General features: G+C 33.5%; 116 protein-coding genes (1 of these 116 running past the window's edge). 15 read left to right on the top strand and 101 right to left on the bottom strand.

Annotated elements, in window-relative coordinates; all coding sequences use genetic code 11:
- The 4 genes from DWV06_RS01845 to sstT form a co-directional block, all read right to left on the bottom strand.
- A protein-coding gene (locus tag DWV06_RS01845; protein WP_115480478.1) for a LysM peptidoglycan-binding domain-containing protein crosses the window boundary here: on the bottom strand, nt 1-908 show its 5' portion. Its footprint begins 370 nt before the window's first position; 908 of the gene's 1,278 nt are visible here — the first part of the coding sequence; its start codon is at nt 906-908; its stop codon lies beyond the left edge, outside the window.
- Between the two features lie 133 nt (nt 909-1,041).
- A complete protein-coding gene (gene sdaAA / locus DWV06_RS01840; protein WP_115480477.1) occupies nt 1,042-1,914 on the bottom strand; it encodes an L-serine ammonia-lyase, iron-sulfur-dependent, subunit alpha in 873 nt (290 codons plus the stop codon).
- 10 nt (nt 1,915-1,924) lie between these two features.
- A complete protein-coding gene (gene sdaAB / locus DWV06_RS01835; protein WP_115480476.1) occupies nt 1,925-2,584 on the bottom strand; it encodes an L-serine ammonia-lyase, iron-sulfur-dependent subunit beta in 660 nt (219 codons plus the stop codon).
- Between the two features lie 11 nt (nt 2,585-2,595).
- Nucleotides 2,596-3,831 (bottom strand): serine/threonine transporter SstT, encoded by a 1,236-nt coding sequence (gene sstT, locus DWV06_RS01830; protein ID WP_115480475.1) that lies wholly within the window; start codon nt 3,829-3,831, stop codon nt 2,596-2,598.
- 237 nt (nt 3,832-4,068) lie between these two features.
- Between sstT and DWV06_RS01825 the strand changes: the two genes are divergently transcribed.
- A complete protein-coding gene (locus DWV06_RS01825; RefSeq protein ID WP_162300544.1) occupies nt 4,069-4,707 on the top strand; it encodes a helix-turn-helix transcriptional regulator in 639 nt (212 codons plus the stop codon).
- 264 nt (nt 4,708-4,971) lie between these two features.
- Here DWV06_RS01825 and DWV06_RS01820 read toward each other — a convergent pair whose 3' ends face one another.
- Both DWV06_RS01820 and DWV06_RS01815 read right to left on the bottom strand, forming a co-directional pair.
- Nucleotides 4,972-6,015: an aldose epimerase family protein gene (locus tag DWV06_RS01820; protein WP_115480473.1), complete on the bottom strand. Its 1,044-nt coding sequence runs from the start codon at nt 6,013-6,015 to the stop codon at nt 4,972-4,974.
- A gap of 17 nt (nt 6,016-6,032) precedes the next feature.
- Complete coding sequence (locus tag DWV06_RS01815; RefSeq protein WP_115480520.1) at nt 6,033-7,409, bottom strand: 6-phospho-beta-glucosidase; 1,377 nt, start codon at nt 7,407-7,409, stop codon at nt 6,033-6,035.
- Between the two features lie 226 nt (nt 7,410-7,635).
- On the opposite strand from DWV06_RS01815, the gene DWV06_RS01810 reads away from it, so the two are divergent.
- On the top strand, nt 7,636-8,502 hold the full coding sequence (locus DWV06_RS01810) for a MurR/RpiR family transcriptional regulator (RefSeq protein ID WP_115480472.1): 867 nt from the start codon (nt 7,636-7,638) through the stop codon (nt 8,500-8,502).
- A 113-nt stretch (nt 8,503-8,615) separates the two neighbouring features.
- Here the strand turns inward: DWV06_RS01810 and DWV06_RS01805 are convergent, their stop codons facing one another.
- The 19 genes from DWV06_RS01805 to gvpA (DWV06_RS01715) all read right to left on the bottom strand — a co-directional run bounded on the left by DWV06_RS01805 (nt 8,616) and on the right by gvpA (DWV06_RS01715) (nt 22,733).
- The gene (locus tag DWV06_RS01805) at nt 8,616-10,667 is read right to left on the bottom strand and encodes a beta/gamma crystallin-related protein (protein WP_115480471.1); all 2,052 of its coding nucleotides are present in this window, start codon (nt 10,665-10,667) and stop codon (nt 8,616-8,618) included.
- Nucleotides 10,668-11,022: 355 nt separating this feature from the next.
- Entirely contained in the window at nt 11,023-11,505 is a 483-nt protein-coding gene (locus DWV06_RS01800) for a stress protein (RefSeq protein ID WP_115480470.1), read from the bottom strand.
- 176 nt (nt 11,506-11,681) lie between these two features.
- On the bottom strand, nt 11,682-11,897 hold the full coding sequence (locus DWV06_RS01795) for a DUF378 domain-containing protein (RefSeq protein WP_334293994.1): 216 nt from the start codon (nt 11,895-11,897) through the stop codon (nt 11,682-11,684).
- A gap of 109 nt (nt 11,898-12,006) precedes the next feature.
- Nucleotides 12,007-12,771 (bottom strand): hypothetical protein, encoded by a 765-nt coding sequence (locus tag DWV06_RS01790; RefSeq protein ID WP_115480468.1) that lies wholly within the window; start codon nt 12,769-12,771, stop codon nt 12,007-12,009.
- Between the two features lie 10 nt (nt 12,772-12,781).
- Nucleotides 12,782-13,870: a gas vesicle protein GvpJ gene (gvpJ, locus tag DWV06_RS18500; protein ID WP_162300543.1), complete on the bottom strand. Its 1,089-nt coding sequence runs from the start codon at nt 13,868-13,870 to the stop codon at nt 12,782-12,784.
- Nucleotides 13,836-14,204 carry a hypothetical protein gene (locus DWV06_RS01780; RefSeq protein ID WP_115480467.1) on the bottom strand — a complete coding sequence of 123 codons (369 nt, stop codon included), beginning with the start codon at nt 14,202-14,204 and terminating at the stop codon, nt 13,836-13,838. Before DWV06_RS01780 ends, gvpJ (DWV06_RS18500) begins: the two co-directional genes overlap by 35 nt.
- On the bottom strand, nt 14,191-15,294 hold the full coding sequence (locus tag DWV06_RS01775) for a GvpL/GvpF family gas vesicle protein (protein ID WP_162300542.1): 1,104 nt from the start codon (nt 15,292-15,294) through the stop codon (nt 14,191-14,193). The genes DWV06_RS01780 and DWV06_RS01775 overlap by 14 nt, the downstream gene beginning before the upstream one ends.
- A gap of 17 nt (nt 15,295-15,311) precedes the next feature.
- Nucleotides 15,312-15,632, bottom strand: a complete 321-nt coding sequence (gene gvpK, locus DWV06_RS01770) for a gas vesicle protein GvpK (RefSeq protein WP_115480465.1) — start codon at nt 15,630-15,632, stop codon at nt 15,312-15,314.
- 25 nt (nt 15,633-15,657) lie between these two features.
- Nucleotides 15,658-16,128, bottom strand: coding sequence for a hypothetical protein (locus DWV06_RS01765; protein WP_115480464.1), 471 nt, complete (start codon nt 16,126-16,128; stop codon nt 15,658-15,660).
- A gap of 18 nt (nt 16,129-16,146) precedes the next feature.
- A complete protein-coding gene (gene gvpJ / locus DWV06_RS01760; RefSeq protein ID WP_115480463.1) occupies nt 16,147-16,545 on the bottom strand; it encodes a gas vesicle protein in 399 nt (132 codons plus the stop codon).
- A gap of 23 nt (nt 16,546-16,568) precedes the next feature.
- The gene (locus tag DWV06_RS01755) at nt 16,569-16,790 is read right to left on the bottom strand and encodes a gas vesicle protein GvpG (protein WP_115480462.1); all 222 of its coding nucleotides are present in this window, start codon (nt 16,788-16,790) and stop codon (nt 16,569-16,571) included.
- 18 nt (nt 16,791-16,808) lie between these two features.
- Nucleotides 16,809-17,543 carry a GvpL/GvpF family gas vesicle protein gene (locus tag DWV06_RS01750; protein ID WP_115480461.1) on the bottom strand — a complete coding sequence of 245 codons (735 nt, stop codon included), beginning with the start codon at nt 17,541-17,543 and terminating at the stop codon, nt 16,809-16,811.
- Nucleotides 17,530-19,668 carry a CDC48 family AAA ATPase gene (locus DWV06_RS01745; protein WP_205027744.1) on the bottom strand — a complete coding sequence of 713 codons (2,139 nt, stop codon included), beginning with the start codon at nt 19,666-19,668 and terminating at the stop codon, nt 17,530-17,532. The genes DWV06_RS01750 and DWV06_RS01745 overlap by 14 nt, the downstream gene beginning before the upstream one ends.
- A gap of 58 nt (nt 19,669-19,726) precedes the next feature.
- Nucleotides 19,727-20,209, bottom strand: a complete 483-nt coding sequence (locus DWV06_RS01740; RefSeq protein ID WP_115480460.1) for an Hsp20/alpha crystallin family protein — start codon at nt 20,207-20,209, stop codon at nt 19,727-19,729.
- A 52-nt stretch (nt 20,210-20,261) separates the two neighbouring features.
- Nucleotides 20,262-20,525, bottom strand: coding sequence for a gas vesicle protein GvpO (gvpO, locus tag DWV06_RS01735; protein WP_162300541.1), 264 nt, complete (start codon nt 20,523-20,525; stop codon nt 20,262-20,264).
- 169 nt (nt 20,526-20,694) lie between these two features.
- Nucleotides 20,695-20,904, bottom strand: coding sequence for a hypothetical protein (locus DWV06_RS01730; protein WP_115480458.1), 210 nt, complete (start codon nt 20,902-20,904; stop codon nt 20,695-20,697).
- A gap of 19 nt (nt 20,905-20,923) precedes the next feature.
- Nucleotides 20,924-21,859 (bottom strand): gas vesicle protein GvpN, encoded by a 936-nt coding sequence (gene gvpN / locus DWV06_RS01725; protein WP_115480457.1) that lies wholly within the window; start codon nt 21,857-21,859, stop codon nt 20,924-20,926.
- A 100-nt stretch (nt 21,860-21,959) separates the two neighbouring features.
- Nucleotides 21,960-22,331, bottom strand: coding sequence for a hypothetical protein (locus tag DWV06_RS01720; RefSeq protein ID WP_115480456.1), 372 nt, complete (start codon nt 22,329-22,331; stop codon nt 21,960-21,962).
- A gap of 177 nt (nt 22,332-22,508) precedes the next feature.
- Complete coding sequence (gene gvpA / locus DWV06_RS01715) at nt 22,509-22,733, bottom strand: gas vesicle structural protein GvpA (protein WP_193725987.1); 225 nt, start codon at nt 22,731-22,733, stop codon at nt 22,509-22,511.
- A 198-nt stretch (nt 22,734-22,931) separates the two neighbouring features.
- On the opposite strand from gvpA (DWV06_RS01715), the gene gvpA (DWV06_RS01710) reads away from it, so the two are divergent.
- Nucleotides 22,932-23,156, top strand: coding sequence for a gas vesicle structural protein GvpA (gvpA, locus tag DWV06_RS01710; protein WP_115480454.1), 225 nt, complete (start codon nt 22,932-22,934; stop codon nt 23,154-23,156).
- A gap of 66 nt (nt 23,157-23,222) precedes the next feature.
- Nucleotides 23,223-23,438, top strand: coding sequence for a gas vesicle structural protein GvpA (gvpA, locus tag DWV06_RS01705; RefSeq protein WP_115480453.1), 216 nt, complete (start codon nt 23,223-23,225; stop codon nt 23,436-23,438).
- A gap of 33 nt (nt 23,439-23,471) precedes the next feature.
- On the opposite strand, the gene DWV06_RS01700 is transcribed toward gvpA (DWV06_RS01705), so the two are convergent.
- From DWV06_RS01700 to DWV06_RS01660, 9 genes are all read right to left on the bottom strand, one after another.
- The gene (locus DWV06_RS01700) at nt 23,472-24,038 is read right to left on the bottom strand and encodes an accessory gene regulator ArgB-like protein (RefSeq protein WP_115480452.1); all 567 of its coding nucleotides are present in this window, start codon (nt 24,036-24,038) and stop codon (nt 23,472-23,474) included.
- A gap of 15 nt (nt 24,039-24,053) precedes the next feature.
- Nucleotides 24,054-24,710 (bottom strand): 3-oxoacid CoA-transferase subunit B, encoded by a 657-nt coding sequence (locus DWV06_RS01695; protein WP_115480451.1) that lies wholly within the window; start codon nt 24,708-24,710, stop codon nt 24,054-24,056.
- Between the two features lie 2 nt (nt 24,711-24,712).
- The gene (locus DWV06_RS01690) at nt 24,713-25,369 is read right to left on the bottom strand and encodes a CoA transferase subunit A (RefSeq protein WP_115480450.1); all 657 of its coding nucleotides are present in this window, start codon (nt 25,367-25,369) and stop codon (nt 24,713-24,715) included.
- 4 nt (nt 25,370-25,373) lie between these two features.
- The gene (locus DWV06_RS01685; protein ID WP_115480518.1) at nt 25,374-26,129 is read right to left on the bottom strand and encodes an acetoacetate decarboxylase; all 756 of its coding nucleotides are present in this window, start codon (nt 26,127-26,129) and stop codon (nt 25,374-25,376) included.
- Between the two features lie 49 nt (nt 26,130-26,178).
- Nucleotides 26,179-26,325 (bottom strand): cyclic lactone autoinducer peptide, encoded by a 147-nt coding sequence (locus DWV06_RS01680; RefSeq protein ID WP_115480449.1) that lies wholly within the window; start codon nt 26,323-26,325, stop codon nt 26,179-26,181.
- A 157-nt stretch (nt 26,326-26,482) separates the two neighbouring features.
- Nucleotides 26,483-27,793: a sensor histidine kinase gene (locus DWV06_RS01675; RefSeq protein ID WP_115480448.1), complete on the bottom strand. Its 1,311-nt coding sequence runs from the start codon at nt 27,791-27,793 to the stop codon at nt 26,483-26,485.
- A gap of 8 nt (nt 27,794-27,801) precedes the next feature.
- Nucleotides 27,802-28,545, bottom strand: coding sequence for a LytR/AlgR family response regulator transcription factor (locus DWV06_RS01670; RefSeq protein WP_115480447.1), 744 nt, complete (start codon nt 28,543-28,545; stop codon nt 27,802-27,804).
- Between the two features lie 32 nt (nt 28,546-28,577).
- Nucleotides 28,578-29,276 carry an HD domain-containing protein gene (locus tag DWV06_RS01665; protein ID WP_115480446.1) on the bottom strand — a complete coding sequence of 233 codons (699 nt, stop codon included), beginning with the start codon at nt 29,274-29,276 and terminating at the stop codon, nt 28,578-28,580.
- 27 nt (nt 29,277-29,303) lie between these two features.
- Complete coding sequence (locus DWV06_RS01660) at nt 29,304-30,719, bottom strand: NAD(P)/FAD-dependent oxidoreductase (protein WP_115480445.1); 1,416 nt, start codon at nt 30,717-30,719, stop codon at nt 29,304-29,306.
- 382 nt (nt 30,720-31,101) lie between these two features.
- On the opposite strand from DWV06_RS01660, the gene DWV06_RS01655 reads away from it, so the two are divergent.
- From DWV06_RS01655 to DWV06_RS01635, 5 genes are all read left to right on the top strand, one after another.
- A complete protein-coding gene (locus DWV06_RS01655) occupies nt 31,102-32,013 on the top strand; it encodes an AraC family transcriptional regulator (RefSeq protein WP_115480444.1) in 912 nt (303 codons plus the stop codon).
- Nucleotides 32,014-32,035: 22 nt separating this feature from the next.
- Nucleotides 32,036-32,461: a DUF3788 domain-containing protein gene (locus DWV06_RS01650; protein WP_115480443.1), complete on the top strand. Its 426-nt coding sequence runs from the start codon at nt 32,036-32,038 to the stop codon at nt 32,459-32,461.
- A 207-nt stretch (nt 32,462-32,668) separates the two neighbouring features.
- Nucleotides 32,669-33,313 carry a hypothetical protein gene (locus DWV06_RS01645; RefSeq protein ID WP_115480442.1) on the top strand — a complete coding sequence of 215 codons (645 nt, stop codon included), beginning with the start codon at nt 32,669-32,671 and terminating at the stop codon, nt 33,311-33,313.
- Entirely contained in the window at nt 33,310-33,948 is a 639-nt protein-coding gene (locus tag DWV06_RS01640; RefSeq protein WP_115480441.1) for a hypothetical protein, read from the top strand. Before DWV06_RS01645 ends, DWV06_RS01640 begins: the two co-directional genes overlap by 4 nt.
- A 22-nt stretch (nt 33,949-33,970) precedes the next feature.
- Nucleotides 33,971-34,639, top strand: coding sequence for a hypothetical protein (locus tag DWV06_RS01635; protein WP_162300540.1), 669 nt, complete (start codon nt 33,971-33,973; stop codon nt 34,637-34,639).
- Nucleotides 34,640-34,686: 47 nt separating this feature from the next.
- Here the strand turns inward: DWV06_RS01635 and DWV06_RS01630 are convergent, their stop codons facing one another.
- The 37 genes from DWV06_RS01630 to DWV06_RS01445 form a co-directional block, all read right to left on the bottom strand.
- On the bottom strand, nt 34,687-38,919 hold the full coding sequence (locus DWV06_RS01630; protein ID WP_115480439.1) for a 2-hydroxyacyl-CoA dehydratase: 4,233 nt from the start codon (nt 38,917-38,919) through the stop codon (nt 34,687-34,689).
- A 118-nt stretch (nt 38,920-39,037) separates the two neighbouring features.
- Entirely contained in the window at nt 39,038-40,312 is a 1,275-nt protein-coding gene (gene larA / locus DWV06_RS01625; RefSeq protein ID WP_115480438.1) for a nickel-dependent lactate racemase, read from the bottom strand.
- Nucleotides 40,313-40,336: 24 nt separating this feature from the next.
- The gene (locus DWV06_RS01620; RefSeq protein ID WP_115480437.1) at nt 40,337-41,734 is read right to left on the bottom strand and encodes an FAD-binding oxidoreductase; all 1,398 of its coding nucleotides are present in this window, start codon (nt 41,732-41,734) and stop codon (nt 40,337-40,339) included.
- Nucleotides 41,724-42,935, bottom strand: a complete 1,212-nt coding sequence (locus DWV06_RS01615) for an electron transfer flavoprotein subunit alpha (protein ID WP_115480436.1) — start codon at nt 42,933-42,935, stop codon at nt 41,724-41,726. The genes DWV06_RS01620 and DWV06_RS01615 overlap by 11 nt, the downstream gene beginning before the upstream one ends.
- A gap of 16 nt (nt 42,936-42,951) precedes the next feature.
- Nucleotides 42,952-43,740, bottom strand: coding sequence for an electron transfer flavoprotein subunit beta/FixA family protein (locus DWV06_RS01610; RefSeq protein ID WP_115480435.1), 789 nt, complete (start codon nt 43,738-43,740; stop codon nt 42,952-42,954).
- A 146-nt stretch (nt 43,741-43,886) separates the two neighbouring features.
- The gene (locus DWV06_RS01605) at nt 43,887-44,576 is read right to left on the bottom strand and encodes a FadR/GntR family transcriptional regulator (RefSeq protein WP_115480434.1); all 690 of its coding nucleotides are present in this window, start codon (nt 44,574-44,576) and stop codon (nt 43,887-43,889) included.
- Nucleotides 44,577-44,679: 103 nt separating this feature from the next.
- Nucleotides 44,680-45,147, bottom strand: coding sequence for a VOC family protein (locus DWV06_RS01600; RefSeq protein WP_115480433.1), 468 nt, complete (start codon nt 45,145-45,147; stop codon nt 44,680-44,682).
- A 17-nt stretch (nt 45,148-45,164) separates the two neighbouring features.
- A complete protein-coding gene (locus tag DWV06_RS01595) occupies nt 45,165-45,431 on the bottom strand; it encodes a DUF3795 domain-containing protein (RefSeq protein ID WP_115480432.1) in 267 nt (88 codons plus the stop codon).
- 130 nt (nt 45,432-45,561) lie between these two features.
- The gene (locus DWV06_RS01590; RefSeq protein WP_115480431.1) at nt 45,562-46,389 is read right to left on the bottom strand and encodes a MurR/RpiR family transcriptional regulator; all 828 of its coding nucleotides are present in this window, start codon (nt 46,387-46,389) and stop codon (nt 45,562-45,564) included.
- A 71-nt stretch (nt 46,390-46,460) separates the two neighbouring features.
- Nucleotides 46,461-47,258: a PHP-associated domain-containing protein gene (locus DWV06_RS01585; RefSeq protein WP_115480430.1), complete on the bottom strand. Its 798-nt coding sequence runs from the start codon at nt 47,256-47,258 to the stop codon at nt 46,461-46,463.
- Between the two features lie 23 nt (nt 47,259-47,281).
- Entirely contained in the window at nt 47,282-48,109 is an 828-nt protein-coding gene (locus DWV06_RS01580) for an energy-coupling factor transporter transmembrane component T family protein (RefSeq protein ID WP_115480429.1), read from the bottom strand.
- On the bottom strand, nt 48,102-49,820 hold the full coding sequence (locus DWV06_RS01575) for an ABC transporter ATP-binding protein (protein WP_115480428.1): 1,719 nt from the start codon (nt 49,818-49,820) through the stop codon (nt 48,102-48,104). The genes DWV06_RS01580 and DWV06_RS01575 overlap by 8 nt, the downstream gene beginning before the upstream one ends.
- Nucleotides 49,821-49,823: 3 nt before the next feature.
- Nucleotides 49,824-50,663, bottom strand: a complete 840-nt coding sequence (locus DWV06_RS01570; protein ID WP_205027743.1) for a cell division protein FtsQ — start codon at nt 50,661-50,663, stop codon at nt 49,824-49,826.
- A gap of 250 nt (nt 50,664-50,913) precedes the next feature.
- Nucleotides 50,914-51,645, bottom strand: a complete 732-nt coding sequence (locus DWV06_RS01565) for a class I SAM-dependent methyltransferase (RefSeq protein ID WP_115480427.1) — start codon at nt 51,643-51,645, stop codon at nt 50,914-50,916.
- Nucleotides 51,646-51,742: 97 nt separating this feature from the next.
- Entirely contained in the window at nt 51,743-52,762 is a 1,020-nt protein-coding gene (locus tag DWV06_RS01560; RefSeq protein ID WP_115480426.1) for a PDDEXK nuclease domain-containing protein, read from the bottom strand.
- Nucleotides 52,763-53,010: 248 nt separating this feature from the next.
- Nucleotides 53,011-53,556: an SMI1/KNR4 family protein gene (locus DWV06_RS01555; protein ID WP_162300539.1), complete on the bottom strand. Its 546-nt coding sequence runs from the start codon at nt 53,554-53,556 to the stop codon at nt 53,011-53,013.
- Nucleotides 53,557-53,569: 13 nt separating this feature from the next.
- Nucleotides 53,570-55,105 (bottom strand): T7SS effector LXG polymorphic toxin, encoded by a 1,536-nt coding sequence (locus DWV06_RS01550; protein ID WP_115480424.1) that lies wholly within the window; start codon nt 55,103-55,105, stop codon nt 53,570-53,572.
- Between the two features lie 37 nt (nt 55,106-55,142).
- Nucleotides 55,143-55,511 carry a hypothetical protein gene (locus tag DWV06_RS01545; protein ID WP_115480423.1) on the bottom strand — a complete coding sequence of 123 codons (369 nt, stop codon included), beginning with the start codon at nt 55,509-55,511 and terminating at the stop codon, nt 55,143-55,145.
- The gene (locus tag DWV06_RS01540) at nt 55,511-55,798 is read right to left on the bottom strand and encodes a hypothetical protein (protein ID WP_115480422.1); all 288 of its coding nucleotides are present in this window, start codon (nt 55,796-55,798) and stop codon (nt 55,511-55,513) included. Before DWV06_RS01540 ends, DWV06_RS01545 begins: the two co-directional genes overlap by 1 nt.
- Before the next feature lie 55 nt (nt 55,799-55,853).
- On the bottom strand, nt 55,854-57,419 hold the full coding sequence (locus tag DWV06_RS01535; RefSeq protein WP_115480421.1) for an ABC transporter ATP-binding protein: 1,566 nt from the start codon (nt 57,417-57,419) through the stop codon (nt 55,854-55,856).
- Nucleotides 57,409-58,230 carry an ABC transporter permease gene (locus DWV06_RS01530; RefSeq protein ID WP_115480420.1) on the bottom strand — a complete coding sequence of 274 codons (822 nt, stop codon included), beginning with the start codon at nt 58,228-58,230 and terminating at the stop codon, nt 57,409-57,411. Before DWV06_RS01530 ends, DWV06_RS01535 begins: the two co-directional genes overlap by 11 nt.
- Nucleotides 58,231-58,233: 3 nt before the next feature.
- The gene (gene nikB / locus DWV06_RS01525; protein ID WP_115480419.1) at nt 58,234-59,160 is read right to left on the bottom strand and encodes a nickel ABC transporter permease; all 927 of its coding nucleotides are present in this window, start codon (nt 59,158-59,160) and stop codon (nt 58,234-58,236) included.
- 118 nt (nt 59,161-59,278) lie between these two features.
- Complete coding sequence (locus DWV06_RS01520; protein ID WP_115480418.1) at nt 59,279-60,808, bottom strand: ABC transporter substrate-binding protein; 1,530 nt, start codon at nt 60,806-60,808, stop codon at nt 59,279-59,281.
- Between the two features lie 11 nt (nt 60,809-60,819).
- A complete protein-coding gene (locus DWV06_RS01515; protein ID WP_115480417.1) occupies nt 60,820-61,368 on the bottom strand; it encodes a hypothetical protein in 549 nt (182 codons plus the stop codon).
- A gap of 119 nt (nt 61,369-61,487) precedes the next feature.
- On the bottom strand, nt 61,488-63,713 hold the full coding sequence (locus DWV06_RS01510) for an FtsX-like permease family protein (protein WP_115480416.1): 2,226 nt from the start codon (nt 63,711-63,713) through the stop codon (nt 61,488-61,490).
- A 1-nt stretch (nt 63,714) separates the two neighbouring features.
- Nucleotides 63,715-64,416, bottom strand: a complete 702-nt coding sequence (locus DWV06_RS01505) for an ABC transporter ATP-binding protein (RefSeq protein ID WP_115480415.1) — start codon at nt 64,414-64,416, stop codon at nt 63,715-63,717.
- Nucleotides 64,417-64,492: 76 nt separating this feature from the next.
- On the bottom strand, nt 64,493-65,110 hold the full coding sequence (locus DWV06_RS01500; RefSeq protein ID WP_162300538.1) for a TetR/AcrR family transcriptional regulator: 618 nt from the start codon (nt 65,108-65,110) through the stop codon (nt 64,493-64,495).
- A gap of 77 nt (nt 65,111-65,187) precedes the next feature.
- Nucleotides 65,188-66,093: a DMT family transporter gene (locus DWV06_RS01495; RefSeq protein WP_115480413.1), complete on the bottom strand. Its 906-nt coding sequence runs from the start codon at nt 66,091-66,093 to the stop codon at nt 65,188-65,190.
- A 20-nt stretch (nt 66,094-66,113) separates the two neighbouring features.
- Nucleotides 66,114-69,482: a non-ribosomal peptide synthetase gene (locus DWV06_RS01490; protein ID WP_115480412.1), complete on the bottom strand. Its 3,369-nt coding sequence runs from the start codon at nt 69,480-69,482 to the stop codon at nt 66,114-66,116.
- Nucleotides 69,483-70,023: 541 nt separating this feature from the next.
- On the bottom strand, nt 70,024-70,770 hold the full coding sequence (locus tag DWV06_RS01480) for a 4Fe-4S binding protein (protein ID WP_115480410.1): 747 nt from the start codon (nt 70,768-70,770) through the stop codon (nt 70,024-70,026).
- 299 nt (nt 70,771-71,069) lie between these two features.
- On the bottom strand, nt 71,070-71,981 hold the full coding sequence (locus DWV06_RS01475) for a PLP-dependent cysteine synthase family protein (RefSeq protein ID WP_115480409.1): 912 nt from the start codon (nt 71,979-71,981) through the stop codon (nt 71,070-71,072).
- Complete coding sequence (locus tag DWV06_RS01470) at nt 71,978-73,147, bottom strand: trans-sulfuration enzyme family protein (RefSeq protein ID WP_115480408.1); 1,170 nt, start codon at nt 73,145-73,147, stop codon at nt 71,978-71,980. Before DWV06_RS01470 ends, DWV06_RS01475 begins: the two co-directional genes overlap by 4 nt.
- Before the next feature lie 130 nt (nt 73,148-73,277).
- Complete coding sequence (locus DWV06_RS01465) at nt 73,278-74,114, bottom strand: CPBP family glutamic-type intramembrane protease (RefSeq protein ID WP_115480407.1); 837 nt, start codon at nt 74,112-74,114, stop codon at nt 73,278-73,280.
- 27 nt (nt 74,115-74,141) lie between these two features.
- Nucleotides 74,142-74,930 (bottom strand): EFR1 family ferrodoxin, encoded by a 789-nt coding sequence (locus tag DWV06_RS01460; protein ID WP_115480406.1) that lies wholly within the window; start codon nt 74,928-74,930, stop codon nt 74,142-74,144.
- Between the two features lie 76 nt (nt 74,931-75,006).
- Complete coding sequence (locus tag DWV06_RS01455) at nt 75,007-75,459, bottom strand: FMN-binding protein (protein ID WP_235828879.1); 453 nt, start codon at nt 75,457-75,459, stop codon at nt 75,007-75,009.
- 15 nt (nt 75,460-75,474) lie between these two features.
- Nucleotides 75,475-76,389 carry an FAD:protein FMN transferase gene (locus DWV06_RS01450; RefSeq protein ID WP_331463273.1) on the bottom strand — a complete coding sequence of 305 codons (915 nt, stop codon included), beginning with the start codon at nt 76,387-76,389 and terminating at the stop codon, nt 75,475-75,477.
- 28 nt (nt 76,390-76,417) lie between these two features.
- Nucleotides 76,418-77,005 (bottom strand): TetR/AcrR family transcriptional regulator, encoded by a 588-nt coding sequence (locus DWV06_RS01445; RefSeq protein WP_115480404.1) that lies wholly within the window; start codon nt 77,003-77,005, stop codon nt 76,418-76,420.
- Between the two features lie 256 nt (nt 77,006-77,261).
- Between DWV06_RS01445 and DWV06_RS01440 the strand changes: the two genes are divergently transcribed.
- Nucleotides 77,262-77,474 carry a cold-shock protein gene (locus tag DWV06_RS01440; protein WP_115480403.1) on the top strand — a complete coding sequence of 71 codons (213 nt, stop codon included), beginning with the start codon at nt 77,262-77,264 and terminating at the stop codon, nt 77,472-77,474.
- A gap of 105 nt (nt 77,475-77,579) precedes the next feature.
- On the opposite strand, the gene DWV06_RS01435 is transcribed toward DWV06_RS01440, so the two are convergent.
- The 4 genes from DWV06_RS01435 to DWV06_RS18305 all read right to left on the bottom strand — a co-directional run bounded on the left by DWV06_RS01435 (nt 77,580) and on the right by DWV06_RS18305 (nt 80,365).
- A complete protein-coding gene (locus tag DWV06_RS01435) occupies nt 77,580-78,554 on the bottom strand; it encodes an alpha/beta hydrolase (protein WP_115480402.1) in 975 nt (324 codons plus the stop codon).
- Between the two features lie 145 nt (nt 78,555-78,699).
- Nucleotides 78,700-79,254 (bottom strand): hemerythrin domain-containing protein, encoded by a 555-nt coding sequence (locus DWV06_RS01430; protein WP_115480401.1) that lies wholly within the window; start codon nt 79,252-79,254, stop codon nt 78,700-78,702.
- A gap of 27 nt (nt 79,255-79,281) precedes the next feature.
- A complete protein-coding gene (locus DWV06_RS01425) occupies nt 79,282-79,887 on the bottom strand; it encodes a DUF421 domain-containing protein (protein WP_115480400.1) in 606 nt (201 codons plus the stop codon).
- Between the two features lie 337 nt (nt 79,888-80,224).
- Nucleotides 80,225-80,365: a hypothetical protein gene (locus DWV06_RS18305; RefSeq protein ID WP_155522614.1), complete on the bottom strand. Its 141-nt coding sequence runs from the start codon at nt 80,363-80,365 to the stop codon at nt 80,225-80,227.
- Nucleotides 80,366-80,524: 159 nt separating this feature from the next.
- On the opposite strand from DWV06_RS18305, the gene DWV06_RS01415 reads away from it, so the two are divergent.
- A complete protein-coding gene (locus DWV06_RS01415; RefSeq protein ID WP_115480399.1) occupies nt 80,525-80,809 on the top strand; it encodes a hypothetical protein in 285 nt (94 codons plus the stop codon).
- A 26-nt stretch (nt 80,810-80,835) separates the two neighbouring features.
- On the opposite strand, the gene DWV06_RS18765 is transcribed toward DWV06_RS01415, so the two are convergent.
- The 13 genes from DWV06_RS18765 to DWV06_RS01350 all read right to left on the bottom strand — a co-directional run bounded on the left by DWV06_RS18765 (nt 80,836) and on the right by DWV06_RS01350 (nt 95,150).
- Nucleotides 80,836-81,738, bottom strand: a complete 903-nt coding sequence (locus tag DWV06_RS18765; RefSeq protein WP_235828878.1) for a C39 family peptidase — start codon at nt 81,736-81,738, stop codon at nt 80,836-80,838.
- Nucleotides 81,739-81,791: 53 nt separating this feature from the next.
- A complete protein-coding gene (gene vanT / locus DWV06_RS01405; RefSeq protein ID WP_115480398.1) occupies nt 81,792-83,924 on the bottom strand; it encodes a serine racemase VanT catalytic subunit in 2,133 nt (710 codons plus the stop codon).
- A gap of 4 nt (nt 83,925-83,928) precedes the next feature.
- The gene (locus tag DWV06_RS01400) at nt 83,929-84,678 is read right to left on the bottom strand and encodes a M15 family metallopeptidase (RefSeq protein WP_115480397.1); all 750 of its coding nucleotides are present in this window, start codon (nt 84,676-84,678) and stop codon (nt 83,929-83,931) included.
- Nucleotides 84,675-85,724 carry a D-alanine--D-serine ligase VanG gene (vanG, locus tag DWV06_RS01395; RefSeq protein ID WP_115480514.1) on the bottom strand — a complete coding sequence of 350 codons (1,050 nt, stop codon included), beginning with the start codon at nt 85,722-85,724 and terminating at the stop codon, nt 84,675-84,677. The genes DWV06_RS01400 and vanG overlap by 4 nt, the downstream gene beginning before the upstream one ends.
- A gap of 143 nt (nt 85,725-85,867) precedes the next feature.
- Nucleotides 85,868-86,977, bottom strand: coding sequence for a vancomycin resistance histidine kinase VanS (vanS, locus tag DWV06_RS19065; RefSeq protein ID WP_408608117.1), 1,110 nt, complete (start codon nt 86,975-86,977; stop codon nt 85,868-85,870).
- Complete coding sequence (gene vanR, locus DWV06_RS01385) at nt 86,970-87,671, bottom strand: VanR-ABDEGLN family response regulator transcription factor (RefSeq protein ID WP_115480396.1); 702 nt, start codon at nt 87,669-87,671, stop codon at nt 86,970-86,972. The genes vanS and vanR overlap by 8 nt, the downstream gene beginning before the upstream one ends.
- A 73-nt stretch (nt 87,672-87,744) precedes the next feature.
- The gene (locus DWV06_RS01380) at nt 87,745-88,194 is read right to left on the bottom strand and encodes an aminoacyl-tRNA deacylase (RefSeq protein ID WP_115480395.1); all 450 of its coding nucleotides are present in this window, start codon (nt 88,192-88,194) and stop codon (nt 87,745-87,747) included.
- Nucleotides 88,195-88,352: 158 nt separating this feature from the next.
- Nucleotides 88,353-89,279 carry a metallophosphoesterase gene (locus tag DWV06_RS01375; RefSeq protein ID WP_115480394.1) on the bottom strand — a complete coding sequence of 309 codons (927 nt, stop codon included), beginning with the start codon at nt 89,277-89,279 and terminating at the stop codon, nt 88,353-88,355.
- Between the two features lie 114 nt (nt 89,280-89,393).
- Nucleotides 89,394-90,278: a HipA domain-containing protein gene (locus DWV06_RS01370; protein WP_115480393.1), complete on the bottom strand. Its 885-nt coding sequence runs from the start codon at nt 90,276-90,278 to the stop codon at nt 89,394-89,396.
- Nucleotides 90,271-90,726, bottom strand: a complete 456-nt coding sequence (locus tag DWV06_RS01365) for a helix-turn-helix domain-containing protein (protein WP_115480392.1) — start codon at nt 90,724-90,726, stop codon at nt 90,271-90,273. The genes DWV06_RS01370 and DWV06_RS01365 overlap by 8 nt, the downstream gene beginning before the upstream one ends.
- Before the next feature lie 59 nt (nt 90,727-90,785).
- Nucleotides 90,786-91,769: a serine hydrolase domain-containing protein gene (locus DWV06_RS01360; RefSeq protein WP_115480391.1), complete on the bottom strand. Its 984-nt coding sequence runs from the start codon at nt 91,767-91,769 to the stop codon at nt 90,786-90,788.
- The gene (locus tag DWV06_RS01355; protein ID WP_115480390.1) at nt 91,769-94,054 is read right to left on the bottom strand and encodes an excinuclease ABC subunit UvrA; all 2,286 of its coding nucleotides are present in this window, start codon (nt 94,052-94,054) and stop codon (nt 91,769-91,771) included. The genes DWV06_RS01360 and DWV06_RS01355 overlap by 1 nt, the downstream gene beginning before the upstream one ends.
- Before the next feature lie 193 nt (nt 94,055-94,247).
- Complete coding sequence (locus DWV06_RS01350) at nt 94,248-95,150, bottom strand: LysR family transcriptional regulator (RefSeq protein WP_115480389.1); 903 nt, start codon at nt 95,148-95,150, stop codon at nt 94,248-94,250.
- A gap of 101 nt (nt 95,151-95,251) precedes the next feature.
- On the opposite strand from DWV06_RS01350, the gene DWV06_RS01345 reads away from it, so the two are divergent.
- Both DWV06_RS01345 and DWV06_RS01340 read left to right on the top strand, forming a co-directional pair.
- Nucleotides 95,252-95,836, top strand: a complete 585-nt coding sequence (locus DWV06_RS01345; protein WP_115480388.1) for a chromate transporter — start codon at nt 95,252-95,254, stop codon at nt 95,834-95,836.
- Nucleotides 95,833-96,390, top strand: coding sequence for a chromate transporter (locus DWV06_RS01340; RefSeq protein ID WP_115480387.1), 558 nt, complete (start codon nt 95,833-95,835; stop codon nt 96,388-96,390). The genes DWV06_RS01345 and DWV06_RS01340 overlap by 4 nt, the downstream gene beginning before the upstream one ends.
- A 45-nt stretch (nt 96,391-96,435) precedes the next feature.
- Here the strand turns inward: DWV06_RS01340 and DWV06_RS01335 are convergent, their stop codons facing one another.
- The 9 genes from DWV06_RS01335 to DWV06_RS01295 form a co-directional block, all read right to left on the bottom strand.
- Nucleotides 96,436-97,371 carry an AraC family transcriptional regulator gene (locus DWV06_RS01335; protein ID WP_115480386.1) on the bottom strand — a complete coding sequence of 312 codons (936 nt, stop codon included), beginning with the start codon at nt 97,369-97,371 and terminating at the stop codon, nt 96,436-96,438.
- Between the two features lie 61 nt (nt 97,372-97,432).
- A complete protein-coding gene (locus tag DWV06_RS01330) occupies nt 97,433-97,876 on the bottom strand; it encodes a hypothetical protein (RefSeq protein WP_115480385.1) in 444 nt (147 codons plus the stop codon).
- A gap of 130 nt (nt 97,877-98,006) precedes the next feature.
- Nucleotides 98,007-100,073: a hypothetical protein gene (locus DWV06_RS01325; protein ID WP_115480384.1), complete on the bottom strand. Its 2,067-nt coding sequence runs from the start codon at nt 100,071-100,073 to the stop codon at nt 98,007-98,009.
- A complete protein-coding gene (locus tag DWV06_RS01320) occupies nt 100,073-101,266 on the bottom strand; it encodes a hypothetical protein (RefSeq protein WP_115480383.1) in 1,194 nt (397 codons plus the stop codon). The genes DWV06_RS01325 and DWV06_RS01320 overlap by 1 nt, the downstream gene beginning before the upstream one ends.
- Nucleotides 101,263-102,132: an ABC transporter ATP-binding protein gene (locus DWV06_RS01315; protein ID WP_115480382.1), complete on the bottom strand. Its 870-nt coding sequence runs from the start codon at nt 102,130-102,132 to the stop codon at nt 101,263-101,265. Before DWV06_RS01315 ends, DWV06_RS01320 begins: the two co-directional genes overlap by 4 nt.
- A complete protein-coding gene (locus DWV06_RS01310; RefSeq protein WP_115480381.1) occupies nt 102,133-103,380 on the bottom strand; it encodes a hypothetical protein in 1,248 nt (415 codons plus the stop codon).
- An 18-nt stretch (nt 103,381-103,398) separates the two neighbouring features.
- Nucleotides 103,399-104,415 carry a hypothetical protein gene (locus tag DWV06_RS01305; RefSeq protein ID WP_115480380.1) on the bottom strand — a complete coding sequence of 339 codons (1,017 nt, stop codon included), beginning with the start codon at nt 104,413-104,415 and terminating at the stop codon, nt 103,399-103,401.
- A gap of 88 nt (nt 104,416-104,503) precedes the next feature.
- Complete coding sequence (locus tag DWV06_RS01300) at nt 104,504-104,896, bottom strand: hypothetical protein (protein ID WP_115480379.1); 393 nt, start codon at nt 104,894-104,896, stop codon at nt 104,504-104,506.
- 191 nt (nt 104,897-105,087) lie between these two features.
- Nucleotides 105,088-105,240: a cyclic lactone autoinducer peptide gene (locus DWV06_RS01295; protein WP_115480378.1), complete on the bottom strand. Its 153-nt coding sequence runs from the start codon at nt 105,238-105,240 to the stop codon at nt 105,088-105,090.
- Nucleotides 105,241-105,593: 353 nt separating this feature from the next.
- On the opposite strand from DWV06_RS01295, the gene DWV06_RS01285 reads away from it, so the two are divergent.
- Together DWV06_RS01285 and DWV06_RS01280 are read left to right on the top strand one after the other, a co-directional pair.
- Complete coding sequence (locus DWV06_RS01285; RefSeq protein ID WP_115480376.1) at nt 105,594-106,301, top strand: LytR/AlgR family response regulator transcription factor; 708 nt, start codon at nt 105,594-105,596, stop codon at nt 106,299-106,301.
- Between the two features lie 6 nt (nt 106,302-106,307).
- Complete coding sequence (locus tag DWV06_RS01280; protein ID WP_115480375.1) at nt 106,308-107,609, top strand: sensor histidine kinase; 1,302 nt, start codon at nt 106,308-106,310, stop codon at nt 107,607-107,609.
- A gap of 211 nt (nt 107,610-107,820) precedes the next feature.
- On the opposite strand, the gene DWV06_RS01275 is transcribed toward DWV06_RS01280, so the two are convergent.
- The 4 genes from DWV06_RS01275 to DWV06_RS01255 form a co-directional block, all read right to left on the bottom strand.
- Nucleotides 107,821-108,642, bottom strand: a complete 822-nt coding sequence (locus tag DWV06_RS01275) for an aldo/keto reductase (protein ID WP_115480374.1) — start codon at nt 108,640-108,642, stop codon at nt 107,821-107,823.
- A 113-nt stretch (nt 108,643-108,755) separates the two neighbouring features.
- On the bottom strand, nt 108,756-109,655 hold the full coding sequence (locus tag DWV06_RS01270) for a helix-turn-helix domain-containing protein (RefSeq protein WP_115480373.1): 900 nt from the start codon (nt 109,653-109,655) through the stop codon (nt 108,756-108,758).
- A 552-nt stretch (nt 109,656-110,207) separates the two neighbouring features.
- Nucleotides 110,208-112,577 (bottom strand): leucine-rich repeat protein, encoded by a 2,370-nt coding sequence (locus DWV06_RS01260; RefSeq protein ID WP_115480372.1) that lies wholly within the window; start codon nt 112,575-112,577, stop codon nt 110,208-110,210.
- Between the two features lie 75 nt (nt 112,578-112,652).
- Nucleotides 112,653-115,055, bottom strand: coding sequence for a LuxR C-terminal-related transcriptional regulator (locus DWV06_RS01255; protein ID WP_115480371.1), 2,403 nt, complete (start codon nt 115,053-115,055; stop codon nt 112,653-112,655).
- Nucleotides 115,056-115,343: the final 288 nt, after the last annotated feature.

The raw sequence follows: 115,343 nt of genomic DNA, 5'->3' as shown, positions 1-115,343 counted from the left end.
TCAATAAATCGTTTATTTGAACTCATAGAAACCGTTCCCGGTGGAATTCCTTCCGTATATCCAAATGTATAACTGATTAACGTAATAGCGTCTACTTCTTGAGCGATTTCAGAATACTCAAGTCCTGGAAAGAATGTTCCGGACAGCAATTGAAATATACGTATGCTTAAAGCATTAAATACTTTATATCCTTCCACTTTTAAACGTTCTACTAGTTTTATCATTAACTCTCCATATATAGTACGATCCATCGGCATAATATATGGAGTATGGACACTTATACCAACATATCCTTTTGTTTCTAAAATAGCAAGCAGGTTATTTATGAACCGGTCTTGTTTCTCTTTACTCCATAGAATGGAATGTACTACATTCACTTCTTCTTCGATACTTTGCGAAAAAGCTGTCAGCATCATCATGGGTGCTACACCGTATGCCTTGCTTGTTTGTATAATTTCTGTATCATCAATATTATTAATTTCTCCCTCTGCTGTCACCGTATAGCTATAAATAGTTAGATATGTTAAAAAAGGTAATGTTTTCTTAAGAATGTCCATATCAATAAATGGATATGCATAACTATTAATGGTTATCCTCCTGTCTTTGTTCCCTTCATAACGAATCACAATCTCCTCACCAGGATAAATATATACTTGATCTGACAAATATGGATTGTTCCTTAAGAGTTCAAAAACCGTTACATTATGTTTTTCCGCTATCATACCTATCGTATCTCCCGGTTGGACTGTATACGTTATTTCTGGATACAATATAACAATAGCTTCTCCTACTACTAGATTATTGGGATTATTTATTTCATTCTCAATGATAAGTCTATCAGCTGATACACCATATTTATCAGCGATAGAATAAATAGTTTCTCCACTTTTGACTACATGAATTGTCATAATACTCACTTTAATTTTAGTTTTACTTCAATATATGTGAATTACTGTATATAATGCAAGGTTTCTAAATGATAACTCCTTATATCATAAAAGCCCCATTCCATAGATTTACTATGAAACAAGGCTTATATAGTTAATCACCAAATATTTCTTTTTTTAACCGAATTCCGGTCGCGGATACAGCTAATCCCCCTTGTCCGGTTTCCCGTAATGCGCAAGGCATCGTCTCTCCAATCTGACGCATTGCCTCAATGACTTCATCTGCGGGTATTACACTTTTAATTCCTGCAAGTGCCATTTCTGCTGCAGTAAATGCAATACTAACACCGGCAGCGTTCCTCTTTATACAAGGAACTTCTACTAACCCTGCTACCGGATCGCAAACAAGACCAAGTTGATTTTTCAACGCTATCGCACAGGCATTTGCAGACATTTCAGGTGTTCCGCCTGCCATTTCTACCAAAGCCGCTGCTCCCATTGCAGAAGCACTTCCGCACTCAGCCTGACAACCACCTTCGGCTCCTGCTAGGCTTGCATTTTTGGCAATTACCATTCCAAATGCCCCTGCTGTGAACAATGCCATAACAGCACTCTTCTCTGGAAGTTTTCTCTCTTCCATCATTGATATGATAGTTCCCGGAAGAATACCACAGCTCCCAGCTGTTGGACTCGCTACTATTTTTCCCATAGCTGCATTATATTCTGAAACTGCAATGGCATATGTAATAGACCGGTTAAAAAATTCGCCCAAGATACCTTTCTTTTTTGCATATTGACTCATACGCCAGCCATCCCCGCCAGTAAGACCGCTAGTGGATTTGATATCTTTCACGCTTCCGTTTTTTATCGCCTCTAACATAACATGGAGGTTTTCTGCCATTTGATCATATATCTCTTCTTCGGAACATTCACACTGCTGTGCCTGCGTCTGCAAGGTCAGCTCTGATATTGTAAGCTTTTCTTTCTCTGCCATAGTAAGCAGTTGCTGAATTGAATCAAATTCCATTTATATCCTCCTATAAAGCCCTTACCAACACTACATTGATAACATTTGGCAAACTTTTTAGCTTTATAACATCTTCTTCTTTTACATCTCCATCCACTTCAATTGTCATGAGTCCTTCGTGCCCTTTTTTCGGCCTGCACAACTGGAAATTTCCAATATTCATACCAGAAGCTGCTACGCTGTTTGATACTGCTGCAATCGTACCTTTTACATCACGATGTAAAACCAATAATGTATTTTGCTGTGCTTTAAACTCAACTTCCATTCCATTTACAGAGCGGATTTCAATATTGCCGCCGCCAACAGATGCTCCCTGCATCCGACATTCATTACCAGATTTTCCAACCAAATAAATCTCCACTGTATTCGGATGTGCCCCTTTGATTTGTGTTGTATATAAATGATATTGAATCCCCATAGACTTCGCAACTTCTTGTGCATTTCGAATTCTTATATCATCCGTATGCATATTCATGATTCCTGCTAATAATGCCTTGTCAGTTCCATGACCTTTATATGTCTGGGCAAAACTTCCACACAATCCAATTTCTGCCCGTATCGGCAGTTCATTTAATAATTTGTAGGCAATCCGTCCTATCCGGACAGCTCCCGCTGTATGAGAACTCGACGGTCCGATCATAACCGGACCGATAATATCAAATATATCCATTAGAATCCCCTCTATGCCTTTTTATTAATAACAATCTCTTTTCCAGCTTTTTTCCATAAACGGAACTCCGCAGTTGCTGTAAACAACACATCCGTTGAAGAATTTAAAGCAGTTTCACAGGAATCCTGAATAAAACTAATGATAAACCCAACAGCAACTACTTGCATAGCAATATCATTGGAAATGCCAAACAAACTACAGGCAAGTGGAATCAACATTAGACTTCCGCCTGCAACACCGGATGTACCAGCTGCTGCTACCGCAGAAAGAATACAAAGAACAACGGCTGCCGGAAAGTCAACAGCAATTCCAAGCACATGAGTTGCGGAAAGTGTCATCGTTGTAATAACAATTGCCGCTCCTGCCATATTAATCGTTGCTCCTAAAGGGATAGAGACTGAATAATTATCTTCATCCAATCCCAATTCTTTACATAATTCCATATTGACAGGAATATTTGCTGCAGAACTTCTAGTAAAAAATGCTGTTATAGCACTTTCTTTTAAGCATTTTAATACCAGTGGATATGGATTCTGTTTGATACATAAGAATACAACCAACGGATTGTAGACTAATACAACAACCAGCATACAGCCTACTAAAAGCCCAATCAGCTTTCCGTATGTGGTAAATACATCTAAACCATTTGCGGAAACAGTTGTAAATACCAATCCAAGAATACCGAACGGTGCACATGAAATGACCCATCTAACAACCATTGAAGTGGCATCCGACAAATTGTTTATGACTATTTTTGTTTCTTTATTGGCATGCTTTAAAGCGATACCAAAAATACAAGCCCAAACCAGAACTCCAATATAATTTGCCGATATCAATGCATGAATTGGATTATCAACTGCATTAAGCAACAATGTCTTCAATACTTCTACTATCCCACTCGGTGCAGAACTCGTATCTACTACCTCTGTAGTTAACATGATACTGACTGGAAATAAGAAGTTTGCGACTACAGCAATCAGAGCAGAACCAAGCGTACCAATCGCATACAGGCTAAGTACATTCGCCATATTTCCATTATGACCTGCTTTTGCCTGTGCCAATGAATTCATAACTAAAATAAATACAAGTATCGGAGCAATTGCCTTTAATGCTCCTACAAATAAATCGCCAAGGATGCCAATTGCCGTAAATTTTGGAACCAATAATCCCAGACAGGCACCAATGACCATCCCCCCTATAATTCTTTTAATCAAAGATATTTCGTTCCATTTCTTAATAAATTTCATTTCTTTCTCCCTTCTCCTATTTACCTTTTTGTAAATATGTGATAATATTTTTATCAGAGTGATTGTTTGTTTATTATAACAAATTTTTTATCTCTTTGCAATATTTTTTATCACATATTAAATTAATTTGATAAGGATATACCAATAACATTGTGAGCAATGCACAAAATTTTGATAATATTGATTTTATTTTTTCAAAATATGACCAAACACTGTTTTAATGAAAGGACTAAAACTATGACTGATCAGGAAATCATCAATCTTTACCTACCAATCGTACCATTTATTGCAAACTTATTAGGTCCCAGTTGCGAAGTACTGCTACATGATCTATCAAAGCCGGAACATTCTGTTGTTGCCATTGCCAATGGCTATCATTCCAACCGAAAAATCGGCAGTCCCATTACAGATATTGCTATTCAGATAAGTAATGACCCAAAATATAAAGATCTTGATTTTCTTTCGAACTACACTGCCAAAAGCAAAGATAAAAATTTTCTGTCATCGACTTACTTTTTAAAAAATGAAGGCCGTCTTATTGGTATGATCTGTATCAACCGGGATTTATCTATTATCCAAAAGATGAAAAGCGATTTCGATCTTTTAATGCATGATTTTTCTCTGTTTCATCAAGATCAGGAATTTCATGAGAACTTAAACAGCTATAACAATGTTAACGATCTGCTTCATGATTTGGTGCAGACTGCAATCCGGAATGCCTGTGTCCCACCTTCACGCATGTCAATGCAGGAAAAAATCGATCTTGTACATCAATTAAATGAACAGGGCATTTTATCAATGAAAGGTGCAGTCTCAGAGATAGCAAGACAACTTAACATTTCAGAACCGACCGTTTATCGCTATATTAAAAAATAAGATATTATTCGTATGATATTCCCTTCATTTTTTACATACTTATTTTTAGTTATTTTCTTATATTATATTAAAAGATATTTTGTCATGCGTCAACTTCACTCTGCATTTGAATAAATTATATTTTTAACATGTTAAAAAAAGTTGAGGAAATGAAAATATTGCAGATTTCGGAAGTTCTATTCCTTAATCTGCAATATATCCTAAAATAAAATATTCTTTTTACCAGGTTCCAATTTTAACTGAAATATGTTAACTGAAAATGTATCAGACAAACTGATAAATGGTTGATGTTTTATACTCTTTTCCCTTATCAAATACAGGTTTTTCAAATCCTTCTACGTTTATGCTGTTTGGAAAATATTGTGGCTCCATACAGAATCCACTGTATTTTCCGTAAATCCCCTCATTCTTTCCCTGCATTTTTTTCAAGGAATTTCCTGTATAAAACTGCATTCCCGGTAAATCAGAATATACCTCCATCGTAATTCCTTGAAAATGATTCTTAGCTTCAGCAATTTTTCTAAGACCTGTATGCGGATTCTCAATCATATAATTATGATCAAATCCTCCAGCAAATTTAAGCTGCAAAAAATCCGTATTGATTACTTCTTCAATTAATTTAGGAACAGAAAAATCCATTGGTGTACCAGAAACTGCATGTATTTCACCAGTTGGTATTATATCTTCATTTACTGGCGTGTAATTTTTCGCATTGATAGAAACTTCCGTATCCAAAATTTCCCCACTATCATGTCCTCCTAAATTGAAATAAGTATGATTAGTCATATTTATTAATGTCTTTTTGTCACTTATCCCACTATATGAAATAATTAATCCATTTTCCTCACTAACAGAATATGTAACCGAAACCTTTAGATTTCCAGGAAAACCCTGTTCGCCATCACGACTGACATAGTAGAATTTCACTGAATTTTCATCCGTAATTTCAAAATCCCATAATACTTTATGAAATCCTTTTTCCTTATCACTATGGATATTATGTCTCCCTCTATTTTTTGCAAGTTTAAAAACAATTCCATCAATTTGAAATTCTGCATTCTCAATCCGATTTACATTTCTTCCTACAGTCGCTCCAAACATTGGGTAATTATCAAAGTACTCCTCTAATTTATTATATCCAAGTACTACATCAAGGAATGTACCTAACTTATTTTTAACCAGTAACGATACTAAAACAGCTCCATAATTTGTTACTTTAGCTGTCATTCCATTTGCATTTTGTATACTAAATAGAAAGACATCCCTTCCATCTTTGTTTTTCCCATATATTTCTTTTTTAACGCTCATAATCATTTTCATCCTTATTACATTAAATTTATTACAACAGAATCCGTAAGTTTTTTACCCTTTTTCTTTAACTCTTGTATTTTCTCTTTAAACTGTGGGAGATATTTTTCATGTGCTATCAACAATTCATCCAACACTTCTCGTGCTCCCCAGCCACTCTCAATTAATGGATTCATTGTAAATGCTTCAAGAGCAAGTCCATAATTTCCTGTTAAGGCAGCTTCTATGGTACACTCTTCCATAGCCTTCATGATCTGCAGCCAGCCTTTTTGACCAGAACGTAATTTTCCCCAAGCCAATGGCTGTGCTCCTCTTGCAGATATTATAGAAGAGACCTCAACAACTGAATCTGTAGCTAAACATGGGATTGCACCTTTATTCTCTGTACTGACAACCATATGAATCTTTTTATCATTGTAAATAGCACTGATGCATTCACATGCAGCATCACTATAATATGCTCCTCCGCGTTTCGATAACTCTTCAGGCTTTTTGCTTAAATCTGTATTTTTATACAATGCAAATAAACTCTCTTCTACTTCTTTCATTTGTTCTGCCCGTGTACCTCCTTCTCTAAATTCCTGCAGGCAGTGTTCGAGCATTTCTTTCTGCATATAATAGTAACTATGGTAAGCACAAGGTAACAAATTCATTGTATGATGCAATTCAATAGGAAAATCTGCCCGATAAATATTGGCAGGCGTACCTACCCCTTTCTCATTTATATGCTCTATTAATTCATGAGTCAAATCATTTCCACGTTTATCAAATGTTTTATGCCAATGAAAATGATTTAGTCCAAAAAATTGAAAATCCAATTCCTCAGCTTTTTTATGAAGTACTTCTAGTTCAGACATCATTGATATGATAGGAATATTACATAACCCAATGCATTTTTTCCATCCAAAATGTTTTATCACTGTCTCTGTAATTATTCCGCTTGGATTAGTAAAATTAATCAACCATGCGTCCGGACATAATTCTCTCATATCCGCAACGATTTCTTTCATAACAGGAATGGTACGGAATGCCTTAAAAATCCCACCAGCCCCGTTGGTTTCCTGCCCCAACATACCATGTCGTAATGGTATACGTTCATCTTTGACTCTTGCATCTAAAAGACCCACGCGAAACTGAGTCGTCACGAAGTCTGCATCTTTTAACGCTTCTCTTCTATTTAAAGTCGTATATACTTTGACTTTATATGAAGTCGCATTCCACATCCTCTGTGCGAGCTCTCCTACTATCTTTAATTTTTTACTTCCTTCCTCTATATCAACTAACCATATTTCTCTGATTGGCAATTCTTCATATCGTTTTATAAAACCTTCCATTAATTCGGGCGTATAACTGCTGCCACCACCGATTGTTACAATTTTAATTCCTTCCTTCATCATCATCCGTTCCTCCTTTTCAATACTTTTCTGTAATATATAATCCAGGGTTTACAAAGTCAATATTAATTGTGAAAGCTGGTATTTTTTTTCAAAATTAATAGTGTATTCATCACACTTTTGAAACTTTTTGAAACTTTTAAGAATCCTTATTTAGAAATAACTAGTATTTAAAAAAAAGATATATTAAAATGAATACATACTAAAGAGGATGGAGGTTAACTTTATGTTGCTGGAAAATATGATAAAATTATGTGATACCTTAACGCCGGTTGAAAATGATATTGCAAATTATATTTTACAAAATAAAGAAAAAGTTATTAATTTATCTATTCAACAATTATCTGAAACGATTTATACTTCAAAATCATCTATCCATAGATTTTGTAAGAAAATCGGGTTTTATGGTTTTAATGAATTAAAAGTAAAATTAGCACAAGATTTACAAATAATTACGAAAGATAAAAACATAATTAATGTAAATTATCCTTTTGAGCAAGACGATACGCAACAAATGATAGCTGACAGACTTCTTAAGCTATATGAAATTACAATTAGAGACACCTACAATTACATCGACTTAAAACAACTTTCCATCATAACGAATCTGCTTCATGATGCAAAAATAATTGATATTTATACACATGCACACAATCTTAACCCTGCAGAAAATTTTCAGGATAAGATGCTGACAATAGGCAGAATCGTTAATTGTCCAAAATCTTTTTATAATCAAAGGATGAATGTTCTTGCATCTAATCATGAGCATGTCGCGCTTATACTTTCCTATTCTGGTAAGGCTTCTTTCATTTTGCCAATTATAAAAGCATTGTATGATAAAAAGATACCAATCGTTCTGATTGGAAAAGCCGGCAGTAATTTATATCCACAATATATATCACGCCATCTTTATATCAGTGACAAAGAGGATTTAAGAGACAGAATTTCACAATTCTCTTCCCATATAGCCTTACAATATATGTTGGACGTTGTCTTTGGATGTATCTATAATATTGACAGAAAAAAGAATATTGAATATCTTCATAAAACAATTAATTTTATGGATGACAGATATGACGGACGTCAAAAATAGATTTTTTGCAATGTTATAAAATAAAAATAAACCGATTCACTTAACTAAATTTAATTTTATAAGTGAATCGGTCTTTTGCTTCTGTAAATCTATACACAAGTGACTAATTTTTATTACTGAACACTCTCAACAACAATGGCAGATGTTTTATCATTAAAACTATCAAGCGTCGGTGAATCTTCGATATAAGTTCTTGTTTTACCTTTAAAACCTCCATGTTCATATAATGTGACCTTCATTCCATAAGGAACTTCTATTGAACTCAAAACATCATTTCCAATTCCTATTTCATTAGAATGAGCATAATGGCCAACTTTAAGGACCTGAGAATTCCCTCTATATTGACTGTCTTTATAGATTGTTACAACAGGTTCAATAATTACGGAAGAAGTTACATCATTAAATTCATCCCCTACATAAACCGAATCTTCTGTAAAGCTTTTGGATTTTCCTTGGAAATTTGGATGCTCATAAATCGTTATCATTAATCCGTGTGGCACTTTTAATGAGCTTAAAGTATCGCCTCCAATTCCTAATTGTTCAAACATGGGATAACGTCCTGCCTTAAGTTTTTTAGAATTCCCATTATAATAATGATCCTTGTAAAGCGTAACTGCGGGTTCAACAATTACAGAAGAAGTTAAGTTACTAAAATCTTCTAAAGATGAAGTACTATTCTCAATCACTTTTGAACGACCTTTAAAATCAATATGTTCATATAAAGTAACTAGCAATTCTTCCGGAACTACTAATGAATTCAAAGTGTCATTCCCGATTCCCAATTGATTAGCTTGACTGTATCGTCCAGCCTTAAGCTTATAAGAATCTCCTGTAAAATCTCTGTTTTTGAAAAGCTTTGTAACCGGAGTAACAATAATTGATGAAGTTTTATCATTAAAATCTACACCTATATTAGTATTATCAAATAAGTTAAGACTAGCCCCTTGAAAACCTTTATGCTCAAATAACGTTACAAACTTACCGTCTGGAATTTCGATAGAACTTAAGGCATCATTCCCAATTTTTAAATCAGAGTCATTATACTTACCTGATCTAAGAAGTTGAGATCTCCCTTTAAAATCCCCATTATCATAGATAGTAACATTATTTGGATCGTATTCTCTTTCTGATGAAAAAGAATTTACTTCTAAATAATTTAAAACTTTCAATGGATTCCGACCAGTAACCCAAACATTAGCTTTATCGGGTGATATTATTTCTAATCCTCCCGAATACCTGAAATGAGAACCGGCAGCATTAAGACCGAAAGTATTAAAAGCTGTATTATAATGATGTGTTGTTACATGCCTGGAGTCAATTTTTTTACAATCTGCTTCTGTCCCGGATAATTTTAAACTGTATAAATCTAAATAGTCTTCACGAGGTACTTTCTGTTTTATGATACTTTTATATACCATATTTGACCTATATGCCATGAAATATATATTTTGATTTTGATCTGTAACAAGACTTATATTACTATAATCACCTTGCCCTCCATTAATATTATTAAAGTCAAAACTACAAATAGGCCCTTTAAAACTGCATGCGGGATCAGATAATGACTTATCAGTTTCATAAATATCTACATGTGCCCCATCTAATACTGCTAAACAATAATATTCTTTACCATTTTTCGTGTAATTTGTAATTCCTACCCCTCCAGCCTTGGCAGTTTTACGTTCAATTCTTAAATTTCTTACTTCTGTATTGTTTGCAATATCGTAAAAACAAACATATGATTTATGAGGTTCATTACCTGTAGATTCTATTCCTACTACTAAATAATCTCCTATCTGCTGGCAACCACTATAATGTTTTAATTCTAAACCATCCATATTTAAATTATTGAATTGAAAACTTTTTTCATACCTATGATTCTTTAAATTGTAAAAATCAATAGCAGGAGTTACATTTTGAGAAACTAAGAGATATTCATTCCATTTAGCCACACCTTGAATATGAGACTCTGAATTTAAAGCCGGACTTTTAACACCACCAAATTTTTCTTTTTTTGCATCATTCGGAAACCCATAATATGTTTTTTCTACATTTCGTAATTTAATATTGGTACAATTTGAGGATGCAGCCTCTGTCTGGATTACATTTAATACAAAAAATAAGCATATTATAATACTTGAACAAATTAGTTTTTTTAACTTCATAAATTCATCTCTCCTCTATTATTTTAGCATTAAAAATTCTTAAACCCTTAAATGTAAGGCTTTTTCATTATAAATGTTTTTAATTACTAAATTCAGTTAAAATAATTTAAATAAATAATATATGTACACGTGTAATATAATTTTATGTTAACATATTTCTTCGACTTTTTAAACATAATCTCTACTTTTATATCTGCAAATTTATACATATTTTTACATTGTCATATATATAGCTTATATCATTTATTAATTTTAAACAAAAAACGCTCCCTTTAGATATCCATTTTTACAATTTCACTTGTCTACCTAAAGGGAGCATAACACTTTTATTTAATTTTTTAAATCATTCTACATTTTAGTTATACCACATTACATTATCTACTTGTTTTTGCCAGCCTCTGCAAGCCCAATGGTCCCATCCTCTTCGTCCATCATTTCTGAAATAAGCTCCTTTTGGCTGGTTTCTATCGAAAACCCATACGCCAAATGTAGTTCCTTCATATGAAAAACCATGATACATTTTGATTCCCTCGAGTCTATAATTATAATCTTGAGATAGATCAAAAACTACTACATTATACTTTCCACCAGCCTCATAGAATGTAGTTTCCATAAGATTTTTACAAAAAGCAGCCTTATTTCCATTGAAATTTTTTGAATTAATTGAAGCTTGTATTTTGTTTACAATCCCTAAAACATCAATATTAAAATTTGCATTTGCTCCTACAGCTTGTAATTTAGCAGTTGATGTAGCTGCATGTGCTGTAACTGGCGTGAATACAGTACTTCCCATAACTCCTAACGCTAAAGTAAACATTAAAATTTTAGATTTAATCATGTACTACCTCCTTATTAATTAACAATAGTTAAAATATAATATATACACGTGTAATATATTATTAATATTAACATAACATTTTTATTATGCAACCCTTTTTACATGTTTTTTACAAATTTTACATTTTAAAATAAAAAGCACCTAAGCCAATTGGCTTAAGTGCTCTTTATTAATTTTTAAGCATTATTACTAATCTTATCCCTTGCAAAAAAGGAAAATGCATATAATCCGGCAATACCTACTATTCCAAAAATAGTTCTAGTTAAAACTGACATGTCTCCAAAAATAGAGGATACCAAATCATATCTAAATAAACCAATAAGTCCCCAGTTTACTGCACCAATTATAACTAATATTAAAGTAATAATATTTAATGTTTTCAATTTTAACATCTCCTTTTCAGGTATTTGCATCCTTAGTTTTGACAATTTATCAGATTATATGTAACAATTTTAAATTTTTAATAAAAAAATAAAATTTAATATCCATTTTTGTCAAATATTAAATCATTAGAAAAAATAACTCAGGATCTAATACCCAAGAATTTCCTTGTACACTATATTTCCAATAAGTTATTATATAACCTAGTCTATCTGCATGAGATGTTCCTGCTATTTCCTGACGTGCTTCTAACTTATATGGGAGATTGCCGTCAAACTTGATAGGATAAAGATGTGGCTGATCAATAACAAATCCATTTAACGGTTTTATAAGCTCTCCATTTTCATTATAAACATTCTTTTCATAAACATCTTTTTTGTCACTTATATCTATGATATAAGATTGATTAAGCTTTTTACTTTTAACAAGTACTTTGTAATGATCCATATAAATAATTTCAAATTCTAAACTGTTGGCAAATGCCATAAAAAGTTCAGGATCAAGTATAATATTTGCGTTATTGTTAAGAAAAGAGATTACATAGTAATATGTCAATGCTCCACTTCCTCCGACAGGCAGACTTACCATAATATCTTCTGCATTAAAACCGGAAAAGCTTCCCAGGAACAGCCATGGACTATAAGACATACTATAATTGTGATAAAGAGGTATTACATATTGATTCATAATTGCGCCATCCAGAACTATGATTTCTATGTCTTCATAAAAGGGATTTTCTTTTTTTTTACCTATCATGCTAACTGTATCAGGTATATTATCTCCGTTGACATCTCCAAACATTCTATCAATTAAGTAAATATTTTGTAATTCGTAGTTGTTATGATTTTTATTAGATTCAAAATAGAATTCGCTATTGCTATTCAATTTTTACCTCCTAAGATTGTTTCCTATGACTCATCCAACCACAGCGCGAACATCCATAAGAAAGTAAAGTCTCCCTTTTTTCTTTTTTCCCACATATTGGACAGGTCTCCATATTTTTCTCACTTTCTTTTTCACTATCCCCGATTTGTTCCTTAATTACTTTCTCCCACTCTCTTAGAGATTCTTCATTGTCCGAAAAACATACCACTTGATTATCCTGCCCATCTTTATACAAAAGAACCAGCGATTTTTCTTCAATCGGTGCTGTTCCAAACTGTACATCCTGCACTGCTATATGAACCATTGCATCTGTAGAAATTTCAAAAAGCAGCTTTTTATCAAAATCACACCACCAGCACAGCCTTTGATCTGTAAGATATAATTGCCCTGGTTTCCATTGATAATGAGTCGTTCCCTCCATTATGTAAGAATAACGATACCACATTTTTCCACTATGTGTTACCTTTTCATCTGCCTTCATAAACTCTCCCAAGACTTCATCATCTACTGGGAAAACAAGATTATCTTCCAGACTTATTCCTTTTGTAGTAATGATATTTTCCATTGCTTTTTTCAAGGAAAGAACATCTGTGGTATGCAGCCTGACCATCTCATCATCTTGTAATACAAGATAAAGTTCCTCTCTCGTCCCATTAATAAAATGATCTTTTTCTTGTATCGCCATTCCTTTTATTTTTTCATACTTTATATCCAATAGAACTTCATAGGGAATTTTTCGAAACATAATCAATCGTTCATTCGTAATATAAATGGTTCCTGGCCTCCAATTATTATAAATACCTTTGCTGTACCAGTGCGAACCAAACACCGAAAAAATAATCTCTTCCTCATTTCCTAAAGTCGGCGTTTGTCTTTCTGTTTCTTTTCTGGCAACTGCACGCTGTGCTTCATCCCAATCTTTCATAATTCCATATTCCAGCATAGTCTCCATTCCCGCTAGGGCTAATTTCAAATTAATGCCAATAAGTGGAATCCCGGCTACTGTTACAATTAAATCTGTATTTAACAATAAACCCTTATCAAGAATTCTATCCAGCAGATCATTAAGAGTCGCTTGGGGACTCCGGTTCGGCTCCATTGTAACCACACCTTTCTATCAGTTTAAGCGCCATTGTTCTTTTTAAAATGAAATCCCACTTTTCGGGTGCTGCCAATGCAATGAATACATGCTCTTCTCCTTTATCACTTTGATAAAAAATACAAAGCTGCTTTATTTTGCAACCTAATATCCATCCTCTTTTTATAATGCTGATTTTTATGATTTTCTCTAGATTAATTACAAACAGATTCTTTTTCATTTGAATAAAATATAATCGATTTTTAGTAAGGTGTAACTGTCCAATTCGCCAAATCGACCGAATCTCAACCGAACCTTGGGACTTTAGAACAACATCTTCTTTATCCATTACCACTATTAATTGCCCCCTTCTCGGGAGTAACAAAGCTGTAAGGTGCCCATGGTCCACTAAATCTTACCGTTATCCCTTCGTAATTATCAATGAGCTCTAATTCTTCTCCTAATGGTCCAACTTTATCTTTATGAACCAGACAAGATAAATTCATCAGCATCTGCTGGTTATCTCCAACCTTTTTTACTTTCCCAATCACAATATCATCCGGATATTTTTTTATCATTTCATAAAACTTTTTAAAGTATTCATCTGCCTTTTCCTCAATTCTTTCTTTTACAAGATCTTTTAACATTTCTTTTTCCATATAAGCGATTCCTTCAGGTTTCGCATTTATCTCTTCTTTCTTTTTTTTAAGTTTTTCATCTGTTTCAAAAATTGTTTGGCTTAACTCTAAAGTATTTAAAATAACCTGAATACCATATTCTTGACAATTTTTTATTTTTAATATCGTTTCCATAAAGCTTTCATAATTCTTTTCTAACCAGCTAATTGCCTCATTTTCCGGATTGCTGCCACTCTTACCCTCAATAATCATATCAAAACTCATAGGTAACACACCATCAAATTTTTCCGCTGCTATATCCAGGACCTCCTGCTGTGTAAAAAGCCATTCTTTTACTACATTTTCGTCCTCTGATTTGTAGGGTTCTGCCTGACAGTCATGAACAACAATACACGCCTCTTTATATGGAATCGTATAGACTTCTGCACCATCCAGTCCAATATTTCCCAGATTTTCCTGTGTGCCTTTCCCTGCTATTCCATATACATATCTGCCTGGTTGATTATGCTGCATTTGTAATACATTTTCCATTTGGTATTCATTTTCCAATTGATATACATTTTCCACCTGATGTGTTTCTTCTGTTTTTTTTATTTGAGTATCAACGGGTAATTCTTTGATTTTATCATGATTCAATCTTTTTTCCTCTTTGTTTTTTGGGGACAACATTGACAATATTGATACAAAATATTGTATTTTTTCATCCTCCGCTTCACGATCCAGAACATTTAAAACTTTTTTTATATTTGTTACATTAACTTCTTTTCCACTTTCTTGTAAAAGCAGAGCAATATTTAGATAATCCATTCCTTCACCACCTATTCCTAAACATTTTCTTCTGCATCTTCTGCCCATCTTTCCGGATTCAATAATCGATCTACCACACTGTCTACCACCTCATCCAGTCCATCTCTTACTCCCTTTACTGATTCCGTAATCCCTTGTTCTTCCTTAATATTCTCTATGGCAATATCAAGTTCCATCAAAGCGTTTCCCAACTTTTCCATTTCCTCACTCGTTAATGTTTCGCCTAACATTCTTTTACGGGCTTGATGTTTTAAAGCATCTCTGATAATTTCAACCAAAGCCATGATTAAGCCCAGCAAACCATGTTTTAAATTATCCTCATCTATTTCTAGTGCCATATCATTTCCTACTTTCCTACAAAATTTAATTGAGTCGGTTTAATGTGATTTGTAAAATTCCATGCCGCTGCTCTACTTTTACCTTGTCACAATATGAAATCGTCGGTGATATCTCTGAAATGATAATCAACTGTTCCTCTTCTTCAAAAATATCAACCAAAGGCTTTCCCCTTCCCCCTAAGAAAAATTGATTTTCTTCTGTATCATCAGATAACCACCAGTGAAAAGGTACTATTTTACCGGTTATTCGATCAACGCCGGATTTTCGGAATTCTAGTATCGGTTTACCAAAAATTTCAACAGATACAGGATTAATGACCTCCCTCAGTTTGTCTAAAACCTCCATATCTGCTGAAGCACCAATAAGTTTCGTTAATTCTGAAAGCCTTGCATATCCATGATACCGGAAATACCAAACTATTTTCCGACTCTTCTCATCCAGGCGATTCATAAATTCATTTAATTTATCTATTTTAAATTCCTCATGACTCGTCATTCTTATCCTCCACTCCGGTTACGATTGAACTGATGAAGCTATGAGCGGAGCTCCTTCTAATTCTTTCTCTTTTAATCTCTTTTCGGCTTTTGCACTCATCCATCCGCACCATGGACAACAATCATTCAATAATTCTTCTTTGCCAACCTCTTTGCCACATTGCGGACAGGTCTCTACGCCTTCCTGAGCTTCCTTCCAAGCTTCAGTTTCTAAGTTCGTACCGGATGGGAACTCAAGACCATATTTAGCTGCCGTTGCAAAGGAGGCGAGTGCTGCTCTTACCTTTACACCTAAAAGTTCAACTCCTGCTACAGAAACAACAATATCTGCATTAATTACCAAGCCCTTATCCAATAATCTGTCAATTACATCTACCAGAGAACCTCTATCCTCTTTATCCCGAGTCGCTTCTATCATTTCATTCACCCCTAACTAAATGTTTATTCTTCCTCATTTTTTTGTTTTCTCTTTTTAATTTCCTGAAGGCGCAGCATAAGATGATCTTTAATTTCTTCATAATCTTCTTTACTGATTTCACCCATTTCATATTTCAACCGGATCTCATACAATTCCTTTTGTACTTTACTTTCATCATTAATTTCTTTATCAATATATTCATGAATTAAAGATACAAAATTAATAAAAGTTTTCAGAAAAAACATACAATATTACACTCCATTCTAACCTGGCATTTCTATAAAATTATAGGGTGGCCAGGGCCCGGTAAATTTTATGGTATACTTTTCATCATAAGCCGGGGTTATCTCATTTAATTTCTCAGTAAACAAATCCAGTTTGTCTTTTTCAATCAAATAAGCAGCATTGAGAACCATATTCACAGTATTACACTCATTCGACTTTGCATGGGAACTATACTGTTTTAAATTAGCAAAAACTTTTGCTTCAAACTCATGCTGTTTTTGTTCCAATGCTTTTTTAACCATCTTACCAAGCTCTACTTTCATAGTAATTTCTTCTTGTCCGTTCATTCCTTCTATCCGTTTTTTCATACTTTTTATCGTATCATTTTCAATTTCTTCACTAATAAACTCATTTTTAATAAATATTTTTAGACCCACTTCAAATTTTCCAGACACTTTTAATAAATTTTTTTTCAAGTTTATATACGTAGCTTTTAAAAATGCATTTAAATCACTTCTAGTCTTTAATACATTCCCATAATTAAAAGGAAGTACGGTATAATCATTCATTAACTCTTTAACAACATCTTCATGTATTTCAATATTTTCTATAGAAAAATCATAAACTTTATAAGGTACATTACTGACTATAGCCAAAATGTCTTTATACTCTACTGTATAAATCTTTCTGTCTTCTAATCCTTTTTTTTCTATTTCAATATTTTCTTTCTTCGGTATAATGCAATATAAATAAATTCCATCAGGACCTGGCATTTGAATCCCTCCATTTTTGACCTTCCATTATAGATTTTATTAAGGATGTTGTAATAACAGCCTCTTCTAACTTGACCCCTTCCGTAACACATTGTTTTGCAACACTAAGAGCTGATACATCACAAACATGTTTAATATCTGCTCCTGACAACCCATCACTTACATTTCCAAGTTCTTTAAAACAAAAGTCTTTTTCCAAAGGCCTGCCTTCTAAATGTATTTTAAATATTTCCTCTCTAGCCGCACAATCGGGTTTCCCCACTTCAATTTTTATATCAAATCTGCCGGATCGCAATAGTGCCTCATCAATTAAATGAATTCTGTTTGTTGCTCCCATCACAATAACATCTCTCATTTCTTGTACTCCATCCATTTCAATGAGTACCTGACTTGTAATACGGTCCTGAACATCAGAAGATTCCTGATGATTCCCACGTGCTTTCATTATGCAGTCAATTTCATCAAAAAAAATAATGCTGGGAGCTGCCTCTCTTGCCTTTTTAAATATTTGATGAATATTTTTCTCTGATTCCCCAAACCATTTTGATAATAATTCCGAACTTTTAATACAAAGAAAATTAAAGCCTAGTTCATTTGCCAAAGCTTTTGCCAATAATGTCTTTCCGGTTCCGGGTTCTCCATACAATAAAATTCCTTTTGGAACATTAACTTTGACATGCTCATAAATTTCTCTGTATTGAAATGGCCACTCAATAATTTCCTTAAAATATTGCTTTACTTCTTTCAGCCCGCCCACATCATTCCATGAGACATCCGGTGCTTCAATCACCACGTCTCGAATAACTGAAGGCTCGACCTGAGTGAGTGCACGCATAAAGTTCTGCATAGGAATATTTAAATGAAATATAATCTCATTTAGCTGATTTTCGTTACTTAATTCTTGTCCCTGAAAAGCATCTCTTACCGTAATCATAGCCGCTTCCCTACATAACGCATTTAAATCTGCTCCAACAAATCCTCCCGTTAATTCGGACAATTTCTTAATATCGACATCGGAACCCAATGGCATTCCTCTGGTATGTATATTTAAAATATCCATACGACCTTTGGCATCAGGAATTCCAATCTGGATTTCTCTATCAAATCTACCCGGTCGTCTTAGTGCAGGGTCCAATGAATTTGGTATGTTGGTCGCTCCAATTACCATCACTCTTCCTCTATCCCTGATACCATCCATGAGTGTTAACAGTTGTGCGACCACACGCTTTTCCACATCTCCCTTAGTTTCTTCCCTTTTAGGAGCAATTGCATCGATTTCATCTATGAATATGATACTAGGAGCATTTTTCACTGCCTTATCAAATATTTCCCGTAGCTTGGCTTCACTTTCCCCATAATATTTATTAATTATTTCCGGGCCATTGATACTTACAAAGTAAGAGTCCGTTTCATTTGCAATCGCTTTTGCAATCAATGTTTTTCCTGTTCCAGGTGCTCCATGTAATAGAACTCCTTTTGGTGCATCGATACCCAACTTTTCAAATAAATAGGGATGCTTTAATGGCCACTCTATCATTTCCCGAATCTTTAATATTTCATTGCCGAGTCCGCCAATATCTTCATATGTCACCCTTAAATTAAAATTCCCCTGTTCCTTGCTATTGATGATCTTCAATTTAGTATCACGGTTTATAATAACCGCTCCTTCTGGATCTGTACTCTCAACCATGAACTCATAAAATAAAGATCCCATTAAATTGGCTCTGATCTTATTCCCTTTTAGCAATGCTAGTCCTTCAATTAACCGGCCTATGTAAGTTCCCTCATCTTCATTTGTGTCTGTATATTTACTATTTATTTTAAGTAAATTTACTTTTTTTGCTTTTGCACATTCTATCTTTTTTACAGTAACATTTTCTCCTATCGTTACTCCGGAACTCTCCCTAGTATAACCATCGATCTGAATGATCGACATACCTCTTAAATCTGATTGTATCGGCATTACTTTCGCAATACCTTTTTTCCCTCCTTCAATTTCAATGATATCTCCTGTTCCAACTTCTAGTGCTTTCATCGATTGAGGGTCTAATCGGGCAATACCATGCCCTACATCTTTTGATAGTGTTTCTGTTACTTTTAATACTAAATTATTCTTTTCCTCCATTAAAATCATTCCTTTCAGCATCGGCGTACAAAGTCTAGACTCTCTAAATTGAAGGATATTATTTACCGATTGTTATTTCAGTAACACCATTTTTATGGGTCCATACAAGTTTTTGATCGTCTATCATACATGGTAATGTTATTTCCTTATAATAAATTACCTCTGCATTGCTGGCTTCAAATATAAGACGATTATCATTACTGAAGATTTTTATGTCGTTTTCTGCAACATTGCTGGTAAGAACAATAACCTGATATCCCATTTCTTCTTCATAAATATCAATACTAGGTTCTATTTTCATCTGACTATTTTTAACAAATTTACTATTCGTATGTACTTCATTTAGACCGGTTTTTATCGTCATATCATAATGAGTTTTCACTTTATTTTGAGATGGTAACTCGATTTCACCAGATAAATTCTTAAAATTTTCTCCGTTTACAATTAAATCATCAACCACACCCAAAATACCTTCCAAACCTTTCATAAGGTTATTGAATGGTCCTTTTACATCATTTCTATTGTCATCATTAGATCCCATTCTTATCTCTTCCTAACTTTTAAATTTTATTTCTACTATTTTTAGTAACCATTTAATAAATTGTTTTTTCTAATGCCTTTCCTCTTTCTCGTATCTCTTCTCTTGAATAAGAAATAATCTGTAAATCAGAATCCATATTTACTTTAAACACAGATATTAAGTCATTTTTAGCCCGCTTTCTCGTATAATCATCATCTGTAATAACTTCCACTAATAGTTCCCAATTATCCTCACACCGTTTTACCCCAACTACGGTTGCAGTATTTTCATAAAGATCTTCAAAAAATATTCTAGCTGCTTCAATTACTCTTTTCATGAAATTCACCTCATTTTTAATTAGTCTTTTCACAGTACACAAAAAGCAAGTTAAAATATCCAGACTGTGCACTGTGAACGATAAACCAGAATCTATCTTTTTACTAAATATATTCATTATTATTCTAAAAATATCTATTTTAAAAGATTTAATATTTAAACTTTAAAAATTATAAAAGATTTTTTAATTCATTGTATCTTTTCTCTAATAACTCTAACTTTTTATCAGCCATATCGATTCTGTTCAAACATGTTTCCTTTGTATGTTCCAACCTTTCCATCTGATTTGTGATATTATGCAATTTAAGATATATAGATGTTCCGTTCAAAATTGGATCAGGTCTTAGATATACATGACTCAGTGTTTTAATTTTTTGCATGAACTATTTCCCTCCCCCATTATTTATGTTCCATTAGAACCACTTTAATAATTGTATTCAGCTCTTCCTTAATCTTTGTTCTATCAATATTTGTTTTTTGAACACTGATTCCAGAAGTTAATACATCGATACAAACTTTTCGAAAAACATCATTATCATATGCAATATTTATATTAGCTGTCTTAATAATTTTACACAATTTTATAGAGTCTCTTAAGGATACTAAAAATTTAGACCGATTAATTTCTCTGAAACTTCTTACAATCGATACCAAATTTACTGCTTTATCCAAAGAAAGACCACTATTAGCAACTGCGATATTGACCTCACTGTTTTGGTCCGGAAAATCCAGTTCCAAAGTTATAAATCGGTCTACTAAAGCATCCTGAGATTTGTAAACTCCTGTATACTCTTCCGGGTTACTTGTGAAAATTATCTTAAAATCGGGATGTATTTTTAACAATTTATTGCTACCATAGTAATTTATGGGTAATTCAAGTACTTTTTCTTCTAAAACTGATAAAAGAATATTATTTGTTTCTGGCCTTGATCGTGTGAATTCATCATAAATAAGAACATATCCTTTTTCACAAGCATTAATAATTCTACCGTCTATCCATTTTTGCTCGTAATCTTCCATTATTTTATGGACTGAATGTATATAGTTATCTTCTACTACCCTTTTTGTATATCCAAAATCTGAACCTATCATATCTGATGTTTCAACTGCTTCATTTCCAAAAATCATGGTTGTAGGTTTTCCGATTAGTTTAGCAATATACATAGCCAATACCGTTTTTCCTGTTCCTGCTGGTCCTTTTAAATGTATTGGATATCCTGCATTGAGATATAATAATGCTCGATTAATAATTTCATCTACATATGGTGTTAATGTAAAAGCATTATTGTATGCCATTGCAACATCACCTAAACCTTTAACCCCTTCTTTAGGCATGCATTTTCAACCTCCCTATTTTCAAATTTCACATTCCATCTATTGTATGTATCAAATAAAATCGAAAATATTATATAGTAAAAGATAATTCAACTAATTTTTATTTAAATAATTTGAATAATTTATTACTTTCTTTAGGAATATCATCATCTGAACCTAAAGATAATTTTTGATAAATTTGAAATATTCCGACTACGTTTTCTTCACTTTTCTTTTTTATCTGCATAAAAATTCTACCTTCTGTATCCGATGACTGATCATATATGAGTACTATTCGTCTTCGCTCAAAACCGGATTGTATCTCAATTCTACAATCCTTGTAATCTAACGCTATTTTTCCTTTATATAGACTCTCTATTTCAATTCTCTTCCGAGTAAATCTTAATATCGCATCACATTCTTCTGTAATATTGGGGTGTCCTCCCATATATTTAACAATATACGACCACTTGGAAGGAATTCGCTGTGACATTTTTAACCTCCTCTATAAAATTATATTTATATTCATAATCGATTACTAAATGTTACAATTTATCCTATATCTTATACTGCACACGGACTACATTTTTATGTTTATTACTACAATTTATTAGTATGTTTCGATTGACCGTGCGCAGTATCCAATTCTGTCGTATTTTGGAGTTTAATATTATTTTACTTCCAGTGCCCTAGGATGATGTTCTTTTTGAAGTAATCCAACAGCATCTGCATAACATAACCAAGTTTCTACGCTGGCAATAACAATTCTAGCTTCTATCGCTAATAAGTCGATTCCAACGAGTGAAACTCTAAGCCAAAGGTCAACAACGATACCTTTGTCAAGGATCCTATCAATTACTTCTGCTAAGCTTGAAGCTTCAATTGAATGTTTCATGTATATGCCTCCATCAACTATTTCTTTACATTATATTCGTGTATTAACAAAAGTTTCTTCCTAATTTATTTTGATAAAAAAGTATCTTATAAAAATGTCTTACTACAAATTGCAGTTTCAATTCATAGAATGTAACACTATTCTCACTTTTTCATATATTATTATTAGAAACAAGTTAATTATTAAGGGGGTTTCATTATGAAACATTCAATTGAATCGTCAAGCTTAGCAGAAGTTATTGATAGGATCCTTGACAAAGGTATTATTGTTGACCTTTGGGTTAAAGTTTCTCTTGTTGGAATCGACCTCTTATCAGTAGAAGCTAGAATCGTTATAGCAAGCGTAGAAACTTGGTTATGTTATGCAGATGCTGTTGGATTACTTAAAAAAGAACATCATCCTAAAACTATGGAATTAGCATAATATTGTTACATTATTATTTTGAACTCATATATTGTTTTATAATCATCTTTGAAAGGAGGCTTATATATGAAACATTCAATTGAATCTTCAAGTTTAGCAGAAGTTATTGATAGAATCCTTGACAAAGGTATTATTGTTGACCTTTGGGTTAGAGTTTCATTAGTTGGAATTGACCTCTTGGCAGTAGAAGCAAGAATCGTTATAGCAAGCGTAGAAACTTGGTTATGTTATGCAGATGCTGTTGGATTACTCGCAAAAGAGAAACCTAAAAAAATAGCATAGTGCTAATATAGGCCTTTCATGATAGAATATTTATCATGAAAGGCCTTCTTTTAATTCCGGAAATATCATTAATAATGCTGTAGCACAAATACCACACCTTAACAGACTTCCTATAAAATATAAATGCATCAATATCAATACAAAGCAACTAATATTAACAAATATTAAAATTTTTTGAGATTTCTTTCTAAAATGTTGAACTTCAGTTTTATCTAATCTTTTATTTCTATTATCTACAGGACTTCTTAAAAAAATAATTATGTCTGATAAGGCGAATGCTCCCCACCATATAAAATGATTCGTTACCGTTTTTAATAATAAAAGAATAGTTAAAACATAACAGCAGGAAAACAAATAACACCCTATCTTTGTTTTTGCATGATATCCTCCGGCATTTCTTCTTAATGGTACCAGTACTAATCCGATTACAATGAATTCAGTCAGCATGTTCAAATAAATAGCAATACTTAAATATGAAATGCAATGTATTAATTTTAAAACTAAACATTCAATTCCAAATTTATGTATTTGTACTTCTTTCTCAGAAATGATTTTATTAGATATAAGTTGTTCTATAAAAAATTCTTCAGCCCTTATCATCCTGATGTTCTATACCTAAACCTGAATTACCTTTAATTCCGGAGAAACCGTAAAATGTGCTTCTGTTGAATTTTGAACGTCTTCTACGGAAAGTCCCGGAGCAATTTCCTTCAGTACCAACCCCTCATCCTGTACAACATCGAAGACTGCCATATCTGTTACAATGGTTTTTGCCACATTTACAGCTGTTAATGGAAGCTTACATTTTTTTAATATTTTAGGTGATCCATTTTTGCCTACATGTTCCATTGCTATAATGACCTTCTTAGCTCCAACGACAAGATCCATGGCTCCACCCATGCCCGGAACCTTTTTTCCGGGAATCATCCAGCTCGCCACATTTCCCTCCTGATCAACCTCCAAAGAGCCTAGTACCGTGATATCCACATGTCCCCCCCGTATAATGCAAAACGATAACGAACTATCAAAAAAACTAGCACCTTTCACTGTTGTTATGTAGTTACCTCCTGCATCAATACAATCACTTAGTTCTTCTCCCGGTTCTGCTTTTGGACCGACACCAAGGATTCCGTCCTCTGCCTGCAATATTACATTAACATTTTCCGGTATATAATTTGCAACCATTGTAGGCATACCAATACCAAGATTTACAACATCTCCATCTTTAAGTTCTTTTGCTATTCTTTTTGCAATAAATTCTCTATTATTCATTATTATCCCACCTTTACAATTGCATCCACAAATATTCCTGGAACATTAACATGATTTGGGTCAATTTCCCCTTCTTTCACATATTCATCTACTTCTGCAATGACATAATCTGCAGCTGTTGCCATAACGATATTAAAGTTACGCGAAGAGCCGTTTATGATAAGATTACCTACCTCATCCGCTTTATTTGCTTTTATTAAGGCTACATTTGATCTAAGAGGCATTTCAAGTAAATATTCTTTCTCGTCAATTTCGATTTTTTTCTTTCCCTCTTCTACAACTGTCCCCACACCTACAGGCGTTAAAACTCCTCCAAGACCAGCTCCTCCTGCACGTATCTTTTCTGCAAGTGTACCTTGTGGAAAAAGCTGGACCTTAGCTTCTCCGGTCATAAGAAGTCTTCCCGTTTCCGGATTGGAACCAATATAAGATGCAAAAATTCGTTTCACTCTACCACTCTTCACAAGTTGATAAATCGATAATTCCTTTGTACCTGTATCATTTGAAATAACTGTCAGACCTCCTGCAGAATTTGTATCGACAAGGGCCTTGACCAGATTTTCCGGATGGCCTCCAGTTAAAAAACCACCAATCATCAGTGTATCTCCGTCTTTCACCTTACTAACTGCTTCTATCGCTGATGTTAATTTATTTTTCATACGCTTAAGCCTCCTCTATATTATTAAGATAATCAAACATAACTCTTCCATATGGTAACGTTAAATCCGCAATAAAATGTTTTCCTCCAATACAGTTTAAAACCGGAAAATCGGCTACAGGAGCATTAATATGTGGTGTCAGACTTAATCTGGCCGGTCCAGACCAAGCACCTTTGACATCTATATTTTCTAAATTATAAGCTGCTAACTGAGCAATTTTTAACTTTCCATCAACATCGGGGATTAGTTTTAAATTAACTTGTGTTTTAGCAATCGTTTTGGCGATTGATATATCATCAAGCGCATTGTATTTGTATGGCATCGTACCCATAGCTACCAAAATGTTATTATAATATAATGTACCAGTCAGTGTCTCCGTTTCTTCAACACTCAGATGAGGCTGTCCCCATTTTTTAGGAAAACCCCATATTTCACGACCACCTAGAATAGCCGGACCATTATTTAAATACATTTGTGCAGTAAAATTGCATGGTTCTCCATTATATGTACACGGAATGACAATACCGCTTTCTTCATAATCCCCAAAACCAGATGAATCGGGCATTTTAATCCATTCATATAAAACAATATTACTTCCATCCGGTTGAAGAGGTTCTGGTACAGCACGTCTGATAACGTTTGGATCTGATTCGAACTCAATTGTAAAATATTCTCTATTTATAAAACGGCTGGGCGGACGTCCATAGCTGGCACTTGCAGCAGGCATTGATTGCAGCATTAGAATATCTTTTTGTTTCATAAGCATTTTCCTCTCTTTATTTATTCTATTTATGTATTTATTTATATAATTAAAATTTTCTCAATTTCTTTACATCTTTAGGTATTATAGGCTGGTAACCAATAAAGAAACATGAGGAATTGGCTTCCTTTACCGCTGATTTTAATATCGCTTTAGACATGATTGTTAATAATAATTTTTTTAACTCAATTCTCATTTTATTTGCCTCCTTTCTGATTCCATTTATTGTACTTTCCATCGTATTTGTATTTTGACACTCCATTATTTTATTTTCAATATAAGCAACATAATTTACAGTTTTTATGTATAACTTACAGAGATAGGAGCCAATCTCAATCTTAGCTCCTATCTCCTCATTGATTAAATATTATTTTACAACTAAACTCTTTATTTCCCTCCTCTAAAAGCATACTTCCATTGTATTTTTTAATTGTATTTTCTACGTTCAACAAACCTATCCCATGGTTTTTACCCTTCGATGATATTGGTTTCCCTAAATGCCATTTTTCTATTGGTATTGCACTATTATTGATATTAATCACTATAAAATCATAATATTTATCCAGTTTCATTATAATATATTTATTATTTGGTACCATATCGCATGCTTCTATTGCATTATCCAACAAATTACCAAATATTGTGGTTATTTCAATCGGCTCCATAAAATTAAGATCAACATAACCTATCTCTAAATAAAATTTAATATCATGATAATTCGCTATTTTCTTTTTATCATTCAATAAAACATTTAATATCGGATTATTTGTGTATTCTTCCAAAGCTAACGGTATCAGCATTTGACTGATCTCCTTTGTATAAGCGATTGCAATTTCGTCTTCCTTGGTTCGATACATATTTTCTATCATTTTCAAATGATTATTGACGTCGTGTAATATTTTAACAGATTCATTATACTTTTCTTCTTGTTCTGCATAATATTCATATTGCAGTAAGGACTGCTGCTCTAATAGCCTTAATTTTACTTTTAACTGATTATACTTGTCCGCAAACCTTGCAAAATAAAGGAAATATAAATCGGCAAATAAAATAAACCACATATTCACCAATAATAGTATATGTTCTGTTTTACTTGTAACTTTGGATATAACTGAGGTAATCACTGTCAAGTTAGCAATACTGAAAAAAATTATAACAACTTCGACCCAAAATTGTGTTCTTGTAATCTTTCCTTTCGAATCCTTCCGACATAGTTTTGAAATAACTAAATAGTAAAAAATTAACACAATTAACTTTGAAAATGTGATTTCCATACTATCAATTATAATTAGTCTAATATTATGTACCTCAAACTTCCAAAATATGAAATCCAAAATAACTACTCCAACTGTTTCACAAACTGATAATATTAAAATTAAAACTGGGATTTCTAAAATCTGGTATATCTTCTTATTATTTTTATTATCATATAATATGATGTTTACCATACTAAATATTATAATCCAACTTAAAATGTTTATAATTGGCTTTTCAATTATATTGATACATGAAAGGAAAAGGCAAATCGCAATTTTTATTAAATAGTAAAAGAAATGATTATCATAGACCCTTTCATTTCTATCTTCAATAAATTGAAATAGTATAACACTATTAATAAAACAAGAAATAAAAGTACCCAAAATAAAAATAATATAATCATCCATTCCTTCACCTATATACTTCTCTGTATAAAATTATTTAGTTGTTTTCTGAACTCTGCTGATTTTTTCTGTGAAACAGGAAGTGTTTCATTATTAGCAAGAAATACTTCATAACCTTTTATCTTTTTAATATGTCTTAAGTTTACTAAGAAACATTGGTGACAGATTGCAAAATTGTATTTTTTCATTTTAACTGCTAATTCCTTCATTTTATCAATAAAAAAATATTCTTTATTTTCTAATTTTAATTTAATTTTCCTATTAAAGTATTCAAAATAATATATATCTTTTATATCAAAACTCTGAATTTTATTATCTAATTTCCCCTCTTGTGTAATCTCTACAATATCAAATTTCACGATTTTAATTTTGTCTTTTTCTTCTTGAATACATCTCATGATATCTTCAAGCTGCTGTTCTGCCTTATCTTCTTTTACAGGTTTTTCTAAATATGCAAATGCATGAACATTATTCACTGCTTGTTTACAATATTGCTGAAAACTGGTTGTGTAAATTATTTTAATCGTCCTATGTATTTCTCTCATCTTTTTTCCAGCCTGAATTCCGTTTATACCATCCATAGCAATATCCAAAAATAATAAATCAGGTTTAGCCTTAGATTCCAGTAATTCCTCCCCTGATTTAAAAATGTTTACTTGATAAGGTATTAATTTGGTATCCATATAATTTTTGACAATTGATTCAATTTTTGTCGAATCTCTATTATTATCATCACAAATTGCAATTGTAAACATCAATATCCTCCTTTATTCAAGTGAACGATATCTTATTCAATTCCTATCACTTCATTATGTAATTTTATTAAAAACTCCTCAAAAAACCTTAATCTTTTCTCAGCTATCATTTTAGCTTCCTTTGTATATAAATTTTTTTGCATTTCTTTTAATTTTACTTCAAATTCTATTTGAACACTATGCTTTGACTTGTCTTTTATAATACCTTTAGAATCTCCATTCATATTTTCTTTCAAATATTCTTCTATTGAATCTGGAACAAAATAGATTTTTGCATTATGCTTTCCTATCCATCCAAACGATCTTGCTACTCCAATTGCGCCTATTGCGTCAAGTTTATCAGCATCATATAGAATTTCAGCTTCTATGCTTTCCGCTGATGCACCTTTTCTATATCTATGAGTCTTTATGCAAGAAACGATCCTATCTATTATATTTTTATCTATTTTTATAGATTCCAAAAAAACCCTTGCATCAATAGCTCCCTTTTGAGCATGATCCGTTAAACCTGTTTCATCATTATCTTCATCGACTCTGGCTATATCGTGCAATAATACTGCTGTATATAAAACTTCTTCATCAATAGCTATTTGATTATTTGATTCTGATATCATTTTTTTTAGCTTTTTGCTTAAATTTAAAACTCTATATACATGATCCAAATCATGTGGGGAATCTGATAATTTTTCTTCCAAAAATCCTATGATTTTATTATACTGCTCTTTTTTCATTCAAATGCACTCCTAACTTCTTACCTTTTATCCAACAGCAGTATTATATTTATCTGCTAACAATTTTTCTGCTGCCATTTCACCTAATGTTGCCGCCTGTATAATTCCTCTGGCACTACCTGTAATATCACCTACTACATAAAGATTAGGAATTTCTGTAGATACACCATCTTTTGTAATAATTCTATCCCAACACATCTCCCATACAGGAGCATGTAATAAGGTATCTTTATTATATAGTTTTGGAAAAACTTCTTTCATATTATAAAAGAAATTCTCTATCGCTTCTATCGTATAATCCGGAAAATATTCTTTGATATTATCAGTAACAATATTTGATAACGTAGATTCAATGGAATTTTTATTTAATGATTCACTTGTAGTAACCCTATTATCCATAAAATCTTCTAACCTTTGAACAATTGTATTGTTACCTGCGCGTAAATTAATTTTTTCTATATATGAAATCTGTTTTTTAATTGGATCAATATTCTCTTCATATTTTTTTCGTACAAGTAATCCAAAATTTAAGTTGTCTGTTTTTCTACCATAATATGAAAATCCGCTAATCGTACATATCTTTTGGTCATTATCAAACGTATCATAATAGCACCTGGCCAAATATCCACCATTGCACATACAGAAAGTTCTTATTTCATAATCTTTACTCTTCATCTTTATTTTAGCATCTAAATGATGGTTCAATACATCTTTTAAAGCATCTCTGTCTGCTTCTACCCTAACACCTAATTCAATCGGATTAAATGCATACTTCACTCCTAACGCTTCATACCATGTTCGGATCTTCAACCCTGATGCTTTTCCAGTAGCTATGATTACATTTGTTGCTTTAATCTCATGCAGGTTCCTATTTTTATCTAGCAAATCGAGTGTAAATATACCATTTTTTCTTTTTATTTCATCTACAGTGTTCTGAAGAATAAATTGTACTCCGGATTCCACTAATTTTTTTTCTATATTATTACAGGCATTTTGAATACCTTCTGTCCCCAGATGATAAACACTATACATTTTTAATTCACAATGATTCTCTTTCAATTGATCTGCAACAGCTAAATTTGTATTTTGCAACGCATCAATCTTCTTATATGGACTTTTACTAAATTTAATTATACTATTTAATACATTTTTATTTCTATATACTAATTCAATTTTATTTTTAAATAGTTTCTCCATTTTGCTGCCAGCTGGAAATAACGATAGTTTTCCATCGGAATACATCCCTGCCCCACCAACTCCATGAACCACATCACAAACAGAACATTTTTGGCATCTACCCTCCGTGATACAATTACATCTGCGTTGCAACAGTTTTTTTCCTCTATCAACGATTGCTATATTAATTTTTTTTGTAGTGTTAATTAATTTTAATGCCGAAAATAACCCAGCCGGTCCAGCCCCTATTATTATTACATCATACATAACTTACTTTATCATTTCAATTATTACATTTAAAATGATTTTCCTCCTTTCCCTATATTTCAAGTATTTTTTATTTAGGATTATTATTATGTATTTTCTGCATTTTTCATTATAAACGCCGACTTTTCATAATATCATCCTTTTTATTATAATTTGACTATCTTTAAGTAGCTACTTGCCCATATGTTATGTCTACTTTTATCATTTGTCAACGATTACTTGTCTACATAAAATGACACAAAAGTTTATTTTCCAGCAATACTTCATGCTATAATGTATTTATTAAAAATAAATTAAGATTAAATCAATACGAAAAAGAGCATTAGCAGTCAAGCTAAATATTGACCTTTCATGTTATCCTAATTTACAAGGAGGTGCTTATATGCATGCATGGGAACAAATACAAATAACTGTTGACTACATCGAGGAACATCTTTCAGAGAATATTAAAATTAATGATTTGGCTAAAATGGCTTCGTTATCACAGTTTTATTACCAAAGACTTTTCAGCAGATTGGTAAAAAAACCAGTAAACGAGTATATCAAATTACGCCGCCTGGCTAAAGCATCGGAAGCTTTGCAGACTGAGAATAAAAGAATTCTTGACATCGCTTTGGATTATGGTTTTACTTCTCATGAAAGTTTTACACGATCTTTTAAAGATGCTTTTGGTATCCCACCGGAAGAATACCGTGCTAATCCTATCCGCCTTAATAATTTTGTAAAACCGCAGCTACTATTAAATTATACTTTGGTCGATGAAAACGTACCCTTGATTACAGATGGAATTGTTCTTGAAATTACAAGGGAACACATATCCTCACAGAAGACTTTCATTGGACTTACCGTAGAAGAACCTATTACCCAAATGCCGGGATGCGGTGAAACAGGAGTAGATTCATTGGCAAAACTCTGGGATACTTTTCACGAAAGCAAGGCTTCCATTCATGGAATCAAAGAGAATGGTGAAGAAATTGGTGTAACTTTTACCGGAACAAAAGATGGCTGCTATCGCTATTTCGCCGGTGCTGAAGCTAATGCTCCTGAAACAGCTGAAAATTTTACTACATGGGAATTAGCGAAAGGTGAATATATTGTTTGCTCTTTTGACGCTGAGGATTTTGAACATCTTATAATGGACGCCGTATATAAGGCTCATAAATATTTGTTTGAAACATGGCTCCCCAATCATAAAATGATTTCTATGCCTTTCGCTGTGGAACGTTATGCCAGTCATACTCCAAAAACCACCTGCATGGAGATTTGGGTGATGTCTGTACCTGTAACGAAGTAATCATTTAAAAGGATGTGTAAACATGGAATGGAATTTAATGTATCATAAAAACAATCCTCCTACCTTGAAGGATATTGACGATTATGTAAATTCTGAACTTTGGGGAAAGCTGAATTCTAATTTACAAAACACATATTGTGTTCAGCCAAAACTTTCCTACAGTCAATGCTCTATGCAGCCCGGCTGGAATATAAAATATCAAAAAAGTGGAAAATCTTTGTGTACGCTCTACCCAATGGAAGGATTTTTTATTGCCCTTGTGGTGGTCGGAAACAAAAATCGACAAGAAACTGAATTCATGTTACCTTTATTTAGTAAATATACCCAAGATTTATATCAAAATACCGTTTTTTCTACCGGAGGGTGTTGGCTCATGATCCATGTAACAGGTCTTGAGGTATTAGAGGATGTAAAAAGTTTAATTCAAATACGAATGAATACAAAATAAACAGATTAAAGGGCCGCATCTGCGGTCCTTTTCACGTATGTATTTAAATAATAGTAAGTTTTTTTGCATATTTTCTTATATTTTGTCGTAAAAAAATCCCCTCTTATATTTTACATAATTATTGACTTCATTTTTATCTTTTGATAATCTCAAGCTTGTATAAAAGAAAGGAGACATAATTCTATGATAAATTTAAGGAGGGGTACATTGACAAAAAAAATTATTAGTTTATTTTTTACTGCTATTCTAATTGCTTTATTGATTCCTGATTTTGCTTTCGCAGAAGATAAACCAAGTATTATTGATAATAATACTAATTTAGAGATTCAACAAAATTTCATTTTAGTTAAAGAGATTTCAGATTTTAAGTATGATTATATGGTAGTTGACAATAATACTTTTCTTACAGATTACATAAAAGAAACTAAAATTGATTTTACAAATCTTTTAGAAAAAATAAAAACATCGAAAGACTGTATTGTTGTTGGAACATACAAACAAAGTTTTAAAAATAATAATTATTTGTATCATGATCTTTTAGATAAAGTTTCTGATTCTATATATAAAAATTGTTGCAAATATTCATCTGATTATAATAAAGAATATTTAAACACTTTATTATTAAAGGAATTTGGAAATGAATTAAAGGCCGGTAATACTTGTTCTAAAACATTCTTATTTGTAACTCAAAACAAAAAAACCGGTGCTTTTATGTCTTTAACACCAGTAAATATCGAAATGAATGCAACAAAAAATATTTCTGGTAAGTTTTTTAAACACTCCACTATCACATATAGCGCCGAAATCAAATCTTTGACTTATTTGAAATTGCTGAAAGAGGTGAAAGAATGAAGAAAAAACTATTTAGTCTATTTTTAACTATAATTTTGTTTAATCTTACAGTTATTTCAAAGTCATATGCAGCAACTGAATATACAACATTATCACAAGGAAATGATTTTCTATATCAAATAGCATCTTATTCAGAAGCAGCAAAAGCTTTGGAGATATACAAAAAATTTGAAGCAGGTATCACAACACAAGGATTTAATTATGATACATTAGTAAAAGACTATAATATGATTCCAACAGGTGTCATAAATTCTGATATCAATCAAGGTGGAGCTAATGTTGGATATGTCATGTCTAGAATTGAAGAATTATTTAAAAATAATCTTAAATGTATCTTAGATAATAATACATTAAATGTTTTTCATAATATAATACAAACTGGATTTAATGCCGGTACCTCTAAGGAAAATTACGTTATTTTCTCAAGAAAATCAGGAAAGTCTCATACTTATGTTTTTAAATTATTAGCTGGTTCTTTGAAAAAAGAAGGGAACAAAACTAAATTAACGATAGTCCCTGCTGAGATAACTGTTAACGTTAAAATATCTGTAAAAAGAATTTTTGGCATAAAGATTAAAAATAGTAAACACTATGATGTTCATGTCAATGCAAACTCTTATGTTTATCAATATTAAAAATCAAAAAGGAGAAATAAGTATGAAAAAAATCTTAAAAACGATTTCAGCAATTTGTATGGCTTTTATTATCTGTTCAAATTCTGTATCTGCTGAAAGTATTACGACATTTGGAGATATGACCCAGATCATTAATGCTGATAATATGCAATATGCACCTCAGCTCATGGAATTTGCAACTGTACTTCAAGTTGGATTTGAAAAAGAAGACTTAAAATATGATTTTGCAAAATTAATTCAAACAGTCAAAAGCGATCCTTCTAAAACTATGGCAGTTGTTGGTACTCTTAATCATACCATAAATAAAAGTAGCGCAAACTATGTAGAAATGAGTGATGCTGTTTCCAACGTTCTATTAAACGTTTTAAAATGTAAGCTTACTCCGGAGTCTAAAAATATATTTGCTAATGCAATCAAAGAATGTTTTGAAGCTCCACAGAATAATAAATCCGGCTATAGTTTTATTTATTCTAAAGAATCCGAGAATAATTGTACTTATAAATGTAATGTGTTGTTTGCAATAAAAGATCAAACTACCGGAGTTTTTATGTACGGGTTGCCTATTAGTTTAACTATATCACTTAATAAAAGCAAACAGAAAGTCTTTGGTATAACTGTGAAGGATAAACAGAATTATTCTGTTAAAGTAGAAGCAGTTGAAGTTCTTAAATTAGCTCAAAAAGTTGGTTGAAAATATTGTAGCTCGGTCTTTCGACCGAGCCATCAATTTTTTCAAATCTATTCTTTCTTTAAATTCTTTTCCGCTACGGATAACATTAATTTTATTCTGTTCAGTTGATTGACTTTTGAGATACCTGGGTCATAATCAATTGGTATGATATTTGCTTCCGGGAATTTCTCTTTCAATGGTTTTATCACTCCTTTTCCCATTGCATGATTAGGAAGGCATGCTAATGGCTGTACACAGACAATATTATTTATTCCCTGATTCATGAACTCAAGCATTTCTGCAGCAATAAGCCAACCCTCACCAGTCTGATTCCCTAAAGAAATGATTGGAGAAACCATTTTCGCCAATTTGTCTATTTTCTCCATTGGTAAAAACCTAAGACTCTGATCCATCTCTTTCTTTACTACATTACGATATTTCATAATATAAGAAGTAGCAAAATCACATATCTTCATTGTATACTTCTCCCCTGCAAGATATTTATATTTAAATTTTGAATTAAAAGTACAATATAAAATAAAATCTGTAAGATCAGGTATGACTGCTTCTGCCCCACCTTGTTCCAATATACTTACGATATCATTATTAGCAGTCGGGTTATACTTTAAGTATATTTCACCTACAATACCTACTTTTGGCTTTTTTATATCAATTATTTCAAGACTTTCAAACTCGTGTATAATATTTCTAATATTACTATTAAATATCCGTCTGCTTCCATTCCTAATATTATCCTTTGCTTTCAAATTCCATTTTTCATAAAGTAATTGTGCCGAACCCGGAACCTTTTCATAAGGTCTTGTCCGAAAAAGTGCTTTCATAAATAAATCTCCATAAATTAATGCCATGATACTTCGATTTATGAATCGGATGGATAATGAAAAACCAGGTTGTTTTTCTAACCCTGCAACATTCAGTGAAATAATAGGAACCTTCTCAAAGCCGGCTTTTTTCAGTGCTAATTTTAAATAAGCAATATAGTTAGTAGCCCTGCAGCCACCACCAGTCTGCGAAATTATAACAGTCGTATGATTCAAATCATACTTACCTGATTTTAAAGCCTTAATCATCTGTCCTATCACTATGATCGCGGGATAACAGGCATCATTATTAACATATTTCAAGCCTTCCGCTACAGCAGATGGATCCATTGCCGGAAGAAATTCCATTTTATACCCACAGGTTCTTGCGGCTTCTTGTAATAATTCAAAATGGTACGGTGCCATTTGTGGTGCCAAAATAGTATGATATTTTCGCATTTCTTTTGTAAAGATTTGATTACCATAAGATATATTTTCTTTTTCTAGCTGATAAGTATTACGTTCCCTTTCTTCCATTGCTGCTTTTAAAGAACGAATTCGAATCTTAGCTGCACCCAGATTATTTCCCTCATCAATTTTCAACATCGTATACATCTTACCTCCTGTGGCTAGAAGTTCTGATATTTGATCCGTCGTTACTGAGTCAAGTCCACAGCCAAAGGAATTTAATTGAATTAATTCCAAGTACGACTCTTCGGCCACGAAAGCTGCTGCACGATATAACCTGGAATTATATACCCATTGATCTACTACTCTTAATTTGTGTTTGAGTACTGCCAAATGGGAAATGCTGTCTTCAGTTAACACCGCCATTCCATAAGATGTTATCAAGTCTGAAATACCATGGTTGATTTCCGGGTCTATATGATATGGTTTTCCACATAAAACAATTCCCTTCTTCTTATTTTTTTTCAAATAAGATATCGTTTCTTCTCCTTTTTGCCTAATGTCCTTTTTATATTCTTCCCTTTCTTTAAACGCTGCAAGTACTGCCATTTTGGCTTCCCGGAGCGTTACTTGAAATTCTTTAAATTCCTCAATAATGCGTTTTGTAAGTACTTTTTCATTATCAAGAGATAAAAATGGGGAAATTAACTTCACGTTATTCTTTTTTATTTCATCAACATTACACTTAATCACTTCCGGATAAGAAATTACAACAGGACAATTATAGTGGTCATTGACATCTTTATATTCTGTTTTTTCATACACAACACAAGGATAGAAAATCGTCTTAACTCCTTTATCCAACAAATCCATAATATGTCCATGACAAAGTTTTGCAGGATAGCATACAGATTCTGATGGAATTGTCTCCAACCCCTTCTCGTAAATCTTTTTGCCGGAAGGAGAAGATAAGAATACGGAAAACCCTAATTTTGTAAGAAGTGTAAACCAAAACGGATAATTTTCATACATGTTTAAAACTCTTGGAATACCTATTACTCCTCTTTTTGCTTCGTTAGGAGCTAACGGCTTATAGCAAAAGGTTCTTCGATATTTATATTCATATAAATTCGGTAACTTCTCTGTTTTCGATTTTTCTAATTCTAAACCTTTTTCACAACGGTTTCCTGTGATAAAAGACTCTCCGGTTGAAAATTTATTTATTGTAAGCAGACATTGATTCAAACACTTTTTGCATCGGCGATTGGATGATTCTGTATGAAATTCAGATAAGAGCTCCTTAGATAGCAAAGAAGTCGTTTCGCCCTCTTGATAGCGTTCTTTTGCAATTAGCGCTGCACCGTATGCACCCATTAATCCCGCAATTTCCGGTCGAACCGCTTCTTTACCCGATATTAGTTCAAAACTTCGTAAAACAGCATCATTATAAAAAGTACCGCCTTGAACGATAATTTTCCTTCCAATATCATTTTCATCCCTGATTTTAATTACTTTGTAAAGAGCATTTTTGATAACTGAGTAAGAAAGTCCGGCTGATAAATCAGAAATTTTAGCTCCTTCTTTTTGTGCCTGCTTTACTTTGGAATTCATAAATACCGTACATTTCGTACCTAAATCTACAGGAGCCGATGAATACAAAGCTTCCTGGGCGAATTCATCTACCGTCATATTGAGTGAGGATGCAAATCCTTCCAAAAAGGAACCGCATCCAGAAGAACATGCTTCATTTAATAAAATGCTATCAATCGCACCTTTCTTTATTCTAAGGCACTTCATATCTTGTCCGCCAATATCAAGAATAAAATCAACCCCGGGTAGAAAATACTGTGCTGCCTTATAATGAGCTACTGTCTCAATTTCACCTATATCAACATGCAGCGCAGCCTTTATCAAAGCCTCTCCATAACCAGTCACAGTACATTTTGAAAGAGTTGCCTCTAACGGAAATTTATCATACAATTCTATTAGTAAACTTATTATCTTTTTCAATGGATTTCCTTCATTGCTTCCATAGTATGAATATAGAAGCTCGTCATCTTCTCCAATTAATGCGACTTTAGTTGTCGTTGACCCTGCATCAATTCCTAAATATGTCCTTCCCTTATAGTTTGATAAACTACCTCTTTTTACTAGAAAGCGCTTATGTCTGTTTAGAAATAATTGATATTCTTCTTTGTTCTTAAATAAAGGCTGTAATCTTCCAACTTCTTTCTCCGATAAATCCTTGATCCCTTCCACTTGATTTACCAGTTCCTTTAAAGAAATTTGGTTCTCTTCTTCTGAGGAAAGCGCTGCTCCTATTGCTACAAATAACTGTGAATGCTTAGGAATCATCGCATCTTCATCCTTTAATTTAAGACTTTCAATAAACCTTTGTCTTAGTTCGGACAGAAAGTAAAGCGGCCCCCCTAAGAAGGCTACTTTCCCCCGAATAGGTTTGCCACAGGCCAGTCCGCCAATCGTCTGGTTTACCACTGCCTGGAAAATTGAGGCTGCAATATCTTCTTTTCTTGCTCCATCATTTATTAGTGGTTGTATATCTGTTTTTGCAAAAACTCCACATCGTGAGGCAATAGGATATATTACTTTATATCCTTTTGCATACTCATTTAAACCAGCTGCATCTGTATTAAGCAAAACTGCCATCTGATCAATAAATGCTCCTGTTCCTCCTGCACAGCTGCCATTCATTCTTTGCTCCATTCCACCTTTGAAATACGTAATCTTTGCATCTTCGCCGCCTAATTCGATGACAACATCCGTGATCGGAATAAAAGTTTCTACCGCTTTCGCACAGGCAATGACCTCCTGAATGAATTTTATATTCATCCATTCAGAAATGGAAAGCCCTCCGGATCCCGTGATACTTATTTGTAATTGAATATTACCGAGCTTTTTGAAGCAATTCTTTATTAATTGAATCAGTGTATTTTTAATATCTGATAAATGCCGTTTATATTCACTAAAAACAATACTATCTTCTTCATCTAACACTACTAGTTTAACGGTTGTTGAACCTATATCTACTCCGATTTTATAAGTTTGCTGCATTGTTGATACCTCAATCATAAATTTGTTTAAATTGTAATAATACTTTCTTAATTACATTGTATAATTGTATTATTTACCAATTTATACATTTAATTCATTTTAAATTATGATTGATACGTCATCTGACCACAACAGATACTCCATCCGGTATGACTGTTATTTTTGCATCCTTTCCTTTTATCAAAAAAGCTTTTTCCAATGCTTCTTCTACTGTAAATGCATGCTCCATATGCATTTTTTTAATCATTTCAGGGTCACACATATCCGAAACTAATATCACTGTATGCATATTGAGTATGCGGGCAAGAATTTGAAATTCCCACTGGTCTGGTATTGTTTCTGTTCTTCCTACTTTCATGACCTTATCAAGAATCTCTTTCGGACTACCTGTATTAGCCATACTTTCATAAAAAGATTTCCCACCATGACCATCATTACAAGCAGAAACCATAATGATAATTCCGCCTTCCTTGCAAGTTGCTTCTGCTGCAGTCATTCCTTTTACCGATTGATATATATTTTGATCGAGAGGATATCCACCATTTGTTGTTATAATAATATCTGATTTCACTGCTTTTACAGATGCAAGATTCATAACAAATTTACATCCTTCTTCGTGTGCCAGCTGGCAATCTCCTGCAAAAGCATTGATAACTTTTTTCTCACTATCGATAACTACATTAAGTATAAAAGCAAGTTTCGCCTGTTTAGCCGCATAAAGCATATCCTTATGAATTGGATTGTTTTTAATAACTCCTGTTCTGGCATATTGACTTGCTATAAACTCAGAGCAATGGTTTGCCATCACTGTTTTTGCTGAAGCAACTCCAGGAAGAATACTCTTTCTACCTCCTGAAAATCCTGCAAAAAAATGTGGTTCAATGAATCCCTCTGAAATTAATAATTCAGTTTCCATAGCCAACTTATTGAGCCATAATTCTCCACCGGAAGGAAGCGTTCCTACTCTTATAACACTGTTTTCATCTTCTGATAAATGATTTAAGATTATCTCATTCTCTACGATTTGTTGTCCAAACTTTTGTATCATTTCCTGCCTTGTTGTAGGCCTGTGAAAACCAGTGGCAATTAATATTTTAATATCAATATTGGGGTTTGCATTTCTAATCCTTTTAAGTAGTATAGGCATTGTCACTTTACTCGGTACCGGTCTTGTGTGATCACTGGTTATGATAACCATATTTTTCTTTCCTTTAACCAGTTCTTCTAAATGAATACTTCCAATCGGATTATCCAAAGCTTTATTAATTATTTCTTCCTGATTATCTTCTGCTTTATAACTATGTACTTTTGATTCCAATATTGCCCTTAAATTTCTATCAGGAATATTTATTTCTAAAATTTTTTTCGAATATGGTAATTTAATTCGTGCCATACAATTCCTTTCTCTAAATTATAATTACTGACAAACCTTACCAGGATTTAATATATTTTTGGGATCAAATGCTAATTTTATATTTTCCATTAATTTTAGATATTCTGGACCGTATTGTTCCAACATATAAGATTTTTTTGCAAACCCGATTCCATGTTCACCTGAAACTAATCCTTTTAATTCTCTTGATTTGCTATACATTGCTTCAAATACTTCCTTCCGCTTTTGTTCCCACTCTTTATCGGTAAGGTCATCCTTTAATATATACACATGTAAGTTGCCGTCGCCTGCATGGCCAAAACTTCTGATTCTTATATGAAATACCTTTTGCAGTTCATCTGTATACTTAATAAATTCAGCAACTTTGTTCCTCGGAACAACTACATCACATTCATCCATATCTGTTGTTGATGCTTTAACAGCTTCAAGAAAAACGCCTCTTGCTGACCAAACTGCATCTTTTCTTTCATCGGTATCAGCGATAAATACATCAAGAGCACCTTCTTCAATACAAATATTGGCTACTTTTTCATACGCTTTCTCAATATCTTCCTTACTATTGCCATCAAAAGTTAACAAGAGATAGGCATCTGAAGAATTGTCAGGAAACTTTTTCCCCAAATACTCTTCGGCAGCTAATATAACTTCTCTTTGCATAAATTCGATCGCTGTTGGTGCAGCTTTTGATTTAACAATTTTAGGTACCGTGCTTATTGCCATATCCAAATTTGGAAAAGGTACTAATAAAGATATTGCCAATGGGGGAAGAGGAATTAGTTTTAAAATAACCTTAGTGACAATTGCCAATGTTCCTTCTGAACCACATATTAAATCTTTTATACTATAACCGGATGAATTTTTAACTACTTTTCCACCGACATTAAAGATTTCTCCATTAGGAAGTACTAGTTCAAGCCCTCTTATGTAATCTCTGGTGACTCCATATTTCACTGCTCTCATTCCACCAGCATTCGTATTGATGTTTCCCGCAATTGTTGCAGATTTTTCACCCGGATCAGGAGGATAGAACAAATCATACTCTTCAACAAATTCACTGATTTCCATCAAAAGAACTCCTGGTTCAAGAGTCAAGGTTAAATTTTCTTCATCAATTTCAATTATTTTATTCATTTTAGCCATATTTATCATAATTCCGCCATAAATCGGCACAGATGCTCCAACCAATCCTGTTCCTGATCCTCTGACTACAACAGGTATTCTATTATTATAAGCATATTCCATGATTATGGAGACTTCTTTTGTCGTAAGTACTTCAACTAATACATCTGGCATTTTGCTTATTCCGCCCAACTCGTCATGACTAAAATCACTACTTATTTCTTTTCCTGTAAATACTCTGTCTTTAGCTAATATGGATACTAAAAATTCGATATCCACAGCATCAATTCTTTTATAATCCATAATTTGCACCAAGCCTCCTTAATTTAATATCATTCACTAATTGAGGAACGATATCATAAATGTCTCCTACAATTCCATAATGCGCTACATTGAATATTGAGGCATTTTCATCTTTATTTATTGCAAAAATACGTTCTGAGTTATTCATTCCTGCTACAAATTGAACGGCTCCTGATATACCAAGTGCTATCAATAACTTTGGTTTCACCGTTCTACCGGAGAGTCCGATTTGTTTCTTAGCATCTATAAGACCATCTTCCACTAATGGTCTTGTACCAGCTATCTGCGCATGAAGAAGTTCTGCTAATTCTTCTATCATTGTCATATCTTTTTCTGACTTTAAAGCTCTTCCAACTGCAATAATAACATCTGCTTCTGATATATTTTCTTCCACTTCTTTTTTGCTAACGTTCAGTACTTTTATATTGGACTCTAATTTTTCTTTATCTATATCACATCGTGTTATTTTGCCTTTTGGAGTACACTGTTTCTCAGGCGCATTCATAATCTTATATCTTACTGTTGCCATTTGTGGCCTCGTATTAGGACATATGATCTGCGCCATAATATTACCTCCAAAAGCTGGTCTTATCTGCACAAGATCTGTATTTTCTTTCATTTCAAGGATTGTGCAATCAGCTGTCAATCCTGTTCTGAACCTTGTAGCGACTCTTGGTGCAAGAGACCGTCCAATCGTTGTTGCTCCAACCAGTATAGAAGATGGTTTGACTTTATTGATAAAATCTTCAAAGGCCGCTGTATAGGATTCAATTCTAAAGTCTTCTAATTCTTCGTAATCGTATACAAATATTTCATCAACTCCATAATAAAGTAACTCTTTCGCCTTATCCGCAATATTGTGACCAATAAATACACAATATACCGGATAGTCAACAACAGCCGCAAGCTCTCTGGCTTTACCAATAAGTTCCATTGTCACAGGATGTATCACGCCTTCGACATGATCGACATAGACTCCTATTCCCTTCCATAAACTCTTATCAACTGTTTTTCCTTCTGATTCTACAAATTCCATCACTCCTGCAGGACCATTTTTCACACATAATTTGCACATTTTGCAAGCTGCATTAATTTCAATTTTTCCAGCTTTATATTCTATAGCACCAAAGGGACAAACTTTTAAAAATTCTTCTATATCTGACTTATTTAATTTCCCTTGATTACATACTAATTTACCCATAAAATCCCACCTTTTCTTATATAAATTTTAGTTCTTTGAGTTTTGAGGTAATTTTTAAACTTAGCTGCTCACTATTACCTGTCCATGTTTCTCTATCATTATTAACAGCTGGAGGAAATATTCTTTCAACTTGTGTCGGAGATCCACTAAGTCCATATTTTTTTTCTTCTTTATCTTCCAAATCATCAAGGGTCATTACTTTAATTTCTCTATTAGATGTAACCAACTTTTTCTTAAAGGATGGCAGTCTTGGCTGGAAAATATCCTTTTCTACCGTTAATAAACAGGGAAATTTAATTTCGGCTACTTGTATCGTATCGGGCATATCCATCTCTACAATTACAGATTTTTCTTTTACCTCTACTATTTTCAAAACATTTGTAATATGCGGAATTCCAAGGTATTCTGCCATTTCCGGACCCACTTGAGCCGTATCACCGTCTGTTGTTTGCTTTCCACATAAGATAAGGTCAAAATCACCCATTTTTTTTACGCCCTGAGATATGGTATAGGAGGTAGCAAGAACATCAGCTCCCGCAAACTTTCTATCCGTTATTAAGGCCCCTTCGTCTGCCCCCATCATATATGCTTCTTTGATAACATCTTTTGCTTGGGGTGGTCCCATGCTTATAACTTTAATGAAACCACCCTGTTGTTCTTTTAATTTTAACGCTGTTTCTAAAGCATAAAGATCGTAAGGGTTCATTTTTGAATCTACTCCATCCCTTTTCAAGACACCTGTAACAGAGTCTACTTCAACTTTTGATGTCCCGGGAACTTGCTTGATACAAACTATCATTTTCATACTTATTCCTCACATTCTTTTATTGGTATTATGGTCTGACCAGTTTACGGGTTTATAATAACATATGATTTAAGATATATCAATATGTATTATAAATTTTTCCAAATCTTTTGTATCGCTTATTCTTACTAAATTGTTTATTTATATCACTTTGTATACTTACTTGTATAATCTAGATGCTCCCGCATCGCCTTTCTAGCAGCATCAGAACCGTGTTCCTCTATCGCTAAATATATCTTTTTATGCTGTGAAAATAGTTCCTTTTTATTTCCTTGATCATTAATTATTAATTTTCTAGTATCCTTAATAAAATCATCTAAAAGTATAGAGACACTCCTAAGAATGTTATAAATTAACACATTGTCTGAAAACTCAGCAATCTTATAATGAAACTCTTTATCAATGGCTGCATTAATTTCTTCGACCTCACATTTTTCAAAACGTTCCATTATTTCTTTTAATTCTTTTAATTGTTCCTCCGTTATGCTCTTCGCGGCTAGACCTGAAGCCTCAACCTCCAGAATCTTTCTGAATTCCAAAATATTTTCCGGACTGATTCCTTCTAACATGAACATAATGGATAAAGGTTCAAATAAATTATCTTGAAAACTTGATTTTATATAATTACCTTCCCCTTGTCTGCATTCTATCAAACCAATCACTTCTAAAGCTCGTAGAGCTTCTCTAATAGAAGCTCTACTCACCTGTAATTGTTCAACTAAATCCCTCTCAGAAGGAAGTTTGTCACCCTTATTCAGAGTGCCTTGATTAATCATATCTTTTATTTGTTCTATCACCTGTTCATAGACCTTTGTATTTTTTATTGGACTAAACATCTTACCCTCCTACTTCAGTTGTATATGCATTTTAAATTATTATAACAAAACTGCCTTTTAAAATATAGTCCTTAATACAAAAGCTGTTATCTGTCTCAAAATCTTAATCAATGCACTCCTGAACAAACTTTAATGGAACATCCATACGTTTTGCCGTTTCTTCTTTTGTCATACCACTATCTAAAAATCTTTTACATACTAATTTTATATTTTCACCAACTTCAATAATATGGCCATCGTGATCATAAAATCGAACTACTCTCTGTCCCCAAGGCTGCTCTTCTACAGGATGTACATAACTAACTTGATTTAGTTTTTCAAGTTTCTCTATAAATCCGTCAAACTCATCTTCTTCAAAGTAAAGCTCCGCATCATTGGCACCAAAACTAATATTTTTCTCATCCTTTTTTATAAACTCTTTCCAGCTTTCCAGAGTCTGTAAAGCTATACCTCCAGTTAATGTAACATTTGCACCTAAATCCATAATTGGTCTTAAACCCAAAACTTCCTTATAAAACTTTTTGGATTTTTCCATATCAGTTACAACTAACAAAATTGCATTATACTTCATAAATAATACCCTCCATTTTAAGCTTCCGTTTTAAACCACTCTTTACATTGCTCTATACGCTTTCCATTATCCCCTTGCTCTTCATCATAAGCAAACTGATGAAGCACTGAACAAGGAAACTCTGAACACTCACCACAATGGTTCATATCCCTTTCTTCACTACATACTTTAACAGGACAACTATCTCCCCAAAATGGGGTTTTAATATTTATACATCCTCCACAATTCATTTGCTCCTTGTATTCACACTCACTGCATAAAATTCCGCATCTTGATTCAATCATTATTATCACCACCTTTTTACATTATTGTAAGATATATAACACGACATCTATATGTCATCATTGCAATTTAAGTGAATCCACGCAGAGTGAAATCAAATAAAGCGCCATTTTTAACAATGACGCTTTCAAATCATATATTAGTATACTGTCTTTTAAGAACATGTATCTCCCTTAATTTATCTACAGATTTTGCTCCGATTTTTTCTGAAACAACAAGTGTCAGAGCGTCCACAATGGCTGCAGGAGCAGACATAGAATGATACTCTTTTTCTTCTCCTCTGTATACATAAAGATTTACATTTGCCATCTGTTCTTTTGGTACATACAAACGGCTAGTAAAGGCCAATGTATGATAACCGGCACTTTTCTGGTAGTCCAAAATCAACCGTCCTTCATTTGATATTTTTGAAAAACTGAACATAACGACTAAATCGTTATTATCGGCATGCACAAGCCCCTCTATTATCTCCGTACCGCCTGCAGGTAGCAAAGAAACTTGTATTCCTAAACGTCTAAGTCGGTAGAACAATAACTGTGCCATAGAGCCTGATGCATTTTTACCATGAATAAATATACGTCTTGCCGTTACGATTTCTTCCGCTGCTCTCTGAAATTCTACACTATCTAATTGTTCCATGGTATGTTTTAGACATATCTGCTGTTGCATGATCCAGCTTTCCACACAAAAGTTTTTCTCTTTATTTAGTGTTCCTGCCATTTTTATTGCTGGTTCACCAATCGTAGATTGTTCCATAACAACTGCCTTTAATTCTTTAAAGTCTTTACATCCTACATGACGCGCAAATCGTGATATCGTTGCATCTGAAATTCCCAACTGTTCTGATAACTGTCCAATACTGGCGAATAAAAAATGACCCGTATGACCGAAAATATAATCCATTATTTTTTCTTCTGCTTTTGTTAAACATGCCGGCATTACCGGAAATTCTAATTCCATCGCTCTTTCTCCTTGTCACATCGTTTTTATTATACTATTAAGCATGAAGTAAAATACTAATTCCTAACTTATCATACATTTTTGGTTCCCACAAGTGCAGATACATAATCGCCGCCTAATGCATAAATTTCCTTTAACGTCCGCTTCAGTAATCCTGCTGTATTCACAAGCAATGATGCATTAGAGCGAACCTGTATCTCATAATTCCCTGCTATTATTTCTTGCTTAAGATCTTTTAGTGTGATGCAATTCTTCTCAAATTTATTGACAATGCAGCCAAATTGTACTGCCTGATGAGTATCACTACCCGCCACTACTGGTCTGTCTATTTGTTTTGCAAGTTTATCAGTCAATTGTTCTGTTCGCTGGCGGTCCAACGCAATATCTTTGCCATTCAGATCAAGAAAATCCAGCTTTGAAAGCTGCTCCAATGGCAATTCCGGAATATTGCTTCCTTCACGAAACGGGTGAGCCGCTCCTACCAATACCGAATATTCGCGAAACAGTTTCATTAAATCAGAAAATGGTAGATATTTATCTTTCTCCTTAAATGGCTCAAGCCTATTATTTAACTCTAGTATAGACTCAAGAGTTCCTATGGATAAGATATGTCCTCCTTCAGCTATATCTGTTTCCATTCCCATGAATAATGAGAGTCCATTTTTCATTTTCAAGGTATCACCTTCACGCTTACTGATGGAACAAATATATCGATACATCTCTTCAAAATGAAGCGTATTAAAATGCTCGGTTACGCAGATTACATCCAGACCTGCATTATTGGCCTCATTCAACAACCAGTCCGTATAAATTGTAGAAAATGGCAGTTTCTTTGCCAATTTTGCGTGTGTATGAAAGTCTATAAACAATGATTTTTCTCCTTTCTGTAAATCTAAAAATAACCTGATAAAAAAATTATAAGTGACACCCAAAAGAATGAGATTGCGAGAAAAAGGAAGTCATCAAAGGAAACTTTCAGAGTCGACAATCTCACTTTTTTTGCCTCTTTCTTACTAGCTGCATATCGATATCCTTTGATTTCCAATGCTTCTACTGTCGTGCGAGAGCGCTTTGCCGTATTTAGCATTAAAGGATAAAATGCATGGATAATAATTTTTACTTGATATATCAAATAACGTATCTTTCCTTTGAGTGTATCACAATCTGGTGGATTGCCACGCAATCGATAAGATAGAAGAACCCCTTCGAACTCTTCCATCAATACCGGAAGCATACGATATGCATAGGATATAGAAAAAGAAAATCTCTCTGGGCAGCCATACCACATTAATCCATTTGACAATCGATCTGGGTCGAGTCCAGAAAATACCGTTATGGAAGCCAACGATACCGTGGCTATTTTTAATGTAAGTACCAACAAAGGAACAATAGAAGATGCATCTCCACCAAATAGTAACGTTGCTAAAAATAGGTATCCAGTCTGACTAAATACACCTATTCCAAAAAGCAGTAATACAAGACCAGCAATACGGGCAAGTAACGTAGTTATCGAAACTAATATAAAACACCCCATTAAAAAAACCACATTACCAGAAAACCATGGAACAATACCAAAGAAAAGATACCATAATATTAATATACGGGGATCTAACCCAGCAATAACCGTATCATCATTTCCATATGCATTTTTCAACACTTGATTACGAAGAAAATTCATTGTTAATTTATCAAAGATACTTTCAGACAACTTCTCACGCATATTTTTTACCTCCTTTCCTTACAAACCCTTGAAGAAATTCATCTACTGTATAGCATAATGCTTTTTTGTCGATTGCTTGTCCCATCAAGAATATTTCAGGCGGGCGTATCCCAACCATATCAATAATCTTATGATTGTCGAAAATTTCATCTCTCGTTCCATCAGCAACCACATTCCCCTGACAAAGCACTATAATTCTTTCAGCCCATTCACTAACTAACTGCATATCATGAGTTGCAATCATAACAGTCTCCGTCACATCTTTCATAACATTTAATGTATGCATAATCTCTTTTCTAGTTGCAATATCTAGATTTGCAGTAGGTTCATCTAGTAATAATATTCCTGGATTCAACGCAATCCCTATAGCTAGACTAGCTCTTCTCATCTGTCCTCCCGACAAAAGCCGGCCATCCCTCTTTCTTAGTTCCGTAAGGCGGAATCGCCGCATTAATTCTTCTGTACGCATTTCCCAATCTTTTATTTCGCGTACCTGCATGGCATATGCAATATCTGCTTCAATCGAATCTTTGATGAACATTTCCTCTGGATTTTGATATACGAAAGAAATCTGCTTTGACAACTGCTGTACTTTAATATTTTTAATATTATTTCCATTTAATCGAACTTCGCCTTCTTTCGCTCTCAGTAAACCAATCATGAGTTTCATTAATGTTGATTTTCCAGCTCCATTTGAACCAATCAGAGCAATCTTTTCCCCCTTGTAAATATCTAAATTCAAATGATCAAATACAATATGATCCTCACCCTTGACTGCGTGGTAAGATAACTTAACATCTTGAAAAGAAACTGCCTTTTCTTTTTGTCTGTTACCCTTTATTCCCTCTTTTTTTAGAAAAGAGGCATTCCATACAAACTCTCCAAATGTTTTCACTCCCAGGTTAATTGTTGTCGGAAGCATTATACTTTTTTCAAGGTTCCCATTAACTTTCATATGGTGTGCAGCAACAGTAACCTGAGGCGGAAAGATATTACACTCCACTAATTCATCTACTCTTCCAAGTGCTTCATTCACAGGCAGTTTCCACTGTACCTGTCCGTCTTTTAGTAAAAGAACATTTTTGCAATAATCTGCTATGTACTCTGTATGATGTTCAATCACTATAATCGTCTTACCAAACTCCTCATTTAACTCCTTCAACACTTCATAAATCTGGTCTGCGTGCCTTGGATCTAATTGAGCAATCGGCTCATCTAGAATTAATATGTCTGGTTGTAACGATACTGCACCGGCTAACGCGAGTAAATGTTTCTGCCCACCTGATAACTGCCAAATATAGTCTTTTTCCTTTCCACTGAGTCCACACTGTTCTAATGCTTCCATACCTTTTTCTTTATAATCTGGTATCAAATAATTCATGCAGGCAAAGGAAGCATCATCCAATACTGTTGGTCGAACAATTTGATTTTCAAAATCCTGATATACATATCCTACGTTATAAGCAAGATTTCCTACATTAGATTCCGTCGTATCCAGACCGTTAACAATGACTCTGCCATCAAATTCACCTGCAATAAAATGAGGAATCAAACCATTTAATACCTTACAAAAGGTAGACTTACCACAGCCATTATTCCCAATGACTGCAAGAAAATCCCCCTTTTTAATTTTTAAACTAATATTAGTAAGGGCGGGTGTTGATTCACCGGGATAAGAATATGTTAAATTCTCTATCTCAATAACATTCATAAATTACGCTTCCTTCCTATTATGATTTTTTCTGATAACCAGCAGTATAATTACAGCCAAAGCTCCTGCTGCCATCATTGCTATTGCTATGGCACTTTTGCTTTCTGCCCAGCCAGCTTCCCAATCAATCAGTTCCATTCCGCTTTCTGCCATAAATTCAGAGACAATTGCCACTCCAAAAGCTGCCAAAGAGCCAATAATTACTTTTACATTGATACGACCAATTGCAGTCTTCTCTGTTCGTGGCTGCATACCAAGTAAAGGTTCGATTTTTCCATAAAGTTTAGGAACTAGGAAAAGAGTTGGTAGTAGACAAAACAATATGCCTGAAAATAATACATCATTTAAGAAAGCAAAACCCTCTGTTGCGTATACACTTTGCGGTAAGCCTGCTACCGATTCAAAATCTTCTACAGCAAATTGCACTTTCAGGATATCTACCATCATTCCCATAGCCTGCTGTACCACAACACCAGTCATTGCTGCAATCCCAACCATTTTACGATTCTTTGGATTCGCAACCAAACGTCCGGCTATATACACACCTATCGTTACCGTTATAAATTTTTCAAGTTCTCCAAGTCCGCCAAACTGCCCTAACATAATCTCGCTAAATACAAGTTCTCCAGTTGCTGCTCCTAATGCTGCAGAAATTGGATCGAATAAGATTCCTAACGTTAATGGTATAAATAGGAAATACTCTACTGAAAATTCCACAATACCTATTTGTAACTTTGGAATCAATTCCGTAAATAAAGTTGCAAGTCCATAAAGTGCCATTGTCAGCACAAAAATCATCAGTTTTTGAGACTGAGTAATCATTTGTTGTTTCTTCATTTCCATTTTTTCCTCCGATTTACTATCAATTTTATGTGACAACTATATTCTATCGAACTAATGTTAAATCGGATATCATATTTATGTAAAATGTAAGTATAATTTCATATACTAGTAATAGTAAATAATATTTTCATTTCTTTTACTACTTTAAATTAGTTACAAAGAATTAAAAGAAATATACTGAAATAACATGTTAAGAAAAAAGCGCCATTTTTTACAATGACGCTTCCTAAAATATATTTATTTGATTTTTTTATTTTTGAACTGTAATTAGAAATGTTGGCGAATCTTTACCGTTACGTTCTCTTAAAATACGATTCCCTGCCTCCTTGTCACATTGAGTATTCAGGAAGCCCAACTCTTCTAATACAGAAATGTCCCATTCCGGTCTTTTCTTTTTACTTATCTCCATCGCTTTGGTAATTTGATTGGATTCCTCTTTCAATTCTTGTGTCATTCCTATATGAAAGCCTGATTGATTCAGATTGTCCGGGGTTCCTTTTTTTTCCATACAGAGAACTTGCTGACCATAATCAGCATCGAAATTTAAAAGGATACCGCCCTTTACCAAAACTCGCATCCATTCTAGGTATGCCTGTTTAGGCTCTGGTAACGTCCAGGTCAGATTGCGTGCAATTACCACATCAAAACTTTCATCCGGAAATTCCAAGTTCTGCGCATCCATTACTAAGAATTGAATGTCTAGCTGTTTTTCATTCGCAAGCTTTTTTGCTTCTTCTATCATAGCAGGTGTCAAATCTACACCGACCAGATCATATCCTTGTTCTGCGAGCAGTATTGCAAAATATCCCGTTCCAGTTCCAACATCCAGGATTCTTAGTTTTTTCCTTTCCGGTAACTTCTTTTTAATTTCATTTATCCAACGCTCACTTATTTCATCCTCTAGTTCCATCCTACGAACTGTACTAAAATCTTCTGCTCGTTTTGTCCAATATCCTCTTACACGTTCTTCTATTTTTTCCATTATTTTATTTCCTCTACATTTTTTGAGTTAGTAATCTTTCTTATCATTCGCTATCCACTGGGCTTTTACTTTTAACATTATCCAATTATATTATTTTCTATTCTTTCTCTCTCCACCTATTAATTACCTTCTCAACTTCGGCAATCAACAGTTCTTTATCCGGAATATAGTAAGTGTATTTAGAAGCAAAGATATTACTAGATAATCCTCCTAATGCATATTCAGCTGTCAGAGCATCCTTGTCTGTGCAAAGAATAATGCCAATTGGCTTATTATCTCCCGCGTCATTCACTTCGTTTTCATAATAATTCAAGTACATATTCAACTGACCTGCTGCCTCTGGCATCAGCTTAGTTGTTTTAAGCTCTATAATCACATAAGATTTTAAAGGCTTATTGTAGAAAACCATATCTGCATAATAATGCGTATTATTAATTGTTATTCTCTGCTGGGTTCCAACAAACATAAAGCCTCTGCCAAGTTCAAGCAGAAATTTTTCAATTTGATCCATCAAAGCTTTTTCCAAGTCGCTTTCCAGCATTGGCTTATCTTCAGGAATTCCAAGAAATTCAAAAACATAGGGATCTTTAATAATATCCTTTGGCTCATTTATTTCAATACCACACATAGCTAATTTCAGTACTTCTTTTTTATTAACCTCACCCTTTGAAAGCAATAACCTCTCGTATAATGAAGTACTTATCTGCCTTTTGAGCTCTCTCACAGACCATTTTGCATTTATAGCTTCTTTTTCATAAAAATTCCGCTTATCCTCATCAGATATGCTGAGTAATTCGCAATAATGAGACCAGCTCAATTTTCCAGACACTGTCTGGATTTTTGGGTACGTCTGATAAAACAATCTCATATTATAAATATTAGCACGCGAAAACCCTTTACCAAATTCTGCTGTCAATGATTTTGCTAGCAATTTCAATGTCTGTTCTCCATATTCGGCTCGAATACTGTCATTCTGCTCATATCGAACAATAATCTCGCCAATCTTCCAATAAGAAATAATCAGTTCATTATTTACTTCACTTGCAACATTTTTTCTGGCAGTGACGAGTATATCTCTTATTTCTCCAACCAATGGATTTATTATTTCATTTGTCATCTACATTTCACCATCCTTATTATTCGATTTTATCAATTAAAGATTCAATTAACAAATGTTTTATGACAATCGTTAGAACACACAAAAATCAAGTCAATCTTCTTGCGAAGTTTCAGATATCGAATCTTTGCATCTGGTACTGTTCTATTACTTCCATTCATTAATATAAGGCGAATGGCTAAATCGTTTCAGTATTCGTAACTATAACTAATTTGTACTAAATCTTGACATAGGACCAGGTAAATATTCTACATTATTTCTGTCCAAAACTTAATTGTTTTTATACTTTTAAAATCTATATCACTTTGATTTTTTTTACCAAATTCCACCTCAATATAATCTTCTATATCTCTTCCATAATATATGACATCAATATCATGTATGGAGATTATTGGTGGCTTTTCATCCATTATTATTGGCATATACCTATGTCCATAAATTGGGATTAACTTTGGTGCACTTTTTATACGTTTTCTTACCTCTTTTGCTATTTCATCTTCAGTTTCCGGTTCGTCTCCCCAATCATCGCACCAGTAAACTTCTCCTGCCATTTCCTGAATATTCATGATTGGTCTTTTTATAATTTCTTTTATAAACATAACATTATCTTTTTTCTTATTTCTCCAATTATAAAACCCCTTAGATATCGGTAATATAGTCATTAATAAATCTTTTAAACTATCGGGAAACTTTATTCCATATAAATTTTCTATCTCTGCTATTTCCTCAAGTTCCAATCCTTTCTCAAATTCTACTCCATATTCTTTTAACACTTTTAAACATTTTTCATTCATATATTTGTCACCTCTATTCAATTTTAGTGAATGTATAATAATGATCATTTGTATACCAAACTGAACCATCATCTCCAATCACAATTCTTTCCGTTCCTCGGTTTTGCCCCTTAACATAAGGATTTACATCATATTCTCTATAACTTATCCCTTCTGGCAATTTTTGTGCTCCATCTTCTTGTGGTATGTTCTTATACGTTCTTCCACCCTTATATCCTTGTGGTGCTACTCCATTTTTTGCTTTAATTTGATTTGCTATATCTTTAGCCTTATCTGGTATAGATGTTTTATCCCCCTTATTCCAACCCTTACCTTTCGGTATTTTAACTCCACCAGCCTCATCCTGCAACCATTTTTTATAAGTTTCATATCCTGATTTATCTTTAATAATCTGCTTTACCTTATTCACTTGTTGCTCAATTGTATCCATATTCTGTCCATAAATCGATACTGCAATTAAAGCTGCTCCATAAAGTAAGTGAAGTCCGCCACCTTCAAGCCAATTACCTAATTTTCTACCCTTGATATTTTTCTCCTGCGCCAGCAACATCGCTAAGTCTGCTACTGTAATCTTCTTGGAATCAATATCAAATTCTTTCCCTTCTTTATAATAGGCAACTGTTAACGCATTAATCACATCTTCATCATAATTACCAGTCCTCAAGGCATTTGCCAACGCTTGCAGCGCATAAAGCCTTAAATTGATTTCTTCTGCACTATACTGACTAATTAATTCTTCAAGCGAAATACCTCCATTTGCTTTTGCTTCAGCCTTTAATACTGCGGTTACCTCTTCTAATTTCTCGGGGTCTTGCCACCAGTTCCCATCAAAATAACCATCTCTCCGATTCCAGAATTCACTGTTTAATTTTTTATAATCGACCTGATCTGTTCTGACTTTCTTTGATTTCTTTATCTTCCAGCCATTATTTAAAGCTTTTGCCCAGTTAAGATTCTTTGCATCTATTTTATGTAATAAATAATTCTTATCAAAATGTTTCCACTGAATACACGAGATTCCTTTGCTGACATTTTCAAGATATAGATTTGCTAAATGATAATGACTGCCATGTATGGACTCAAAATCAATTACCTTCTGCTGCTCTTTCTGAAGTGTTACAACCGCCTGTTGCTGTTGATTGATATAGCTTTGAGTATGAACTGCCAAAGATGGCATTGTTTTACTCAGTGTACTTACTTTTTCTTCTAAGCCACTTATTACTGCCTGTTTCTCTTTAATAGCTGAATTCACCGCATCCGTATCGATATAAAATCCGTCATCAGCTTCTACTTGTGTATACAGATCATTTAGATAGCTTGTATTCGCTTTCTTTATCTCATCATAAGCCATGATCATACCTCGTATAATCGGTATATGTAACTGCTTAAAATAATTTTTCGCAGCTTCAAGCGCCTTCCCTTCTAACTCATCCTCCTCAATCAATTCTTCCATCGCGTTCCGTAATTCATCCATTTGAACAGATTTTAAAATCAAGTTCGCATTCATTTGATCGACCTGACTTTTGATTTCTCCGATATTTAATTTCAACCTGTCTCATCCCTTCTTTTGTATTTCTATACTTCCCTTATTCACTTTCTTTCTGGGGCTTTTCTAAATCCTTTTTTATTTTAATATGCTCTTCGGAAAGTTCCTCACGTTCTCTGAGCAGTACATTTCTATTATGTTCTATTTCATCGTATTTGTCTGAAAAAGATATTTTCATATTTTTACGGTACTCCTGTTCACCCTGATCCAGATCTATAAAATATTGTTCCGCTTTTCTTCCTCCAAAATGATTCCACAACTCTTCATTTGACCTTTCACTCTTCTTGATGATCCAGTGCATGTCTTCTTCCTCATCTTCATATTTGGATAGGGGGTCCATGGATTCTAGTTCCTGATTTGTTATTCTTAACTTACTTTCTATCTTTTCCAGTTGTTCTTGTTGATCCATTAGTGTTTCACCTTCATTCGCATTTTTGTTGCACTATATTGATCCACTTTTTTCAAGTTATCTATAATTGTTTGTAGATTTTCCATATCTAACTTTACTTGAGATAGGTAGCTCTTGGAATGTTTTAATTGTTCGTTATATGTGGATTTCATTTCATGACTGGAATTTAGGTCTGTATAAGAAGCAAAATTAAAACTTTTTTCTGCTTCCTTTACATCAGTTGCTGAACTAAGTATTTTTGACTTTTTTGATTTGAATTTTGTAAGATTAATCTTTATATTCTTCATTACTTCTCTATCCCCTTATTATTGTTTCAATTTGTAATATTTTTACATATATTTGTCAATTGGTCAATATCGTTAACAATCTTTTTGTATAATCCTCTTTCGGATTCTTAATAATCTCATTTACCGATCCGGATTCAATACATTTCCCTTGATGCATCACCATAATTTTTTCACAAATATTACTTAATAAAACAATATCATGAGAAACAAAAATAATTGCCATATTTAGTTCTTGCGATAAATTTAGCAGTAATTTTATTATTTCTGCCTGTACCGAAACATCTAGCGCACTGGTTATTTCATCACACAATAATAACTCCGGATTTACTGAAATCGCCCTTGCTATGGCTGCTCTTTGACATTGTCCACCGCTTAATTCGGTCGGATATCTATCCGCAAGATGTGGTTTAAGACCTACCATTCCCATTAAGTTATCAATTCTGTTATTCCGTTCTATTAAATCCTTAATGCCGCATAAATTCTTCAAAGTCTCACTCAAGGAAGAGCGAATTGTTAACCTTGGATTAAATGATTCAAAAACATTTTGAAAAATCATTTGCATACCGCAATAATCCGATTTTGTTCTATGAAATTCTAATTTCTTTCCTTTAAAAACTATGGTCCCTGCTGTTGGGTGCTGTAACCCTCCAATCTGTTTTAACAATGTGCTTTTTCCACTTCCGCTCTCTCCTACGATTCCCAGTATTTCTCCCTTTTTCAACTGCATATTGACCTGAGATAGTTTAAACATGCATTTCCTGTTTTTAATAAATTCCTTACTTAACTGTTTCAGTTCTAAAAGATCCTCTGTATTCTTGCTCTCAATTTTTTCAAGTCTGTCACTTATTTTTGGAACCGCACTCAATAACTTTTTTGTATATAAATTTTTCGGACGTTGAAGTACCTCATTTGTCGTTCCGAATTCTACGATTCTTCCTTGAAACATAACTCCCACTTTGTCTGCTACTTTTGCCAGAAGACCAATATTGTGTGTTACAATAATGATTGACGTTTGATAATGTTCTCTCATACGAAGTAACTCATCCATTACCTGTTCCTGCGATGTCACATCCAATGCGCTGGTCGGTTCATCCGCAAGCAGTATGGAAGGTTTCAATAATACTGACAAAGCAATTGATATTCTTTGATTCATCCCACCACTCATCTCAAATGGACAACTGTCTAAAATTCGTTTTCCCTCCATTAGATTAAGACTCTCAAAAACCTCGCAGACTTGTTGATTGAAATTCTCTTTCTCATATCTACCATGGCTTTTTAAAGTCTCAATAAACTGTTTTCGAAATGTACGAATTGGATTAAACGATGCTTTTGGATTCTGAAATACCATTCCAATCTGTTTTCCACGTAATTTCATCTTCTCTTTTTGTGGCATGGATGATAACCCTTTATTCTGAAACATAATTTCCCCACTAGACAGGAGAACTCCATTTTCTATTGGTAAAACTGCCTTTAATAGTGTACTTTTCCCACTACCACTCTCGCCTACAATTCCTATTATCTCCCCTTGCTTTAAATCAAAAGAAACATTGGATACCACATCATTATTTCTACTATAACTTACAGAAAGATTATTAATTGAAAGAATTGTATCATTCATCATTCGTACTCCTTATCCCAATATATTCACTCAAAGCATCTCCAAGTAAATTGAAAATCACCACTGTAATAAACAAAGCAATTCCTGGTGCCAATACTGCCCATGGAGCTTGCTGCATATAGCCTTTTGCCTCATTTATCATAGAGCCCCACTCCGCTTCAGGCACCTGTACTCCAAGTCCAAGATAAGATAGACCGGCAATCCCGATCATCGTCGAACCAATTTGTATCGAAGCATTTACAATCATTTCACCGGCAATATTCGGTAGAATATGAACGAACATAATACGTAAATTACTGTTACCACTAAGCCTGGCTGCATGAATAAATTCTTCATGTTTCAATGCCATCACTTGTCCCCTCGCCAGCCTTGCAAATAAAGTCCATCCGGTTAATCCAAGTGCAATCATTGCATTTATCATACTCCCGCCTAATACACCAGCTACTGCAATTGCAAGTACCATCTGGGGAAAAGCTAAAATGATATCTACCAAACGCATAATAATCTGATCAAGAACTCCACCATAATATCCTGCGAGCATACCAAGTAGAATACCTGCCGCCATGGTTATCAATACAAGCAATAGAGATGGAAAAATGGACATTCTGGCTCCGACTAACACTCTGGAAAAGATACATCTTCCTAATTTATCAGTACCAAAAGGAAACTGGAGATTGGGGACTGCTTTCATATAGAAAGCATTTGTCTCATAAGGGTCGTTTTTCACAATATAAGGTGCCAGTAAACTGATACCTAGCAAAATTAACCCTAAAACCGTGAAGAAAGTGACTTTTTTTCTAACTTTTTGAACCATTCCTTACTCCTCTCCTCTAGGATCTATCAATTGATAGCATAAATCAATCAGCAGATTCACAACTACATAAATCATGGCAGAAATTATTACAAAACCCTGGATCACCGGATAATCTCTTGCATTGATAGAATCCATCATTAATTTACCAACACCCGGCCACATAAATATACTTTCTATTACTACACTTCCTCCCAATAATGTACCAATTGAGAATCCGAATATTGAAATAATAGAAATCAGCGCATTATGAAGGACATCCCGAAACAAAATATATGTTTCCCTATTTCCTCTCGCTCGTGCACCTGTTATATATTCTGCATTTAATTGTTCCAAAACTGCTGCTCTAATCTGTCGTATAAATCGGCTTACTAAAGGTAGTGCCAATGATAGAGCAGGCAAAAAAAGACCTTGCATATTTCCTTTCGCTACGACTGGAAAAACTTTTATATATATACAAAAGAAATAAATGAATAAAACCGCCAGAAGAAAATTAGGTACTGCATTTCCAATAAAACAGAGAAATCGAATAAAGTAATCAACAAATCGATTCTGTTTGACTGCTGTATAAATTCCCAGAGGGATAGAAATTGTAATTGCAAGAAAGAAAGCACTAAAAGATAAAATAAAAGTGTATCTCATCCCTTTACTTAATTTATCAGCAACCGATGTACCATCTTTAAAAGAATTACCCAAATCACCTTTTAGAAACTTTCCAAACCAATCAAGATATTGTTTCATAAATGGCTGATTCAATCCCATTTCTTGTCTTGTTTTTTCTAATACTTCGTTTGTTACTGCTATACCTTGAGCACTTAGCTTTTTCTTCGCAGGATCGCCTGGAGTTATATATAATAATGCAAATGTCAAAAAAGTAAGTCCCAAAATTATCGGTATCAATAGTAATAATCGTTTTGTTATATAATGTTTCACGCTACTCTCCTATATTCTTCACACTCCCCATAGCTAAAGTAAGGGGTTTTACGACACATTGGATAAACGAGGAAAAGAGCATAACCTTTACAGGCTGTGCTCTATGCTCTCATCTAGTTTAATTCATATCGGTATTTGCATTTAAGAAATAAAAATCAAATGGACAGTTCTCAAATACATTTACTACATTATTGCGCATAACGGTCGTCTTATTAAAAAGTGCTACATATCCAAAAGCATCTTCATCAATTGCTGTCTGCACAATCTCATTCGCTAATTCTGCGCGTCTATCATTATTAGAAGTTACCTTTAATTCATCGATTAATTTTTGTGTTTTTTCATTCGAGAATCCACCACAATTGTAAGGAGCCCCTTTTGCCAGAGTACAGCTAATAAAATAATATGGATCCCCCGCCTTATCTGCAATCATACAGTATAAAGCAATATCAAAATCTCCGGTAGCAATATAGGTTTCATCCGGATCCACTTCACAGGTCAATGTACCTTTTATTCCAATTGTTTTTAACTGTTCCTGCATTAATGTAGCTAAAGTATCTAAACTTCTTGCTGCATAATATGCAATATTTATAGTAAGAACTTGTCCGTCTTTTTCATAATATCCATCTGCATTCAAACTGTATCCATCTTTTTCAAGAAGCGCTTTTGCAGCCTCTATGTCGACAGGCTCCTTCGTTACCTTTCCATAAGGTGCAGACGAATCAAATGGTCCATCTGTGCTGGTCACTGTGCCATTTAAATATGTTTCGATTGCTTTTGTATCAATGGTCAGATTAATTGCTTTTCTAACAGAATCATCCAGCCTATTTTTATTCAGTATATAAAACTGCAGCCTTGTTGCCGGAATCGATACCAATTTATAAGTATCCGGATCATTTTTAAATATCTCCGCAGCATCAGCTGTCACACCAGTGTAGCAATCAATTTCACCATTCTGCATTGCCATAAGTGAAGTATCTGGTTCCGGCATATAATAAAATTCTGCACCATCTAATTTAACTTCTCCATTCCAATAACTACTATTTCTTTTTACTTTGATCGTTCCTCCCGGTTCAAATGATGATACGACAAAAGGTCCTGTTGCTACAAGCTGTGAACCCATATCTTTACTATTGTCCAAATCCACAATAGCAAGCTCCGGACTGGCAAGATCATTCAGTAAAGTCGGATATACTTCAGAAGTTTCAATCGTAAACGTTTTGTCATCTAAAATCTGATAGGAACAATCTTTTAAATATGCAAAACGAGAGTTCGTTTTTCCTGCATTCTGCAGATTGCGTATCACCATATCCGAAGTCACTGTGTTTCCATTAGAGAAGCTTGCAGCTTCTTTTAATTTTATTGTCCAGATGTTTCCATCTGCTTTGGCACTCTCTGCAAGCATCGGTTCTACAGACGACTGATCATTCATAATAAATAATGCTTCTGTCAAACCATAAATAGAGGTATACCATCCTTGATAATCCTGATGTGGATTCAATGTTTCAAGTGCAAAGGATTCAGAACACTTTAATATTTTCTTACCTGTTTCATTTCTATTTTCTGCTGTTGTACCACGATTTTTGCAGCCTGAAAAAGCAAATATGGTAAGCGTTACAATAGATAAAATTCCAAACAACTTCTTTTTCATAACTTTTCTCCTCATTTTAAAAATTTCAATAACTCTTTACTTTCTTTCTCATCGCATTTTAAATGTATTAGAATTTCAAATTTGTCTAGATTGACTTGATCAGGTCTCTTTTTATAAATTTCACTTAAACTATAAATGATATCTTTTCTTATTAAATTTCCATGCGTTGTAAGATGCCTATTATTTATAAAGTTCTCATATAAAAAATCAACTATTTTACTACATAAAGATTCCTGAGAAATTGCAATAAGCCACAATTGTTGCAATGTTTGCCTTGATGTAATAAATTTATCATCATTGGCCTTACTTAAATATTGTTCTAGTATGGATGCAAATCTTAGTTGTGTATCACTTTTGGCCAAACCTGCCAAGACAAAAACTGCTATACTTCGTTGATAGGAATTTTCGGATGATAATTTTTCAACCATAATATCCCAAATGTCATAAACCCATTCCACTTGTTCTTCTGTCATCTCTAATAATTTATCTAGCGCAGCTTTCCTAACTGTATTATTCTTACTACTTACATCTTCACATAACTGATGAAGCAAAGCATCCATGAATTATTCCTCCTTATTACTTGTATCTTTTCTTTTCATATTTTAAAAAAAATGTCAAATAAAGTATATAAGAACAGTTAGCAATTATGCAAGCCTCCCCAGGGGTTTTTTGAATTTATTTACTCTCTGTTCTTTAATAATTCTGACGGAACTATTTTATTTATTTTAGAAGTTAGCATAAAATTAATAATAAAAAATAATGCAATAACAACAAGATAAATAGCAAGATATAATTTCCAACTAAAAGTAAGATTCATTGCGCAAGCTACATTCGACACTAATATGGGGTACATTATATCCATTAATTTCTTGGACAAGGGAATACAAATAGCAGCACCTACTGCTATTAAATAGAAATTTCCATTTAAAAATAGTTTTCGAATTTCTTTAGAACGATAACCAAATATTTTAATCAGCGAAATACTAAACGCGGAACGCTCAATCATAACCTTCATCATAAGATACATAACCACACAGAAAATAAAAGCAGATACCGTTGTCATCAGATAAATCATCGGCATCATCATAGATACAAAGACATCAGAAGCTTTACTTATTTCTTGTTTTGATGTTGTTGCATATAGTCTTTCAGGACTAATATCTAATTTCTTGTCAGATAATATTACATTGTAATACCTATCATTCTCTCCTAAAAGCTCTCTCATAGTTTCAATATCCATAAATGCATAAAACCCTGCTGAGTACTGTACAATATCTTTTACTCTAAATGCATAATCAATATCTTCTTCCTCATCTGATAATATCAGGGAATCCCCTATCGATAAATGGTACTTTTGCGCCATTGCTGATGAAATGACGACTAAGTTTTTCTGTTTGAACGTTTTCACTTCAAAGTATGGATTCTTTTCATTGATTCCTAAAAGAGTGATATTGTGATTATAACCAAGTATTTCCTTCTTAAGAGTCTTGGCAAAACACGCTTCCCCACCATCCGGCACCTTATCTTGGGGATATTTATAGGTATACATATACTCATACTTTGTATCTTTTTTATTGTCTTTACTAATATGTTTACACATTACATAACAATTAATTCCCAGCATCATAATTAATAGAGCTATGAACATACCGAACAATACCGTAAATCCGGTTCTTGCTTCTCTTAACATCTGCCTTATCCGAAATCTTCCAATGAATCCCATATTTCCTAAGTTCACATTACTAATGTTACGATTCTTCTTTTCATTTTTGATTAATTCTAAGGCTGGTCGTGATAATTTTTTTCTAATAACAATACAATTCACAATTGCTGCAACGACTGGAGGCAGCAAAATTCCATATAACAAAAGATAAACAAAATATACCTTTTGCAATTTGGGTACGGAAAAATAGTTGTAGCAATTTACCATCTGATAATCAATTCCCCATTTGCTATATCCAATCATTGTTCCGATAATTCCTGACAAAAACGTAATTGTAACAGGAAGCATGATATAATGCAATAGAAGGTCCTTTTTTTTAACTCCCAAAGCATATAAGGATCCAATAACACTACTTTCCTTTTCAATTCCATGAATTACAAATACAGAAATAACATAAGTAAACAAAATCAGAATTATAATGCCTGCTATCAGCCCTGCTATTTTATTAATCACCTGGTCTTCCGCAGAAGCCTTAATTCTTGGGTTATCTGATGCTTTTATAAATTGTATCGCTTTTATTTTCTCTTTCAACTCCTCATCTGTCATCTTCCCGTTTAAATGATATGCGTACACATACTCCTCTGACTTAATACTCATTCCAGCCGCTTTAAACAGATTATATGCAGAATCAGAAACAAATGCTAAGCCAAATTGTTTGCTTTCTACACTACTATCCGATAGGTTCTTATAGGCAGCGTCATAATCCGGAACACTTCCAACTCCTACAATATGTAATGCATTTGCTCCTATTGTAATTCGATCCCCTATTGTTAAATTATGTTCTTCGCAATAACGCTTTTCTAATACGACTTCATCATTCCTTTGGGCTAATCTTCCTTTATCAAGATCAATAAGATTCACTTTTTTCCTATTATTAAAAACTCTAATTGTACTTCCATCTTCCTGTTTAAAATCAAGAGAAAACATTTTTTCTAATGAAATTCCTGTCTTATGCAGTTTCAACTCTTCTGTTTCAGTTAAAGGCTCAAATACTTGAAATTCACCATCTTCCAACCGATTCTCTTCTGCTTTTTTATCCACTCCGGTAATTACCGTTTCTGCTGCTCCAACAAGGCTGATTACCAGATACATTCCCATTATAATTAGAAATGCAAGTGAAAAATAACGGAACAGATTCGACTTAAATTCCCTCCATAATCGTTTGAATAATATTTTCTGCATCCTATAAATCCTCCAATTTCTCTGCCGGAACTCTTATTTCATTCTCATATTCTTTACTTATTTGACCATCCTTTATGTCAATGACCTTATGTACCATTTTTTTTATTGAATTATTATGCGTTACGATAAGAATCGTTGTCCCATACTTTTTATTAATCTTCTCCAATAAGATCAAAATATCTTTGGATGTCTTAGAATCCAATGCTCCTGTAGGTTCATCACAAAGAAGTAACTTGGGATTTTTAATCAGTGCACGTGCTATTGCGCATCTTTGCTGCTGACCTCCTGATAATTGGGATGGAAATTTTTTCTGATGCTCTTTAAGTCCTAATATATCTAAAAGTTCTTCCATATCTAAAGGATTTTCAGCTAAATATTCACATACCTGAATATTTTCTTCCACCGTAAGATTAGGCACTAAATTATAAAACTGAAAAATAAATCCCAAGTTGTCACGTCTGTAATCAGATAGTTCGTTCTGTTTCAGACCTACAATCTCTTTTCCGTCCACTAATATAGAACCTGAGTCCAGTGTATCGAGTCCTCCGATACAATTTAAAAATGTAGATTTTCCAGAGCCGCTTGATCCTTCTATCGCACATATGTGCCCTCTCTTTACTCCTGTTGTAATACCTTTTAACACCTGAATATAACTTTCATTCTGTCCATAACTCTTTTTCATACTTTTTACTTCTAAATACATAAAATTTCCTCCTATACATAACACTGTTATCTTTAAAGTAATTTTTTAGCTATACGTACATTTTATTGCCGTATAGCTAAATTTCATCAAATAATCCGGACCAGCCGGCCATTAGATACTTCATTATTGATACCATAGACTGTAACGCTGCTTCTTCTGATTTCTCATGTGTTAACATATGAACAAAAATATCAATCTGCATATGAGCAAACCAATGAACAATATAATCATCCAGTTTTTTAGTATTTGTCTGCTCTGAATACATATCCGCTAGAATACGATAATGTTTCTCAGAGAATTCCACAATCTGATCAATGCATTTTTCGAAACGCGATCCTTGACTTTTGGTTAATAATAATTGAAATTCATCATAATGCTGATACGAGTGATGAATCACATGTTTAACGACTTCTAAATCATCGGAAAAATCTAATTTTCCATTTTCTTTAAATTCGGAATCTACCAATTCTTCAGAATAATGTTGCTTCATAATATTTAATAGTATCTCTAATGGCTCTTCAACCAGAGAAGCAAATAAATCTTCCTTATCTTGAAAGAAAAAATAAAGAGCTCCGGTCGTCACACCTGCTTCTTTACATATATTTCGAAGAGATGCCTTCATATAACCTTTTTCCATAAATTCTCTTTTTGCGCTTAATAGAAGTTTAGATTGGGTTTCGTTATCATTCTTCAAGTTTTCACCTCCACAAAGTGGTAACATAACGCCGTTATTTAATAACAGTGTTATGTTACACTAAATTAAAATAAATGTCAATATGTATTCTTATATTTTTTAAATACAAAACTTTTCAAATTCAACTCAGATATTATAATCGCTGAAATAATAAATAATCCACCTATCATCATATTTAATGTTAACTTTTCGGTAACACCATTATCATCAGGTATCATCAATGAAAATAAAGCTCCAAAAATAGGTTCCCCCATAAATATGATTGCAATATGTGTTGGTGTGGTAAACTTCTGTACATATGTCTGCCCAACAAATGCTAATGCTGTTCCAAATATTCCAGTCAAACCAATTACAAATACTACTGTATTATTAAATTCTGTTATCTTTATCCCTTGTCCCCATAATAATGAAATAAATAAAAATATGATTGCCGCAAAAATTATTTGTAAAATCCCCAGAATTAAAGGATCACCTTTCTCATTGAATTTGTCTATCAATATTATTTGACCTGTCAAACATAAAGAACTTGCAAAAGCCAGCAAATCCCCTATATTTGTCCCAACATTAACTCCACCAACAAGTACACTGATTCCAATTAACCCAATAACAACTCCTAGAACACTGCTTATTCTAGGAATCTTTTTCAACAAAATAGCAGATACCAATGGTACCAAAACGATATTAAGACCTGTTATAAAAGCGACGTTAGAAGATGATGTATAATTTAAGGCATAAACAGTTAATCCTAATGTTCCAGCTAAACAAATTCCTAAAATAGCTCCACATACTAAAGTATATAACTTAATTCTTAATAATTTACGATAAAACATAACGGCTATTATAACGCTGGCAATCAAAAATCGTAAAGCTAAATATTGATCATATGAAATATAAACTAACACATTTCTTATTAACGGAAACGACATTCCCCATATACAAGTTACAAAAATAATAAATATATCTGCTTTCATCTGTTTCGTCATAATGCATTCCCTTCCTTTTTTCAAGAAATATAAATATTTAGTATCTGATTAATTTTCTCTGCCATTATTTGAACATTCGGTTCTAAAAAAACTGAAAAATTATCTCCAGGTACTTCATAATAATTAAATTTACTATTCGTGAAATTTTTCCAATTATAACCATTCGCAGCTCTTTCATAACATGCTGAAAAAAAATTAATTGATACGTTAACGAACGAATTAGGATAATATAATGCTCGACCTCTATCAAAAGTTCTAAGAATATTAACGTAATATATAATAGTTTTTATTTTTAAAACGTCTTTAAAATGAGGTATAGCTCTGTCCATATCATCTAATACACGTTTTTTTATTAGATTACAATCAAATTTCCTATTTTCCAATAGTGTAACTGTATAATCCCAAATTTCTTCAATGCTTTCTTTTTTTTCTAAAATTGTTTCAATCGATGATTCTCCTATAAACCTCATAGCTTCCTCTATTTCACTTTGAAATGTAAAATCACTAACTGATCCCCAAAATTTCTTATCTGGAGCAAAACTATTTACTAAACCTAAGAACTCAACTTTTTCTCCCAAGCTTTCTAATTGTAATGCAATCTCATATGCTATACTTCCCCCTATACACCATCCTAAAATAAAATAAGGTCCATTTGATTGTATTTTTTTTAATTCTTCTATATATTGACTTGCTACTAATGGTATGGTGATATTTATAGGGCAATAACTTTCAATACAATTTGCTCTTATACCCCAATAGTTATAATTATTATTTAGTATCTTGGATAAATTTTTATAAACATCTATCTCACCATTACCAGCATGTATAAAAAACAGATTCAGATTTTCCTTGTAGCCTTTTTTTAACAAAATTATATTATTATTCAATTGTTTCAATAATGTTTTTTCATCCAAATTATTAATTATTTTTGAAATTTCAACTATACTAATATTATTATGAAAGTCAATTAATGTAAATTTACTACATAATACTTTTTGTATTTCATTAACAATTGATGTTGCAATTAAAGAATCTCCACCTAAATTAATAAATTTATCCGTAATACCTATATGTTCAACACCTAAATTGTTTTTCCATATGTCTATCAACTTTCTTTCGATACTATTTCTTGGCTGAATACATAAATTATCATTTACTTCTAACTTAATATGTACTAAATTTTTTTTATTTATTTTCTGATTATATGACACGTCAAATTTTTCAATTTTAATAAAATATTTTGGAATCATATAGGACGGATAATATTTTCCTAAATAATTTCTAAAATTTTCTGAAGAAATTTCATTCTTTGCAGTATAAAACGCACATATATATAAATCTCCTTTTTTACTTGTTTTAGTTATTACTGCTGCTTCTTCAATTAATTCAAATTTTGATAATCTAGTTTCTATATCATCCAATTCAATTCTAACACCATTTATTTTCACTTGATTATCTTTACGTCCTATAAATTCAATATTCCCATTTGGTAAGCAACGAGCTAAATCTCCAGTTTTATACACTTTTTTCAATAATAATTTATTAAAAATAAATTTTTCATCTGTCAATTCATTCCTATTTAGATAACCATCCGATAATCCTACTCCAGAAATATATATTTCACCAATTACTCCAATTGGTAAAATTTCTTCAAATTCATTACAAATATATATTTCTGTATTACTGATTGGTTTCCCAATAACATCTAATTCTTTTTCACATTTTGTCGAAATTGCATCAACAGTAGTTTCTGTAGGTCCATAATTATTATATAAAGAATAACCTAAATTCAATACTTCATCCTTCAATTTTGAATTCAATTTATCTCCTCCACAAATAATAACATCTAATGACCTTATTTTTTTATTCTTGGGAAGTAATTCACGTAGTGTCACCGGCACAAATTGAGCTATATTAATCGAATTATCTATTAAATAACTTTCAAAATAATACTTATTTAATTTTATTTCCTCTGGTATAATAAAAATTTGGGCCCCATTTAGTAACGTAACTATAGTTTCTTCTATTGAAACATCAAATGATATATCAGTCATATGTAAAATATTTTTATTACTATCTAAATGAAAAGTTTTTCCAAACCAATAACTTAAATTAACTACACTATTATTTTTAATTAAAACACCTTTAGGATTTCCTGTTGTACCAGAAGTATAAAGAACATAAGCTAAATCTTCACCTTCAGGTAACACGCCTATGAAATTTTTTTCCTCTAAAAAAAAAGAATTCTTATCTAAATCTAAAACAATACTTTCATAATTGTCTTCTTTAAATAAGAAGTCCTTCTTTTGTATTAATACAATTTTTGCATTACAATCTTCAAGTATAAAATCACGTCTTTCCTTAGGCAATTTATTACTTATTGGAACAAAACATGATCCAGTCTTAAGGACTCCAAGCATTCCTACTATCATCTCACAACTTCTTTCAGCTATAATAGGAATAAAATCTCCCTTTTTTACTCCTCTTTTTATTAATAAATTTGACAATTTATTGGACACTTCTTCCAATCGAATGTAACTAATTTCTACCTTTTGGGATTTAATTGCTAATGATAAAGGATTTTTTTCAACCTGCTCATGAAATAATTCAACTATAGACTTATTATAATTCCATGATGTAGAAGTACTATTAATTAAATTGTTATACAAATTTATTTCTTGATTATTCATTAGTTTTAGATTTTTAACTTTTTCTAATTTTGAATTAAGTGCGAAAACTAAAACTAATTCAAAATGTCTGCATAATTGATTAACAAAAAATTCATTATATATTTGACTATTATATTTTATTTCTACTATAAAATTATCCTCTATAATATTAAAATTAAATATAATATTACAATTTGATTTCTTAGCTATATCTTCAATGCCATTGTAATTAAAAGCAAATAGTATGTCTGTCAAATCTTGCTCTAATTCCAACTCTTTCATTATTTCTTCTAAATTGATATTCTGATTTTTATATATTTTGTTTAATAATATTTTTAAATCATTTTCTATTTCATCCATTGTCATATCTTCATGAATAAAACTTCTAATAAATAAACTTTTGTTTTTACTATTGTTATAATTTAATTCTGTTTTTACTGGTATCATTATTATCACATCATTATTAGACGTATATTTATATAACAATACTTTTAAAACAGAAAGTAATACTATTTCTGAATTTTGTCTTTTATTTACAAAATCCTTAAGTAAATTATTGGAAAATTCAAATTTAAAATCCTTATACCTACTTGGTTTATTTTTAATATTAACCAATAGAAAACTTGAATATTTTATTTCTCCTTCTAATAAATTTAACCAAAAGTCATTCCCCCCTACTTTTCCTCTTGTTTTTATAAAAGTATCCTGAACTGTACGCATGATATCCCTCCACTAATTTTTTTATAGTTACTGAACATAAACTATAAGACGCAGGAAAATGTATGGGGGTATATTAATTATATACTTATACACGAATTTTAATACTTTGTCAATATTCTCTAATAATAAATTTCTATTTTTCTACCCTATTTTAGATAATGTCTTTATATACCACACATGATTATGTCCTATTAGGATTATATATGGTATACTTTTCCCTCATAACTAATGAAATGAGGAGACTACAAATGCGAAAGGTTACATTATCAATGAAAGCACAAGAACAATACGAAATTATTAAACGTCTGTCATATCTCTAAAGACTATGCCGCTATCAAGATCGGTTGTTCCAGACGACACATCAAACGCCTCTTAAAAAGATATATTACGGAAGGAAAGGCAGGATTGATTCATACCAATTTAGAGCGCAAACCAGCCCATACTCTCTCTGATAACCTAAAGAGTGAAATTATTTCTATTTACAACAATAAATACTGGGATACCAACTTTACTCGAGAAGGTATCCAAAACTACAATTGGCTTACTTATAGTTTAGTTTCCCCCTTTCAAATCCAAAATCGATGGTATCTTTCGGGCATTGTTTCACACACTGTCCGCACAAGATACATTCAACGTGGGTCATTTTATTCATTTGTACCATTTCCCTTATATCCAAACTCATTGGACAAACATTATTACACTTTCCACATTTGATGCATGTTTCCTTTTTGGCAGTCAGTGTAAAACCAGGTAAGCGGAAAAAGCTTCTAATATGTATACCGATAATCATAAATGGAGCCATCCAACATACATAATGACAGAATGCCCTTTTACCCACCGTTATACTAATTATCGTGACCAGAGCAAGTACACCAAGATAAATTATATATGCTCCGGGACGATCAACCGAGATTCCAGTTTCAGTCATAAACAATGGATTCACTTCACTGATTCCACCTGCGTATAACAGCCCAGCAATAATTCCTGCTAACCAAGGAATCCATATAAACCATTTTATTAGATTAAACTTTCCATTCTTTACCCGTCTTTCATTAGAAAAACAAAGATAGTCACCTGCTGCTCCCACAGGACACAGAGTTGAACAGAAAAGTCTTCCAAATAAAATAGAACTAATGAGTAAACTTCCAAATAAAATCATGCTTCCGTTAACAATTCCTTTTGTAGCACCTACCATAATTAAGTATGGAGAGAAATAATTAATCGTTACCGGAAATAAAATTAATGCAAGATATTGAATAAATTTTTTTAATCGTATTTTTTTGAACATTAACAATCCTCTTCTTTCTTAACGTAATAAAAGACAACTATTCATTTACTTTTATATTATCATATTTTTATCAATTATGTTTATTGAATTAGTTTTTCCTTGAACTTCCTAATAAATTACATAATATTCTATAATTAGTAAATTCTTTCTTACTGTTATTCTAGCGCTAGCAAAACAGTTCAAAATTGAAATATTAAAATAGCCATAGTTATCTACAACTTATACTACGGCTATCTCTCTTATGTTATTTATCCATCTTTCATTAAAATGTTTTTTTCTAATGCTTCAAACTTTCCTTTCTATTCATATAGATGTGAACTAAAGTATCTGTCTCCCCTGTCTGGAAAAACTACCACTATGTTCTTTTCTTCTACCTCCATTGCAAGCTTCTTTGCTGCGGCAAGAGCAGCTCCTGATGAGGAACCTGCAAAAATTCCTTCTTTAGCTGCCAGTTCCCTGGATGCACGGAATGCTTCTTCATCATTTATTTTTATTACTTTATCTACCAAAGAAATATCCATGGCGTCTGCAATAAAATCATTACCAATCCCCTCAATATTGTAGTCTGCATGCTCTCCTCCACCAATTGTTGAGCCTACCGGATCCGCAAGAAAACCTTGTATATCCGGGTTCTTTTCTTTTAAATATTTAAGTATCCCTGTAAAAGTTCCACCGGTACCGGCACCAAGTACCACGTAGTCAATCCTGCCATTCATTTGTTTATAGATTTCAGGTCCTGTAGTTTCATAATGGGCAAGTGGATTACTCTGATTTTTAAACTGTTCAAATGATATCGCACCTGGAATCTCTGCCTTTAATTCTTCAGCTTTTTTTGCAGCCCCAAGCATTCCCTCCTCTCTTGGGACATTAATTATCTCTGCCCCAAGTGCTTTCATTAGTTGCTGTTTTTCTATTGAGAATTTGGTCGGTACAACAAAAATAATTCGATAGCCTTTATTCAGTGCCGCAAATGCAATTCCAAGTCCTGTATTTCCAGCTGTAGCTTCTATTATAGTTGAATGTGGTTTTAGTATACCTTTCCTTTCTGCATCTTCAATCATATATTTCCCCACACGGTCTTTTACACTTCCTGATGGATTGTATAATTCAAGTTTAGCATATAAGTCGGAACTCAAATCTGCCCCCACGTAGGGGAGTTTGACCATAGGAGTATTTCCGATAAGTTCATGCATTGATTCGTAATATTTCATCTCCCATACCTCCTTGAAGCGGCTATCGCCTGTTCTAAATCGTCCTGCAACTCTTTTACATCCTCAATACCAACTGATAATCTGATAAGACTGTCTGTAATTCCTACAGAATCTCTTATTTCTCTTGGTATAGCAGCATGTGTCATGGAAGCCGGATGGCATACAAGAGATTCCACTCCTCCAAGACTTTCTGCAAGGATAAAATGTTTAAGGCCCTCAAAAAACCGATCCACATTATGATTTTCCGTCAATTCAAATGAAATAATTGCTCCACCATTTTTTGCCTGCTTGAAATTGATATCATGACCAGGATGCTCCTTAAATCCGGGGTAATATATTTTTTTTACCTCAGAATTGTTCCGTAATGCTTCTGCAAGAATTTCTGCATTTGAAACATGTCTGTCCATTCGTACTCCCAATGTCTTAATTCCTCTTATAAGTAGAAAAGAATCAAATGGTTGCAAAACTCCTCCCATTGAATTTTGTATAAATGCAATTTTAGATGCTATTTCCTTGTTATTTACCACCACAAGTCCTGCAATCAGATCGCTGTGACCTCCAAGATATTTTGTTGCGCTGTGAATTACAATATCTGCCCCATATTCGATTGGTCTTTGAAGATATGGTGTGTAAAAAGTATTGTCTACAATAGTGTAAAGGTTATGAGCTTTTGCAATTTCTGATATTGCTTTAATATCTGTGATATTAAGTAGTGGATTCGTTGGAGTTTCAATATAGATAGCTTTGACGCCATCAGTTATTGCTGCTTCAACTTCTTCCGGCTTACTGGTGTCCACAAGTTCATGACCAATACCGAAATTTTTAAAGACAGTATTTAATACTCTGAATGTACCCCCATATACATTATTGGAAATTATAATTTTATCACAACTTTTAAAAAGACTAAGAACAGCTGTTATTGCCGCAAGCCCCGATGCAAAGCCAAATCCTGCATACCCACTTTCAAGATCCGCGATTAGTTTTTCTAATGCCTCTCTGGTCGGATTTCCTGTTCTGGAATATTCATATCCTTTATGTTTTCCAGGAGATATTTGTGAATAAGTTGAGGTTTGATAAATTGGTACGTTTACAGCTCCTGTGTGTTTATCACCGTCTACCGGGCCGTGAATCAGTCTCGTATTAATTGTTTTTTTAATGTTAGCCATAATCCTCTCTCCTTTTTAATTTCAATTTTACAGTATGTCAATTTATATATCCATACTTTTCATATAGGTATAGTAGGATTATATGCCGGTAATTTCCTTTTGTCAATACATATTTTTTATCTTTAAAATTTTATATCATAGATCTATTGAGTTGCCCTTTGGTAAATCTTTTTAATAGAAAAATTATCGCCCAAATCATAATGGTCCAAGTCACATTAAAAATTATTGAATCTGCACTGCTAATATTAGATGATTGAAATGTAAGGGTGCAGGTTGTTAAGGACATATGCATCACTATCGTTATGAATAAGCTATCTGTACAATCATATAACCAAACAATCAATATTCTATATGCAGGTAATTGGGTTAATAGTCTAGACACTAACAGAACAATAAGTGGAATCTTGCCAGTAGGATCGACACTCGTAAAAAGGGGAAGGTGCCATACCCCCCATAAAGCTCCTACAAAAATCCCTACCGTCAGAATACTGTTACGGAATCTCATCTTAGAAATTGCAAAACCACTCCAGCCTATTTCTTCAAAAAAACCTGCCATCATTCCACCGGCTATTCCGCCAACAATAAGTATCACTTTCTCATCAGAGGAAAGAATGTCTGGAATAAATCTTGGCGAATATAATGCTAGTAAAGAAACAGTGGCTATTGTAACTATTGGTGCTGTCAATAATGCAAAGAGATACCATTTGAAATTTAATTTCCATTTGACAAGACTCTTGAATAAGGCAGTAATTCCACTCCGTCCATCCATAACATATATCATTAATAACCCAGCAACAGAGGGACCGGCACACATAGCCAAAAACAGAAGCGGCATTTCATTTTCTAATATCTCTGCCTTCCCTGTAAAAACATCAATACCAAGAATTATTAGTAGTCCACTCCAAGATATTAAAAATGTTAAAAGCATATAAGTAACTATTGGAAATCGTTTTATTAAATTAATCATAACTTTTACTCCTTATAAAGTGAAATTTTAATCCATTGTGACTATATCAATGTTTCTCCTATAACGCTTATACATTTCAGGTTCATCCATTTTTCCATATAATATAGCCTTATTTTGGCACATATTGAAGCAACGCAGGCATGCCTCACACTTTCCCAGCCATTTTGGTCCATTTTCGTCCATTTCAATATTATCAACCGGACAACATTTCGCACATTTTCCACATTTGATACAATTACTTACTCGAAAGCCCTTGTCGTATTTTGATAGCCCTCCTATAAAGGCCTTAGTTGCTAATCCAGATATCAGTTTAGATGAAAATTTAATGTCAGGTTCATAAAGCTCTATCCTATTCTTTATACAGTCTACAATGGTATCAAGTTTTTCTAAAGCTGATGTATATAACTTTTCTTGTTCTTCTTCACTTGATATTAAACCAGTTCCCGGTATTTTCATAAAAAGGTTGCTATTACTTCCCATAGTCAAAGAAAATGTTGCTGATAATTTTTCTCCTTTTCCCTTAAGAATCTTGCTTATCTGTTCAAAAGCTATCCCATAATTTCCACCCATTGTAGCTACCGCATATATGAATTTTGTTCCCTGAAACTCCATCGTTTTAATTACCTTTTCTACTATTCTAGGGATTCCTAACGAGTAAATGGGAAACACAAATCCAACCGTTTTCGCCTGCGTCTCAATTTTCTCATTTCTTACATCAGCTATTGAAAATAATTTTGTCTGTGGCATATGTTCAATAATATCTTCTGCAATTCTTTTTGAATTTCCCGTTCCTGAAAAATAATATATTTCATTCATAGTATTTTAATTCTCCTTTAAAATCATCCAATATGATTATTGAATGAATATTTCATTGTTCATTCATTTTGGTGCATTATTTCTGTGCTTGTTTTAATGCATTTTCTATCCCTTGCAGATAAGCTTTCGATGTAAGAGTTGCACCACTTATCGTATCTACTTTCAAAGTTTGCTCTTCCAGAACTCTATTATATAAATCTATATGATATGTATTATTTTCACTAAGTTCTTTTGAACTAATCAATTTTATATCAGTAACTTTTCCTGAAGCAACAGTAACCTGCACTTTATTCGTTCTCCATTTGTACATCCCTCCCTCATACTCACCAATATAAGTACCATCACTTAACTTATTGAAATCAACTCCATCAAGAGGAAGACTTTTTGCTTCTATATGTTCTCTGGACACCTTCGACCATCCTATTGTTCCTCCAATACCTAGTACTGCAATAAAAACTATAGCTATAGACCATCCTACCATTTTTTTCTTACCCTTTCTTTTTATTTTAACTTCATTTATGCTTTTCAATTTAATCACTCCAATTTATAATATATTTACTTCAATATTTTTTGTAGTCTTAAAACAATCTTTTATTCCTGAAGAAATGTAAACGTTTAACTCTTTATCTATTAGAATTACTTCTATTCCAGGAAATACATTCAAATATTTCTTTACATTACTTAACCCAGATATAAATATTATGGTTGAAAGAGCATCCGCTTCCATAGAACTGTCCGCTAACACTGTTACACTTATCAATCCTGATTCTGATGGATAACCTGTGCATGGGTTCAAGATATGATGATACCTATTTCCCTTATTATCTATGAAATATCTTTGATAGTCTCCTGAAGTAACTACCGATTTATCTGTCACAGAAACAACTCCTATTATACTGTTTTCTTTCCTAGGATGACGAATTCCAATATTCCAAGGAGAATTATCAGGCTTGACTCCCATAACAGCCACATTACCTCCAAAGTTTGTAAAACCCGATTCCATACCATACTTTTTGAAGACTTCTATTACTTTATCAGCAGCATAACCTTTACCAATCCCCCCTATGTCGATTGATTGACCAGCTTTTTTAAGTGCAACCGTTTTTTTACATTCATCAAATTCAATATCTATGAAGTTTACAAGAGGTAAAATACTTTTTAATTCATAATGATTTGGTTGCGTCCTATTAGATTTTGATTGTCTCCAAAAATCAACTAAAGGTCCGATTGTTATATCAAAACACCCGTTACTAAGCTTTGAAAAATTTACTCCATTCGATAATAACTCATATGTCTCACTGCTAACTTGTTGGTAGCCAATACCTGATAAATGATTCATTTTGCTTATTTCACTATTTGATATAAATCTGCTTAACATTCCTTCCAATCTCTCAACTTCCTGAAATGCTGCCAAAAGTACTTCATCCACATGCTTCCCAAAAACCCTATTACTTATCACAGTCCCCATCTTATAAAATTTGGTTTCTTTATACATCTTTTGAACAATCCATCAATCCTTTCAAAATAAAATCAGCTAAATACTCCATTACTTTAGGAAAATATTGTATTCCAACCTCTTCCTTGTGTGTATCAACATTGATTAGTGCTCCGAATATTGCCATAACCATCTCCGCATTAATATCTTTTCTGAGCATACCTTGAGATTGCCAGACACGTATTACCTCAATAAAACTGTCATACATAAATTCTAAATGATCAATTCCCTTTTCTTCCTTATAGATTTTTTCAAGTCTGTTGAAAACATCCCTATTATACCATTCTTTTAGTATGGGATTAGATCGCATACCTTCCTCATTGAGGTTCATCATAGTACCAACTACAGTCATCGGATTGTCATTTACATTAATTTTTTCCATTATCTCTTTCTTTAACTTTACATTTTCTTCTAAAAAGATATCCATAAAAATCTTATCCTTTGATGAATAATAATTGTAAAATGTGCCTGTAGCCATACCTGCCTTCTTTGTAATTTCTGAGATATTGGTATCCTTAAATCCCTTCTCTGAAAATAACTCTCTTGCACTTTTTAATATTTCGTTCTTTTTTTCTAGCAATTATATACCTCCCACTTTTACTGATTTGTGTGAATGAATATTTTTTTGTTCATTCACATTCTACGACTTTATAGTCTGTTTGTCAATAGATTTTTAAAAATATCATACTAAACTATTGACTTTTTTAGTATAGTATGATAATATTCAAACAATCAATTTGTAATTCGAGCTAGCTTGTATGTAAGTTATTTCAGAATGACTTATAAATAGGCTATTTTTTTTATATTTTGATACAAATATAATTGGAGGTACTAAGATGAATACTGGTACAGTAAAGTGGTTTAATTCACAAAAAGGATTTGGATTTTTAACAAATGACAAAGGCGGGGAAGACGTATTTGTACATTTCTCAGCTATCGTTTCAAACGGCTTTAAGAGTCTTGAAGAAGGACAGAAAGTAACATTCGATATCGAATCTGATCCAAAAGACAAAAGGAAAATGAAGGCAAGTAATGTAACACTTGCATAATTTTACTAATAAAACACAGATTGTATTGAATCATAAATTTTCGAAAGTTCTTTCCAACTTAATATTTGTATCATTCATAATCTTATGTTTTTAGGTAGCTTAAAGCTACCTTTTTTGATTATTTTTCTGTTCAGCAAAATAATGATTTACTGCATATGTAAAAGAATTTATGAAGAAAGAAATTGCCTTTTTACTAACTTCTGCTTTAGGGCATATTTGTTCAAATGCATGAAAGCATCCCTTAAATATTTCAAATTTAACTGGAACTCCAGCCTTTTTTAAATTTTCAACATATTGAATTGTTTCATCCCTGAATGGTTCTAAGTCACCTACAAAAGTAACTGTCGGAGGTAAATTTCTATAATCCTGGGCTCTGGCAGGTGCCGCGTAATAAGGAACATTGTCTTGATTGAATAAGTCGCCTAGATATAATTTCCAAGCATTATAATTAGATTTTGAGTCCCAGACAGGCGCATTATTATTCTTCGATGATTTGCTATTCATTCTATCATCCAGCATTGGATACAATGGCATTTGGAATGCAATAGCTACTTCTCCTTTGTCCCTTGCATAAAGAGTGAGGGCAGCAGTTAATCCACCTCCTGCACTATCACCTCCTACCATAAGCTGGTCATCTCTGATTCCCAACTCTTTGGCATGCCTTTTCATCCATAAAAGTGTCGCATAGCAATCTTCTAGTGCCTTTGGATATGCAGCTTCAACTGATAATCGGTAATCCGGAGCTATCACTACACAATTGCTTGCTTCCATTAATCTTTTTATTATCACTTTAGATAATTCCGGGCTTCCAATTGCATAACCTCCACCATGCAGCCAAAGTACACCCGGAATATTTTTTTTTTGCTCTAGTGGCTTAAATATACAGATTCGCATCTTTGTGCTGTCTTCACGTGGAATCCATTGTTCTATAAATTGAAACGATTTCTCTCTTTTTCTAATTTTAACTTTCAATTTTGCAAGTAACCGAAATTTTTTTTCTGTATATGTTCTATTGATAATTCTAATTATCCTACCAGCGGTTCTTATTTCTTTATCAATCATCTTATTTTCTATTCTCATAATATAATCATCACTCCTTATGAATTAAACTAATTTAAAAATGCTAATTTAATTCTATACTAAAACTTTCAATTACTCAACAAACACTTATCTAGTTTTAATTCATAAGACATGTTAATATTTAACTATTTCAATGTAATTACATTCATCTCTCCTTTAATCTTTCCTGCAGCCAATTCAAGCACTTGTCCCTAATCGCTGCACTTTCTGTATCCTTGTCCTTCTCTAAGCTTAATAGGTTAATCTGATTTTTAACTTCCTCCGATAACATGCGCTCTGCAAAACTATAAACGACTGAATCTTCTTTCTCTATATGTCTTTTTAGAAGATTCCCATAACTTACTGCATGAACAATAATGTTCATTCTGTTTTCAGTAGTAGGACTTTTCTCATACTCTGCCAAACTATTTTCCAGATAAGTTATATGCATACGCCCCATATCATGTTCAACATACATACCATTTCGGATCAATTTCTGTGCGACCTCTCCCATCTGTTCTGTCATGATCTTAAAAAGTATCTCTTCTTCTTTTCCATGATGATGCTTGTCTGCATAATTTCTTACAAAGTAAATGCATTCATGGAATAAGGGAACGTCTATTTCGTCCCCTTCCATAATTTTACAACATAACTTGCGTAAATAAGCATTGAATTTCAAGATATTCTGATGCTCTTCTTTTAATATTTCAATTCCGTACATGATACCACCTTTCTCAATTCAAACGAATTATACTGACGGTTCATTTTTACCCTCTTTACTCTTATTGATAACTTCTTGAAATATATTGTCAGTATTATCTTTCTTGGTATTTTGAATGCCTTGGTTTATTTGACTCTTATTTTCTATTTCAGACATTATAATGATAAAGTCTTCCTTAGTCAGAGGTTTTTTATCTTCTTTTAATTCATATCCAATTTGTCCACTTACTTCTAATGTTGCAGTTTTAACATCTTTTATTGACGATACACCATTTTGACGGAGACGTGTTTCCAATCGATCTACTGTAAGACGAAGTTTCTTTAAGTTTTTATAATCGATTTCACCATTTTCAATAACAATAACAGCCTTTCCGGAAAACAAGGATTCCATAATATCAAATTTAATTTCTAAGTATTCTGAAAAAACCATGAGCAGAGTAAAGATTAAAGCAATTGCCAATGTTTTCCAAACATTTTTTCCTGCAATTGGCTGTATTAATAATGAACCTATACCTATCATTACAATTGTTTGCGTAATTGTCATTTGAGAAATGGATTTTCTTCCCCCAATTCTTAAAATTACTTTACCAATAAAAAAGATTGCTATTGTTTCCCAAACCCAATTATAATCCATTTAATTATCTCCTTGATTTATGATAGATGATAATACACAGAATATTATGGTTAGAAGGATTTGAAAATATACACTCAATAAGAACTACATTCTATTTTGATTCATTCGTATAAAAAAAGACCGCTCTTTCTCAAATAATTTGAAAATGAACGATCATAAATTATTCTAACTTATACTAAGAATGCTCTGATTCTACTAAGAGATACAGGAGTAATTCCCAAATACGAAGCTAAATGACTTTGTTTCATTCGCTTCTCCAATTCAGGATAACGAATATTTATGATATTTTTTAGGAAATTCTACTCTGTCTGTTTAAATTGGATTATCGTGTCAATTGCTAATCGAAATCTTTTGTTACTTTCCATAAGGCTCCAGACTCAGCATAAGGAGTCATTTCAGCTTCATTCACATCGATTCTTCCATAATCCTCCAGTTTGAGGTCTAATATCTGTCCGGTTCTGTCCTGATTAGAATTCATAGTTACTCTCCATTAACTCTATTTCATAAATCCTATGAAAAATGAAAAGTGTCAATTCTTATAATATCTTAAGATAATTTTTCTTAATAAATTTTAATCGTAACAAAGTCTGTTATAAATAATATAATATAACAAAATAGAGACTATTATAAATGAGATATGCAAGAAAATATAAAGAATAATAAGTGTGAGTGTATGGATTATTGTTTTTCTACTCTAGAGCCAAAACAATTTGCTCTGATTAGTGGAATATTAGGTGTTATTATATCAGATGATCTGAGTGTTAATGAAAAAAATGCTTTAGGTAATTTCATTGTTAATTTAGGTCAGGCAATTTTAACTGAAGCAGCTCAACAACAAGTTCAAGAAAATAAAATAAATATGGAAATGCGTAAAGAAATAGATGAACTTAAAAGAAAAATTGAATTACTAAAATACGAATGAAAATAAATTTCGGAATTTTGATAAATTCACCTACTATATGCCCATAAATTTTTTATTTGTCCCTGTAACACATCATAATCCCACAGCACACTACTGCGTTCTCTGCTATTTGGATCATTGACAATAATCTTTCCATCCTGTTCTCCTACTAATACAATAAAATGTCCTTGCGTTGTGAAATCTCCAGGGCCCATACTGCAGATAATTGGATGTCCTGATTGTATTTCCGAAAATACAGTACCCTGACTTAAACAGATTTCTTTTCCATTTATGCCAAAATGTGATGCTCCCTCGGTCATAAAACTCCAGGATGTCCCTGATCCTTTCATATAAAATCCTGCATCTTGTGCATAAATTGCCACTCTATCCGGTGTAGCATCTTTATTATCTGTTAATGCCAAAATAGCCATTGATAAACATGTTGGTGCACAACCTGCAAGTCCTATACAACTATCTCCATAAGAAACATACCCCCACCGTTTGTCCCACTGCATAAAAAGTGGGTATTTTTCTTTTAATTCTTCCTTTGTAAATTCACAGGGTACACTACTATCCTTATTATTGTAACCCAATGCAAACTCAAGCATTTCTGAATTACTGCAAAGTGCTGCAAGCAATTCCTCAGGATAGCAGTCTAAATTACTATAAATTTCACGATATTCACTCGATGTCTCAGCTAACTTTTCTAATTCATTCCTTATGTTAACATTTGAATGAGTTTTGGGCTTGTTTAAATTATCTTTTGATACGTTTTTTACTATTCGATTTGTTTCAGGCACTGAAAAATTATTATCTTTATTGATTATTCTAAAAATTAAATATATCGAGAGCAAGAGACATATCAATATTTTTACTGTTTTAAATGTATATCTTATCGGATGTTTCTTTCTTCTTTGTCTCAGTGCATTTTTATCATTTATACTTTTCATTTTGACTCCATCTTTCCTCTTCATTTATCTCTACTATGTAAGTAAGATAATTTCTACTGCATTACCCTATCCAATCTATCTCCAAGACGACTTAATATTTCATTTGTAATCGTGCCTGTTTGTTCTGCTAATTGTGCTGCTGATATCACTTCATTTTCGCATTTTCCAATAATCACAACAGTATCTCCTTCCTTGACATGACTAATTCTACTAACATCAATCATTGCTAGATCCATACAGATTCTTCCAATAATTGGAGCTCTCTTTCCATTTATCAAAACCTCACCTGCTCCATTTGATAGAGAACGAGGTAGACCATCTGCATAACCAATTGTAATTGTTGCAATTATCATTTCACGCTCTGCAATAAATGCCATTCCATAGCCAGCCGATTCATTTGGATATAATTTGCGGACAGACGCAACTCTAGCTTTCAACGATAATACTGGTGAAAGAGAATCTGCCCAGGACTCTGTATCCTCTTTCGTACTGAGCATTCCATATAATGCGATTCCGACTCTGGCATAATCATTTCCAATTTGAGGATAATTCAAAACTCCATAGCTAGACTGCAAATGCAATTTTGGGATTGTATATCCTATATCTCTTAATGATTCCACCAATTGGTAAAAATTATCCACCTGTCGTTTTGTGAATATTTGATCTTTGGGTTCCATGCAGTCTGCGGCAGATAAATGTGTAAACATACCATCAATCACTAAATTGGGCATTTCGAAAATCATACACAAACGATCTATATTCTCACTTCGTTCACCAAGGCGATGCATCCCGGTATCAACACCAAGATGTACATGCAGCTTCTTTCCATATTGATTCAAAATCACAGCATATTCATAATCCACAACCGTTTGCAGTAAATGATAACGCCAAAGCAGATAAAACTGCTTAGGATGTGTATATCCAAGAATTAGTATTGCACCTTTTACTCCGCTTTTCCTAAGAGCAACTCCTTCCGTCACGCTGGCAACACAAAATGCCCGTACGCCTATTGCATTCAATTCTTTAGAAATAATAACAGCCCCATGACCATAAGCATTTGCCTTTACTGCTGGCATCAAAATACAGTCTTTTGGTAATTGTGACTGAAGAAATTTCACGTTTTTTACCAAAGCATTTCTGTTCAGTTCTATCCATGCCCTTCCTCTTAGAAATTGCTTTTTATTTGAATATCCGATAACCATAACCAATATGAATGAAGATAATAACGAAAGAACAACAACAACTAGAAAATGAATCATGCTATTTTCAACCAACAGCTTTGACAAATTTAATGACTTGCTCATTATTCTTGTCACGACAATCATTGCAGGATGAAGAACATATACCCATGTTGAAAGCAGCCTTGCTCCCGGCAGCTTAATAGGATTGCACCGCATTAATAACTGATAAAGAAAAACCATAGTAGGAATCAGCATCAAATACATACTGTCATGCCTCTGAACATTCATACTGTGGAGCAGAAAGCCTTCTGCTGTCATTCCCAAAAAGGTGATCGTCACTCCAATAACCAAAGTATTTTTCTTAAATCTCCATTTAATTTTGCTCATCCACGTACCAAGAAGTAAAAATATAGGTGCCATAAACAATCCATTACGAGTATACGAAAATATTTGAAAAGCCCAATTGTATATAGATCCAATAACAGGTGCATTTTGAATAAATCCAAAATAACTGTCCCCTAATAACCCAATACAATATAATAAACCTGCTATTATAGTTATTTTCTGCAAGCTCATAAAACGACTGAGTACATAAATCAGAGTTGTTCCTATTAGAGAAGCAGGAAAATACCATAAATGATAGAATGTACCGTCGAACAGAAAAATTCGAACAATATCATATAACGACAACTTCTGATAATGTCCGGCATAGATTCCAATTGGTATGTAAATCAAAATTGCAATACCATATAGTATACATACTTTTTTCAGGTAGGAAAGTAATTCATCTTTTGCACTCTCTTTAGATAGAAAGAATTTTGTAATTACAAATTGACCTGTTACCATAAAGAAGAATGGTACAGCAACTCTTGCAAGAATCCTAGTAAAGAAGAAGTCTCCGTCCATACTGATAGAAATCAGAGGAGACGTATGGATCGCAATGACCAAAATTGCAGCCAAAAGACGGAAAACATCAAGCCCACCGTAATTTTGTTTCGTACGCAAGTGATCACCTCCATTCTGTCAAAATAAATCCATCTGTATTATTGCCAGAGATACTGTAAGGCTTGTTATGACCCACTTTGATTTCCGTATCAGCTGCCTGGATGGCTGAAATGTAAGAAATAGAAATATTTTGTCCACCTCCATGAATGGAATACGTTTTGTTTCCATAGTAAAACTGCTTTATAAAGGAAATGTATTCTTCAAGAGTTAATCCTTCATTTATTATAATCTGTGCATGTGGAACTCCAACATACCTAAAATGCCAAGGCTCATGACCAATTCCGGTAATAGATTCCTTACCAGCAGGGTATCGCTCGATAAAGCCATAGCTGGCTGCTCTCTCTCGAAACTGTTGGCAAATTCCAAAATACGGGAACTCCGGGCAAATGAAATCAATATTATTTTGATTTAATCCAAGGTCAATTGCCAATCCGGTCTGATGTTCACTGTGACCAGGAACTGCCACATATTTTCTTGCATATTCCCAGCCTCTTTCTTTTACAGTATCATTCCATATTTTCTGTTGTTCCCCTAAGGAACGCCATCCACTAACAGGAACAATTTCTTTCCATCCGTTTATCTCTCGCATCAAATTTGACAGAAGAACGGATGCTTGTCTTTGCAGTTTGATATCTGATTTCTCTAAATTTGTCACTAAAGGGTCTAATCCCATCTCTACTAACGGATATTCATGGTTCACGAGAATTAAACTGCCAAAATAAATTTGTTCTTTCGTCAAAGAAATTTTATTCATTTCTTCACCGCCTGTTCAATTATTTTGTCGAGAAGGATCTGAAAAGAATAACCTGCTGCCTTCATCATGCCGGGATATCTGCTGTGCTCAGTAAAGCCTGGAATAGTATTGACCTCGTTAAAAACAATTTCACCGGAAGTAGTCAGGAACATATCAACTCTTGCAAAGCCTGAACAACCTAATGCCTTGTAAATGCGTTTTGCAGTTTCTTTGACTTCCGATGACTTCTCCTTGCTGATTCTGGCTGGTACATGGATTGCAGATGTTTTTAATGTGTACTTTTCCGTAAAATTAAAAAATCCTCCTGAAAGCTCAATCTCATCTACTTCTCCAGTAATCAGCTCATTAGTCCCAAGTACTGCGCAGCCAACTTCAAAGCCATCAATATTTTCTTCAATAATAACCTCTGTATCATAATGAAACGCTGCTTCAATAGCTTTCTGTAGGCTGTCCTTTGACTGTACCTTACTGACTCCATAGGAAGAGCCTGCTTTAACCGGCTTAACGAACAGTGGAAATCCAACTTTTCTTGCAAACAATTTTGCTTCTTCTATTTCAGCAGCTGATAAGATTACCATAGCTTTTGGAACACGGACACCTGCAAGACCGGCCAATTTGTGTGCACGATCTTTATCCATGCAAAGAGATGAGGCAAGAACATTACAACCAACCAGAGGGATTCCCGAAAGAGAAATAAGCCCTTGAACCGTTCCATCTTCACCATTCTTACCATGCAGAATTGGAAGAACAGCATCAAATTTGATGGAGGCTGGTACTTCTTTGCCAAGTAGCAGCAATTCATGCGTTCTACGATTTGGTGAAATAACTGCGGAAACACAATCTTTAGAATTTTTCCATGTATCATTCTGAATTTTATCTACAGGACCGGTGTAATAAAACCAATCTCCCTCATTGGAGATTCCAATTAAGACCGGTTTATATTTACTCTCGTCTAAATTGCGGATGACTGCGGACGCGGATTCAAGTGATACACCGTACTCTGAGGAACATCCTCCAAAAATAATAGCAATATTTAATTTATTCATATCTTTAGTCCTTTCTTCAGGTGTATCACTGTTGGCTTTTGTCAACAAAAAAACACCTGGTCTTGATACTTGAATTGTATCAAAACCAGTTGTTTTAGGTTTTCGATATTCCTTTCTAAAATCATGTAAATTTATTTACAAAATCATACGATTTTATGACAATCCATAGGAATCCATACCGTAAAAATAATACTTTCATCTTCACTTACTGCCTGAATCTGTCCACCATGTAGTTCAACTAATTCCTTTGAAATAGCAAGTCCCAAACCTGAACCACCCGTAGATGTCGAACGTGCAGAATCCAAACGGAAAAACTGTTCAAAAATCCGATTCAGTTTGTCAGGTGGTATGGTTTTTCCATTATTTCCAACAACTATTCTTACTCCATCATCTACCGGTTTCATCGAAAGTGTAATTTCAGTACCTGCATAACTATAGTTTACCGCGTTACGTATCAGGTTATCAAATACTCGTTCCAGCTTATCACTATCACATAGAACTTCAACATCAGAAGTTATTTCCATATTCCACTTTAACTCCTTCTCAGCAAGTATTGGATTAAATTCGTATGTTATCTGCTCAAGCATCCGGCTTAAGTTCGTTCTTTCTGGTTCAAGAGTAAGCGTCGTAAGATTAAAGCGGGTAATATCGAAGAACTCATTGAGCAAATCCTCTAATCGCTCTGCCTTATCTAGCGCTATGCCTGTATATTTTGTACGAAGGTCAGAAGAAATCTGTGGTTCGTCTCTAAGCAACGTCAGATATCCTATGACACTTGTAAGTGGTGTTTTCAAATCATGTGCCAGATAGACAATCAAATCATTTTTTCTCTGCTCAGCCTCTTTAGCAGCTAAGATATTCCGTAATCCCTGTTCCCGAGCCAGGTTCAATTCATTTTGTACATCAATCATGTCCTGAGAAAGTTTTATAGGTCTTTCATCAGGGTGGGATAACTTTTTAGCAGCCTCAATCACCTCGTCCATATGTCTGAGTGACTTTAATAGCATTCGTCGTGTCAATAGTATGCTACCGATAATAATGATTATAAAAAATATCAGCGGAAATAATGTTTGAATCGCCTTTAAAATATTATATAATCGATTCGTCTCATACCAAATGTAACGAGAGCATATATACCAGACGAGTAAATAACCTCCAATCATCACACCAACAAGACCAAGTATTGATAAAGTATATTGTATAATAATACGGGAAATCTGAACATATTGCCTTCCTGAATTTTTCTTATTCAATGGTATATCCACACCCCCAAACTGTTTTTACGAATTTTGGTTTTCGAGCCGGCTCATGCAGCTTCTCTCTTAATCTTGCAATGTGTGCCATTACTGTATTATTATTATCCAGATATTTTTCTCCCCAGACTGCTTCAAATAGCTCCTCCGAAGATACCACATTCCCCCTTCGCTCACACAAATACCAGAGAATATTAAATTCCATCGGAGTTAGTGTCAATTCCTCACCATTCAAGAAACATTTATGACTTTTTTTTGCTATATGTAAGCCACGAATATCAATCTCTTCTATCTCCGGTTCTTGCAAAGATACATCTGCAGTATTGTAACGGGTATATCTGCGTAGCTGCGTTTTTACGCGAGCAATCAGCTCCAATGGATTAAATGGCTTTGTAATGTAATCATCAGCTCCAAGTGTAAGCCCTGTAATTTTATCCATATCTTCAACTTTAGCAGTAAGCATAATGATTGGAAACAGATGATTCTCGCGAATTCGCTGACAAAGTGTAAAACCATCCATGTCCGGTAGCATAACATCTAAAATTGCAATACTAAGAGTTTCCCTGCCGACACATTCTAAAGCATCTGTCGCATTATAATATTTGAATACTTCATAACCATCGTTTTTCAAATAGACTTCTACCAAATCAGCAATTTCTGACTCATCGTCTACTATTAATATTTTCTCTTTCAATTTACTTAATACCTTCTTTCGTATTTCGAACTTTTTGTCTACATCGTTTATTAATTACTAACTTTTTAATGTACTAATCTATAAAATTAATTACATTATTCAGTCGTATAACATCATGAGGATCAATTTTAAGTGTAATCAATTCATTTCCAGTACCACCATAAATATAATCAAACTGCAAAAGCGTATTGTCAAAAATGCATGGTAAATTAAGCCCTATTAAGGGAACAGAACCAATCTTATAACCTGTTTGTTTTTCAACCTTTTCTCTATTAGCCATTTTAAGCTTAGAGTATCCGAATTGTTTCTTCATAGCATCAAAATCTAATTTTCCTCTGCAAGCAGATACTATACAAGCTATAAGTCCATCTTCGCATTGTAGGATAAATGTTGGTGCAGCTTTTTCAACTTTGTAATATTTTTTTGCATCTTCTATTGAATATATAGCTTCATTTTGCTTTATTAATTCGTACTTTGCCTGCTCATTTTCCAACTTCATTTCCAATTCTACTATACTATACATAAAATTTTACTCCTTAAAAATCAAATTCAAAAGCCTTTTTTTATCTGAATAATTATACTATACCTTTGTCTAAAAAGCCATTAAAAAGCTCTATATTCTCGTAAACTTCAAGAATATAGAGCAATAACTTATTTACCTTAACTATAATAAATGATATATTAATTCCTCTTACAATGAATAGGATATTGATTATTCTTAGAATTAAATTTTTCAATAGGTTCCGGTCCTCTTACTACTGTCCTATGAATTTTCAATTCCCCATTTTCGGCTGCAGCAATTCTCCAATCAACCATTAATATTTTACCATTAACAATTTCAATCCCTGCAATACCACGAGTTCGTGTACAACAACCTAAATTAAAATATGGAAGTTCATTCACTTTTGGAAATTTGGGTCTGTGGGTATGCCCGCAGATTATCATTATTTTGTGTTTTTCTATCCATTTACTATAGACCTTCTCTACTTTATGTCTTTTATACAAATTACGAGCCGGACTGGTCGGATTGTCAAAACCAACAATATGCAAATATCTCCAAAAGTATCGAAGTAATAACATGGAAAAAACCCAAAATTGGTCATTCATAAAGTCACCCTGATGACCATGCAGCACAAAAATTTTCTGTTTCGTTTTCTTATGTTTTAGAATGATCGCCTCCTTCGGTTCCAATCCCCTAAATAAGTCCACTCGTTTTTGATTGTATTCATCGTAATACTGATAATAATTATTTTTGATGAATCGTTTTGACTTTAAATAAATATTATGATTACCATATAGCATGATAAAGCGGCCTTCATCATAAAACTTTTTTATAACCGTAAATACATCGCTATGTGCTAAACGAATAACACTAAAGTTCTTGTATTCCCAAAGCTCATCACCATCCCCAACTTCAATATATTCATATCCTTCTTTATAATAATAATTTAATGCATGTAAAAAGACATTCTGATTTCTTGTGAATTCATCAGAAACGCTATCGTCACCCCTATGCATATCACTAAAAAAGATATATTTTGAATTATTATCAAAATATATCTTTTCTGCATTTTTATAAGTATTATTCAATCGTCTTTCAGTCTTCATTTTACCTCCATTAATATCAAATTTATGATAATGTATTATTGGAAGTATTTCTACATTATTTAAAATTTATTCATAAGTAGTATAATTAAAAGACTTTACTCAGCTGTTGCATCTCTATTTCATCAGAAGGTTCATGCTATAATCAAAAATTTTTTCTTTTCGCTCTAAAATCATCGTCTTGTAAAAATCCTTTTGCATCCTAGAAATAACTGGGGTTGCTTCAATCAGTCTTTCAATTTTATCGATATCAATTCGCTCGAATATTTTTTGCAATGCTGCATTACATTCTTCATTTTGTAGGGAAGATATGAATTCAAAATAGGAAATTTTTTTTCCGTTTTCCATAATAGCTGAGGTAGGAAAAACATAGATTCGTTGGTTTATTTCATCCTCGCTATTTAGAACCTTCTCCATATGCTCTCCATCTAGTTGTGGAAACAAACAGGAGCCGCAATCATAAACCGGTGCGATTTCTGCTGTTTGTTTCTGTTCATCTATTAAAATTCCCCAGTTGCCATTATGACGGTCAAAATTTCCAAGCAAGGCATCTGCAACAAACATTTCCCAAAAGAATGCTCGTAGTTCAACCGATGATATCAGTGCTTGTTCATCAATGGCTTTCAAAATGGAAGACAGCTCGGTTCCATAGCCACTTTGCTCACTATCTACACAGGTGTTTTTTAGGTGGGCAAATTCCATAAGCCTTTTTCCATTCTCGGTAAAATCCCTGCAGGCCACCACAATTTTTTCCTTTCCTCGTTTATCGGTATAGGTACCGAGCAATGTTTCCTGTGCCGGTATACCAATTGACTTGAAGATATGACAGGCAAGATATTCACTGATGCAGCTGTTTGTATAACTCATAGCCTTACTTTTGCTTGGAACCGGCGGAAATTTAAGCATATAGCTTGTTCCTTTATATAAAATATTGATTTTGTTCCCGTTGGCACCGCCATATGCTTTAAACTTATTAACAGCACATGATGTAAAATCAATCATCCGATCCCTCCTGTTCTTCACTGTAAAGATATTTTTTTCTTAAATAGTTTGCCTGTTCTTCTGAAATACAACCTGCCCAAAAGTCTGCATTGATAGATCCATAAAGCTCTCCCCACAAACAATCCATATAAGATACCTTGTCTTTATCTCCCTGCTCATAATCTTTTATCGCCTTTGTTAATTGCAAGGACAAGTTAGTTTCCAAATAAGTTTTATCTGCAGGTTTCCCTGATTTTTCAACTTTTTGTGGCTTTGTTTCCAATTCAAAGATTTCTTCCATGGATATATTCAGTGCTCTGGACAGCTTTGAAAGCGTCTGCACATTGCATCGGTTAAGGCTTGTTTTGCCCGAGCAGATATCTGCAAGCGTTGCCCAAGGGATACCGCTTATTTTGGATAAACTATATCGTGACAGGCCTTTTTCTTTTAATAATTCCATAATTGTCATCGTTTTTCACCCCTATCATTAGTATATCGGCATTCCGATATACTGTCAAGAAAACTACTTCACTGTACACAATTTTCAAACACAGGTACAATATACTCTTGAATCAGTTTTATTCTATCCTTAGCACGTGGCATAAAAAGAGAAGCAATAGAGACCACCATTTTTTTCTTTTCATTGACATATATCACATTTCCTCCATCTCCCATAGCAGCGTAAACATGTTTTTTATCATCAATGATCCACCAAAGATAACCATACGACAGCTTCCACTGGTTACTTCTGCTATGTTCCTTTGTGCTCTCATCAATCCACTTAGTTGATACTATTTGTTTGCCCTTCCATATCCCACCATCTAAATATAATTGACCTATCTTTACCATTTCCACCGGAGTCAGCGTAAGCCCCCATCCTGCTGTATTTACTCCTGTCCTGTCAGCAGCCCATCCACTGACACTTTTTGCTTCATAAAATGCAAATTGTTCCTCTTTATTTTGAAAGACCACATTGTTCTTAGCACTAATTTCCAATGGAGAAAATAAGTATTTTGTTGCAAAATCGAGTACGGATTGTCCAGTCGCTGTTACAAGAATACCGGACAAAATATCTGGACCTATGAGTGGAGTATATCTGAATTCTCCTATCTTCCCCTTGCCTCCTAATAAATCAAGCGCACTTTTTACCCAGTTATCACTTGCAAAATATTCTGTATAGGGTTCTGATTTATATTTATATGGAGCTGTCATTGTCAGCAGATCCTTAATGGTAACACTCTGTATCGTTTTTTCTCCCCTTTTAATTATGTAATCTGGGAAAAAGTCCAATACTCTCTGGTTGATACTTTTGATATTCCCCTTGTCTATGGCAATACCAATCAATATAGAAATAATGCTTTTTGTTACTGAAAAAACATGAAAGCTGCTAGCAGCTGTGCATTCATTAAAGTATTTTTCATATACTGTTTTACCATTTTTTAGTACAATTATGCCTCCAATATTATTGTAGCTTCTATTTATTATCTTTTCCATCTGCGTTTTTAAGGTCATTAAAGATACCTCCCTGTTTTGGAATTTGGATTGTCTCTCAATTGTTCCGGTGTTCCTTTCGCAATAATCTCACCGCCCATATCTCCACCTTCGGGACCAAGTTCAATTATATAATCACAGTTCTTTAAGACCTCTATATTGTGTTCAATGATAATTACTGAATTTCCATTGAGAACCAAATTATCCAATAATTTTAGCAACAATGCCGTATCATACATGCTAAGTCCGGTTGTTGGTTCATCCAGCACATAGAGTATATTGCCCCCGCGCTGTTTCCCTAGTTCTTTTGCAAGCTTCACTCGCTGCGCCTCACCACCGCTTAAAGAAGAAGTAGGCTGACCAAGTGTTAAGTAATTCATACCCATCTGCTCTAAAATACGCAGAGGTTTTACAATGCTTTCCTGACCTAAAAAAAAGGAACAAGCCTCTTCAATACTCATTTCCAATACATCGGTAATCGATTTCCCTTTATATTTCACAAAAAGGCTCTCTTCCTGAAACCGCTTTCCATGACACGTCTGACATTGCTTGTCGACAGAAAAATCAGCGGTCAGAAAAATTCTTTCATAGCCACTGCCACCACAGTCCGGGCATGCTCCTTTTGAATGAAACGAAAAATGTCCGGCACTCATGTTTCTTTTTTTTGCTTCCGGCTGTTTTGCAAAAAGTTTCCTGACCTTATCCCATATTCCTATATATGAGGCAGGTGTAGAATTGGAACTTCTTCCAATTGGAGCCTGGGATATCCTGACAAAACCACTGATTCGTTCTACCCCTGCTATACCAATTGCACGACCATATTTCTTGGCACTGACAAGACGTTTCAATAATGTCTCCTCGATCAGTGAACTCTTACCACTCCCGGATAATCCGGCAATCCCAACCATAGAATGAAGTGGAAATTCTACTGTAAGATCCTTTAAATAATGGGCATCAGCATGATCTAGAGTCAGAGAGTTTTGTTTATCAAAAATATGCTTTTTGACCTTCCGCTCGAACACCAAACATTTATTAAAAATATACTGGCTAAGCAGAGTATCTGCTTTCTCATACTTTTCATAATCACCTTGATAAACCACTATTCCTCCTTCTACCCCAGCCTTAGGGCCAATCTCAATGATATGGTCAGCTTGAAAAATCATCTCTTTATCATGCTCTACTACAAGCACTGTATTACCAATGTCCCTTAATTTCTTTATCGCTTTTATCACGTTTTGCTTCTCTGACGGGTGTAATCCTGCCATCGGTTCATCAAAGATATAAATCAGGGAATCCATTCCGGACTCAAGATGTCGATAGAGAAAGATGCGCTGTACCTCGCCACCGCTTAAGGAAGACATCTCACGGTAAAGCATCAGATGTCCCAAACGAAACTGAATCAGATACTTTAGTTTCTGCCTCACACTTTTTATTACGTTCTTACTGAACTGGGATAATTCTTCGCCAGGTATTCCATCCAGAAACTTAAGAAGACTTGTCAGTGTCATCTGTCCCAATTCACCAATCCGCTTTCCACGAAGAAAGACTTCTCTTGCATCATCACTGATCCTTTCCCCTTGACAATCTTTACAGATAGTCTTTACATAGACTTCCTCAACATCTTCCCCTTTTTCAAACGCATTCTTAAGAATCCGTTCAAGACAGTAGCTTTGTTTTCCATTGTCATACGTTCCATAAACCACTTCACTTTGAATATCTTCTGGAAGATGCCAGAATGGAGTGTCAAAATATTCACCATATTTCTTCTTTAGAATCCGTAAGAAACCAGATGTTACCTTAAGACTCTCATAGACCTCAAATAACGTTGTTGTTTTATCTGGGATCAACTGTTCCAGTTTAATATCAAAATAAGAACCTCTTCCTTGACAGCTAATACACATGCCTTCGGCCGTTGTATAGAGAAATTGACCTGGAGAGAGATGTTCCCTATGCTCATCTAAAACTTCTCCATCGCAGGCATAAACAAGAGCCAGCTGATTTAAAATTCCTGTCTTTGTGCCTACTGTAGAACGGGGATTGCTCTGCCGGACAGTATTCTGATGTACCGCCACCGTTGGACCAATTCCTTCTATCATATCGAACCGATCCTCATTATCAAGTCCCGTTAGAATCCCAATCGACTGTAGATACTGATTCTTACCTTCTTCAAACAAAATATCGAATGCAAGACTGGATTTTCCTGATCCACTAATACCTGTAATGACCACCAGTTGACGTTTAGGAATCTTCAGATTGATATTTTTTAAATTATGAATTCGTGCTCCTTGAATCTTGATTTCTTCCATTTGTTCACCTCTAAATTGATTTGCAGCATATTAGTCCACTCCCACTTAGGGGAATCTGACCAGATATAGAAAATGGATCGACTACCCATTCTTTTTTTGCTGTGTACTTATTGTACTCGGAAAATCAAGAAGAAGCTTTGCAATTCTTGCTATATTCCTTCTCTGCAAACTTTTGAAGTAAAAAAGTATGTTCTTATTTTCCATCAATTATAGAAGAGGATGCTGTTATCTCCTTACATAATTCTATAAACTGTTTTGCCGCAGTAGTTAAATATTTGTTTTTATGCCATACTATAAAATGTTGGCGGCTTAATTTCATATCAGAAATTTCATGTGTTTTCACTAATCCGTTTTCTATATCTTTATTAACCAAAAGCTTGGGCAAAAAAGAAATTCCAATTCCCAAACTAACCGCTTTTACAATTGCCTGTGTGCTTGTACTTTCCCATCTTGGATGAATCGTTAGCCCTCTTACAGAGAACGCATCATCAATATATGTTCTTACCCCACTTCCTTTTTCTCTTAACAGCATTGGATATTTTATTAGATCTTCTAATTTCAGTTCTTTCACAGATAATAAGGGATGGACTGGTGGCGTAATTAATAGTAATTGATCTCTATTAAAAGATTCTGCATGCAATTCTATTTCTTCTACACTACCTTCTATCAAAGCAATATCCATCTGATTATCCCGTAATAGCTTTTGCAAAGTATTACCATTTGCAATGTTGACTTGTATCCTCATATCAGGATACCTATTTTGATATATACTAATAATCTGGGGTAATAAAAAATTACCAATTGAGACACTGGAGCCTATTCGTAATATCCCGAATGTATCCCAATTTTGCATCCCCTTTTCCATATTGTCGAAAGCCTCTACGATATGCAATGCTTGTGCATAGAACTGTTTTCCACTTTCGGTAATTGACAGTCTTCTATTCATGCGTTCAAATAGGCAGACCCCATAATGTCTTTCTATTTCCTGAATAGCTCTTGATACTGCTGGTTGGGTCATATGTAATATTTCTGCGGCCTGTGTGATATTCTGCATTTGATATACTTGTATAAATATCTTCATATGTTTCATTGTCATTGATTATCTCCATTATATCATTTTTGTTATGTTCTTAATAAATTTATAGCATTTTACACATTTTCTTGCAAGAGTTATGATTGGTAAGAGGAGGAATTCATATGGAAAACAATTTAAAATGCCAAGATTCTCAAAAAAAATTGCTTAAGCTATTTCTTAGCACTCTTTATATTAGTACTTTTACCTTCGGTGGCGGATTTGTTATTATTACTTTCATGAAACGGAAATTTGTTGATGAACTTCACTGGATAGAGGAAGATGAAATGTTGGATTTAACTGCATTAGCCCAATCGGCTCCCGGTGCTATTGCGGTAAATGCTTCCATTCTAGTTGGTTGGCGTATTGCCGGATTCTTTGGAATATTAATTGCTATCATCGGAACTATTTTACCTCCGATGCTTATACTATCTGTTATTTCTTTCTTTTATTCCACATTTGCCAGCAATCTTTATGTAGCATTGGTATTAAAGGGAATGCAGGCTGGTGTGGCTGCTGTTATTCTGGATGTAGTTTGTGAACTTGGACTAAATATAGTGAAAGAAAAATCAATTATTAAAAACTTAGTTATGATAGTTGGTTTTATTGCAACCTTTTTCTTTCATGTTAATGTCATCTATATTATTGTTATTGCTACTATTGTTGGTATTGGCAAAGAATTATGGCGCTTTAAGGAGGTGAAAAAATGATTTATCTTGAATTATTTCTTAGTTTTATACAGGTAGGCATGTTTAGTATAGGTGGTGGATATGCTGCTATGCCTCTGATTCAAAGCCAGGTTGTGACAAAACATGGCTGGCTTACCATGAGTGGATATACTGATCTGATCACAATCTCAGGAATGACACCTGGTCCGATTGCAATTAATTCTGCAACTTTTGCAGGTATGCGAATTGCCGGAATCGGTGGTGCAATCATTGCAACCTTAGGCTGTATTCTTCCTTCCTGTTTGATTGTATCCTTTTTGGCTTTCCTTTATTATAGATACAAAGAAATGTCAGCTTTAAAAAGCATCTTATCCAGTCTGAGACCTGCTATCGTTGCATTAATTGCTTCTGCCGGACTCTCTATCTTAAGCCTTGTACTCTTCAATGGAGAATCTATCCAACCAAGTAATATCAATTGGATTGATGGTGGAATTTTTCTTTTTGCCTTCTTTTTATTAAGAAAATACAAATGGAATCCAATCCTAGTTATGTGTTTTTGTGGAGTAGTTGGATTAAGTCTTCATCTACTTTTATAAAAAAACTTAGTTTCAAAACTTGGATTGTTATTGATTTGCAGCTTGTTAGAAATGAATTTGCTCAATGGGAACGTATATGTCAACCTCATTGATATGGTTCTCACTGGTATGTGGATTATTACGATACACTTCAAACGGACAGTAATTTCTTGGAACATAACCACTTCCAGAAATCCACTCCTGGTACATGTAATTCCAGGCATCGCTGTACTGTTCCTTCTGAATTTGAAAATGTCCGACTGCGTACAGACCACCTTCTATTATCATCCTTCCAAGTACACCGTCTTCCTGAATCCGAATGTCTTTTGGTACCGTCAGACAAAGACTGGTACGAAACTGACTCTTCTCTCCAAATTCCGGATTGTCATGATATATCGCAAGCACCCAATTCTGTCCATCAACAAGAAGTTTCTGATTATCCGCATGAATAAATAACGTCTGCATCAGACTCACATACGCTTTCGCTAACGTTTCATAAGTACCATTATGCCTCACATAGACGGCCTGTTTCTCCTCTATATTTTCGATGGTAATCAGACCGGATACGGAACGCGGACCGACCTCCCATTCTTTCTTTTCTTTGTTCTTATTATACTCAGACAATAAAAAAGAATCTTTAAAATTCTCGTTATATTCCTTCCGATATTCTTTTGGACTGACTTCATAGTAATTTTTAAATGTCCGGGAAAACACAGCTGAATCCGAAAACCCAAGTTCATATGCAATATCCGTCATATTTTTATCTGCCCGGTGTGCCAGCAAAAATAATGCCCTTTCCATTCGTATTCGGTTCACATAATAAGCTAACGACTCATGCAGCATTCCCTGAAAAATACGGCTGAAATGGTATTTAGAAAACCCAGCAACATTCGAAAGTTCTTCGATCGTCATAGATTTCCCAATATTTTGTTCAATATAGTCCTGTACTTTATGAATTCTTCGTATGTAATCTTCCTTGCATTTTTTATCTAACTCTGACATAACATTCACTCCTGTTCCTGGAATTTACTATTAAAAACAACTACATTATACGAACACATCACTATATTTCCGTCAGAAATATCATATCACCAAAATGATATAATTCTATTGTAAATTCTTTAATCTTATGTTTAAAATACATATATCCTGAAAAATTTGACATATTATACCCATACGTAGCGTCAATAATTTCCATATCCACTTTTTCATATTTTTCAACGAAACTTTTCAAACTATACTTCCTACCAGCGATCTTTCCGCAATTAAGTCCTTTTATTCCCATAATATAAACAAAAGAACAATCTAAATCCACTTGTTTAAAAAGTAATTTCCCTTTAATCTGAATGGTATCATTATCTTTTGGAACATAAAATCCTTCCTTAAATAGAATTTTTATATTCACAAAATCTTCATCATCTATTTTTTGTATTTTGATTTTTTTAATATGGGAATCATGTAAAGAGTATGGAATGTTTATGATATTTTTTCTTATCGTTTTTTTCATCAATGTGTTTCACCTTTCATTCTTATGTATCTATTTTTTTGAGACTCAAACTCTTTTAACCTTCTAAGCCTCTTCCCATGCACTCTTATTCAATGTATTGTAATTCATTAAATATAACCTCCGTTCCATTTTAACTGATAAAGTTCAATCTTTCTATCTTTTCAATAATAATCTTATCATCCTTCTCTAATATTTGATAAATATCACTATAATCCTCTGACATGATAATCTTCCCGCCCACATCTTTCATCAAAAGTTCTGTCTTTTTTGTTTCCAAATCCATGCAGTAAAGGCAATTATCATTTCCAATATAATAAAAATAATGTCCATTTGTTGCAAAATAAATAATATCTGATTTACTTAAAATCAATTGGTTTTCTCCTGTCGCAAAACAATACTTGTATATATAATCATGATCCATCAAATTTGTATAATAGCAATAATCACTCTGAATACAAAATCTGCTGGATTGTGTTGAATATTTGCTATGAAGACTGATATCATTATAAATATGTTGCTTACCTGTGCTTACATCCATTTTTACCAGTTGACTATTCAAATTTTCATAATAGATCTTATTCCCATAATCACCTGTTGTTAAATACTCTATATTTCCTAAACAATTCCACTTGTGATATTTTCGACTTATTTCATAAAAATCTGAGGATTCCGAATCATAGACATAAAATTTATTTTCTGTAACAACTGCCAAATTATAATAATGGTTACCTTGATATTCTTTTGAGTAGATGACATCTTCCTCAAAATTAGTAAGATTTACACGATAAATAATAAGTACCTGATCGTAATCTTTGGCATAATACAGATATTGATTTGTTGCAAACATAGATAGGGAACATTCAAAATCGTCTTTTGTCTGTTTGAACGGATCTCTTATTATGGAAAACTCATCTCCAGTATCTATATTCTTACACAAAATATTATTGTCTTTCTGATAAAAATAATATTTGTCAGTCACAATATGATTACTCTCGCTGCTATTCTCATAAAATACTTCCTCATTATATATATCACTTTTGGCACATCCACACAATAGCATACAAGAAATGCTAAGCATTAAAAAAATCCTTAACGTTCCTTTATATCCAATAAAAATTAAAGCAACCAGAATCAAAATAACAATAAAATACAATAAAAAATGTAATGTCCGTTCTCTAACTGTAAAAGCTGAAAAAGACAGGTATTTTTCTACATCCAAATCTATATCTGAACTTACCAACTGGTATTTGTATATATCAGGAAAGAAATATCCTGCTCCAGACAATAGTCCTGTAGGTAGTGGCAGCAAATATTTCAGCTTAGCAGATGACGTCAAAAATGCCGGAAGTATTGTTCCTGCACCACTAACAAGAATTGTAATGAGACTTTTATGGAACAAAATACTTATTGCCATTATAAATACTGTAAGGAATATACTTCCCAAAATCTTAACTGCCATAATCAGCCCCATAAGATGCCAGAGTGTAAGTTTTAGACCACTATTTTTAAAAAAAGTAAGTGATTGAATCGGTGCATATGCAAAGTCCATTCCATATAAAAATTTCAGTCTCATAAAATCACAGAGTAAACAGAATAGACACAAAATCAAGGAGGTCATACACGTCATAACTATTTTTATCAGTGTTAATCTGTCTCTACCTTTCCTGCTGCATAATTGTAGATAATTCATTTCTGTTTCATATTCACTGCAAAATACCGGAATTGAAATGATAAAGATGAAAAAAATCAGAAGAATATCCATTTTTTCAGTGGTAAGAACTTCATTCCACCCTTCCTCATCAATGATATAATGTTGTTTCCTGTTTTCAAGCGCATACTGATATTTTTGATAAAAGAGCTTTATCTCGGTCTGTTCCTGCTTGGTTTTAGAAAGTTCTCTCAAAGTTTGTTCATATTCTTCCTGAGTGATATGACCCAGTGCAACTTGTTCCTCCAAATCATTAATCCCTGTTGATACATTTTTCAGTTTTTCATATTGTTTTTCTATATATGCTGTCTTCTCATCATTTAGTTCTCCACCAAGTATCTTTAAATATTCAGTATAGCTATCTGTTGGTTTTGTTTCGCTTGTTCCAGCCATATATATTGTGAAAATTATTTTTAGACCAATAAACACTAAAATACACAAGAGTACTCGCTGTTTGATGAAAAACTTATAAGCCTCATTTTTTATCATCAATTCATCCTCCTCTTTAGGCCGAATAATATCAATATTAGAACAACTGCCAGTATGATATTTCCTGCAATGGATATATTACTCATCAAATAAAATCTTGTTCCGAATTCCAGATAATGAAACTCCTGATACAACTGCTTATTTAAATATAAACAAACCGGATTGCATAAACCTACAAGACTTTTTAACATATCTGACTGAACGGAAAGTCTGCTTAACAAGTACCATCCACCCAGCAGTACCAAAAATGAGCCTCCAACATACAATGGTTTCTTCAAGAGCAGGGAAAGAATAAGAAGTGAAAGTACAATTACTATGACAGCCAACACACGGAGTAATATCTCGGATAGCATAAAATGTGTAATTGTGCTGTTTAAAAAGCTTTCCTTAAACGATGGAAGTGCCCATATAGGGTTGTCCAATCCTTCAAAACCGCACAATAAATGATATGTAAGCCAATCTACTAAACAAAACCATAATGTAATAAAAGCTCCACAACAAAGCGAAGCCATCATTTTTATAATAGTGCTTTTTATTCTTCCTTTTTTGGAGGATAACAACAATACATTCATATTCGTTTCATATTCCTGGCCGAAAACCGGTGCAATACAAAGAAAACACATAATTAGGATTAATATGAACGAGAAAAAATCATCAAAATAGCTTTCCACTGCATCTGACCTGTAAAAGGATGTGATGTTTCTTCTGCTATATGTATCTGCTATGAACTTATTTTCCATCGCACTAAGAAAGTTATTTTGTTTTTTATAATAACCAATATTATCCTCTGCAATTTTTGTAATAGTCTTACTGTATTGACTATAGTTTTCTGCATAATGAAACCCCTCTGCTATATATAATTTCAGAAGACGGTAGTCCTCATACAAATTGCCTGAATATGTAACCTCATTTTCATCTTTGTTACCTAACTTTTTACTATATATCTCTCCAAGACGCTCTTCTTCTTTTTTTAAAAAAGTAAATTTATCTTGTGTGATGCTTCCTTTGGTAAGTGTATACATCTGCTCTGCTGCACCCTGGTTTGATTCATTTTCCTGTAATATCGGATCAATATTTCCCTGATAATAGTTTAGACTGATTTTGGTCACATCAAGAACCGAAAATACAATCAAAAAAACAATCACATATTTACGAAGAAAGCTTTTCCTTAATTCATAAAAAAATAACTTCATGTCTCTTCCTTTCCAAAATAATGCAAGAAGACATCATCCAGATTAGCTACAACATGAACAGCTCCAGATGCTGGACATTTTTCACTTACAATCTTTAGGCAATATCCTTGTTCTGTCGCAAGCACGTTTCCAATTGAATAAAGTTCCATCAATAGGTTAGCTGTTGTATCGTCAGTATGTATCTCCCAAACCTTGTCTGCAATTTGTTCTGTAAGTTCTTTCAGTGTTCCTTTCTTTACTAAACTTCCTCTGTCAATCATAATTACCTCTTTTGCAATATATTCCACATCTGATACAATATGTGTAGACAATATTACAATCCGTTCCTTCAAAAGCTTTGAAATGATATTCCGAAAACGAATACGTTCTTTGGGATCAAGCCCTGCTGTAGGCTCATCCAAAATAAGTATCTTCGGATCGTTTACAAGAGCCTGTGCAATCCCAAGCCTCTGCCTCATCCCTCCTGAAAATGCTCCTACTCTTTTTGCTGTGCTGTCTGACAGATTTACCAAATCCAATAACTCATTTATGCGATTCGATATCTGCGATTTCGGTACATCCTTCAATGTACACATGTACTCCATAAATTCTCTGCATGTGAAGTTTTTATAGAATTGGGGATACTGTGGTAAATACCCAACCAGATTATAATAGTGACTTCCAAGTTTTCTTACATCCTTTCCGTCAAGTTCGATACTTCCCTCATCCTGTTTGATAATTCCGAGTATTGTATTAATCAGGGTGGTCTTTCCTGCTCCATTTGGTCCAAGGAGACCGTAAATTCCATCATTTAGTGACACAGTAAAATCCTTTAAGGCATATTGTTTTCCATATCTTTTACTAATATTGTTAATCCTTAATTCCATTTATTTAGTCCTTTCACTCCTTAACTCTGAATGATATATGGAACCACAACGATCCTTTGTTACAAGCTGGAGCGCAAATTTATCTGTTGCGCAAAGACCATACAGTCTTCCATCAACTGTATTTTTGCCTTTTTCTATCAGCTCTCCTGTCTTAAAATCATAAACACCGATACAGTATCCATGTATTGTTCCGTCTTCTGCAACCGTATTGTATCCGGTAATAAGATATTTTCCATTAGATGATAGATATGCATTGGTACTTTCCAGATTATCTACAGTAAAATCAGTAATTTTTTTATTTGTTAAATCAATGCAGTGAATCATCCCACTTGCTTTGTATTCCCTTGGTATTTCACTATCTGTTATATAGGCTGTATCTCCCTGAATATGAAGATTACTTCCATAGGCATTTTCAGTCTGCTTTGTTGTAATCTCCTTATTTTCCAAATCAATAATACCATACAACAAATATTTATCCTGATCCAGTTCACATCCAACAAATGCTACCCTCTTTTTGTCCGTTGAGACTTCCATTTGTTTCATACTTATATCTGTCTTTTTTTTCTCGGAAAAATCATAAGCTGTGACTAGCTTCTGAAAATTGGGTTTGTAAGAATACAGTGCATTGTCAGCATATACATATATCGTCGATGCATCCTTACTCATACAAATACTTTCATAATGTATATCAGAGAGTTGCTCCGACCAAAGCTCATCCAAATCATAATTTTCAATTTGATGCAATTCATAGTCAAAGCAAAGTATTTTATAGTCTTCTGTTCCACAGCTGCTTGAAGAAACTTCAAGTCCATCCACATCTGTATCCATTTCCTCTCTCTGACCTGCGACAACATACAAATAAAAACAACTTTCCTCTTCACAAAGCAGCTTAACTGACATAATACTTTTATTATTAAACGAAAAACCTTCTTTGATATCTGAAGTTTCTAAATCAAACATATTAATTTGATTTCCACTCCAATAAACAAGTTTCTTGCCATTATTCATGAACCCAATCATTCCATCTATATTACCTTTTATATTTACAGCATCTGAATACCTATAGCCACCCTCTGATTCATCATTTAATTCTGATTTCTTCTGTATATCAGATTCACTGTCATAATTGGATGTTGGTCTTTCTGCTTCATTTTCTTTTTTGTTACTACAACCTGACAAAGAAAACATAATAAGTAATGAAAATATCCGTATTATCCAACAATATCTTTTCTTATTACTTCTATTCATGATTTCTCCTTCTTTATGCTATTTGTTTATCATCAATACGCTGTTTGTTTTAGTGACCGGAGCATAATCTAAATAAGCATTATCTGCAGGTACTGAAACTGCGTAAATTGTGTTCAATTCGTCGAGATTGTCCAAATCCAATGTTATCTCACATTCCGCCATTTTATTTGCTTTCATTTCTGTTTTTATAAAATCTGCTCCATCTATAGTAATCGGCTGGTTATTAACGAAAATGGTTGTATTGTAGATTCCATCAACTCCTCCATATAATTGTAAATGCAGTGTTACCTTTCCATCCTCACTGTAAATTTTATTTTCATCCAGTGATTTCTGATATAAATTTACATAAGTATTGTTCTCAAGCGCTTCTTGAACACTTTTTGCTGAAAAATACTCGATGTATTTTGTAATATCTTCCGTTAATTTAAGTCCGTCTTTTGTTTCAATATACTTTATTTCTTCTTTTGGTACATCCGCATTGAAAGTTACCTGCTGTGGAACTACCTGTGAAAGTGAACCGTAATACTGATAAGATGGTTGTTCTGCATTTTTCGGCTTAAATGAAGGATAAACAATCGCACATACATAAATCCCCAGCTTATCTCCTTTCTTTCCGGTATTTGGCAAGATTTCAAAGGAAAATTGCTGTTTCCCTTTCCCATCACAGTAAAATTTCTGCATCATGGTTTCATCCGAAATTGTGCCGTCCGAATACTTAACGGTATATCTTTGAAGTTTTCCATCAATAAATACTAAAAATCCAATGTCGTGTCCGGTTTTATTTAGTGCAGTAAATGAAAAAGGAACCTCTATGGTATCTCCATCATAATTATAAACATTCATTTCACCCGATCCATTGGCAATATATCCAAAACTAATTTCATCCTGCTTTTCTGTTTTGGAAGAAGTTTCTTCTGTCTGTTCACTTTTTGCAGAAATATTCGTTTCTTTGCTACTGTCTCTTACATCATCTGCTCTGCATCCTGCCATATAAATAGAGAGCGCAGCACATAAACATAATAGTAATCTTTTCATATAAATCCTCCTAAAAATAATTTGGGCTGGCAATATTATTTATCAAATATTGCCAGCTAAAATATTAAAATATGATAGATAGACCAATTTAGAATGTACTACTCATATATTTCGCATAAGCAATTTGTCCTACGACCTCATGGCAACTAAATGCAGCCAATGATGTTGTTGTCATGTTATTTGCATATACTGATGTTGTATTCTCATCATATGTGTAAGTTGATTTTGAATTCTTTTTAAATAGAGTTAATCCAGTACTATTATCCTGAACTTCAAGTGTAGTTTTTATATAACTGTATCTTCCACTTCCAGTTGGCATAGTTGTCCAAGCACTAACCCAATCGTAATCTGATTCCATATCATATATCATCTTACCATATACCGTAGATGCAGTCGCTGCATGTACTACTCCTGTAGAACTCAACATTATTAATCCCATCAATGTTGTTGCCATCACTTTTTTAAGGTTTTTTTTAATCATAGTAACTTCCTCATCTTTCTGCTCATTTTCAAGCTAATTTAATTATTTTGCTAGTTAACTTAAACGTGGAATCAATGATTAAACACAGCATAACTGACTTTATTTATATTTTCAATTGCCCATACACCAAACGACTTTTTAATGCTACTTTTGGTCAAGCCATTCCATCATTGTATCTATACATCTTTCAATCATTTTATTCTATTGAACCTGTCCAATTCTTTTGGAAGCTTTGGCTGATATACGATTACACATGATGTTGTATTTGCATTGAAACGTAATGCTGTATTTAAAAATGATATTGCACCTTTAGCAATAATCTTTGATAACTTTTGACTATTCATACTTTCATTCCCCCTTTACATTATATTATCATTTAATTCCACGAAGATTATATTAATATGTTTTTTCAAAAATTCAACCTCAAATGCATGAAGAGCAATTTATCATTCATTTTTGGACATGGAGTCAGTATTTTATGGTTCTAACCAAATCGAAAGCAGTCAAAAAATGTCTTTTTATGCAAAAACTAAAACAATTCTATTTTAAAAGTAAATTAAGAAATAGAGAACAACTCTTTGTGCTAGGATTAAGTTATAGCAAAATCAAAAGAATTGCAAAAAAGTTATTACCTAGTCTACTAATCATTTGTGCTATTAAAATATAGTCATGATATTTAAGAACGGAGTTGATTAAAATGCGTATACTTATCTGCGATGATGATTCACTAATAAGCAAGCAGCTTTGTGAATACATACAGGATTATTTTAAACATACAAACGCTAACTGCCCGGAAATTTTTTGCTTCACGAATGGAGAATCCCTTCTTGCAGATCAGGGGGAAAAGGATATTCTTTTTCTTGACGTAGAGATGCCTGGATTAAATGGAATTTATACTGGAAGTGAATTGAAAAAAAGAAATAATAACATTATCATATTTATCGTAACTTCGTACCTTAAATACTTGGATGACGCCATGCGCATTCAGGTATTTCGTTACCTATTTAAACCGTTAGATAAGAAGCGTTTTGAAAATAATATGAAGGATGCACTAAATCTATACAATACTTCAATGATAAAACTCCCCATAGAAACCAAACAGGGAGTCCATACGATTCTTACTTCCGATATTATATTTGTAGAAGCACAGGGACGACGTGTCATCATACATACTGAAAAAAACGATTATGAATCTATTCATAATATGAAATACTGGCTTGATTCGCTTCCCAGAAATAATTTTTTTCAAACTCACAGAAGTTTTATCATAAATATGGAACACGTCTCCAATTTCGACCATTCCCTTATACATTTAGCTGAAAATCAATATGATGCATATCTGACAAGACGAAAATATAAAAGCTTTAAAGACGCATATCTTCTATATCTGGAAAGTATGAGGTAATTCTGCATGGAAACAGCCATTTTCTATTTTTTTATCATTTTAATTGAAGCCTTTATCCTCTGGCAATATACTTCTGCTCTCTTTGTTTCCTTATACTCGAAAAAGAGAGAAATTTATGTGCTTATTGGAATGTATCTTTTGCTGTATTTAGTTTCATTTTTTCAGATTTCAGAGCTTAACACCATCTTTTTTCTTCTAGTCAACTTTACTTTTCTTATTACTATGTATCAATTAAAATGGTCACTTGCATTATTTCATTCTGCAATTACCACGGTTGTTATGGGGATTAGTGAATTAGTGGTTTTAAATGTCATCTCACATTTTGTCGCAAATGTCACACACTTCCGTAATCTTATTATTCTTACTGTGTTTAGTAAAATAATATATTTCTCGATTTTGTGCATTCTATATCACCTTTTTAAAGACAGGAAAGAATATAATCAGCAGTATGACATAAGCACTTTCCCCCTAGGACTGGTTCCAATGACCACCCTTATAGTAATGCTTACTATCTTTAATATTTGTAAAGAATATGTATTATCAGCATTCCATGACTGGATGATTGTAATAAGTTCTATTCTTTTGCTTTTGGTAAACTTACTTATATTCGGAATAAACCAGTATAACCTTAATAAAAGCAGAGAATTCACCCAAATGCAACTGCTAATTCAAAAAGAAAATAATTTAACAGAATATTATAAAATGCTTTTACATCAAACAGAAGACCAGAGTATCTTGATTCATGATATTAAGAAACATCTGCAATCAATTTCTTTATTAAATGATAAGAAAGAGCACGAACAAATAACTGCTTATATTGAACAATTAAATTTATCATCCAGCCTACAGGTATCTGAGCAATTATGCGATAACGAAATACTTAATGCCATACTATACCGCTATCAAATAAAATGTAATAATGAGCATCTCACTTTCCACACCGATGTACGCAGTGGAACAATAAATTTTATTTCAGACAATGACCTTACTTCTTTGTTTTGTAATCTGCTGGATAATGCTTTTGATGCTGCTATACTTATACCTAATTCCATTATAGAACTTAATATTACCCAAAGAACCAAAACACCTTTTATTATAATAACTGTTATTAACTCCTGTCAAAAAAATCCTTTTTCCCAAAATAGCAAGAAGTTATCCACAAATAAATCCGATAAACTTAATCATGGGTTAGGTATGAAAAGTATAAGAAATATTGTCAGAAAATATCAAGGTGAGATGCAGATTTATTACAATGAGGATGATCTGACTTTTCATACAATTATTACTTTAAAGAAGAAATATCTATAATAAAGTAAATTGCTAAAATACCAATTAATGACATAAGCAAGAAATAAGTTTTTGTAGTTAAATCCCCTCCATCATTGAAAACAGATAAAACTTCGATGTTTTTGGAATTGCCCCACTCCAATTCAGTATTACATATACAAATGACACCAAATATCCTACAACGACATTATGACTGATAACTGAAAAGAGTAATCTGAGTTCTCTCCAAATTTTATTTAAAATTATAATCGTCAGGGTTTGGGCCTACTCTAAAATTTTTATCCATTTCATGTATAATACTCATATCTTCCTGTTCAAGTTCAAAATCAAAGACATCCTTATTTGAAATGATTCTATTTTCATGGGCTGATTTTGGAATTACAATTACATCTCTTTGAATATTCCATCTAATAACGATTTGCGCAGGCGTTTTATCATACTTCGTTGCCATCTGTGTTAGTATTTCATTTTGCAGCAAATTACTCCCAGTTCCTCCCAGAGGACTCCATACTTGTACCTGTATTCCTTTTGCTTTACAGAAGTCTATCAGTTTCTGATTATTCAATAATGGATGTGATTCAATTTGATTTACTGCAGGTATAATTGATGCTGCTTTTTCTAAGCGTTCTATATTCTGTTTATGGAAGTTACTTATTCCTATTGCTCTAATTTTTCCCGCTAAATAGAGCATTTCCATTTCATGCCATGCCTCGTCTGAACCTTCAACAGGCCAGTGAATTAAGTATAAATCTACATAATCCATTTGCAGGGCTTCTAAACTTTCATAAAAGGCTTCTTTCGTTCTTCTTTGAATAATATCATCATTCCATAACTTTGTAGTTACAAAAATATCTTCCCTTTTTACTCCACTCTCTCTAATTGCCTTCCCAACACTTTTTTCATTATTATAAATTTTTGCTGCATCAATATGTCTATACCCTGCTTTTAGTGCCCACTTTACAGCATTCTCTGTCTGCTCTCCCACTTCTGTCCGAAATACTCCCAATCCCAATTGTGGAATTTCTACTCCGTTATTTAACTTTAATTTTTTCATCTAAATTCCCCCTAAATTTTTTTAATAGGTTTACCACTGAATTACTTTGCAGTAATAATTATATTTCAAAATTTACCTATTATCTTACGAATTCATGAGGGTTTTCTACGATATTAAGACCTTTTCCGATATTCTTTAGGTGTTACCTTCGTTTCTTTTTTAAAATTCCTTATAAAATTTCCCATATTATGAAATCCACACTCTAATGCAATCTCTGTGACTGTTTTATTTGTACTTGATAATAAATGTTTAGCATTTTTAATTCTATAGATATTTACATATTCCATGGGGGGTATTCCAACTATTTCTTTAAATACTCTAGAAAAGTATTGCTCGTTCATACCTACTTCACTTGCAATCGCTCCTACACTAATAGGCATATCATAGTTTTTTTCGATAAAAGTAAATGCATTCTTTATATTATAAATACGTTTGTCTACTAAATGATTGTCTGCTTTTATCAATAATTGATTATTCATTAGTATCCCTAAAATAGCAATCAAATTTCCTATGATTTCTAACTGATTTCCTTGTGATGTAGAAACTTTCCCGCAAGCCCCATCATTTTTAGTTTTCAAACCATTATGACAATTCACTATATTTTTATAATATTTGTCTATATAATGAAATTCCTTTTTTTCTTCCGAGATGAATTTAGAAAATTTTAGTTCTCCTTTTACTAATGGCTGTATCACTTTTAATTGTAACTCTGTCTGTTCCCAGAATTTCAACATTTCCATTCTGAATATAACCGCATCCTCGCTAGCTCCATTATTTGATGAAATAGAATGAAGTTCATCTCTATTAATAAATAAATAGCCTTTCTCATAAACTTTACGCTCTCCATTTATCTCAACTGTAAATTGACCGTCTATTAAATGTACGATTTCATTTTCCAGATGCCAATGCATCTTAACTTCTAACTGACCTTGTTCTGGATTATGATTATAATAACTGCAGGGAAAACTTTCCGTTCCGTGAACCTTATTTTCTTTTTCTTTTGCAATATTCATTCTTTAGACTCACCTTTTTTAATGCTTAGTTTGTATTAGTTTACTGTAACTATTAACCTATCCTATCATAAGACATAAGTATTTACTATACCTGCTTCATTTTCTATTTACATCAGGCATCTAGATTTTAACAGTTCCATAACTAATTTGACTTTACCTTCCTTTTATGATATTTTTATATCCATAACAAAAAGGCCTGTTGCATCGTATCTGTTAGTACAAACGTAGAACTGATGAATGGTAAGAAGATGATTGGGTAAGAGAACGCCCCTGCACCATCTGGTGTCTTAGCAGCAAGTCTCGCAATTACAGCAATCCAAATTAAAGTAAGTGTAAATATCCCAAAAATTCCAAATACCGCTAGCCATTCTAAGATTCCTGCTGAAGACGAAAGTCCATTAATTTAATCTTTCCTCAGCAAATAATAAATTATATAAAAAACACCCATATACCGAATTTTTTTCGAGATACAGATGTTCATTGTAACTATGTTTTAAGCTATATTTTCTACCATACGAAAAGCTCATCTTCAAATCACATTCTTGTAATGAATTATTTCTTCTTAATATTTATGATTTTTGTCATTCCAGTTCTACTTTTAAATAGTTTCTTGTAAGCAGTTACCTTTGCTGATGGAACTTTTATCACTGCTTTTTTGTATATTCTCTTGAATGCATTCTTTTCAACAGTCTTTAATTTCTTTGATTCAATGGTTATCGTCTTCAGATTTTTACATCCTGAAAATGCTTGGTTTCCAATTGTAGTAACATTCTTTCCGATGATTACCTGCATAAGTTTCGTGTATCCTTTAAATGCCTTTGCTTTGATAGCTGTAATCTGAAAACGCTTTCCACCAATCTTAACGGTATTACAAATCTTTAACGTTCCTTTTAATTGGGATTTTGATTTGGAAGAACCAGTTAAGGTTACGGTTCCTTTTCCATTAGACACTGCATTTGTTACTTTGTATTTAAGATTGTTTATTGTATAAATCTTACCTTTACTTACTTTGATTTTAAAGCTCTTCTTCACTGTTCCTGTATAGCTTCCTTTTCCATTAATGATGACTGTTGCTCTACCAATATTCTTATTGTTCTGATAAGTAATGGTATAATCAGTTCCGTTCTTCAACACTTTTCCATCTACTTTCAAAACCATCTTTAGCTGTGTTATGGGTTTTCCAGTATAATTCATGCTTGAAATTCCTGATATGGTTGCACTGACAATCTTCGCCTTTGAAATCGTTAACAATACAGATGTTGTCGCTTTAAGGTACGTATTATCTGCTTCCTTAGTGGCTGTAATGGTCACGCTGCCTATCTTATGAATGGTTGCAATATTACCGGAAATACTGACTATCCTAGGATTAGAACTTGTGAAAGTAACTGCTCCGTTACCACTTCCACCAGATGTATTAAGAGGGAATGCACGATCCGCGCAGGTCTTTGTCCCGATATTTTTTATAGTAAGCGCTGATTGATTCTTTTTAATGGTATCAACTTCAAATTCAGCACTGGTGACAGTATTATAATTTCCATCTCCGCTGTAAACTACCTTGACCTTGTAAATCTGATCGGCCAGTCCCGTCCATGTATAGGTTGCCTTGCCATCTGTCATATTGACTGCGGTTGCACCTGACATATCCACCTCACTGCCGCTTGTGCAGTCAACAAATCTTAATGTTCCGGAAGGATAAATTCCCTCACCTACAGGACTTACTTCAACTGATAATTCAGCCTGACGACTTCCTACTTCTCCTGAAATGGTTGCATTTACATTTATAACGGGCGTAGCCTTTTCGACATTAAAATTTACATTTTTTGTGTTTACGGTATAGCCATCACAAGTAACGGCACAATAGTAGTTATCATCTGTTGCAATTGGAAGAGCCTTAGAAAGCGTATAAGTACTAGAGTTGGTTCCGATTGCTACATCATCTGTTTCCGTTCCACTTTTGACTTTGTACCACTGATATAAAATCTCTCCTATTGCGGTTCCAGTCTTTTGTGCCGTTACACTTAATGTATACGCTGCACCATAACCATAGCTTACAGCTGCCCCCTGAGGCTGTGCAGTAATTTGGATCGGTGCCTGCTGTACTGTGACGCCACGCACTTCAGTAACTGCAGTATTTTGCAGCCAAGGCATACCTTCACTGGTAGAACGATATACATAACCCTCACCTAACAAATTATCTACGTTACCACAGGTAACAGCTTTTATCATACCATACCTTCCACCTGTAAGTTTTGCACTAGCACGATTCACCTCTAATGTACCTTGAATCTCACCACCCGTCATTTCTAAATATGCTCCTTGCGCAACCCTAATATTAGAATTGCTACCTCCTGAAAAAGTTCCTCCATTGATTTGCATACTGCAGTCTTTGGAATAAACCTTTGCAATATCCACAGAAAAATAATAATTTGTTGCACAAACAGAACCACTGTTAAAAATCACTTTACTGTCGTTAATATTATGAAACATTAATGCAGGAGCATTGTCATTACTAAGGTCTACATTATTAAAAATTAATGTACCTCCCCGTTCTACTACCGCCCCACCAGTTATATTTCCATTTTCAATAGTAATTTCTCCTGTAGACAACTGCTCCAGCATCCAATAGGTTCCATTATTTAAATAACTCCATGTTTTCTCATTTAAGTTAATCGTAAAGGTGCCTGAATTTATCGTAAATTTACTCTCCGTAGTGACATCTTTTAACAACGAAACTGTACTGCCCTCTTTGCTTTGTGCTGCTGTAATAGCTTCTTCCATGGTACCATAGTAGGTAACTGCCCCACCTGATTCGGTCACACTTGCTTCCTCTCCTTCTGCATTAACCATCAAACTTGATACCCCAAACATCATTACAGTACTTAGAGTAATTACCATTGCTTTTATGAATCTTTTTATTTTCATTCGTTTCTTCCTTTCTTTATCTTACAAATATATCGTTCATTCCCTAGACCGGATTCGGGTTTCAAATAAGTTTTTTCAAATCAACTTCCTCTTTCTTGCCTCGTTAACAGCAGCTGTTTTACTATTCACTCCTAGCTTTTTAAAATTCTGCTTGTTATGATATTTCACGTTTTCTATTTTGAGTCCAAGTTCTCCAGCAATCTCTGCGGTGGAAAGTCCTTCTGCCTGAAGTTTTAGTATCTTAAGTGCATTTTCACTAAACACTGCCTCTTCTGTGGCTACCTTTAGATAGCCCGGATAGGCAAGTGCCATCTTTTCTGTTTCTGCAAGTATTTCCTTTAAATATTCTGGATTCTTACTTTCCCATGACGTTTCCTTAAGCATCTTACTTACCGCTGCCCCTTCCCTGGATATCAGGCGCACAAAATAATAACTCTCTGCTTGTGTTAAGGTTTTTTGGAATATCTCATCCCATCTGGAATTCCCCAATCGATACTGAGTAATGGCAAGCAAAAGTCCCACTTCCATAGTTATGTAAGTACGCTTCATAACTTCTGCATAATACTGAAGACGCTGTAGCAGACTGATTGCTTTTTCATACTTCCCTGTTAGAAGATAGATACGAACTTTCGTCAGATAACGAAACCTCTCCATGGTAGCGAATACTAGTTCTTCTTCCGGCGCCTGCTCCATCCATTCCAGTGCCTCTGCCGTTTTTCCCTGATAAAGGCCTATACGAATCTGCAGCGCAGTCAAATTGGGAAGCAACTTTGTGGCTTTCTTCTCTTCTGCCTTTTTTTGAAAGTTCAAAAGCAGCTCTTTGGCATCCTCTACATGGTCATTTAAAACATGAAGCCAGGAAAGAATTCCTGCTGCCACAAAACACTGTTCGATTTTTCCACCTGATTGTGCCTGCATAAGACCTTTATTGGTCAGATTTGTAATTTCATAGCTGTCTTCACCCTTTTCCAGAAAACTTTCAGCAAGAGCAAGATTTACAAGTCCCTTTCCATATTTCCCTAAAGTGAATTCTATGATTTTGCCAATACTCTTTGCCAATTCTTTATCTTTTTTACTCCATTCGCAGAAATCTTTCCCTCCATTCATCTGTGATGGAAGATTACTGGTAACGGAAAATTCTGGCAAACTAATCTTGCGTTTCATTAAAAGTGAACCAGCATTTTTTAGAATATCTACAAGTGCCATACTTCCACGATGGGGAAGGCCAATGTCCAGATAAACAAGCCAACCCTTTGCCACTTTTTTTGCACTTCCAGTAAAGGAACTTTCCAGATTCATAAGTTCCTCATACCAGTGCTCGCTTTCTTCTATACTTAAAAGCATGGACTGGAGCATACTCATGCCTGCTATTAATTCCATGCTTTCCCTAATCTTTTCTTCCGGCAGGGCAAGGTAATATTTACGCAGTTCATAATAATGTCCGCTTGCCGGGTTTTTTCTTGCATTGGAAATTAATAGTCCCGCAATTCTCTCAGTATCATGGCATGCCTCATACATTTTCAGAGCGTTTGGTGTATCACCTTCCAGTTCATAATAAAGTCCTGCATTATAATAGAGTCGTTCCCATCTCTCCTTCTGATATGTTCGAAGAAGTCTTCGTCTCATGGAACGTCTCATGGGAAGTCTGATTTCATAAATTCTTTTATCTGAATCAGCCTCTTTAAATATCATAAAATTCCCCAGCTGTTCAGCTGTGCCAATCATTTTCTCTACGTCACTTCTACCTGTAATCATCTCTGCCAGATGTTTATCAAATTTTTCTACAATACATACCTGCATGAGAAATTCCTGAATCTCAATCTCCCACTGGTCATAGACATGGCAGTCAAGATAATCCCAGAAATCATTTCGCATTCGTTCAATATATGTTGCATCAAAAGATCTACCCGATGCAAGTTCCATCGCAACCAGCCTTACTACAATTCCAAGCCTGTAACTAAGTCGCATGATAGTGTCAAAATCCTCTTGTGTAGGCGTTATCCCCCAACAGTTTAGATATTTCATCATTTCAGCTTCTGAAAGCAAGAAATCCTCTTCTTCTATCACGGTAAATACTTTCCGATAATAAATAGGTGACAGCCACGATGGCAGCCGACTTCTTCCCGCCAAGATAAGCCAAACATCTTGTCGCCTTGCCAGTATTTCAATCTTTTTGATTAACGCTTCTCTTAACTCGTCTGTCCTTAACTGATGCAATTCATCAATGACTACAATGATCTGTTTTTCATTAAGTGGAAAATCTAATTCTTCCTCATCCAACTGTTCTGCTGAGTAATAGTGATACCGTCTTTTTCCCATATAATCCCGAATAAATGCTGTTTTTCCACAACCGGAGATTCCATACATATATACTGTTTGCGACATGGTCTGGGCTGCCTTCATCTTTTTATTTGCTTTTCTTGGTCGTATGTAGAAGTCCTCTTCGGTCTTTAACCCGGATTCTAAACGCTTTTCCATTTTCTCTTCCTTTTTTATCTCCCATCTACGATTTTGGCTGCGTCAAATCTGCTTCTTATACATATAAAAGAGAGATCTGTTATTTATATACATCCTTTACGGAAAATAAAAGATATTTTATATTTTTTTCAGACTAATTGTCTTAATTTACCGAAATTATATCACACGTAAGATTGAAAAGCCACTCCGTAAAAGGGTAGTTTAAGGGTATTTTGGGTATGGTTTTGAATATTTTTCTTACTCTAAAATATCCAAAAGTCCGGTAACAAGGTTTATCGTTATCCATAA

It is taken from the genome of Anaerosacchariphilus polymeriproducens (assembly GCF_003363435.1).
In the GTDB taxonomy this organism is placed as follows: domain Bacteria; phylum Bacillota; class Clostridia; order Lachnospirales; family Lachnospiraceae; genus Anaerosacchariphilus; species Anaerosacchariphilus polymeriproducens.
Note: the sequence above shows the minus strand (reverse complement) of the source record. Positions and strands in the feature narration are given on the sequence as shown.

Coding starts and splice junctions, on each gene's coding strand:
- sdaAA (WP_115480477.1), bottom strand. CDS start 1,914: ATGGAATTTGATTCAATTCAGCAACTGCTTACTATGGCAGAGAAAGAA.
- sdaAB (WP_115480476.1), bottom strand. CDS start 2,584: ATGGATATATTTGATATTATCGGTCCGGTTATGATCGGACCGTCGAGT.
- sstT (WP_115480475.1), bottom strand. CDS start 3,831: ATGAAATTTATTAAGAAATGGAACGAAATATCTTTGATTAAAAGAATT.
- DWV06_RS01825 (WP_162300544.1), top strand. CDS start 4,069: ATGACTGATCAGGAAATCATCAATCTTTACCTACCAATCGTACCATTT.
- DWV06_RS01820 (WP_115480473.1), bottom strand. CDS start 6,015: ATGAGCGTTAAAAAAGAAATATATGGGAAAAACAAAGATGGAAGGGAT.
- DWV06_RS01815 (WP_115480520.1), bottom strand. CDS start 7,409: ATGAAGGAAGGAATTAAAATTGTAACAATCGGTGGTGGCAGCAGTTAT.
- DWV06_RS01810 (WP_115480472.1), top strand. CDS start 7,636: ATGTTGCTGGAAAATATGATAAAATTATGTGATACCTTAACGCCGGTT.
- DWV06_RS01805 (WP_115480471.1), bottom strand. CDS start 10,667: ATGAAGTTAAAAAAACTAATTTGTTCAAGTATTATAATATGCTTATTT.
- DWV06_RS01800 (WP_115480470.1), bottom strand. CDS start 11,505: ATGATTAAATCTAAAATTTTAATGTTTACTTTAGCGTTAGGAGTTATG.
- DWV06_RS01795 (WP_334293994.1), bottom strand. CDS start 11,897: ATGTTAAAATTGAAAACATTAAATATTATTACTTTAATATTAGTTATA.
- gvpJ (WP_162300543.1), bottom strand. CDS start 13,870: ATGGAGCCGAACCGGAGTCCCCAAGCGACTCTTAATGATCTGCTGGAT.
- DWV06_RS01775 (WP_162300542.1), bottom strand. CDS start 15,294: ATGGATTATCTAAATATTGCTCTGCTTTTACAAGAAAGTGGAAAAGAA.
- gvpK (WP_115480465.1), bottom strand. CDS start 15,632: ATGGCACTAGAAATAGATGAGGATAATTTAAAACATGGTTTGCTGGGC.
- DWV06_RS01765 (WP_115480464.1), bottom strand. CDS start 16,128: ATGACGAGTCATGAGGAATTTAAAATAGATAAATTAAATGAATTTATG.
- gvpJ (WP_115480463.1), bottom strand. CDS start 16,545: ATGATAGAAGCGACTCGGGATAAAGAGGATAGAGGTTCTCTGGTAGAT.
- DWV06_RS01755 (WP_115480462.1), bottom strand. CDS start 16,790: ATGTTTTTTCTGAAAACTTTTATTAATTTTGTATCTTTAATTCATGAA.
- DWV06_RS01750 (WP_115480461.1), bottom strand. CDS start 17,543: ATGCCAGGTCCTGATGGAATTTATTTATATTGCATTATACCGAAGAAA.
- DWV06_RS01745 (WP_205027744.1), bottom strand. CDS start 19,668: ATGGAGGAAAAGAATAATTTAGTATTAAAAGTAACAGAAACACTATCA.
- DWV06_RS01740 (WP_115480460.1), bottom strand. CDS start 20,209: ATGGGATCTAATGATGACAATAGAAATGATGTAAAAGGACCATTCAAT.
- gvpO (WP_162300541.1), bottom strand. CDS start 20,525: ATGAAAAGAGTAATTGAAGCAGCTAGAATATTTTTTGAAGATCTTTAT.
- DWV06_RS01730 (WP_115480458.1), bottom strand. CDS start 20,904: ATGCAAAAAATTAAAACACTGAGTCATGTATATCTAAGACCTGATCCA.
- gvpN (WP_115480457.1), bottom strand. CDS start 21,859: ATGCCTAAAGAAGGGGTTAAAGGTTTAGGTGATGTTGCAATGGCATAC.
- DWV06_RS01720 (WP_115480456.1), bottom strand. CDS start 22,331: ATGTCACAGCGAATTCCTTCCAAGTGGTCGTATATTGTTAAATATATG.
- gvpA (WP_193725987.1), bottom strand. CDS start 22,733: ATGAAACATTCAATTGAAGCTTCAAGCTTAGCAGAAGTAATTGATAGG.
- gvpA (WP_115480454.1), top strand. CDS start 22,932: ATGAAACATTCAATTGAATCGTCAAGCTTAGCAGAAGTTATTGATAGG.
- gvpA (WP_115480453.1), top strand. CDS start 23,223: ATGAAACATTCAATTGAATCTTCAAGTTTAGCAGAAGTTATTGATAGA.
- DWV06_RS01700 (WP_115480452.1), bottom strand. CDS start 24,038: ATGATAAGGGCTGAAGAATTTTTTATAGAACAACTTATATCTAATAAA.
- DWV06_RS01695 (WP_115480451.1), bottom strand. CDS start 24,710: ATGAATAATAGAGAATTTATTGCAAAAAGAATAGCAAAAGAACTTAAA.
- DWV06_RS01690 (WP_115480450.1), bottom strand. CDS start 25,369: ATGAAAAATAAATTAACATCAGCGATAGAAGCAGTTAGTAAGGTGAAA.
- DWV06_RS01685 (WP_115480518.1), bottom strand. CDS start 26,129: ATGAAACAAAAAGATATTCTAATGCTGCAATCAATGCCTGCTGCAAGT.
- DWV06_RS01680 (WP_115480449.1), bottom strand. CDS start 26,325: ATGAGAATTGAGTTAAAAAAATTATTATTAACAATCATGTCTAAAGCG.
- DWV06_RS01675 (WP_115480448.1), bottom strand. CDS start 27,793: ATGGATGATTATATTATTTTTATTTTGGGTACTTTTATTTCTTGTTTT.
- DWV06_RS01670 (WP_115480447.1), bottom strand. CDS start 28,545: ATGTTTACAATTGCAATTTGTGATGATAATAATAGAGATTCGACAAAA.
- DWV06_RS01665 (WP_115480446.1), bottom strand. CDS start 29,276: ATGAAAAAAGAGCAGTATAATAAAATCATAGGATTTTTGGAAGAAAAA.
- DWV06_RS01660 (WP_115480445.1), bottom strand. CDS start 30,719: ATGTATGATGTAATAATAATAGGGGCTGGACCGGCTGGGTTATTTTCG.
- DWV06_RS01655 (WP_115480444.1), top strand. CDS start 31,102: ATGCATGCATGGGAACAAATACAAATAACTGTTGACTACATCGAGGAA.
- DWV06_RS01650 (WP_115480443.1), top strand. CDS start 32,036: ATGGAATGGAATTTAATGTATCATAAAAACAATCCTCCTACCTTGAAG.
- DWV06_RS01640 (WP_115480441.1), top strand. CDS start 33,310: ATGAAGAAAAAACTATTTAGTCTATTTTTAACTATAATTTTGTTTAAT.
- DWV06_RS01635 (WP_162300540.1), top strand. CDS start 33,971: ATGAAAAAAATCTTAAAAACGATTTCAGCAATTTGTATGGCTTTTATT.
- DWV06_RS01630 (WP_115480439.1), bottom strand. CDS start 38,919: ATGCAGCAAACTTATAAAATCGGAGTAGATATAGGTTCAACAACCGTT.
- larA (WP_115480438.1), bottom strand. CDS start 40,312: ATGGCACGAATTAAATTACCATATTCGAAAAAAATTTTAGAAATAAAT.
- DWV06_RS01620 (WP_115480437.1), bottom strand. CDS start 41,734: ATGGATTATAAAAGAATTGATGCTGTGGATATCGAATTTTTAGTATCC.
- DWV06_RS01615 (WP_115480436.1), bottom strand. CDS start 42,935: ATGGGTAAATTAGTATGTAATCAAGGGAAATTAAATAAGTCAGATATA.
- DWV06_RS01610 (WP_115480435.1), bottom strand. CDS start 43,740: ATGAAAATGATAGTTTGTATCAAGCAAGTTCCCGGGACATCAAAAGTT.
- DWV06_RS01605 (WP_115480434.1), bottom strand. CDS start 44,576: ATGTTTAGTCCAATAAAAAATACAAAGGTCTATGAACAGGTGATAGAA.
- DWV06_RS01600 (WP_115480433.1), bottom strand. CDS start 45,147: ATGAAGTATAATGCAATTTTGTTAGTTGTAACTGATATGGAAAAATCC.
- DWV06_RS01595 (WP_115480432.1), bottom strand. CDS start 45,431: ATGATTGAATCAAGATGCGGAATTTTATGCAGTGAGTGTGAATACAAG.
- DWV06_RS01590 (WP_115480431.1), bottom strand. CDS start 46,389: ATGGAATTAGAATTTCCGGTAATGCCGGCATGTTTAACAAAAGCAGAA.
- DWV06_RS01580 (WP_115480429.1), bottom strand. CDS start 48,109: ATGCGTGAGAAGTTGTCTGAAAGTATCTTTGATAAATTAACAATGAAT.
- DWV06_RS01575 (WP_115480428.1), bottom strand. CDS start 49,820: ATGAATGTTATTGAGATAGAGAATTTAACATATTCTTATCCCGGTGAA.
- DWV06_RS01570 (WP_205027743.1), bottom strand. CDS start 50,663: ATGGAAATGAAGAAACAACAAATGATTACTCAGTCTCAAAAACTGATG.
- DWV06_RS01565 (WP_115480427.1), bottom strand. CDS start 51,645: ATGGAAAAAATAGAAGAACGTGTAAGAGGATATTGGACAAAACGAGCA.
- DWV06_RS01560 (WP_115480426.1), bottom strand. CDS start 52,762: ATGACAAATGAAATAATAAATCCATTGGTTGGAGAAATAAGAGATATA.
- DWV06_RS01555 (WP_162300539.1), bottom strand. CDS start 53,556: ATGAATGAAAAATGTTTAAAAGTGTTAAAAGAATATGGAGTAGAATTT.
- DWV06_RS01545 (WP_115480423.1), bottom strand. CDS start 55,511: ATGGATCAACAAGAACAACTGGAAAAGATAGAAAGTAAGTTAAGAATA.
- DWV06_RS01540 (WP_115480422.1), bottom strand. CDS start 55,798: ATGAAGAATATAAAGATTAATCTTACAAAATTCAAATCAAAAAAGTCA.
- DWV06_RS01535 (WP_115480421.1), bottom strand. CDS start 57,419: ATGATGAATGATACAATTCTTTCAATTAATAATCTTTCTGTAAGTTAT.
- DWV06_RS01530 (WP_115480420.1), bottom strand. CDS start 58,230: ATGGTTCAAAAAGTTAGAAAAAAAGTCACTTTCTTCACGGTTTTAGGG.
- DWV06_RS01520 (WP_115480418.1), bottom strand. CDS start 60,808: ATGAAAAAGAAGTTGTTTGGAATTTTATCTATTGTAACGCTTACCATA.
- DWV06_RS01515 (WP_115480417.1), bottom strand. CDS start 61,368: ATGGATGCTTTGCTTCATCAGTTATGTGAAGATGTAAGTAGTAAGAAT.
- DWV06_RS01510 (WP_115480416.1), bottom strand. CDS start 63,713: ATGCAGAAAATATTATTCAAACGATTATGGAGGGAATTTAAGTCGAAT.
- DWV06_RS01505 (WP_115480415.1), bottom strand. CDS start 64,416: ATGTATTTAGAAGTAAAAAGTATGAAAAAGAGTTATGGACAGAATGAA.
- DWV06_RS01495 (WP_115480413.1), bottom strand. CDS start 66,093: ATGACGAAACAGATGAAAGCAGATATATTTATTATTTTTGTAACTTGT.
- DWV06_RS01490 (WP_115480412.1), bottom strand. CDS start 69,482: ATGCGTACAGTTCAGGATACTTTTATAAAAACAAGAGGAAAAGTAGGG.
- DWV06_RS01480 (WP_115480410.1), bottom strand. CDS start 70,770: ATGTTCAAAAAAATACGATTAAAAAAATTTATTCAATATCTTGCATTA.
- DWV06_RS01475 (WP_115480409.1), bottom strand. CDS start 71,981: ATGAAATATTACGAATCAATGCATGAACTTATCGGAAATACTCCTATG.
- DWV06_RS01470 (WP_115480408.1), bottom strand. CDS start 73,147: ATGGCTAACATTAAAAAAACAATTAATACGAGACTGATTCACGGCCCG.
- DWV06_RS01465 (WP_115480407.1), bottom strand. CDS start 74,114: ATGATTAATTTAATAAAACGATTTCCAATAGTTACTTATATGCTTTTA.
- DWV06_RS01460 (WP_115480406.1), bottom strand. CDS start 74,930: ATGAATGAAATATATTATTTTTCAGGAACGGGAAATTCAAAAAGAATT.
- DWV06_RS01440 (WP_115480403.1), top strand. CDS start 77,262: ATGAATACTGGTACAGTAAAGTGGTTTAATTCACAAAAAGGATTTGGA.
- DWV06_RS01435 (WP_115480402.1), bottom strand. CDS start 78,554: ATGAGAATAGAAAATAAGATGATTGATAAAGAAATAAGAACCGCTGGT.
- DWV06_RS01430 (WP_115480401.1), bottom strand. CDS start 79,254: ATGTACGGAATTGAAATATTAAAAGAAGAGCATCAGAATATCTTGAAA.
- DWV06_RS01425 (WP_115480400.1), bottom strand. CDS start 79,887: ATGGATTATAATTGGGTTTGGGAAACAATAGCAATCTTTTTTATTGGT.
- DWV06_RS18305 (WP_155522614.1), bottom strand. CDS start 80,365: ATGAATTCTAATCAGGACAGAACCGGACAGATATTAGACCTCAAACTG.
- DWV06_RS01415 (WP_115480399.1), top strand. CDS start 80,525: ATGCAAGAAAATATAAAGAATAATAAGTGTGAGTGTATGGATTATTGT.
- DWV06_RS18765 (WP_235828878.1), bottom strand. CDS start 81,738: ATGAAAAGTATAAATGATAAAAATGCACTGAGACAAAGAAGAAAGAAA.
- DWV06_RS01400 (WP_115480397.1), bottom strand. CDS start 84,678: ATGAATAAAATTTCTTTGACGAAAGAACAAATTTATTTTGGCAGTTTA.
- vanG (WP_115480514.1), bottom strand. CDS start 85,724: ATGAATAAATTAAATATTGCTATTATTTTTGGAGGATGTTCCTCAGAG.
- DWV06_RS01380 (WP_115480395.1), bottom strand. CDS start 88,194: ATGTATAGTATAGTAGAATTGGAAATGAAGTTGGAAAATGAGCAGGCA.
- DWV06_RS01375 (WP_115480394.1), bottom strand. CDS start 89,279: ATGAAGACTGAAAGACGATTGAATAATACTTATAAAAATGCAGAAAAG.
- DWV06_RS01370 (WP_115480393.1), bottom strand. CDS start 90,278: ATGATTGATTTTACATCATGTGCTGTTAATAAGTTTAAAGCATATGGC.
- DWV06_RS01365 (WP_115480392.1), bottom strand. CDS start 90,726: ATGACAATTATGGAATTATTAAAAGAAAAAGGCCTGTCACGATATAGT.
- DWV06_RS01360 (WP_115480391.1), bottom strand. CDS start 91,769: ATGACCTTAAAAACGCAGATGGAAAAGATAATAAATAGAAGCTACAAT.
- DWV06_RS01355 (WP_115480390.1), bottom strand. CDS start 94,054: ATGGAAGAAATCAAGATTCAAGGAGCACGAATTCATAATTTAAAAAAT.
- DWV06_RS01350 (WP_115480389.1), bottom strand. CDS start 95,150: ATGACAATGAAACATATGAAGATATTTATACAAGTATATCAAATGCAG.
- DWV06_RS01345 (WP_115480388.1), top strand. CDS start 95,252: ATGGAAAACAATTTAAAATGCCAAGATTCTCAAAAAAAATTGCTTAAG.
- DWV06_RS01340 (WP_115480387.1), top strand. CDS start 95,833: ATGATTTATCTTGAATTATTTCTTAGTTTTATACAGGTAGGCATGTTT.
- DWV06_RS01335 (WP_115480386.1), bottom strand. CDS start 97,371: ATGTCAGAGTTAGATAAAAAATGCAAGGAAGATTACATACGAAGAATT.
- DWV06_RS01330 (WP_115480385.1), bottom strand. CDS start 97,876: ATGAAAAAAACGATAAGAAAAAATATCATAAACATTCCATACTCTTTA.
- DWV06_RS01325 (WP_115480384.1), bottom strand. CDS start 100,073: ATGATAAAAAATGAGGCTTATAAGTTTTTCATCAAACAGCGAGTACTC.
- DWV06_RS01320 (WP_115480383.1), bottom strand. CDS start 101,266: ATGAAGTTATTTTTTTATGAATTAAGGAAAAGCTTTCTTCGTAAATAT.
- DWV06_RS01315 (WP_115480382.1), bottom strand. CDS start 102,132: ATGGAATTAAGGATTAACAATATTAGTAAAAGATATGGAAAACAATAT.
- DWV06_RS01310 (WP_115480381.1), bottom strand. CDS start 103,380: ATGAATAGAAGTAATAAGAAAAGATATTGTTGGATAATACGGATATTT.
- DWV06_RS01305 (WP_115480380.1), bottom strand. CDS start 104,415: ATGAAAAGATTACTATTATGTTTATGTGCTGCGCTCTCTATTTATATG.
- DWV06_RS01300 (WP_115480379.1), bottom strand. CDS start 104,896: ATGATTAAAAAAAACCTTAAAAAAGTGATGGCAACAACATTGATGGGA.
- DWV06_RS01295 (WP_115480378.1), bottom strand. CDS start 105,240: ATGAATAGTCAAAAGTTATCAAAGATTATTGCTAAAGGTGCAATATCA.
- DWV06_RS01285 (WP_115480376.1), top strand. CDS start 105,594: ATGCGTATACTTATCTGCGATGATGATTCACTAATAAGCAAGCAGCTT.
- DWV06_RS01280 (WP_115480375.1), top strand. CDS start 106,308: ATGGAAACAGCCATTTTCTATTTTTTTATCATTTTAATTGAAGCCTTT.
- DWV06_RS01275 (WP_115480374.1), bottom strand. CDS start 108,642: ATGAAAAAATTAAAGTTAAATAACGGAGTAGAAATTCCACAATTGGGA.
- DWV06_RS01270 (WP_115480373.1), bottom strand. CDS start 109,655: ATGAATATTGCAAAAGAAAAAGAAAATAAGGTTCACGGAACGGAAAGT.
- DWV06_RS01260 (WP_115480372.1), bottom strand. CDS start 112,577: ATGAAAATAAAAAGATTCATAAAAGCAATGGTAATTACTCTAAGTACT.
- DWV06_RS01255 (WP_115480371.1), bottom strand. CDS start 115,055: ATGGAAAAGCGTTTAGAATCCGGGTTAAAGACCGAAGAGGACTTCTAC.